Origin of the sequence: Litorivivens lipolytica, assembly GCF_014191715.1 — a bacterium.
GTDB lineage: Bacteria > Pseudomonadota > Gammaproteobacteria > Pseudomonadales > Spongiibacteraceae > Litorivivens > Litorivivens lipolytica.
On the sequence record NZ_JACHWY010000002.1, the window covers coordinates 631,847 to 747,189 of the forward strand.

The window sequence follows — 115,343 nt, forward strand, 5'->3', positions numbered from 1 at the left end:
GGCAATGGCCGCCAGACGGTGGCAGCGGGCGGCGATAGTGCGCAGACCTTCCGGACCGTGATAGATGGCGTAAAACACAGACATGATGGCCAGCAGAGCCTGCGAGGTACAAATATTGGAGGTCGCTTTCTCTCGGCGGATGTGCTGCTCGCGGGTTTGCATCGCCATGCGCAGCGCCTTGTTGCCGCGCTTGTCGACGGAGACACCGATAATGCGGCCGGGCACCGAGCGCTTGAAGCTGTCTTTGGTGGCAAAGAAAGCGGCGTGTGGGCCGCCGAAGCCCATGGGTACGCCAAAGCGCTGGGCGCAGCCGACGACCACATCGGCCCCCATCTCGCCGGGCGGGGTGAGCATTGTCAGACTCAGCAGATCAGCCGCAACCACCACCAGTGTGTCGGCGTTGTGGGCCTTTTCAATCAGAGAGGTGAGGTCGACCACTTCGCCGGTGGAGCCGGGGTATTGCAACAGAGCTGCAAAGGCGGGTTGGTCGGCCAGCGCCTCACGCGGGCCTACAGTAATTTCCAAGCCGAGCGGGCGAGCGCGGGTTTCCAGTACTGCGATGGTTTGCGGATGACAGTTTTCATCCACAAAGAATACGTTGCTTTTGTTTTTGCGCGCTGAGCGCTTGCACAGCGTCATGGCTTCGGCGGCGGCAGTGCCCTCGTCCAGTAGGGAGGCGTTGGCCAGCTCCATGCCGGTCAGGTCCATCACCATTTGCTGGAAGTTGAGCAGGGCTTCGAGGCGGCCCTGAGCGATTTCCGGCTGATAGGGGGTATAGGCGGTGTACCAGCCCGGATTTTCCAACACGTTGCGCAGAATCACGGGCGGGGTGATGGTGTCGTAGTAGCCCATGCCGATATGGGTGCGCGCTACCACATTTTTCTTAGCCAGGCTTCGGAGGTAATCCAGAACCCGCGTTTCCGACTGAGGTTCCGGCAGATCCATGGGCTGGCGGCGGATGCTGGCGGGCACGGTCTGGCCGATCAGGTCTTCCAGGGTGCTTACCCCCAGAGTCTCCAGCATGCTTGCAATCTGCGCGTCGTCGGGGCCAATATGGCGGCGCAGAAAATCGTCCTGTTGTTCAAGTGCGGACAGTGTTGCCATGGATGATAAATCTCCGAAATAGCGCAGTCTGAAAAGGCGCGTATTAAAGCATATTGGGGGCCGATTTTCCTTGGCTGACAAAGGTAGCAAAGTTATCGCCCGTGATACCGGCCATAAGCTGGCTAAATTATTGGCAGAGGTTCGGGCCTGCAATCTCTGCGAGGCGCAGCTGCCGCTCGGGCCTAACCCGGTTGTTCGCGCCAGCACCACAGCGCGGCTACTAATAGTGGGGCAGGCGCCCGGAACCCGGGTGCACAATACCGGCATTCCCTGGAATGATCCCTCCGGTGACAGGCTGCGCGACTGGCTGGGCTGGAGCCGCGAGCAGTTCTACGACGAGTCACTGGCCGCCATTGTCCCCATGGGGTTTTGCTACCCCGGCAAGGGGAAAAGTGGCGATCTGCCGCCGCGCCCGGAATGTGCACCTGCTTGGCACGATAAACTGCTGGCGCTGATGCCGCAGATTGAGTTAGTGCTATTGGTGGGTCAATACGCGCAGAAATACTATCTGGATGCACCGCGCCCGACCTTGACTGAAACTGTCAGGCAGTATGCGGATTATGGTCCTCGCTTCCTGCCGCTGCCTCACCCCTCGCCTCGCAATCAGCTCTGGTTAAAGCGCAATCCCTGGTTTGAGCGCGAGGTGGTGCCGGCGTTGCGCGAACGCGTGAAGCACTTCTCTTAACCCCCGTACGACCGATTCTGACTACACTGTATTTAAGTGCCGTCGCCTTGTGGAGGTGTGAGTGATTGTCGGTTTGCCTAAGGAAATCAAAGCTCAGGAGCATCGCGTTGCGCTGATGCCGGAACAGGTCGAGCGCTTGCGGAAGGTCGGGCATCAGGTGCTGGTGCAATGCGGGGCCGGAGTGGGCAGCGGCTTCAGTGACGAAGATTATCAAGCGGCTGGTGCAGAACTGCTGGCCACGGCTGGCGAGGTATTCACGCGCGCGGAGCTGATTGTCAAGGTCAAGGAGCCTCAGCCTGCTGAATGTGATTTGCTGCATGAGGGGCAGATTCTCTTCACCTACCTTCATCTGGCGCCGGATAACGGGTTGGTGAATCGCCTGCTACGCAGTGGCGTTACCGCGATAGCCTATGAAACCGTGCGCGACGGCGAGGGTCGATTACCGCTGTTGTTCCCCATGAGTGAAATTGCCGGCCGCGTCGCGGCTCAGGCGGCAGCCCGGTGTTTGGAGAAAACGCTTGGCGGACGGGGTGTGCTGCTGGCGGGAGCAACCGGCGTTGGTCCTGCCAGCGCGCTGGTCCTGGGCGGTGGCGTCGTGGGCGTAAACGCGGCGCGTATTCTGGCGGGAATGGGGGCAAAGGTTACGGTACTGGAGAGTGCAGAGCAGAAGCGAGATCAGCTGCGGCAAGACTGGGCAGGGGTGTTTGATGTTGAGCCCTCGACGGGGCGGGAGTTGGAAACGCATTTGCCGGAGGCGGATGTAATTATTGGAGCCGTGCTGGTGCCGGGTGATGCCAGCCCCAAGCTACTCACGCGCGCCGATCTGACTAAAATGAGAGCTGGCGCAGTGCTTGTGGATGTGGCGATTGATCAAGGAGGCTGCTTTGAGAGCAGTCGCCCCACCACCCACGATCAGCCCACCTATATAGAGCAAGGTATCGTGCATTATTGCGTTGCCAATATCCCGGGGGCTGTGCCGCGGACGGCAACGGCGGCCTTGTCCCGGGCTACTTTCCCCTTTATTGAAGCAATTGCCAGCCGGGGCTGGCGGGCAGCCCTAGCCGCCGATGCCGGGCTGGCTGCAGGTCTCAGTGTAAGTGAGGGCAAACTTTATTGCCCTGCGGTGGCGCGGGCGCAGGATAGGAACTGCACGCCTTTGCCCTTTTGAGCACTTTAGGTGGGGCTTATAGCGCCAAATCGTATGAGAATAGTGATCAATATACGCTGATTGTATAAAAATGCGTAAATATCATCCCTTGGGATTACGCATATTGCTTGCGAAAGCCTTTTCCCCTGACTACACTTAATGCCCAATTCTTCTGGCAGAGCACGTGAATCAGGCATGTCACAGAGCCCATCACTCCCGTTGAGTCTGCCCGCGCTAATAGCCTGGGCGGCCGACGAATACAACGATAAAACAGCGATCAAGGAAGGGGATCGCCGGGTCAGCTATGACGAGCTGGCCCAGCTGGGTTGCCGTGCGGCCGCAGCCTTTGTAGCGGCTGGCATCGAGAAGGGCGACCGGGTTGCCATCTGGGCGCCCAATATGACGGAGTGGATTGAGGCGGCTATTGGCCTTGAGTCCGTCGGCGCCGTGCTAGTGCCGCTGAACAATCGGCTGCAGGGCAATGAGGCGGCGGATATTTTGCGTCGCAGTGGTGCCCGCATTCTGCTCACGTATACCCGCCTGGAAAAAGGCGAGCCATTGGCTATGTTGGCCAGCGAAGATCTGCCAGCGCTGGAGCACCGTGTGCTGTTGCGTGGCAGTGCTGAACGCGCCGAGAGCTGGGATGCTTTTTTGGACCGCGCTGACGGTGTAGATATCGAGGTGTTGGAAGCGCGCTTGGCGAGCGTTGAGCCCGACGATGTCGCCGATATGCTGTTTACCTCCGGCACCACCGGCAAGCCCAAGGGCGTGCTCTGCACCCATCGCCAGAATATTCAGGTGTTCAAAACCTGGGGCGATACGGTTGGCCTGCGCAGCAGCGACAATTATCTGATTATCAATCCCTTCTTTCATACCTTCGGTTACAAGGCCGGCTGGCTGGCGGCGATTATTTTCGGCAGCACCATTTTGCCGGTGATGGCTTTTGACAAAGAGGCCGCGATGAAGCAGATCGAGGCCGACAAGGTCACCATGCTGCCCGGTGCGCCCTCGCTCTATGAAATGCTGCTGGCCGATCCCGCCCGTGACAACTACGACCTCTCCAGCTTACGCCTCGGCGTAACCGGCGCGGCCTCGGTGCCCGTCAAGCTGGTAAAAGACATGCGCGACGTGCTCGGTTTTGAAACGGTCGTCACTGCTTACGGACTGACCGAATCCACGGGTGTGGTGAGTATCTGTCGCCCCGACGACGATGCGGAAACCATCGCCACTACCTCTGGTCGTGCGATCGAAGGCGTTGAAGTGAAATGCGCCAACCCGGAAACCGGGGATGAAGTGCCTCGCGGCAGCGAAGGAGAAATCTGGGTGCGCGGCTATAACGTGATGCTCGGCTATTTTGATATGCCTGAGGCCACGCAGGAAACCATTACCGAAGAGGGCTGGCTGCGAACGGGCGATATTGGGGTGATGGACGAGCGCGGTTATTTGCGCATCACCGATCGCTTGAAAGACATGTACATCATGAACGGCGAAAACGTCTATCCGGCCGAAGTTGAGAAAACGCTCTATGGTTTGGAAGGTGTTGCCCAGGTTGCCGTAATTGGCGTCCCTAAGGCGCCTCAGGGCGAAGTGGGTATGGCCTTTGTGGTGCTGAAGCCGGGAGCTTCCTTGGATAAAGACGCGGTGGCGGCCTATGCCGCTGCCAATCTCGCACGCTACAAAGTGCCAATGCACGTGGCCTTTGTCGACTCACTACCGCTGAATGCCTCGGGCAAAGTGGTTAAGCCCGAACTGAAAAAGCTGGCCAGAGAACAGGGCCTTGGCTGAGGGCGTATTGAAAGACGCGGTGGCCGAACGCATCCCCATGCACTCGCTGCAGATGGATGAAGCCGACCACAAGCTGGTGTCACTGCTGCGGCAGGATGGGCGAATGCCTTTCAAGACACTGGCAGAAAAAACCGGGCTGACCGAAAACACGGTTCGCAGTCGGCTGCGCCGGCTTGAAGAGCAGGACCTGCTCAGAGTGGTTGCAGTCACCGATTTCGAGGCGGCCGGGTTTTCACTCATGCTGGCCGTGGGTGTGCAGGTAGAAGGGCGCAGTGCTGCCGAGGTAGCGGCAGATTTGGCTAACTTCCCGGAAGTGTTTTCCGTGTGTCAGGTGGTGGGTAGCCACGATATTGAGTGTCTGATGGTGGCGGAAGATCAGGAAGCGGTATCGCAATTGATCACTCAACGCCTTGCCGCGGTACCCGGTGTGCGAAGACTACTGCCGGCGATGGCGATCGATGTGCTGAAAAATCAGCCGAACTGGGTGTTGTTCGACAAGTCGCGAACTGCCGAGGGGAAGGACGCATGAGCAAGCGTCGCCTCGATGAACTGGATCAGAAGATTGTTGAGGTGCTGGCGGAAGATGCCCGCACCAGCAATCGCAAGATAGCTGCAGAGTTAGGTGTAACCGAAGGCACCGTGCGTGGCCGCATCAAGCGCATGGAAGATGAAGGTCAGATTCGCATTACCGCGGTGACCAATATCGATCACCTGCGCAATCCGACACTGGCTTACATCTGGATTGAGGTCGACAGTGCCGCCGAAGTCAAAGCGGTAGCGCAGGCCTTGGCCGACACGCCGCAGATTGGTTTTGTGGCGGTAACGCTGGGGCGTTTTGACATTCTGGCGATCACGCTGGTGCAGAACAATGGCCAGCTGGCGGATTTTTTGAATACGAAAGTTAGTGTGATTCCCGGTGTGCGAAGAACGGAGTGCTCGCTGGGAGTGACCTTTGTTAAACACGATTATCGGATGTCGAAGATACTCGGATAGACCGTCATTGCGAGCGCAGCGAAGCAATCTGTTCAAATGTGGCAGAGGCTAATCGAGATTGCTTCGCTGCGCTCGCAATGACAGATGGATATTAGAGAGGAAGGAGAATTTATGAACAAGCAAATGAGCCTGCAGGACGTGGTCGGCCAATTGCGCGATGGTATGACCATCGGCATTGGCGGCTGGGGCCCGCGTCGTAAACCGATGGCGTTGATCCGCGAAATCCTGAAGTCCGATCTGAAAGATCTGACCATTGTCGCGTACGGCGGTGCCGATGTGGGCATGCTGTGCGCGGCAGGCAAAGTGAAAAAGGTCGTGTTTGCTTTTGTGTCACTCGACTTTATTCCGCTGGAGCCTTACTTCCGTCAGGCGCGGCAGAACGGTGACATCGAAGTGATGGAAATTGATGAGGGCATGATGCTGCTCGGTCTGCGCGCTGCGGCCTGGGATTGCCCCTTTATCCCGACCAAAGTCGGTCTGGGCACCGACGTTATCAAGTACAACGCCGATATCAAAGTGATCGACAGCCCTTACGATGACAAAGAGTGGGTGGCGATGCCGGCGCTGAAACTCGACGCCGCGCTGATTCACGCTAACCGCGCCGATACCCGCGGTGTCTGTCAGATCACCAGCCCGGACCATCATATGGACGATTGGTTTGCCCGCGCTGCGGAGAAAACCTTCGTGACGACCGAAGAAATTGTCGACACAGAATTCTTCGCCGACGAAGCAGAAGCTCGCATGGTGTTCTGGGAGCGTAGCCAAACCACAGGCGTCGTTCACGTGCCCGGTGGTGCCCACCCGACGTCTTGTGCGCCGAACTACGGCTTTGATGTGCCGCACTTCCAGGAATACAACGCGTCAGCGAAAGACGGTGGCTTCGCGGCTTACGCCGATAAGTTCATCACTGGCAAGAGCGAAGACGAATACCAGCAAGCAGTTGGTGGACTCGACGCCATTCAGAAACTGCCGAAACCGGTTTACTAAGGAGACGACAATGGCTACGCCTGCAAAAGACTACACTCTGGCGGAACTGATTATCTGCGCCAATGCCGCCGCCTACGAAAACGACGGCGAAGTACTGATCACCGGCATCGGTGTGCTGCCGCGCATTGCCGCCAGCTTGGCAATGAAAACCTGCAACACCGATATCATGATGACCGACAGCGAATGCTGGTTGTTGTCCGAGCCGAATCCGCTGACTCGCGGCAAGGACTATAAACAGATGAATGAAACCTGGATGGGTTTCTCACGCATCTTTGACAACGTTTGGAGCGGTCGTCGTCACCTTACCGGTGGTCCAACTCAGATTGACCGCTTTGGTCAGACCAATATTTCTGCTCTGGGCGGCACCTACGAAAGGCCGAAAGTTCAGATGCTGGGCACCCGTGGTTTCCCGGGTAACTCCATTTCGCATGCGAACTCCTACTTTGTGCCTTCACACACCACCCGTGTATTTGTAGAAGGTGAAGTGGATGTGGTCTGCACCATCGGTTACAACCCCGAGCGCATGCCGAAGGGATATACCAACGACGATATTGATCTGCGCATGATATTTACCGATCTATGTGTGATGGATTTCGGCGGCCCCAACAACCAGATCCGTCTGGTCAGTTTGCACCCCGGCATTAGCGTTGAGCAGGTCGTTGAAAACACCGGTTTCGAAATCTGCATTCCGGATAACGTGCCGACGACGCCGGCACCGACGGAAGAGCAGCTCGCGATCATTCGCGAAATCGATCCGAAGGATCTGCGCAGCAAGCAATTGAAAGATAACCCTCCGGGCGACCGGAGCTGATGCGGCAAACCCTCACCCCAGCCCTCTCCCCAAGGGAGAGGGGGCGCACAGGGCTGACTAGTCGGTACCCTCTCCCGTTAGGAGAGGGACAGGGTGAGGGTGGTTTTCAGCAAAACAGAGCAAACTATGTCTAATCCATTAAAAACACGCATCACCGACCTGCTCGGCTGCAAATACCCAATCATTCAGACCGCGATGGGTTGGGTGGCTGATCCGCAGCTGGTGGCCGGTACCTGTAACGCAGGTGGTTTTGGTTTTCTCGCAGGCGCGACGATTCCGCCCGAGGAAATGGAGCGCGATATCCTGCGGGTGAAGGAACTCACTGATAAGCCTTTCGGTGTGAACTTTCATATGTATCAGCCCAACGCCGCCGAGATTGTCGAACTCGTGATCAAACACGGTGTGCGTGCGGTCAGCTATTCCCGCTCGCCCGGCCCTGAGTTTATTAAAAAGCTTAAGGACGCCGGTGTGGTCTGCATGCCGACCGTGGGCTTGCCCAAGCATGCCATCAAAGCGGTTGAGCTGGGTGCCGATGCGGTAACCGTTCAAGGCGGTGAAGGTGGAGGTCATACGGGCTCTGTTCCCACGACGCTGCTGTTGCCACAGGTTGTTGATGCCGTTGGCGACAAGGTTCCGGTGTTAGGTGCGGGTGGTTTCAAGGATGGTCGAGGTCTGCTCGCTGCGATGAGCTACGGTGCAGATGGTATTGCCATGGGCACGCGCTTTTTGCTGACCAAGGAGAGTCCGGTACCCGAGGCCACTAAAGCGCGCTATATCGACTGCAAAAATCCGGGCGATATTGTGGTCTCGACCGCAATGGATGGTCTGCCGCAGCGCATGATCATGAATAAGGTTTTGAAGGAGCTGGAGTCTGCCAGCGCCCTGAAGAAACTGATTATTGCCCTGCGCAACGGTTTGGCCTTTCGCAAGTTTACTGGCGCCAGTTTGTTTGGCCTGTTGAAGTCTGCCATGGCCATGACCAAGTCCGGCGATCTCACACTGGCCCAAGCCATTATGTCGGCGAATGCGCCGATGATTATTCAGAAAGCGATGGTTGACGGACAGCCGGAGGAGGGGGTTTTGCCCTCCGGTCAGGTGGCCGGTGTCATCGATCAGTTGTTGAGCTGTGAAGAATTGATCAGCCAGATTATCAGTGAGGCCGAAGCCGGCCTGCAGAAATTTCAGAAGGATTGAGGACAGGAACATGAGCAAGCCTTTTAGCCTGAATATTTCCGAAAGCGGTATCGCGGAAATGATTTTCAACAAACCGCCCGTCAATGCTTTTGATAGTGCAGGCTGGTTTGCCATTGCCAATGAAATTGAAGCGCTCGGCAAAAATGACAAGGTGCGCGTGATCATTATCGCCGCCGAAGGCAAAGGCTTCTGTGCCGGTGTGGATATCAAAGAGCTGCAGGCGGATGCCGGCAAGATCACAGCGGTTAACAAAGGCAACTACGACACCTTTAAAGCGATCCATCGCAATGAGAAACCCGTGATCGTTGCTGTTCACGGGTTCGTGTTGGGTGGTGGTATCGGTATCAGCGGTGCGGCTGACATTATTGTTGCCTCCGAGTGTGCGACCTTTGCAGTTCCGGAAGTGGATCGCGGTGCGATGGGCGGTGGCGCTCACCTGCAGCGCATGTTCCCGGTACAGAAAGTCCGTTACATGTACTTTACCGGCGAAGGCATTGATGCACAGGAAGCTTACCGACTGGGTGCAGTAGAAAAGGTGGTTCCGCGCGATCAGCTGCTCGCCACAGCGCGCGAGATGGCCGAGAAGATCGCCGAAAAATCGCCGCGCATGATTCAGCTCGCCAAAGAAGCGCTGACGGGTATTGAAGACGGCAATCTCGAAGATAAATACCGCTGGGAGCAGGGTTTTACCCAGGAGGCCTATGCTTCCAAAGATTCCCAGGAAGCGCGTGACGCCTTTGTTGAAAAGCGCGACGCCAGTTTCTGATTTGAGTGCATGCACGCATAAAACACAGGTAAAGAACTATGCAATTGGAATTTACTGCCGAACACCAAGCATTTCGCAAGGAAGTCCGCGAATGGCTGGCGGCTAACGTTCCCGCCGAGCCGCTGAAGACTTTTGATACCGAAGAAGGTTTTCAACAGCACCGCGAGTGGGAAAAGAAACTCTACGAAGGTCGCTGGGGCATGATTACCTGGCCAGAAGAAATGGGTGGCCGCGGTGCCGACCTGATTCAATGGCTGATCTTTGAAGAAGAATACTACGCCGCGCGCGCCCCACTGCGTGTTAACCAAAACGGTATTTTTCTGCTTGGCCCGACCCTGATGGAGTACGGCACTGAAGAGCAGAAGAAGAAATTTCTGACCGGTATGGCGACAGGTGAAGATATCTGGTGTCAGGGGTGGTCTGAGCCCAATGCCGGTTCGGATATGGCTGCTATTCGCTCCAAGGCGGAACTGAGCGACGACGGCAGCCACTACGTGATCAACGGCCAGAAAACCTGGTCGACTCGCGCCGTCTGGGCGGACTGGTGCTTTGGCATGTTCCGCACCGAGCCCGATTCACAGCGCCACCACGGGCTGACTTTTATTCTGGTGCCGCTCGATCTTGAAGGCATTACGGTGCGCCCCATCCCGCAGTTGGATGGTCTGCCCGGCTTTGCGGAAATCTTTTTCGATAACGTGAAAGTGCCTGCCGAATACCGTTTGGGCGGTGAAGGCGAGGGCTGGAAAGTGGCGATGGCCACGGCTGGTTTTGAGCGTGGATTGATGCTGCGCTCGCCGGCACGCTTTCAGGAAACCGCCAAACGTTTGGTTGAGCTGTATCAGGCGAACCGAGAATCGGCGGATCGTGACCCAGCGAATCGCGAAGCGGTATTGCGCGCTTATATGGATGCGGAAGCCTACACACTGACGACTTATCAAACCGCGTGTCGTTTGATTAAAGGCGGCAAGATTGGTGCAGAAGCCTCGACCAACAAGATTTTCTGGTCTGAGCTCGATCAGCAGATGCATGCCACCGCGCTCAGCATCTTGGGCGCTCGTGCCGAGTTGCAACCCCACGCGCCGGATGCCGCTGGTGTTGGTACCTGGCTCGATGGCTGGATGTTCGCCCAGTCGGGCCCGATTTATGCCGGTACCAACGAAATTCAGCGCAATATTATCGCGGAACGCATGTTGGGTATGCCCCGCAAGTAACCCCTCACCCCGACCCTCTCCCCAAGGAGAGGGGGCGCAACGAACGCGCAGCTCCGTAGCCTCTCCCGTTGGGAGAGGGACAGGGTGAGGGAAAGGTAGCGAGAGAAATGATATGGATTTTACTTTTTCAGAAGACCAACTCCTTTTTCAGGAATCCGTCCGTGATTTTCTGGTCAATGAAATCACGCCAGAAAAAATCCGCGAGCTGTGGGAAACCGACAGCGGTCGCAGTCCGGAATTATGGTCGCAACTGGCAGAGTTGGGCTTAACCGGTATTACCGTGCCGGAAGACTTCGGCGGTCTCGGCATGCACATGCTGGACTTTGTGCTGCTGGCTCAGGAATGCGGTTATGTTGCGCTGCCCGCGCCACTGGTTCATACCGCCATGGTTGCTGTGCCGCTGATCGTAAACAGCGCAAATGACAACTTGCAACAGACCTGGCTGCCGAAAATCGCTTCGGGCGAAGCGGTGGTAATGGTCGGTCTCGAGCAGAATATCTTTGTCGAAGATGCGCATATTGCTGACCTGTTGATTCTTGAGAAGGCTGGAGCCTTGTATGCGGTAGAGCCGGGCAACGCGACGCTTCGTGCGAATGAGTCTGTGGATCTGTCTCGCAAACTGTTTGTGGTTGAGTTTGATGAAGCCAAGGCCGACAAAATTGCCGAGGGTGATGCGGCGCAATCATTGATCGACGCGGCATTGAACGGTGGTGCTTTGGGTGTCGCAGCTGAAGCCCTGGGCCTCGCCCAGCGCATGGTCGATATTTCGGTTCAATACACCAGCGAGCGCAAACAGTTTGGTGTGGCGATTGGTACTTTCCAGGCGGTTAAACATCATATGGCTAACATCGCCTACCGTCTCGAATATGCCAAAGCCCCGGCTGCGCGTGCGGCCTATGCGATTGACCACGGGCAGGACAAAATTGCGATGGCGGTAAGTCATGTGAAATTGGCTGCCAGTGAAGTTGCGAATCTTGCGGCCAAAAATTGCATTCAGGTGCACGGCGCGATGGGTTACACCTGGGAAGTGGATCTGCATATTTACATGAAGCGCGCCTGGGCCTATGCCAGTACGTGGGGTGATGCAGCTTTTCACAAGCAGCGTGTTGCGGATTATGTGTTGGCGAATGATGCCAAGCTGGGGGCGGGGAATACGTTCTAAAAAATAACCCTCACCCCGTCTCTCTCCCAAAGGGAGAGGGTGCGCACTGAGCTTGCCGAGAGGTTCCCTCTCCCTCAGGGAGAGGGTTAGGGTGAGGGAAATTTTAAAGGGAAAACAATGTCACGGATGACAAAATGCGCCCGCTTACTGCGGCACAATCAGACCGATGCGGAACGGTTGCTTTGGTCGAAGTTAAGAAATCGACGGCTGCTTGGCTATAAGTTTCGACGCCAGCAACCGATTGGAAATTTCATCGCAGATTTTGTCTGTGAGGATATGAAGTTGATTGTCGAGCTGGATGGCGGTCAGCACAGTGAACAAGTCGGGAGCGATGAAAGCCGCACTCGAGTTTTGGAATCGCGGGGTTATGCCGTGGTGAGGTTTTGGAATAACGAACTACTGGATCAGACAGATTCGGTGCTTCAATCCCTCACCCTAACCCTCTCCCAGAGGGAGAGAGAACTGGACAGAACTCCGTAGTGAAACGTTACGCCCCCTCTCCCTCCGGGAGAGGGCCGGGGTGAGGGTAATCCCTCCCAATAAATCGGAGGCAACCATGCCAGAAGCTTACATAGTAGACGCAGTAAGAACGCCAACCGGTCGTCGTAAAGGCGGTTTGGCCCATGTACACGGTGCTGACCTTGGCGCCCACGTATTGAAAGCCATCGTTGAGCGCAACGGGATTCCCGACAACGAATATGACGACGTTATCTTCGGTTGTGTCGACACCATCGGACCGTTGGCCGGTGATATTGCCCGCACCTGTTGGCTTGCCGCTGGTTTGTCTGATGAAGTGCCGGGAACAACCATTGATCGTCAATGTGGTTCTTCTCAGCAGTCGGTTCACTTTGCCGCGCAGGCAGTCATGTCCGGCACCCAAGACGTCGTGGTTGCGGGTGGTGTTCAGACTATGACCCAGATTCCGATTTCTTCGGCCATGACCGCGGCGATCCCGATGGGCTTTAAAGATCCTTTCTCGGGTTCCACTGGCTGGGTTGAGCGCTATGGTGCCGAGCCGCCGACCCAGTTCAAATCCGCGCAGATGATTGCCGATAAGTGGGGCTTCTCTCGCCGTGATCTGGAAGTGTACTCGCTCGAGTCTCACACCCGCGCATTGAAGGCCATCGAAGAAGGACGCTTTGATCGCGAGATCATTCCGCTGGAAGGCGTAACCATGGACGAGACCCCACGTCAGTCCACGCTGGAAAAAATGGCCGAGCTGGATTTTCTGTTTGGTTGCGACAAGGTAACCGCCGCGGTGTCCAGTCAGACCTGTGATGGTGCGAGTGCCATGCTGGTCGTCAGCGAAGACGCGCTGAAGCGCTACAACCTGACCCCGCGTGCCCGCATTCACCATATCAGTGTGCGTGCTGAAGATCCGATCTGGATGCTGACGGCACCGATTCCGGCAACGCAATATGCCCTCAAGAAAGCGGGCATGACCCTGAACGACATTGATGTTGTTGAAATCAACGAAGCCTTTGCCTCGGTGGTGATGGCTTGGTTGAAGGAAACCGGGTATGACCACGCCAAAACCAACGTCAACGGTGGAGCGATTGCACTGGGCCATCCGCTGGGTGCGACTGGTACCAAACTAATGACGACCCTGCTGCACGAGCTTGAGCGCAGCGGTGGACGCTATGGTCTTCAGACCATGTGTGAAGGCGGTGGTCAGGCGAACGTAACGATTATTGAGAGGTTGTAAACCCTCACCCTGTCCCTCTCCCAAAGGGAGAGGGGACCTATATAGCGGGTTCCCCGCGCCCCCTCTCCCAGTGGGAGAGGGCTGGGGTGAGGGGTCGCGAACTTGATTCGGAGAAATAACATGGGAATTCTGGATAACAGAGTAGCAATCATCACCGGTGCCGGTGGTGGCCTCGGTGCGGCGCACGCCCGCGTTTTTGCCAGCGAAGGCTGCTCGGTGGTGGTGAACGACATCAATCAGGAAGCTGCACAGAAAGTGGTCGACGAGATAGCGGCCGCTGGCGGCAAGGCCATCGTCAACACCTCGGATATCACCAACTACGACGACAGCCTCAACGCGGTAAAACAGGCTATCGATACTTTTGGTGACCTGAATATCGTACTGAACAACGCCGGTGTTAACCGCGACCGCATGTTTGCCTCCATGACCGAGCAGGAATGGGACACCATTATGGCGGTTCACCTGAAAGGGCATTTCTGCATCAGCTCTCATGCCGTTCACTATTGGCGTGGTCAGAGCAAGGAAGGCAAACTCGTCTCTGGTCGCATTATCAACACGACTTCCGGTGCCGGCCTGCAGGGCTCAATTGGTCAGAGCAACTATGCCGCGGCAAAAGCCGGTATTGCGGCACTGACCCTGAATCAGGCCGCAGAACTGGGCCGCTACGGCATTACCGCTAACGCTGTTGCGCCTTCAGCGCGTACAGGCATGACCATGGGCGTACCGGAAATGGCCCAACGCATGGCAGCGCCCGAAGATGGCAGCTTTGACCACTTTGCCCCGGAAAATGTGTCGGTATTGCTGGCCTGGCTGGGCTCTGAGGAATCCTCCCACGTGACAGGGCGTGTATTTGAGTCAGAAGGCGGTAGAATCTGCATAGCCGATGGCTGGAGAACCACTGAGGGCGTTGATAAAGGCGCACAGTGGAAGCCCGCAGAAATCGGCTCTGCGATGGAGGAGCTGTTGAAAAAAGAAGTCCCCGCGCAGAAAGTCTGGGGAACCTGATCCCCGCCAATTTTTGATTTGCACAGGGGTAACACCATGAAGAAAGCGCTTTTCCTGCTGGCAGCAACGGCAACTCTGACGGCACCTGCGGCCTTGGCCAACGATGTCAGCTTCCGCTTCAGTGATGATGTGGCGGGTTTGTCTTTCAATGCCAATTCACCGGATGGAAAAGCGTCGGTGGAAATCGGGGCAAACCACAATGAAGACGACGACGTAGAAATCTACAACGCCGGATTCTATGCCAACGGCAAACGTGGTCGTCTGCAAGGTCGCGTCGGCGTGAAAGGCTTTTATGCTGATCTGGATGGGGTAGAAGGTCCCGGTTTGGCTTTCGGTATCGATTTGAAGGTTCCGACCAGCGATGTCTTCAGTTTGGTGGCTTCTTATTTCTATGGCCCGTCTTCTACGTCATTTGACGATATGGATGGCTACCGCGACTGGAAGATTGGTGCCCAGTTGATGTTGTTTGAAAACTCCGCGCTGGAGTTTGGTCTGTCGGATATTGAAGTTCAGATCGAAGACGTGCGCGGGGACTATGATTTTCAGGATGGCGCTTACGTAGAGCTGAAACTGCTCTTCTAAAACTGCTTTTTCCGGCAGGGCGCCTTTAATCGAGGCTGCGAATGGATTTTGTATTTACCGAAGAACAGCAGATGATCCGCGATACTGCGGAATCTTTTCTGGCTGAGGTGTCGACCAGTGAAGCCGTGCGCAAGGCAATGGCTTCCGACACCGGTTTTGACGAGGCGCTCTGGCAGCAGATTTGTGCCGAGATGTACTGGCAGGCCATCCATATCCCCGAGGAATTCGGAGGTATGGGGCTGGGCTATGTCGAGTTGGTTGCCATGATGGAACAGATGGGGCGCTACCTCTTGTGCGCACCTTTCTACTCCACGGTCTGCCTCGGCGTAAATACCTTGTTGCTCGCAGCGAGCGATGAACAGAAAGCGGAATACCTGGCGGCTATCTGTGAAGGCAGTCTGACCGCAACCCTGGCCTACTGTGGCGCTCGAGGCGGTCGCACGGCTGATGCTATAACCGCGACGTGGCGCGAAGACGGCGACGGTTTTGTCCTCAATGGCGACAGTAGTTTTGTCGTAGACGGTATGACCGCTGGCTTGATTTTAGTTGCCGCTCGCGGTGAGGGCAGCAGCGGTGAAGAAGGTATCAGTCTGTTTGCGGTACCGGTGGATTCCTCGGGCCTTGAACGCAAGGCGCAGCCGATGCTGGATCAAACCCGCAAAATGGCTTCGCTGTCTTTCAATAATTTCAAACTTTCTGCTGCTAGCCTTCTTGGAGAATCCGGCAAGGCCTGGCCGGTATTGGACAAGGTGCTGGATCTGGCCTCTATCGCGCTTGCAGCCGAACAGATGGGCGGCAGTCAGCAATTGCTGGATAGCACGGTTGAGTACACCAAGGAACGCGTTCAGTTCAATCGTCCCATTGCCAGCTTCCAATCTATTAAGCACAAGGCGGCCGATATGATGCTGCGCGTGGAAGCTGCACGTTCCGCTGTTTACTACGCCGCCTGTGTTGCCGATGAGGCCTTGCAGGGCGGTGGTCTGGCGGACGAGCTGTCGGAAGCTGCGAGCATTGCTAAAGCCTATTGCTCTGATGCCTACTTCAAAAATGCCGGAGAGAGCATTCAGATGCACGGCGGCGTCGGTTTTACCTGGGAATACGACGTGCACTTGTACTTCAAGCGTGCCAAGGGTTCTGAACACATGCTCGGCAATGCAGCTTTCCATCGCGAACGTCTTGCCGGCGTGATTTTGGATTAAGTACTGGACTGAGGAGATAGACGATGAAATTAAGTTTCAGTCCGGAAGACGAAAAATTCCGTGAGGAAATTGCCGGTTGGCTGAAAGCCAATCTCACCGGTGAATTTGAAAAGCTCAAGTTTCGTGGCGGCCCCGGTGACGAGCACACCTATCCCGACGAGCGGGTAAAGTGGGAGCAGAAACTGGCCGAGGGCAAGTGGACCTGCGTGGGGTGGCCGAAAGAATACGGCGGCCGTGGTCTGTCCATCGAGCAGCAAGTGATCTTCTTCGAAGAATACGCCCGTGCCGGTGCGCCGGGACGTATGGGCCATATTGGCGAGGGCCTTGCCGGCCCAACCATCATTGCCTTTGGCAGTGAGCACCAGAAGCAAAAGTACCTGCCGGGCATTGTTGCGGGTACCGAGCTGTGGTGTCAGGGCTATTCCGAACCGGGTGCTGGGTCGGATCTGGCTAACGTCAAAACCAAAGCGCGTTTTGATGAAGCGAAGGGCAAGTGGATACTCAATGGTCAGAAAGTCTGGACCTCTCTGGCCCACGAGTCTCACTACTGCTTTGTGATTGCCCGCACGGACCCCGAATCCAAGGCCCATAAAGGCCTCGGCTTCTTTCTGGTAAAAATGGATCAGCCCGGTATCACCGTGCGTCCGATTGAACAGATTACCGGTACCTCGGAATTCAACGAAGTCTTCTTCGATGACGCCGAGTGCGACGCCGAAGATATTGTCGGCGAACCCGGTGATGGCTGGAAGGTCGCAATGGGCCTGCTCGGCTACGAGCGCGGCGTCTCGACCCTTGGGCAGCAAATGGCTTTCCAGAATGAACTGGATGAAGTCGTTAAGGTCGCCAAGGAAAACGGTGCAGCCAAAGACCCGGTGATTCGTCAGCGCATAGCTGATCTTTACCTGCGTTTGAAGATCATGCGCTACAACAGCATGCGCATGCTCAGCGACGATGCCGGTGATGGCAGCCTGCAAAAAGAGGCACTGATCTACAAGCTGTACTGGGCGACCTGGCATCGAGAGCTGGGCGAGTTGGCTGTGGACGTACAAGGTGAAATGGGGCAGGTGATTGCCGCGGAGCCCTATGAGCTTACGCGCTTGCAGTCCCTGTATCTGTTTGTGCGTTCAGATACGATTTATGGCGGTACTAACCAGGTTCAGCGGAATATTATTGCTGAACGGGGATTAGGTATGCCCAAAGAGCCCAAATGGTAGTGGATTTTTAGTCTGTCATTGCGAGCACAGCGAAGCAATCTTCTTCCAAGTGCGACGCACAAGATTGCTTCGCTGCGCTTCGCAATGACGGAAAAAGTGAATTAAAGAGAACATTATGGATATCAAAAACCCAAGCTACGTCCCCGGCCACGGCCTGCTGAAAGACAAATCAGTGCTGATCACCGCCGCTGCAGGTGCCGGTATCGGTTTTGCAGCCGCCAAGAAGGCTGTTGAAGAAGGCTGCCGGGCCATCGTTATCAGCGATATTCACGAAGGTCGTCTCGATGCTTCGGTTGCAAAGCTGAAGGAAGAAACCGGCCTGCAAAACGTGTGGGGCAAGACCTGCAATGTGGCGGTCGAAGACGATGTGCAGGCGCTGATTAACTTCGCCGAGAAAAAACTCGGTGGTGTGGATATTCTGATTAACAACGCTGGCCTGGGAACGTCCAAACTGCTGATCGAGATGGAAGACGATGAGTGGAACAAGGTCATCGACGTGACCCTGAACGGCACCATGCGCATGACCCGTTACATGATGAAAGTCATGAAAACGCGCGGCACCGGTGTGATTGTAAATAACGCCTCCGTACTTGGCTGGCGCGCCCAGAAAGAGCAGGCACACTACGCTGCGGCCAAAGCCGGGGTGATGGCTCTGACTCGCTGCGCAGCCGTAGAAGCGGCGGATTTTGGCGTTCGTATTAATGCGGTATCGCCGTCGCTGGCGGTTCACCCCATGCTGAAAAAATCAGCACCGGAAGAATTGCTGGCTGAACTGGAAGGTCGCGAGGCCTATGGTCGCGGCGCAGAAGTGTGGGAAGTGGCCAATGTGATGATGTTCCTCGCGTCGGATTATTCGTCTTATCTGACGGGTGAAACCATTAGCTGCAGTTCACAGCGTTCGTAAAAACTCCCGTCATTGCGAGCGCAGCGAAGCAATCTACATCGAAGTGTGACGGAACGAGATTGCTTCGCTAGGCTCGCAATGACAGTTACATTCAAGACATTAAGGAAGGGAAAAGATCATGAAAGAAGCCGTAATCGTATCAACCGCCCGTACCGCTATGGGCAAAGCCTTTCGCGGCGCCTTTAACGACACCGATGCTCCAGTGCTGGGTGGCCACGTTATTCGTCACGCCGTTGAGCGCGCCGGTATTGAAGGCGGAGAAGTCGACGACGTATTGATGGGTGCCGCTGCGCAGCAGGGTAACCAGGGCTACAACATCGCGCGTCTGAGTGCGATGGCGGCAGGTTTGCCAGTGACTGTGTCTGGCGCGTCGCTGGATCGTATGTGCTCTTCCGGTCTGATGACGATCGGCTATGCCGCCAAAGCCATCATGACCAATGAGATTGATGTCGCTGTGGCTGGTGGTCTGGAGTCCATCTCGCTGACCCAGAACAAGCACAAAAACAGCTACCGCAATGTATCCAAAGCGGTTACCGATCACACGCCTTACATGCACATGGCGATGATCGAAACGGCTGAAATAGTGGCCGATCGCTACAACATCTCCCGCGATGCCCAGGATGAGTTTTCTTACCAGAGCCAAATGCGTACGGCGGCAGGTCAGGAAGCGGGTAAGTTTGATGATGAAATTGTGCCGCTGACCACCACCAAGGCGGTGTTCAACAAGGAAACCAAGGAAACCACTTACGAAGAAGTGACCCTGACCAAGGATGAAGGCAACCGTCCTTCGACGACGCTGGAAAGCCTGCAAGGTTTGGAGCCCGTATTCAAAGACGGCATGCTGATCAAGGAAGGTAAACACATCACGGCCGGTAACGCGTCGCAGCTGTCCGACGGTGCCTCTGCGGTGTGTCTGATGGAAGCCTCGCTGGCTGAGAAGAAAGGTCTGCAGCCGCTGGGTGCTTACCGCGGTATGGCTGTGGCCGGTCTGGCGCCTGAAGAAATGGGCATTGGTCCGGTCTTCGCAATTCCCAAACTGCTGGATCGTCACGGTTTGAAAATGGACGATATCGGTTTGTGGGAGCTGAACGAAGCCTTTGCCTGTCAGGCTTTGTACTGCCGCGACAAACTGGGCATTCCCAACGAGCTGATGAATGTGAATGGCGGCGCCATTTCTATTGGCCACCCCTTCGGTATGAGCGGTGCGCGCATGGTGGGTCACGCCCTGATCGAAGGCAAACGCCGCGGCGTGAAATACGTGGTCGTGTCCATGTGTGTGGGCGGCGGCATGGGCGCTGCGGGTCTGTTCGAAGTACTGTAAGCTTGGTATAAGCAGCACATTTAAAAGTGCTGTAAAATACCGCATCTTGTTTCAGACGGGGCCAATTGGCCCCGTTTTTCATTTCTCGGGAAAGCCACAGGCATGAAAAGCCTCGATCCTCAATCGCGCTGGACGCTCTGGCTAATGTCGGCTTTTGTCGCCTTTGGTCCGCTTTCCACCGACATGTACCTGCCGGCGCTACCCTCATTGGTGGCCTACTTCGATACCACGCTGCCCGCCGTGCAGTGGACTTTGAGTGCCTATCTGATTGGCTTTGCGGTGTTTCATTTGGTCTGCGGGCCGCTGGCTGACCGTTTCGGGCGCAAACCGATTTTGCTCGGCGGTATTGGCTTATTTACCGTCGCCTGTGTGGGTTGTGCCTTGGCGGAGTCGGTTGAGTCGCTGGTGATATGGCGCTTTATTCAGGGTGTGTCGGCCTGTGTTGGTCCAACCCTGGGACGGGCGATGGCGCGCGATATTTACGGTCCAACTCAGGCCGCGAAAGCGCTGGGTTATATGGCGGCCATTATGGCGATCGCGCCGGTTATTGCTCCGCTGCTGGGTGGCTGGATGATGACCTTTACTGGTTGGCAGGCAATTTTCTGGAGCCTGGCGGTTTATGGACTGCTGGCCTTTACCACCGTCTGGCTGGTGCTCCCGGAAACGCTGGTAAAACCGACTGAGCTGAAGCTGGCCGTGATCCTCGCCAACTATAGGGTGCTGTTGACCCATCGGCATTTTCTGGTGGCGGCATTGGGTATCGCCACAATGTATTCCGGCGCGTTCGCCTTTATATCCGGTAGCAGCTTTGTGCTGATCGACTTCATGGGCGTACCCCCGGAGCAGTTTGGCTGGTGGTTTATGCTGATCGTTGCCGGGTATATGGGAGGCAGCCTGTATACGGCGCGGATGGCCCATCAGCTGGATCCGATGCAGACCATGATGGGCGGCGCACTGCTGGCGGGTGTGTCGGCGGGAGTGATGGCCTTGCTGAGCGCACTGGGCTGGCATCATCCGCTGGCGGTTGTTTTACCGATGGTGTTCTATACTGCCGCGGTTGGCATTACCATGCCGCAGGCCATGTCGGTCGCGCTGGCGCCTTTTGCTGATATGGCCGCGACCGCCAGCGCCTTGCTGGGATTCCTGCAAATGGGGACGGCGGCTCTGGCTGGTGCCTTCGTGGGCATTCATCTGGATGGAACGGCCGCGCCGATGGCGCTGACCATGATGCTGGGCGGCCTGATAGCGGCGTTTGGGTTCTGGTTGTTGCGGCGTCGGATGGATTGAAGCTTTGCTATGATTAGGGCAGCTCACGACTTCCCTGTATTAAACGCAGATGATAAAAAGGTTTTAAAATGAAGTGGTTACGGCGATTGGCCTTTGTTTTTGTGCGGATTCTGCTGCGTCCAGTGCTGTGGGCCGTCAAACCGCAGGTCATTCCGGAAAACCTCGATGCCTTGCGTGAGCGCCTTCAGGGGCAGCCGGTCTGTTATGTTCTGCGCCAACACAGTTGGTCCGACCGCATTGTTCTGGAGCGGCTCTGTCGACAGCTGGATCTACCACTTATCACCACGCCTTCGGGAGATTTGCCCTCAATCGAGCGGGCAGCCTGCCTTTACTTGCCGGTGATTGCCGAGGTGGACGAGCAGAACTCACCGCAACAGTTGATTCAGTTAATTGCTGGAGCTGCGGAAGAGCACGATGTTGGCATTCAGTTTCTGCCGGTTTCCATTTTCTGGGGGCGTGACCCCGGCAGTGAAACCTCCATACTGAAACTGCTGGTGGGTGATGCCGAGTTTGCTGGCGGGCTGCGCAAGTTACTGATCATGTTGGTTCAGGGGCGCTCGGCGCTGGTGAATTTTGCCGACCCGGTCGACTTTGATTCCATTCTCGAGCGCCAGACCAATCACTTGCGCGCAGCAGAACTTCTGCATCGCGGCCTGTCGTTTCACTTTTTGCGGCAAAAAACCGCTACGCTGGGGCCGAGCCTGCTGTCGCGCCAGCACATGATTTATACGACGCTGCGACGACCACTGGTACAGCAAGCGCTGGACGAGGAGGTCCAAGAACAGAATATCAGTCGCGATCAAGCCTATAAGCGCGCCCGAAAAATGGCCAATGAGGTAGCGGCCAACTTTGACCCGCGCATGATCCGTTTTCTGGATATTGTACTGAGTTGGGTGTTCCGCAAAATTTTTAGTGGCGTGAAACCCTACAACGTAGATCGCCTGCGCTCGGTGGCAAACAAATACCATGTTATCTACATGCCGTCGCACCGCAGCCATCTGGATTATCTGCTGATTTCATGGACGCTCTACTATCAGGGCCTCGTGCCGCCGCACATAGCTGCCGGGGTAAACCTGAATTTCTGGCCCGTGGGCGGTTTGCTGCGTCGTGGCGGCGCTTTTTATATCCGTCGCAGTTTTGCCGGGCAGCAATTGTATTCGGCCATTTTCCGATCTTATCTGGATGTACTGTTGGGCCGCGGTTACCCGGTAGAGTTTTTTCCGGAAGGTGGTCGCAGCCGCACCGGTCGCTTGCTTCCGGCCAAGCGCGGCATGCTGAGCATGGTGGTGGAAAGCTTTCTGGCCCAGCCCAGTCGGGCCGCAGCGCTGGTGCCGGTTTATGTGGGCTATGACAAGCTGGTAGAAGGCGGCAGTTACGCCAAGGAGCTGCGCGGTGCGGGTAAAAAGAAAGAGTCCGCCGGTGAGCTGCTCAAGGCCCGTAAAATTTTCAAATCCTCTTACGGCAGCCCGCATGTTGCGTTTGGTGAACCCATTATCTTGTCAGAGGCTTTAAACCGGCTTGAGCCTCAGTGGCGAAGCCGGTGGCAGGAGGGTGATAAAACCTGGTTGCCAGTGGCAATTGAACGTCTAGCGCGCATGAATATGGAGCGGGTGAACCAGTCCGCGGTAGTGAATCCCATCGGGTTGGTGTCTGCTATTCTTCTGGCCAGCCCGCAACGAGCGATGGCAGAAAATGAACTGCTGGAACAGATCGAACGCTTTCTCGGTCTGATGCGAAAACTGCCCTATAGCCGTGACATCGTCTTGCCGGAACAGTCGGCTCCGGAAATCTTTGAAGCCGCCGCCCGCACCGCAGGTTTGTCGCGAATCGAACACGCGTGGGGACCGATTATCACCGTGACCGGTAACGAAGCGGTGATGCTGACCTACTACCGCAATTCCGTCATGCATGTGCTGGCCCTGCCGTCACTGATCGCACGCTTTTTACGGCATACCGAATCCATAGAGGAAGAGTTGCTGGTGCAGCGCTGCGTGGGGCTTTATCCCTTCCTTAAGCGTGAGTTGTTTCTGCATTGGCCCGTTCGCGAAGCCGAAGAACGCGTGCGTGAACTGATTGGCGGTATGGTTGAGCTTGGCCTGTTGAAGCGTGATGGCAGTAAATTGAAGCGTCCGGAAATAGGTACGTCCGAATACAGTGCCGTGATTGGTCTTGGGCGGTTGCTGCGCGAAACCCTTGAGCGCTACACCATGTGCAGTCTGCTCCTTGTATACCAACTGAGTGAGCGTCCCACCCAGCGCCCGGCGATTGAGCAGCACATTATTTATATGGTGCAGCGACTGGCAATTCTTACCGGCCGTGAAGCGCCGGAATACTTCGATAAAACTCTGTTCCGAATCTACATTGATGCATTGGTGGATCAAGGGCTGCTCGAAGAAGAACGCGTCAACGATACGATTCTGTTGCGGGTAAATCCGCGTTTGCAGGAACTTGCGGAACAGTGGGTCTGGCTGCTGGGGCCTGCGGTACAGCAGGGTATGCAGCAATTGGTGCGCGATCCGCGCCTGTCACTGCAGGAACTGGAAAACGGTGAGAGCAAAGACTGATAAAGTCTGTCTTCCCTAAACCACTAGCTGTCATAAAACTGTTGCACAACTGACTTTTGGCTGTCACCGCGGCTGGTTAGTCTGGCTCCGTGTTAGAGCATGGAGCCAAACCCTTGAGTCCTCCACTACTGCAATACAAGACAGTATGGTTGTCTGATATCCACCTCGGGTTCCGAGATTGCCGGGCCGATTATCTACTGGACTTTCTCAACAGCGTCGAATGCGAAACCCTTTATCTGGTTGGCGATGTTGTTGACCTCTGGGCGCTGAAAAAACGCTTCTTCTGGCCCGCCGCGCACTATGACGTACTGCGCGCCATTCTGAAAAAATCCCGTCATGGCACCCGCGTGGTTTACATTCCCGGTAACCACGACGAGCCCCTGCGTGACTACGTGGGTGAAACCGTCGGTGCCGTCGAGATTAAGCACGAGGTCATTCACCAAACCGCGGATGGTCGCAAGCTGCTCGTGTTTCACGGCGATGTGCTCGACCCCCATATCCGGCTCAACAAACTGGAACATCTGGTGGGTGACGTCGCCTACGATTTTCTGCTGTTCCTGAATCGCTGGGGTAACGTTATCCGCAGCCGCCTTGGGTTGGGTTACTGGTCTCTTGCCACCTACATCAAAAAGCGCGTCAAAAATGCGCGTCAGGTCATTGATATCTACGAACAGGCTGCGGCGGAAGAAGCGATGCGCCGGGGGCTGGATGGCGTCGTCTGCGGCCACATTCACCAGCCGGGCATGCGCATGATCGATGGCATTGTGTACTGCAACGATGGCGACTGGATTGAAAGCTGCAGTGCACTCACCGAAACCGACAGTGGCGAGCTTCAACTTCTGCACTGGAGTGATCGGCAGCGCGTGTTGCGCGAATTTGATTCACAGGTAGACCTTCATCAGGCGGAAGTTATTCCGCTGCGCAAGGCAGGGTAGGGTGTAGGATGATCTGCGTCGATTCCGTTGTTAAAGAGCGTTTTCCCGCGATTGCGGAAAAACACCCACATATTCGCAGCACGCTGGTGACCCTGTTTCGCTATCTGTTTCATGAAAGTGAATTCAAACAGTTCGAGCGCGATTACCCTCACCTTGTCGGCATCGATTTTGTCGACAAGGCTTTGGAGTATTTTGACTTTGACTACAGCATCAAAGCCTGGGAGCGAGAACGGATTCCGGTAAGCGGCAAGGTGGTGATTGTGGCCAACCATCCAATTGGTAGCTTGGATGGGCTGGCACTACTGAAAATGCTGAGCGAAATCCGCCCGGATGTAAAAGTCGTCGCCAACGAGTTGCTCTACAGTCTCAAGCCCCTGCGCCCACTTTTATTGCCGGTCGATAATATGAACGGCAATACCCCCAAGCAGAATCTGAAGAATATTGAGGGCCATCTCAACGAAGGCGGCGCGCTGATTATTTTCCCGGCAGGGGAAGTGTCTCGACTGGGACCGACCGGTGTTAAAGACAGCCGCTGGCGCACCGGATTTCTGCGCTTTGCCAGCAAGACCTCGGCGCCGATTCTGCCAGTGCATGTGAACGCAAGAAATTCCCTGTTTTTCTATGCGCTTTCCCTATTGGCCAAGCCGATCTCAACCCTCTGGCTGATTCGCGAGATGTTTAAGCAGCATCATCGCAGCGCGCGCCTGACGATCGGACCGATTGTGGAAACCGCCAGCTATGAATCCCTGCCGCTGACACCGCGCGCTAAGGCGCAGCTGTTTAGACGGCATGTGTACAAGTTGGGTGCTCGGCAACAGCGCGGCGAGAAACATTTCATGCCGCAGATGCAATCTGTGGCCCACCCGGAAGACCGCCGCTTGCTTCGACAAGCGCTACGATCCAGCGAAAGACTGGGAACAACCTGCGATGGTATGGAGATTTTTTGCTTTCGGGCCTCAGGCGATAGTGTGATTATGCGTGAGCTCGGTCGTTTGCGGGAAATCAGTTTCCGTGCGGTGGGGGAGGGCACCGGCAATCGCCGGGATACCGATATCTACGACACCTACTACGACCACATACTGCTGTGGGACGATAATCAACTTGAGCTGGTAGGTGCGTACCGTCTTGCGCGCTGTGCGGCACTGAACGCTGACCAAACCTTGTACACGTCTACGTTATTTAACTTTTCTGATCAGGCCGCGCCGTATCTGCAGCAGGGCGTGGAGCTGGGTAGAAGTTTTGTTCAGCCCCAATACTGGGGCAAAGCGGCGCTGGATTATCTTTGGCAAGGCGTCGGAGCTTACCTTTCCCGCTACCCGGATGTGCGCTATCTGTTCGGTCCGGTCAGTATCAGTAACGAACTGCCCTCTGGGGCGCGTGAACTGCTGGTTGAATTTTACCGCAAGCATTTTCCGCCGGCGTCCGACTGGGCGATTGCGAAATTGCCTTACGCGCCGGGCACAGGGAATACCTTCGAAGGCAGAGACTACTCGCAGGAATTTATCGAGTTAAAAGCGCGACTGGCTGAGATGGGGGCTAGCGTTCCGCCTTTGTATAAACAGTATTCAGAGCTGTGCGAAACCGGTGGCGTACAGTTTGCCGCCTACAATATTGACCCGGATTTTGCGGATTGCGTGGATGGTTTGGTGCTGGTGGATATCTCCAAAATGAAGCCCGCCCGCCGTAAGCGTTATCTGGGCGCCTCAACGATAACGACAACTGCATCGTAACAATGGGCAAGCCTGCCCCTGTAATACCAATAATAAAAATACGGATAATAAAAATAGACTTGTGACCGAGGTTGGCTGGCGGGATTGGGTAGGGAAGCCTGATCAGGCCAGCCGGGTTTTCTTCCAGAGGTCTTTGCTGAGCGACTCGGTATTGTGCCATTCACCGGATAGAACCCAATCTACCAGTGCTGCAGCAACGTCGGGGTAGGTCACGGGTGTGCGCACTGGGAGCGCATTTAACCAGTTCGCTATTGGTTTATGTTCCAGGCTGTGCAGGATATCGGCGTAGTTCAGTTGCGACAAAGCCATTGCGTTCGCGATCTGTTCGCCTTGCCCTGTCACCGGTTTGGCCAGCACGGCCTTGCCCAGATAGAGGCATTCGCTGATCAGTTCGAAACCGGCATTGCAGATGACGGCGCGGCTGGACTGCAGATCTTGTTTGAAACCAGCAAGGCTGGTTTTGCGGGTGTCGACATTGTCGTCCCGCCCATCGACAAGATCCGGTGAATACTGAATAAAACGGGTGTCGGGTATCTGTTTCAGCAAGCGGGTAACGCGGCTCTGATCCTCGAAGGGCAGATAGACAAGCACGCTGTTACCGACTCGACTGGAAACGGCGGGATTAATGATGGGCGGTACAATGGGCCCACCGAAGTCCGACCAGTGCAGACCGAGCCCGGTGGTCACAGGCGCAAAACAGCGCAGTATGAATCGGCTCAGAATGTCACCCTTGCTGCGCGGAACACCGGGATGGTGGAAGGCGTACTGATGACCAATACCAATTACCGGACGGTTTTGCAGTTTGCCCGCCCAGGCGGTGATCGGCTCAAAGTCGGTGAGGATAACGTCGTACCCGGACACATCCAGTTCACGAATTTCCTGCAGAAAGCGTATCGGGTGACTTTGCGCGACGGTGCGCAGGTAGCTGATAGAGCCCTGATGGCTGACGAAGCTGAGGCCGGTGCGAGTTTGGTAGTGGCCGAAGCACTCCATATCAAAGTAGCGCTCGGGCGCACGCCCCGAGAATAGAAAGTCGACCTGAACGCCGCGCCGAGTGAAGTGGCTGGCCATCATACGGGCACGGCTGACGTGGCCGTTGCCGGTGCCTTGCACGCCGTAGAGAATCTTCATATCACAACGATACTGAAGCTCGCATAGGCCAGCGTTGCACCGAGTGTGGCGCCCGCCAGAATATCGGTTGGGAAGTGAACCCCGAGAATCACGCGCGAGGCGCCGACCATCGCTGCCCAGATCATCAAGGGCAGGGCGACCAGTCCAAAGCTCAGGTAGACCAGTGTGGCCAACATCACCGCAGCTGCGGTGTGTCCGGAGGGAAAGCTGAACTTGTCCGACGCGGTGATAACACTGGAGAAACTGGGTATGGCTTCAGGTGGTCGGCGTCGCTGAAAACTGTTTTTCAGCACCCAATACAGTGGCAGCTCGATAGCAAAGGCCAGTAAAGTAGCCAGCAGAAGGTGCTGTCCTGCTTCCCCAGCGATCAGGGCGAGCCCGACAGGGATAAGAATTTGAAGATAACCGTCGCCGCTGCGGGAAACCTGCTTCGCGGTTTTGGCCAGCACGCTCTGGTGGCGACTGTTGACACACCAGAGGAACATGCGCGTATCGTATTGAGTAAGTGTCGTAAGTATCTGCATAGTGTTCTCCTGACTATGCAGTCTGTGCCTGATGCGTGTACTAACTGTGACAGTATTGTGATTTTTTTATGACAGCGTCCGATCCGAAGCCGGCTCCGAGCCGCAGTATTATTCAGTGCCCGCTGTGCGGATTTAAGGTGACTGAGCGCTTGCCTGCCGGCAAAGCTCCTTCGACAGCGGACTGTGTTGCCTGTGGCAAAGCGATGCAGGCGAGAGGCTGTTGTGTGTTTTGCGATTTTGGTTCAGTGCGCTGCCGGGCGGCTAGCTGTTCTCTATAACCAGCGCAGTGCCGGTAAAGCGACGCGGTTCTATCGTTTCTATCTGAAAGGCTTCGGCAAAGTGTTCCTCAACGCAGCGGTCAGCCAGCGCGTTAAAGGGTGGGCGTTGGGGGTCTGTCAGAATGATGCGACTGACGCCGGCCTCAACCGCGCGGTCAATCAGGTCGGAAACGTCGTTGGCCAAGGCGTCCCAGAAACAGATATCGGCGCCAATAATCACGTCAAAGCAGGCCAGATAGTCGGCTCTCAGTTCGTCAAAGCGTGCAACCTGTTCAGTGATCTCGACGCCATTGTGCTCTGCCAGCAACTGCAGGAAGGGAAAGACCGCCGGGTCTGCGTCCATGGCGGTTACCTCGGCGCCAAAGGTTTTAGCGCAATAAATACCGCCCAGCCCCCAGCCGCAACCGATATCCAGTATTCGACACCCTTTGGGCAGCGGAGCCTGTTCCAGATAGTCCATTAACAGATAGCAAGCGCCCCAGAGTTTGTTGCCGTGGATATTGGGGGTGGCCTGCTCGCGCTTCAGTCGGCGCAGATCGGGATGGCGGCTGGTGAGTGCAATAACGCCGTAGGCTTCTCTTATCTGTGGGTTCGGAATTGGCTTGGGCATTGTTTTAGCGTTCGGGCATCCTTTTAAGGCCCCGGGATTCTACACAGCGAACGACAGAAAGTCCCCGGATGAGGTAGAATCCATTTTGCTTGTTGTCAACGACGAGCAAGGGGGGGGATATGATGATCGAAGCCGTTTTGCTGTTTCGAAGTAGAATCTTGTCCCGGAGAAAGTACACTGTATGACTGAATCCCATTACGACCTTTTGGTGATTGGCAGCGGCCCTGCTGGCGAAAGTGCGGCGCTCAATGCCGTCAAACACGATCAGCGCGTAGCTATTGTCGAACAGCAGCGCTGGGTGGGTGGCGCCTGCACTCATCAGGGCACAGTGCCTTCCAAGGCCTTGCGTCACACTGTCCGCCAGGTCATGCGCTTCAATCGCAATCAGATCTTTCGTGATCTGGGTGACCCCAGAACCCTGACCTTTCCCAGACTACTGACCGCCGCTGACGATGTGATCAAACGGCAGGTCACCATGCGCAGCAAGTTCTATCAGCGCAATCGCATTGAGGTGATTATTGGCCGGGCGCATTTTGTTGACGCTCACACCTTAGCTGTTAGCCACGAAGGGCGCGAGCACCGCCTCACTGCTGACCAGATTGTTATCGCGACCGGTTCAAGACCCTATCGTCCAGAGAATATCGATTTTTATCATCCACGGGTGTACGACAGTGACACCATCCTCAAAATGTCACATACCCCGCGCAAGATCCTGATTTATGGTGCGGGTGTAATTGGCTGTGAGTATGCATCGATCTTTTCCGGATTGGGTATCAAGGTCGAGCTGATCAATACGCGAGATCGGCTGCTGGAGTTTCTGGACGACGAGATTTCCGATGCTCTTAGTTATCACCTGCGCAACCTCGGCGTGATGATTCGTGACCGGGAGGAATATAGAGAGGTGAAAGCCTCGGACCGTGGGGTGGAAGTGACCCTCGAATCCGGCAAGAGGCTGCGCGGCGATGCCTTGTTGTGGTGTAACGGTCGAACCGGCAATACCGATCAGCTCGATCTGGACGCTGTGGGCTTGCAGGCGGATCACCGGGGCCAGTTGGAAGTCGATGAGCACTATGAAACCAGCGTAGAGGGCATCTTTGCCGCCGGCGACGTTATCGGCTGGCCGAGTCTTGCCAGTGCCGCTTATGATCAGGGCCGCTCTGCCGCAGCTTCGGCCCGCGGAAAGGAAAATTGCCGCTTTGTCGATGACGTGCCCACCGGCATTTATACCCTGCCTGAGATCAGCTCAGTGGGGGCCACCGAACGCGAACTGACCCAGGCGCGAGTGCCCTACGAAGTCGGGAGGGCGCTGTTCAAGGATACCGCTAGAGCCCAGATCAGTGGCGAGACCGTGGGGATGCTCAAACTCCTCTTTCATGTTGAGACGCTGGAGATACTCGGTATTCATTGCTTTGGTGCCGAAGCCGCCGAGATCGTTCATATCGGCCAAGCCATTATGAAGCAGAGGGGCGAAGGCAATTCCCTGCGGTATTTTATTACCACGACCTTTAATTACCCGACTATGGCCGAGGCCTATCGAACCGCCGCATTAAATGGCATCAATCGGCTTTAGGTGAGTTTAGAGGTAGGGTGGAAAAGTACTCACCTGTTACATAGGGCCGCGTCACTAATTTTGAATAACTGAGAATTAAGGGTTGACGCTTGGATATATACAGATATACAGTCATCCCTCGTTCAGAAGGAATCTGTAACGTAAGCCAAAGGGATTTGGATGCCACTTCTTCGACATTCTTCCCCCTGCAGATTTCTTCAGAACGCGTCAACGGCGCCGGTTCGCTGTCGTCCGTAGACAATCTGCAATGGGGCTTTCAGGGATGAAAGATTTGGCGAGGGATCGCCTTTCCCCACCCATTCCAGCGCGGCGGTGGAGATTGCACCCCGCCGTCGCGCTGATCATCATTTGTTAATGTTTTTTTTGTTGACACCCCCCCCAATAAATCATAAATAGGCGCTGACGAGCCGGTTCCGGCAAGTCGTTATTTCAGGTTTATCTCTATCGCATTTAAGAGGAGTGATAGTTATGGCGAAAGACCTGTCTGACGCGGCGACTGACGATTTCGACGATGCCTTCGAAGACGATTCCCAGGATTCCGACGGTTATGACCGCGGCGTGTTTATGGGAGGTCGGGATAACTCCATCCGCAGAAAAATCGAAGAGCGCATGGAGCGCCGACGCCTGATGGAAGATCTCGGGATGGATGATATGGAGTTGGATTTCTGAGTTCAGGGCGCATGGGGTGACAAATTGTGTCACCCTTGGGGGCGAGGATTGTCAGCTTTGGTTTGAAGTTATCTTTCGAATTGCGACGGATTATTCTTAAGTTATTGAAAATAAATAACTAATAATAGCTTGTGGGTGTTGGCACGCCCTCTGCATTACTCCAAATGCACAAAAGCGGCTCTCTGTGAGAACCGCTGAAGCACATAAAATGATCTGGAGATTATCATGAAGAAAGTTCAACAAGGTTTTACTTTGATCGAACTGATGATCGTTGTGGCGATTATCGGTATTCTTGCCGCGGTGGCTCTGCCTGCTTATCAGGATTACACCACGCGCGCTAAAGTTTCAGAAATCGTACTTGCTGCCTCTGCCTGTAGAACAACTATTACTGAAGTTTATCAATCTGGTACAAATGCACCAGGAGCGGACGGTTGGGGTTGTGAAAGTAGCACTGCTTCCTCTCAATACGTAGAAAGCATAGCTACTACTGCAAATGGCCGTATCGTTATTACTGGACAGAATATCGCTCAGCTCACAGACGGTTCTGCCGATGTGCTGACCTTGAGCCCGACTACAGATGGTTCTACCGAAATGACTTGGGCTGCCAACCAAGGAGACGCGGTATTTGAATGGGTTTGTGGTGACTCTACTAAAGGAACTACTATTCCTTCTCAATATCTGCCAGGTTCTTGCCGCGGCTAAGTTTCGGGGCAGTAAAAATAGGGCGCTCAATTGAGCGCCTTTTTCATTTCGGAATGCTCAGTTGGTGAGATTTTTGAGTTACTTAGGGAAGCATTTTTTATACGCAATCCTTGCTTTTTCAGTGATCGCTGGCTTTTCTTACTTTGGGGCGTTAAACCCTCATCCCTCGGGTCTGCTGAGTAGTCTGCATATTCTGTTTGGTAGTTTGATTTTATTGCTTTTAGCTAGTTTTATAAGCTTTAAAGTGTACGCTACTGTGCTGATCTCTCTTTGTATCTTTTCGCTTTCGTTAACAGTTTCTAACTGGTGGTATTTCCAATATTTCCAAACTTATTTTAATTATGAAGTACTTGCGCTTGCATTTGAGTCTCTCGATAGTTTTCGCTCATTCTCTACATTTGAGTCAAAAACGTCGGCAGTCACTCTGGCACTAGCAAGTTTTTTGTTAGCGTTGTTGTCAGTTTTTAACTATAAAAAAATAGAATTTCCTAGTAAGTCTGCAAATATAGGCGTTGTTTTTTTGCTGTTCGCATTTGTGACTAGCGGAGCCATTCTTTCCAAATCGTTCAATCACTATCGGCAATTGTCGATGTTTACGCTCGCTCCTTCTTATGTCAGCCCCATACATGCTTTTTTTGTATCGAGTCAGTCGACTAGTCCACGCGGAACCGAAGGTCAGAGTAAGGCTGAATTGTTGTTTGAGAGTCTTAATCGCGTCTCTATTGATGATGGTGATTTCGAAGCCGACAAGCCAACAACAAGAAACAACTTTAATGTTGTTGTGATTGCGATCGAATCAATGCGCGCATCACTCTTAGGAATGTACGGTACATTACCTAGCGTCACTCCAGCATTAGATAAGTTCGGCGAGCAGAATATTTCTGTCCGAAACTTTTATGCGAATACGAATTTTACGGTCAAAGGAGAGACTGCAATTTGGTGCGGAATCTTTGATCAAAGTGTCAAGCCTCCTTACTCGAAATTTAGCTCTGAAATAAAAAATCTTAGGTGCTTGCCTGAAATTCTTGCCGAAAATGGATATGACACACTCTATTTTCATGGGAATAGCGGACGTTTTTACAGTCGGAATGAGTATCTTCCAATCGTCGGTTTTGACACATTGGAGTTTTTCGATTCGGATCGACGTGCTCTATTGAACATGCCTGAAATAGGATGGGGTGCTTCTGATGAATCTATATACAAGTATATGTTGGAGGAACTTAAGAAAAGGGATGGGGGTTCTCCATTCTTTGCTCACTTTACTACTATTACAAGTCACTACCCTTTTCATTGGGATTGGGGCGTAGATACCCCAAATTTTATTGATCAATTAGATGAAAGTACCCTGTATAAAAATTATCTTAAGTCCGCGAGCTATAACGATTATGCGTTTTCGCAATTTTTAAAAGCTTTTCAGGAATCGCCTTTGGTTGAAAATACTATTCTTGTTGTGACTGCAGATCATGGTATTTGGTATTTTCCCGAAAGCCTTCAGTCCTCCTCTATTGTCAAAAGAAATGAAACTTTCTTTCGTATGCCGTTGTTTATATATCACCCTGATATAGTGGGTGGTGTTGAAATCGATCAGGTGAGCAGTCAAATTGATATTCCTCCGACTTTATTGGGGCTGCTGGGAATGGATCAGTACAAAGATCAATTCATTGGTAAGGATATGATGCGGCCAGTAGCAAAGCCTTGGGCTGTAATGATGAAGAGCGGTGAATTAACAATTCGGGTTGGTGAGCAGCTCTGCTCGATGAGTGTTGAAGACTGTTCGGGGGCGCATCAAGAGTGTGCAGCGAAGAATTACGGAGAGATATTTTTAGAAGATGTTTCTGATCTTGAATACTGTGAGCGCGTAAAGGGGGATATCCTTCTGGGGGGTGTCGTTGAGCCGGTTGAGAGTCAAAAAGGATGGTTGGCAGCCGGACTTGATTTAGTGGCGTCGCATAACGCAAGAGTGTTTGGTGGCCCCGAAAGTGGTCGGGTCGACTTGGAGTAGCTTGTGGATTTCTTGTTAGGTCAAAATTCGGTGGAGGGTAAAATATCTGGTTATTTGGATAGGTTTGCATCACTTTTGATATTGTTGGCTATCTTGTTGCCGTTTCTCGCGACCATTTCTTATATTTCCGTAACAGTTAATCGTGTCGCATCGTTTATTCAGTTTCTGTTCGTGCTTGTTTATACCCTGCCGACGATTCACTTTTATAAGGAATTATATTCAGTAAGTATTACAGCGAGAGTAGTTGCAGTCTTACTAGTAATTACCAGTATTGGCTGGCTAGTCAATTACATTCCGGTATATGGGATCTATCAATCTTGGTTCTACGCAGTTCAGGTCTTATTTGTGGGTGCGGCTGTAGTCTGGTTTGAGCGGTGTGGAATTTCTTCTTTTAAGTGGCTTTTCTTTTCTAAAATTATCATCTTCGGAATAACGCTAGCACTATTTGTAATCTATTTTTTGTCTTTGGGAGAGGGGGGTAATCCTGCGGCCATAAAAGGCAATCCTCCGGTGTTTCGTCATTTACGTCACTTTAATTACGAGCTGGCCTTTCTCTCGATGTTGGCTGTCGGCATGTTCTTTGTGTGGAGAGTGAGGTCAGTACATTATAGTTTTTGGGGTGGGTTATTCCTGGTGCTTGGCTTCGTTTCAGTATGGTCCGGTGGCAGGGGGCAATTGCTGGCGTTGTGTTTTTTTCTTTTATGCTTGGCTGTGTTCTCTCGCAAAATATTATTTGATCGCTCGGTTTTAATTTCTGTGCTTTGTTTTGTTGTCGGTGGATTGTTGGTGTTCTGCACTGATTGGACGTATCTTGTCGACTCGCCTCTTAAAAGAACCGTAGAGTTCTCATCAGTAAATAGCGTGTCTAGCGGGCGAATAGCGATCTGGACGGAGGCTATTCAGCATTTGGAGCGATCTGTGTTTTTTGGTTTTGGCCCAGACGCATTTTTAAGGCTGCCTATGAAAAGCGGTCCGGTACAGCCGCATAGCTTTTTATTTCAATGGCTTCTTGAGTTCGGAATAGTTGGCTCTTTGGCCTTATTTATTGCTTTGTATAAGATCGTACGGCACTGTTTGCGGGTTTTGCGGGGAGATGATTCCTTGGCAGTTATCACAGCTGCATCTTTTCTATCAGGTTTAGTGTTTGCGCTTGTAGACGGGATTCTCTATCACGCTTTGCCCTCGATTATGATGGGGTTGCTGCTGGCATTTCTTTATTCCAGCCGCTGCAACCCACGCCGTGATAAGACAGTGAATGGTGGGTAGTTCTTAGATCCTCATCGACAAATCCACAGCCCGGCAGTCCTTGGTTAAAGTCCCCAGCGAAATATAATCCACGCCAGTCACCGCAATCTGCTTAAGGTTCGCCGAGGTAATCCCCCCAGACGCCTCTATCTTGGCCTTGCCAGAGTTCAGGGCTACAGCCCGCACCATATCCCCGGTGCTGAAGTTATCCAGCATGATAATATCGGCCCCGCCTTCAAGGGCTTCATCAAACTGCTTCAGGTTCTCTACTTCAACCTCAACCGGCTTGCCGGGGGCGATTTCGTGAGCGGCTTCAATGGCTTGGGAGATGCCTCCACAGGCGGCGATGTGGTTTTCCTTGATCAGGAAGGCGTCGTACAGGCCGATGCGGTGGTTGTAGCAGCCCCCCTGGGTCACGGCGTATTTCTGGGCGGTGCGCAGGCCGGGGATGGTTTTGCGGGTGTCGAGTAGTTTCACGCCGGTACCTTCAACCAGATCTGCGTATTGGCGGCAGGTGGTGGCGGTGCCTGAGAGCAGTTGCAGGAAGTTGAGTGCACTGCGCTCGCCGGTCAGGAGGCTGCGGGCGGGGCCTTGCAGGGTAAACAGTGGTTGGTTGGGCTCAACCTTGTCGCCGTCTTTTACCTTCCAGCTGACTTCAACGCGCTCGTCCAGCTGGGCGAAGACTTCATTTACCCAGGCCTGACCGCATACGATCGCATGTTCGCGGGTGATGATCGTGGCCTTGGCGCTGGCGCTTTCGGCCACTAGCATGGCGGTGATATCGCCGCTGCCAACGTCTTCTTCAAGGGCCTGCTTTACGCTGCGGGTGATATCGGCTTGGAGGGTTTCCTGATTTAACATTGAGGTCCTGTTGGGTTTGCAGTGCGCGTTGCGCCTTCAAAGGTGATCTGTGTCACAAGTCTGGTTTGAGTCGGGCTTTTATCCGTATATTCACTTATAGGCATAACAATGTAGGCACGACGTCACACTGTGCGATTTCTTACTGGAAAAACCAGCTGCTTTTCAGTAATTTAAAGGGAAATAGTCACGCTGTGGCGGGTCGCTATGTGACGCTATTCTCAATTTGCGAAATAGTTGACCCGCTGCAAAGGCTTGGATAACCTGCTCCGACAGGTTTACGGCAAGTGACCTTTAGTGGCGTATTGTCCTGCACCGATTGATTCGGAGCAAGGGCTGTTTTGCGTGTTTGCGGTTGCCACGATTAACAGAGATGTAGCCAACAATGAGTAACGATAACAAGGTAGTGCCTTTGCGAACCGGCCGTGTAGCGCCCGGCGCTTTACCGCAGGTTTTGGCCGATTTGCAGAATCGTGGCTGGCTGTATCTCTCTGATTGTGCTCAAAAATTACTCGACAACGCCGACGATGCCCTGTTTGAGCTGGCAGATCGAGCGCTCCATGCAAATGAACAGAATCTGTATTTTGAGGCGATGCGGGAAATCCGCGTTCACCGCCGCCGTATTGAAGAGGCCTTCCGCATTCAGTTGGGCAGTCCCTTTCAGGCCTTGATCCAAGCTGATCGCAATGCCCGAACTTCAGCACAGCCCCTTGAACTGCTCGACTACGAGGATATGGAAGAGCAGGTAGCGGTTGAGTCGATGGCCAGTAAGGCGAGCAAGCGCTATGCTCAGGCCCTGTCGGCGCTGACCGCGAGTTTTCAGGCTTGGGCTGATTCTCAGGGTGTTGGCCTGACCGCGAATGAAAACCTTCTTCCTTTTACCCCACTAAGCATTTGCGACGCCTTTGCGCAGTCGACCCGTGATATTGAACTGAATATCAAACCCAAGCTGGTCTTGTTCAAACTGTTCGACCGGCATGTTGTTTCCGAGCTGGGTGGTCTTTACCTCGAACTGTCCACCGTGCTGAAGTCAGCAGGCCTTTATCGCGAAGGCGATAGTGTGTTGCGGCCGCGGGCTGATGAGCTTGATCCTCCCGCAGAAGCACCAGCGGCGGTTGAAGCCGAGTCTGAGCCTGTTGATATCGAAGAGCTGGCCCAACAGACCGGCGGTACCGTATTTGATGTGCTCAAGGGCCTGCTGGCGGCGGGGGGTGACAGCGGCGGTAAGATCCAGTTGTCCCGTGGCTCGCTATTGAAAGTGTTGCAGGAACTGCAAGGCTCGCAGCTTGAGCGCATGAATGTGGTTTCGCTGTCATCGGCTTCGCCGGTGGCGCAGCTTCCCCCTGATCTGGCTGACCGGCTGCGCAATGTTCAGCGCGACGTCTTGGATGAGTCAGATGAGACCGTCGCCCAGCGTGACTTTGATGTGATCAATCTGGTTTCGCTGCTTTTTCAATATGTACTGGAAGACGATAGCCTTGCCAGCCCGATGCGGGCCCTGATCGCTCACCTGCAAATTCCCGTGTTAAAAGCGGCAATGCTCGACAAGCGTTTCTTCAGCAAGGAAGGTCATCCTGCGCGCCTTTTGCTTAATACAATCGCCGATGCCTGTATCGGATGGCAGCCCACGGGTGATTTGGACAATGACCCGCTGTATGCGGAAGTCGATAGTCTGGTGCGCGATGTGCTGGCAAGAGCCGATGGCCAGGCGCGGGTTTTCCAAGAAGCCCTGGATGATTTTAAAGCCTATCTGGAGCAAGAGCGCCGGCGGGCCGATTTGGTTACCCAGCGAGTACTGAATGCGGACGACAGTAAGCAGGTTGCCGCACAAGCGCGCGAGCTGGTCGATAGCCTGTTGCAGTCCAAACTTAAAGAAGTTGAGTGCCCGGAAGTATTGACCGCGCTGTTGACCAATGGCTGGAGCAAAGTGCTTTTCCTGCAGTATATCCAGCAGGGCGAAGGCAGTGATGCATGGAAAGACGCGGTATCTGTGGTGGACGACCTGCTGTGGAGCGTACAACCTGTCAGCAGCATTGCGCACCGTGATAAGTTACTGACTGATCTGCCCTCCATATTGGAGCGCCTGCGCGCAGGCCTTAATCAGATCGGTTACAACCCCTACGATCTCAAGGAACAGCTACAACAGCTGGAGACCGTACACATGGGCCTGCTTAAAAAGAGCAGGGACGTGAACAACAATAATAATCAAGCTGTGAAAGAGCCCCCGATGAGTCCGAAACCGGTGGAGAGTTTCCCGGAAAAGGATATCGATTTGGATGCTCTGGATGCCTCGCTGGCGGCATCACTGGGTGAGGGGCCGACGGCGACAGATTCTGAGTTGGCCGATGCCGAGCGTCGATTGTCACGATTGCAAGTGGGTAACTGGGTGGAGTTCCTGCAGGACGACGGCAGTCGTTTGCGCTGTCGTCTGGCCGCGGTGATTGCCAGTACCGGCCGTCATATCTTTGTGAACCGTTCCGGCATGAAGGTCGCTGAGCACGAGAAAGATCACCTGTTGCACAAGCTGGTCGATCAAAAGATGACGATGCTGGACGATGGCATGTTGTTCGACCGGGCGCTGGAATCCGTGATCAGTAATCTGCGTGATATGAAAGACAAGCCGGTCTGATCTGGCCGGCTACCTGCTGTGAAGTACCCTTCATTCAATCTTGCTTCAGATGGCTGGCTGTCTGATGTGGAGGTCTGTGCCTCACCCAACTTCAACCAGCGTCCGGCGGGAGCCGAAATCAGCTTGCTAGTGATTCACAATATCAGTTTGCCGCCTGGCCAGTTTGGTGGGCGTGAGGTGCATAAGTTTTTTACCAACTGTCTCGATTGCAGCGCGCACCCGGCGCTGGCTGATCTCCACGGTGTGAAAGTCTCCTCTCACCTTTTGATTGATCGCGAGGGCGCCGTGACCCAGTTCGTACCGTTGACTGAGCGTGCCTGGCATGCCGGGCAGTCCTGTTTTGAGGGGCGCGACAACTGCAACGATTTCAGTATCGGCATTGAGCTGGAAGGAACCGATATTGAACCCTACACTGAAGCTCAGTATGGCGTGTTGGCTGAGGTGACAAAAACCCTGCTGGCACACTATCCTTTACTATCCCCGGCGCGGATCGTCGGGCACAGCGATATCGCGCCAGGGCGCAAAACTGATCCAGGCCCGGCATTCGATTGGCATAACTACAAAAAACGGCTGAGTTAATGGAATTTCTGGCAATCATCACGGTACTGATCGCGCTGCAGATCTGGGGCTATGGCGCCATTCCCCAACAGGACGATTGGCTGGCGACCATGCATCAGCGGGTTTCCTCCATTGGTAATTTGCGGCTGCGGCTCGCACTGCTGATCCTGTTGCCAGTGTCTGTGGTGCTCATCTTGCAGGTTGTTCTGGAGGGTGTGCTTTGGGGATTGCCGCTGCTGCTCTTTTATGTGGCGGTGCTGCTCTATAGTTTGGGGCGCGGAGATTTTCGTTCTCACATTGCCCTGTATACCGATGCCTGGCACCGGGGTGATTTGCAGGCAGCTACTGAGCAGGCCCGCGAACTGGAAGGCTTCGATCATTCAGCGACGCCCACGAATGCGTCGGAGCTGCACGCGCAGGTGCGCAAGGCGGTTTTCTATCAGGGTTTCGAGCGCTGGTTCGCGGTGGTGTTCTGGTTTGTCTTGTTGGGCCCGGCCGCTGCGTTGGCCTACCGCTTGTTCCGTTTGCTGGGCAGTCGCCCGGAAACCACAACCGAAGAACAGGTCCTGCTCGATCAGGGCGTGCAGTTTCTGGAATGGCTTCCCGCTCGCTTGCTCGCCTTTACCTTTGCCGTCGTGGGCGACTTTGATCGAGGTATCAGTGCAGTAAGCCCCCACCTAACAGAATCCACACCCGCGGCAGATCTGCTGGGCGACAGCGGTCATGCGGCCTTGGCCGAAACGATCAGTGCCGATTGTACGGCAGATAAATTTGCCGGGCAGGCCGAAGCGGAACTGAGCTGTGCGCAGAAACTGATCTCGCGCAGTGTGGTGTGCTGGGTTGCCGTGCTTGCCGGTCTTCAGTTGTTCTAGCCCACCTGCCGATGCGCATTGGTGTTGATCTTGGCGGGACCAAAATCGAAGCCGTGGTGATGGATGACCACGGCAGCATTCTGACTGCCCGTCGCATTTCTACCCCCGTCAACCAATATCCTCAAACGCTGCAAGCGATTGCTGATTTGGTTCAATCGCTGGAATCTGATTGTGGTTCGCCTTGTCTGGTGGGTATCGGTACGCCGGGCTCGCCGCAGCGCAATGGGCTGATGAAAAACTGCAACAGCACCGTATTGAATGGCAAGCCGCTTAAAGCTGACCTTGAGAAGCGTCTGCAGCGAGAAATCCGAATGGCGAATGATGCTGATTGCTTTGCGCTGTCGGAAGCAATGGATGGCGCCGGCGCGGGCTTTGAAACCGTATTTGGCGTGATTTTGGGCACAGGGGTTGGGGGTGGGTTGGTGATTCATCAGCGCTTACTGTCTGGTCCCAATGGTCTTGCCGGTGAGTGGGGTCATAATCCCTTGCCGACATCTAATGAGCAGCGCCCCTGTTATTGCGTTAAGCGCGACTGTATCGAAACCCACCTGAACGGCGCAGGGCTGATGAGCTTGGTGCCGACCGATCAACAAAAGCAATGCCAAAGCGCCGCTGACTTGAGTGAACTCGCGCTACAGGGTGATGCGCAGGCTGAAACTATCTTGCGTCTTTATGCGAGCAAGCTCGCGCAAGCGCTGGCGACCGTGATCAATGTTGTCGATCCCGACGTGATTGTACTCGGTGGTGGCTTATCGAAAATCAAGCCGCTATACGAATGGCTGCCAGCGCTGTTGCCGGAGGCAGTATTTGGCGGTGAGTGCACAACGCCGGTGGTGCCGGCGCGTTATGGGGATTCTAGCGGGGTTCGAGGCGCAGCGTGGCTGTGGCCTGCAGGGGTTTAAGACTTTGCTGGCTGCCAGAGCACTTCTTCGCCGCCATCGCGGCGCGCGATCAGTCGGGCCATTACAAACAATAGGTCCGACAAGCGATTCAGGTATTTACGAACCGGCGGGTTCACCTCATCGGTTTTGCTTAGCGTAATCACGCAGCGCTCGGCGCGTCGACAGACCACCCGCGCCAGATGGCATTGGGCGGCGGCCATGCTGCCGCCGGGCAGAATAAAGTTTTTCAGAGGTGGTAAGGATTCGTTTAATCGATCCAGCTCTTCTTCCAAGGCGGTAATGCGTTCCTCGCTGATTAGGGTATAACCGGGAACTGCCAGTTCACCGCCCAAATCGAATAGATCGTGCTGAACCTGCGACAGCAGCGCTTCGTATTCATCGCCTTTGGGCAGGGCCGCAATCAGTACGCCCACATGGCTGTTGACCTCATCTACGGTGCCGATGGCCTCCATGCGCGGCGCATCCTTGTCGATGCGGCTGCCATCGCCCAATCCGGTGGTGCCGTCGTCGCCGGTGCGGGTGTAAATTTTCGAAAGGCGGTGCCCCATAGTGTCCTCTTTGCCCTGATTTGCGCTAGGTGCTGCGGTAGAATAGCCATTTTGCCAGAATCAGCGGCGCGAGTTGAGCCTGAATTCCGCGCTGGTAAGGAATCAAGCCAATGATAGAATTCTTTCTCGGTGGTGCCCGTTCGGGTAAAAGCCGGCTGGCAGAGGCGGCTGTTGAACGCAGCGGGCTGGAGAAGGTCTATTTGGCGACCGCGCAGGCCCGCGATGGCGAGATGTCGGAGCGAATAGCGCGCCATCAGAATGATCGGGGTAATCAGTGGCGGACGATTGAGGAACCCTTGGCGCTGACAGAAGCCTTGCGCAAACAGGCCTCAGCGGAGCGCTGCATTCTGGTCGATTGTCTGACACTTTGGCTAAGCAATTGGCTGGAAGCCGACGAGGCGGGTTGGACAAAGGTTAAGCAGGAATTTATCCGCACATTGCCCGAGTTGCCGGGCCACATTGTGCTTGTGAGTAACGAAGTGGGGCAGGGGGTTGTTCCCATAAACACGTTGGCGCGCCGTTTCGTTGATGAAAGCGGCTGGTTGCATCAGGAGTTGATGCCGGTCTGTCAGCGCGCGGCCTTTGTCGTGGCCGGTATACCAATAACACTTAAGGAGAAATGAGGTGGAAGAAGCGTGGTACCTGGAAGAGGCTCCAGCACCTGACGAAGAAATTTTGGCGCAGGCTCGCGCACGGCAGGATAACCTGACCAAGCCTAAAGGTGCGCTGGGGCGACTTGAGGAAGTCGCTATTCAGCTGGCCGGTAATCAGGCCACATTGACTCCATCGATTAGCAAACCCGCGATTGTGGTATTTGCTGGTGACCACGGTGTCGCTGCCGAAGGCGTTTCGGCCTATCCACAATCCGTTACCGGTGAAATGGTGCGTAATTTTTCTGCTGGCGGCGCGGCGATAACCGTATTGGCACGCAACTTTGATATTCCCTTCCGGGTGTTCAATATGGGAACGGTGGACTCACTGGAAGAATTGCCCAACGTAGAGGACCGTCGCGTTGCGCCCGGCACGCAAAACATCTGCAATGCGCCGGCCATGGATGCGCGTCAGTTGGAAGACTGCATGACCGCTGGTAAAGAGGCGGTAGAGTCGGCCGGCGATATTGATTTGTTTATCGGCGGCGAAATGGGGATCGGCAACAGCACCATCGCCGCAGCTATTGCGGTGGCGCACACCAAACTCGCAGCACAGGCAATGGTCGGGCGGGGCACCGGTATCACGGATCAAGGCTTGGCGAAAAAGTCAGCGGTGGTAACGCGAGCTCTGTCCAAGCATCTTCCGCATATGCGCAACGGTATCGATTACCTGCAGCGCATTGGCGGCTTTGAAGTCAATGCCTTGGCTGCGGCCTATATCCGCGCGGCGCAAAAAGGGATTGCGGTGCTGGTCGATGGTTATATTTGCACGGCGGCGGCGATGGCGGCAGTGAAAGTTAACCCCAGCATTCGGCCCTGGTTGTTTTTCTCGCACTGCTCCGCAGAACCCGGGCATGAAAAACTGTTGAACAAGCTCGATGCCAAACCACTTCTTTCACTCGAAATGCGATTGGGCGAAGGTAGTGGTGCGGCCTTGGCGCTGCCGATTTTGCAGTCAGCCTGTGTATTGCACCGGGATATGGCCAGCTTCGATGAAGCGGGAGTCAGTCGCAGTGACTGATTTCAAAGTCACCACCATTGATCTGCTGCGCCACGGTGCCTGTGAGGGCGGTGAAATTTTTCGCGGCAGCACTAATGTCGCGCTGAGCGACAAAGGCTGGGAGCAGATGCGCGCCGCTGTGGCGGATGAAGGTGGCTGGTCGCAGATTGTCAGTTCAGACCTGAAGCGCTGCCGGGAATTTTCTGATTGGTTAGCGCAGGATCGCGGTATTTCGGTTGAAACGGATGCCCGCCTGCGCGAGATTCACTTCGGCGACTGGGAAGGCAAACTGATTTCCGAGGTGCGCGAACAGTACCCGCAGGAATGGAAAACTTTCTTTGGCAAACCGTCGCAGGCCGTTGCCCCTAACGGCGAAACCATGGCTGATTTTCATCGGCGGGTAACGCCGGCCATCGGTGAATGGGCGGAGCAGCTGCGCGGCCAGCATTTTTTGGTGGTGGCCCACGGGGCGGTCATTCGCTCTATTATGGTGAATTGGCTGCAAATGCCGCTGGATGCGATCACCAGCCTTTCAGTGCCCTATGCGGGCATGTCGCGGTTCAAGATTTTTGAAATGAAGGGCAGTGAGCCTTGGGCGCAGTTGGTGTTTCATCGAGGGTAGACCGCCCTCACCCTGTCCCTCTCCCGGAGGGAGAGGGTACCCTCCATATCGTATTGCCGGTGCTGCTCCCTCTTCCTCAGGGAGAGGATTGGGGTGAGGGGGGTGCGAGCAGCGACATAATTTCATCAATATCCAAATGCTCTTCCAAACAATCTGCCAACCTGTCCAGATTGGTTTCCAGCAGGGATTCAAAATCAAAGTCGCATTCCTGCGTTAACCCTGCCCACTGCAAAATAGCATCGCGCGCAGATTTCTTATCAAATACGCCGTGCAGGTAAGTTCCCAGTACCTGCCCGTTCGGTGACAGGTGGCCGTCCTTACCGTAATCCACATCAGCCGCCGCATGTTGCTCCAGCGCTTTGCCGGTGCTGATACCGCAGTGAATCTCGTAGCCCTTTGCCGCTGCGCCTAATAGCGTGCCTTGGGTGTGCCGCAGGATTTTGGTGTCGGTCATGGTGGTCTCGAATTCTGCGAGACCCAGAGCTGCTGTTGAGCCGGCTGTGCTTTCAATGCCCTTTGGGTCGTGAATCGCCGAGCCCAGCATCTGAAAACCCCCGCAAATGCCCATCAGCTTTTTGCCACGAGACAAATGCTTTTGAATCGAGGCTTCCCAGCCTTGTGCGCGCAGAAAATCCAGATCGGTGCGCGTATTCTTGGTGCCGGGGAGAATAATCAAATCGCATTCTGGAATAGCCTGACCCGGGCGAACGTATTGAAAATCCACCAGCGGATGCAGCCGCAGCGGATCGAAGTCTGTGTGATTGCCAATGCGTGAAAAGACCGGTACGCAGACTTTCAACAGGCTTTCATCCAGCACCTGGCTGCGATCTACTGCATCCTCGGCTTCCAGATAAAAATCCTGTAGGTAAGGAATGACGCCAAGTACCGGCTTGCCGGTGTAGTCTTCCAGCCAATCAAGTCCGCTTTGTAAGAGGGCGATATCACCGCGAAAGCGGTTGATGATAAAACCTTTAACCCGCGCTTGTTCGGATTCGCTGAGCAGCGCAAGGGTGCCGACCAGATGAGCAAACACGCCGCCGCGATCAATATCGGCGACCAAAACAACCGGGCAGTCTGCTGCTTCGGCAAAGCCCATATTGGCGATATCACCGGCACGCAAATTGATTTCTGCCGGGCTACCTGCACCTTCGACAACGACGTAGTCGTATTGCGCCGATAGCCGCTGGTGGGATTCCAATACCGCTTGCATCGCCCGGGGTTTGTAGTCGTGATAGACGGCCGCATCCATATTGCTGAGGGCCTTGCCGTGGATAATCACTTGCGCGCCGATATCAGTATTGGGTTTAAGCAATACCGGGTTCATGTCTGTGTGTGCTTCCAGTCCAGAGGCCCGCGCCTGAACGGCTTGGGCCCGGCCGATCTCGCCGCCATCCACGGTGACCGCACTGTTTAACGCCATATTCTGGGGTTTGAAAGGCGCGACCGAAAAACCACGGCGTTTCAGCAGACGGCAGAGGCCTGACACCATGACACTTTTGCCCGCGTCCGAGGTGGTGCCCTGCACCATCAACGTTTTCGCTGTCACCTGGTCTGCCATTGGTTTTCCATCACAAAGTCTTCCAGCGGGGCGCGTTCTGCCCAGTGTTCCTGTTCCAGCATCGGTTTGTCGTAAAAGGCATTTACCGGGCCAAGGCAGAGGATCGCCAGCGGTTCGCTGTCTTCGGGGAGTTTTAGCAAGTCTTTTAATGCATCGGGTTCAAACAAAGACACCCAGCCCATGCCCAAGCCTTCGGCGCGGGCGGCGAGCCACAGATTCTGAATGGCGCAGGCGGTGGAGGCGATATCCATATGGGGCATGGTTCTGCGGCCAAAAATATGGGGCTCGCGTTTGTCCATGAGGGTAACCACCAGCAATTCCGCGCAGTCGCGGATACCCTCGACCTTGAGAGCCAGAAATTCTGATTCCCGTTCACCCAGAGCGTTGGCCGTTGCCTGCCTTTCACTTTGAACCAATGAATATAGTTCTTCTCGCAATGACTCGTCGGATATGCGAATAAAGCGCCAGGGTTGCATCAAGCCCACGCTGGGGGCGGCGTGGGCTGCACCGAGAAGGCGTGCTAGAACGGTCTTATCAACACTGCCACCACAAAAGTGACGCATATCCCGACGCTCGTAAATTGCCCGGTAAACGGCCTGCTTGTCCGCGTCGTTATAAGCCTCAGTCATCGATACGATCCGTTGCGGGCACAAAGTAGCGACGGCCATCCACTTGGGTTTCGGTTAGCTGCTGACGATAGAGCTTTTCCAGCGCGGAGCGTTCCAGCATTTTATCGGCAGCACCCCAACAAGCTCTGCCATCGGGGTACAGCAACAAAATATGAGTACACCAGCGCGCCGCCAAATTCAGATCATGGAGGCAGAGCAGCACGGCACGCCCTACGTCGGCTTCATTGGCAAAGAGCTTCATAGCCTCAACCTGATGGCGAAGATCCAAATGGTTGCCCGGCTCGTCTGCCAGCCAGATCGCCGGTTGCTGACACAGTGCTGTGGCCAATGCCAATCGCTGACGCTCACCGCCGGACAGCGTTGAAACCAGTCGATCTTCCAGCGCTGACAGTTGTGTGCGCTCTAGCGCTGCGCGGGCGAGTTCAAGGTCTTCGGCGGTTTCTACATCCCAAGGGGCCATATAAGGGTGGCGACCGATCAGCACGGTTTCCAGAACCGTGGCCGGAAAGCCATCCTGTCGCTCCTGAAACACCACGGCAATTTCGCGAGCGATCTGTTTCCGTCGCAACTGGTTTAGCGACTGATCATTCAGCGCGACTTCGCCTTTGCGTGGGGCTTTTAATCCCGCCAACGTATGCAGCAGCGTGGTCTTACCGGCGCCATTGGGGCCGAGGATGGCCCAGATTTCGCCGGGCTGAATGGTAAAGTCTAAAGGCGTGCCGTCTTCCCGCTCGGGAATATCGATCACCAGTTGTCGGGCTGCGAGCGTCGACATCAGCGGCTCCGATACAACAAATAGAGAAAGGTCGGCACCCCGAGCAGGGCGGTAATCACCCCGGCAGGTAATTGTTCTGGCGCAATAATGGTTCTAGCCAGTGTATCGGCCAGCACCAGCAAGGCACCGCCCGTTAGCGCGGCGGCGGGCAGTATCAGACGCTGATCGTTACCTAATACAAGGCGCAACATATGCGGTACCACGAGCCCAATAAAGCCGATACTGCCAGCGGTGGTTACCGCGCTAGCGGTTAGCAGGCTGGCGCTGCCATAAATACTCCATTCCAGTGGTCGCACAGCAACACCGAGTGCAGCGGCTTGCATAGGGCCGCGCGCCAGCACATTCAAACTGCGCCCTAAGGGCAATAGGATTATGCTGGTGAGGGCAAGAATGATCAGTGCGGGCCAGGGGCTGCGTGCGTAGGCGAGATCGCCCATCAGCCAGTAGAGCATGCCGGGCAGTTGTTCGGTGGGACCGACAGCGAGCATAAAGGTAATGACGGCGCCCCAACCCGATGACACCACCACGCCCGTTAACAAAAGGCGGGTTGTTGTCCAGCTGCCGCGACCATGGGACAGGCCGAAGACGAGAACCGCTGAACCCAGGGCTCCGCCAAAGGCGGCAATCGAAACGATAAAGGGAGGTAGTCCGCTGAGCATGCTTAATAATGCCGCGACTGCTGCGCCACCGGATAGACCGAGCACGTAAGGGTCGGCCAAAGGGTTACGCAATAGTACCTGCATCAATGCTCCGGCTACCGCGAGCAATCCACCGGTCGCAAAGGCCGCCAGTGAACGCGGCAGACGCAGTTCCATAATCAACGTTTGGTGAAGTGGCTCGCCGCCACCGCTAAGTACAGCCCAGAGATCGCTGGCTGAAATAGCCACACTGCCGACGGTGACGCTTAATGCAATACAAAAAAGGGACGCAGCCGACAGGAATAGCAGCGGCACGCTACGACGGCGCAGTGCCTCAACGGCGGCCACGGGCCGTCTCCAGATGCTGGCACAAGAGATCTATACCATCGAGCAGACGCGGGCTTGGACGCTGCAGCGTAGAAGGTGGTACAAAAAACAGATTATCTTTTTGCACCGCCACAATATTGGAGTAGGGGCGCCAGGCATTGAGCCAGCTAGGATCATCCTCGCCCATACCACCCGCAATAATCACTTCGGGGTTTTCCGCTAGTACCGCTTCGACACCAATTCTGGGCGTCAGCCGATCGAGATCCGCAAAGATATTGTCGCCGCCACAAAGCGTAATCGCGTGACCAATAAAATGATTGCGATTGGCGGTCATTAATGGGTTGACCCACACCTGATAAAAAGTGCGTACCGGTGCCTTGGTTTGAAACTGATCGCGATAATGGGCAATACCGTCAAGGAAGCGCGTGGCTTCTGTATTTGCAGATAGTTCTGTGCCCGCAAGGATACCCAAGCGCTGGATAGTGGAAGCGATATCCAGAAAATCGCGTTGATCGCCGTGATAAACCGGAAAGCCCAACTCGCGCAGTTGCTCCACCTGCTCACGCGGGTTTCCTTCCTTCCACGCAATAATCAAGTCGGGCTGGGCGGCAACGATGGCTTCCATATCAAAGCGGTTGTAACTGCCAATGCGGGGCAGGGCTTTGGCTTCTTCCGGAAAATCAGAAAAGGTGACGGCTGCGATCACTTTGTGTCCGGCACCTGCGGCAAACAGGAGTTCAGTTGCGCCGGGCGAGAGAGCGATTATGCGCTCGGCGGGTTTGGGCAGGCAGACAGTGTGTTCTATATCGTCGACGACGCAGCGCTGATCGCTTGCTTGCGCTGAAGAAAGAAGCAGAGACGCAAAAACCGCAGCTGCCAAACGCCATCCACCGTCATTGCGAGCGTAGCGAAGCAATCTCCGGCTGTTGGCGCCACTTTTTACGAGATTGCTTCGCTGCGCTCGCAATGACGGGGGGAGTGAGAGTCGCAGCATCACCACTCAATGCCTTTACGCGCCTTGATGCCCGCCTGAAAGGCGTGCTTTTCAACATCGACAACTGACACCGTGTCCGCCAGCTCACACAAGGCTTTAGAGGCTGCTCGACCGGTAACAATCACTGACTGTTCGCGGGGGCGATTCTTAAGAGCTTCAAAAATACGTTCCTGAGTGACCCAGCCGTACTTTAATACGTAGGTCAGCTCGTCCAGTAGAACGAGGTGGAGGGACTCATCCTTTAGCAAGGCCTCGGCTTTTTCCCAAGCCTGACTTGCCGCTTCCATATCCCGTTCTCGGTCCTGAGTTTCCCAAGTAAAGCCGGTGCCCATAATATGAAAGGGCACCTCGGGGCAGCGCTCGAGAATAAAATCCCGTTCGCCGCAATCCCAAGTGCCTTTAATAAACTGCACAATGCCAGCTTTGTAACCGTGGCCCAGACAACGGATCACGGTACCAAAACCGGAGCTGGATTTTCCCTTGCCGTTGCCAGTGAGCACAATCAGCACGCCGCGCTCTTCCTGAGCCTGGGCCACTTTTTCATCCACCAGCGCCTTGCGGCGTTGCATGGCTTTTTTATGGCGTTCGTTACGATCTGTGCTCATGGCAAATTCCCTTAGTAGCGAGACGTCAAAGGATACGTTCCTTAGCGTGGCTCGTAAACGAGGGTCAGCATAGAGGTCAGACCTTCGTTGTTAAAACCACGCGCGGTTTCGTAGTTGCGATCAAACAGGTTTTTCACGCTGAGCTGGGCTGAAAGACTGGCATTGATCTGATAGCGGGTGCGCAGATCGATCAGGCCAAATCCGGAAAGCTCGGTATTGTTAGCGGCGTCTTCATAGCTGCGACCCTGAATGCGAACCTGGATGCCATAGCTGAGGCGATCCAGCTGCCGATCCGCGCTAAAGGTTGCCGAGCGGCGCGCACGACGGCGAATATCGAGTTCCGAGGCTTTATCGATCGGTCGCAGTACGGTGTAGTTGCCGTTCAACATCCAGTCGTTGACGCGCACAAAGACGGTCAATTCCGCACCGCGGATTTCAGCTTCGCTGATTTGATCGGTGGTGAAGGTCGAGGGGTTATATTGAATCAGGTTTTCCACATCGTTCTCAAAACCAGAGAGGGACCAGCCAAAAGTATTCTCGCTGTAGCGTACTTCGACTTCGGTATTTTCGGATTCCTCCGGAACGAAGTTGGGATTGCCAAAGCCGGGGAAGTAGAGCTGGTTAAAGGTAGGCGCTTTAAAACCGGTACCTTTTGACACGATCAGGCGAGTGCCTTCAAACAAATCCACGCCGTAACTTGCGGTCCAGGTTTTGAATGAGCCGAATTGCTCGTTGTCTTCGTGGCGCCCGCCAAGGGACAGGTCGTGGGCGCCGAAGTCGCTCTGTACTTGGGCAAAGCCCGCCTTGTTATAGCGCTCGTCTACGTCGTAGTTGGTGGTACTGTCGACAAACTCGTCATAGTACTCGGCACCAATCGACACGATGTGGTTGCTGATGTGCAGGTCATTCTGCCACAGAGCGCTGTCGCGACGTGTGGTGAAACGCGTGCGAGTCGCCGGATTGAGGTCATTCAGATTCAGGCTGTCGTCTTTGGACTTGCCCACACGAAGGGTGCTGACCCAGTTATCAAGGGCCTGAATGCTGGCTTCAGCGCTGGCGCTTTCAATGACGGAATCGCTGTACAGGAGAGCATTCGGTGAAAACGCGCTGTCGTATTCATTTTCGGAGTCGGTGCGCTGGTAGCTCAGGGCAAGATCTGCGATACCAACCTTGGCGCCACTGCGCAGACTCATACCGGTAGTGCGATAGGCATCGTCATCACCGTTAACGCCGGCATCGCTTTCAAGATTGTCTATGCCCTGGGTATCAAAGTGGGTCACCATCAGGTTGGTGTAGGCCGCGTCGTCACCTATCGAAAGGCCCGCAACCGCTTTGCTGGTGTTCTTGTTGCCGTAACCCGCTTTCAGCAGTGGCGATACACCACCATTCAGGCTTCCTTTGCGGGTAAAGATCTGAATCACCCCGCCAATGGCATCGCTGCCGTAAAGGCTCGAGCGCGGGCCGCGCACGATTTCAATCCGCTCGATCTGCTCTGGTTCGAGCATGGACAGATTCGTGCTGCCCAAGGTGGCGCTGCCAACACGCTGGCCGTCGATCAGTACCAGTGTGTGAGTAGAGGCATTGCCGCGGATAAAGACGCTGCTTGAAGCACCCACACCACCGTTGCGGGTAATGGTTATACCTGTGGTTGTACTCAACAGTTCCAGCACATCGCGAGCCTGAGCGCGTTCGATATCTTCACGCTCGATGACGGTGACCGGCGCCAGCGTGGCGTCGATCGTCTGCTGGGTGCGAGAGGCAGTCACCAGTGTGGTTTCCATTGTAGTAGGGCTGGCAAAAGCAGCGGCACTGCTGATGGCGAGTGCAGTTACAGTTAGTTTTTTCATGGATTTCCCCAAAGCATTGTTGTGAACGCAATGAGGGAGGGGTGGGGTGATATGCAAGATATGACCCGATGAAGCCCTCCGCGTCATCGTTATATCTGCAAGGGCCGGTTCCGGGCTTTCAAACGTCTTTGTAAAAGACAATGATTACCGTTGCGGGGGCAGCGCTGGACTGGATGCTTCTGCACCGTCACCAGACTTCCCGTTTAACCCGTGCCAGCACTGACGTCCAGTCAGGCCCACGGGCACCCAAGGCAGGTGCCGCGCACTCTACTGACTACGCGCCATGCTGTCAATGTGGTGAGTGGGTGCTAACAACCTCTTGGAAGAGGGATTCATTGACGGGGGTGGGAATAGCGAGGCGTTTGGCTTCACGACACAGGTAGCCGGTAATGGCTTCTATCTCGGTGCGCTGACCGGCTTCGACATCCTGCAGCATGGATGAACGATTGTTACCGGTTTGTTCGGCGACCTGTGTGACGGTTGCCAACAGATTTGGCACCCAGTCTGCTCGCCCCAGCGCCTCGCTGACCTCGGTAAATTCGCTGCAGATGGCGGCCATGTCCTCTCGTGCAGCCTCAATATCGAGTAGCTCGCCGTTGTGACAGCGATAGCGCACCGTCAGCGGGTTGATTGCGCAGTTGATGGCGAGCTTACGCCAGAGCAGAGCTTGAATGGTGTCGCTTGCGGCAACCGGAAATGCTTCGCAGGACAAACTGTCGGCTATCGTTTTTAACTCTCTGACCGATCCGTCAAAAGCACCGATCAGGGTTTCACCCTCACCCGCCGGGCGGATGGTAAAACGATCAAGGCGATTGGCGCCGGCGGTGGTGGTGCCGCAATAGAGCTTGATACGGGGGTATAGGGCTTTGATTTCCTCGGCAATGCCGAGGCCATTCTGTACCAATACCAGCGAAGTCTCGTTGTGAAAGTAAGGTGCCAGTGGCGACAGGGCATCAAGTGTTTGATAACTCTTGCAGCATACCAGCAGGCGATCAATTGGCCGGTTCAGCTGTGAAGGTGTGGCAGCGGCTACCGGCACTATACCTTCGCCATCAATCGTCAGGCCACGATAGTCGGCAAAGGCGTCTTCCTTTAGCAGCAGTGTCGGCGCACGCAGCGCCTGATGTAAGCGCGCGGCCCACAAGCCTCCAATACTGCCAGCACCGAGAATCAGCCACTGCTCAGCCATGACAAGCTTCTCGCGCCGGTGCTACCATTTCGCCCACATGTTGTTTGCCGAGAGTATGTGCCATGCCTTCCTTTGATATCGTTTCTGAAGTGGATTTGCACCAGTTTACCAATGCGGTGGATCAGGCGCAGCGGATCATTGATAACCGCTTTGATTTCAAGGGCGTCGATGCGGCCTTCAAACGGGAAGAGCTGGGCGTGACGATGTTCGCCGAGGCGGATTTTCAGCTTAGCCAAATGGAAGACATGCTGCGCGCGGCCCTGATCAAGTGTGATATCGACCCGCAGGCGATGGAAGTGGGTGAGCAGGCCACAGCGGGCAAGCAGGTTAAAGTCACTATCACCATGAAAAACGGCCTAGAAACGACACTGGCGAAAAAGATTGTCAAATTGATCAAAGAATCCAAGTTGAAAGTGCAGTCCCAGATCCAGGGCGATCAGGTGCGAGTGACCGGCAAAAAGCGCGACGACCTGCAGCAGGTGATGGCGCTGTTGCGAGCCGAAGATCTGGAGCAGCCCCTGCAATTTAACAACTTTCGCGACTGATTTTATGGGGTAAAAACACTTGCCTCAGCCAAGTGAGCTGTAGATCATTGGTGGCCAGATAAATAACGTAAACTGACAGGAGAATTCCATGAGCGATGCTGTTCTGACTGAAGTCGCCGATGGTGTAATGACCATCACGATTAACCGCCCGAATGCCAAAAATGCCGTTAACCTCGACGTGGCGAAGGGCATTGCTGCCGCCATGGACGAGCTCGACAGCAACGACGGTATTCAGGTTGCGATTTTGACCGGAGCCGAAGGCACCTTCTGTTCCGGTATGGATCTGAAAGCCTTTGTCAGTGGCGAGATGCCTTTTATCGAGGGCAAGGGTTTTGCTGGTCTGGTAGAAGCCCTGCCGAAAAAGCCGCTGATCGCGGCGGTGGAAGGCTTTGCCTTGGCCGGTGGTTTTGAGCTGATGCTGTCGTGTGACCTGGTGGTGTCTGCCAACAGTGCCAAATTCGGGATTCCCGAAGCCAAGCGTGGACTGGTTGCCGCTGCCGGTGGCCTGATGCGTCTGCCCCGTCAAATCGCGCCGCGTATTGCCATGGAGCTGGCCCTGACCGGTGACTTTATCGACGCCAATCGCGCCTACGAACTGGGACTGATCAATCGCGTTGTGGAGCCGGGTACGGCGCTCGAAGGCGCCAAGGCGCTGGCGAAATCCATCGCCACCAACGGCCCGCTAGCGGTGATCAAATCCAAACAAGTGATTCTGGAGTCTCAGGACTGGGCACTGGATGAGATGTTCCCCAACCAGCAGAAGCAGGTCGATGTGATCTTCAGGAGTGAAGATGCCATTGAGGGTGCAACCGCCTTTGCCGAGAAGCGTGCGCCGAACTGGAAGGGCCGTTGAGATTCTGCGGATAAAGCTTCACACGTAAGCTTTGATTGTGTTTGATCCTGACACTCATTGTCAGGATCAAACAGTGAGCACGCCTTTTCTTGCTCCCAAATCAGCGCTTTTCAATTCCTTCAAACAGGTCGCCTTCGAAGTCCATCGCTTCCTGCGGTGGCGTAGCCATGTTTTTTACATGGTGAACGCCATTGGCCTTCTCTTGGTATGTGCCTGCGTTTTCAGCTTTGTCGTAGAACTGTTTATACCAGCGGCGACCGGTGGCAAATGGGCCATCGGTTTGAATCTGCAGAATGCGGGTGGCTGAACCCTTGTTTTTCCAGACGCTGAAGTCCGCTGCGAAGGCCGCCAGTGCGCCAGCCTGGATTTGCTTGGCCGCTTCGATATCTTCCGCGCTCGGCGTGTCGCTGGAGCCTTGGGCCAGTGCCGCGTGCCAGACTTTGGAAACGCCGTCATCGACTGGTGTGTTGGCGATCAGTTCATAGGTAATCACATCGCCGAAGCTCTGCTTGGAAAGCAGTACGCCGGGGCCGGTATACCAGGTGGAGCTGCGGAGCATGCTGTTGTAGCCCGCGTGCACGCCGCCCTGACGTTGAATGTAAATGTGGTCGCGGAATTCGTTCTCGAAGTACTCACAGGGGGCGCCGTGGGTCGGTCCCAGATGGTGTACATCGGCCATGTTGTCGAGGATTTCCTGGGGATGCATTTCCAGCTCGCCCAGGTGATCCAGCTCCCAGCGAACCCAGCTCGGATCGTCCCACTCCTTTAGTTTGGGTGGGGCGTACTGGGGCTCGCCACCTTCAGGGTCGTGCCACATCATAATGCAGCCCATGACTTCCTCGACCGGATAGCTGGCAATTACGGCGCTGCGCGGAAAAGTACCTTCAAAGTAGGGGATATCGTCGCACTTACCGTCGGGGCCAAAGCGCCAGCCGTGATAGGGGCAGCGGATGGAATCGCCCTCTATCTGCTTGCACTCTTGAACGATAGCTGTGCTGTCGCTGGCGGCTAGGTGGGTTTGCATATGCGGGCAGTAGGCGTCCAGCATGATCGGGCGACCACTTTCACCACGGTAGAGGGCGAAATCCTTGCCGAAGAAGCGCAGCGGGATGGCGCGCCCCTGTGGCAGTTCACTGGCTTCGGCAACGATAAACCAGCCGCGAGGGAAGGTATGCGGGCCTAAGCCGTAATCTTCTGCTTTTGCCATGAGTCTGTCCTGTCGTTCCTGAGAATATGGGCACTATAGTACTGCCGGGGCAGGTAAGCAGTGTATACACCATTTGAACGATCAGTTTAGTCCTAGTATTTAAACCGCTATCGAGCTGGCTCAACCTCTGACGTGGGCGGTTCGGGCTTCTTTGTGCTTGAGCGTGCCCAAACGCTGATATGGATGAGAATATCTCGTGATACCCATTCTCCTGCAGGGTCAGATTCCATACCCATATCAACATCCGCCCGGTCCAGTGTGAGCTCGCCACGTATGTGGATCATGTTGTCGACGATCTCAAGGGAGAGTGGAGCCATGCTAAGCGGGTGCTGCTTTATGGTTAGTGTCCCTTGAATTGAGTGGCCCAGCTCCGACTTTTCGAACGAATCAGCAAGATAAGTAGCAAAAGGGTAGGCGGCCACATTAAACCATTCTGCCTGGGGTAGGGTTCGGTCGTGCATGGGTACGCCGTCGGTTGCTGCCCCCGTATCAATAACGACTGCGACCGTTCCGACACCTGTTGATTCATCGAAGCGCAAGTCCGCCTGCCAGCGGGTGAAGCGACCTTTGAAGGGCTGACCGGCATGGGTGCCGGAGAATTGGATATGGCTCTCCTCGGGAATGATGTTCCACTTTGGAAGGTCGGTGTCTAGTGGCTGGCTCAATGCCGCCAATCGTTCCGCTAAGGCCGAGCCCTCATCGTCAGGCAATGGTTTAACCGGCGACGCATCGTGGCCTGTCAGGCCGACGACTAGCAGAACGCTGGCGGCGACCACAACTAACAGAGCTTTTGTGGGGTGTCCTTTCCCGGCAAAAACCTTGGTATCACCTTTGGTCAGTGCCGGAAACATGCGCAGCAGTACATCATCTTTTAGCAGTGCGTGATGACGCAAAGCGGCGCCGATATGAAGAGCCAGCAATACCGTAAAAGCCCAGCTCAACGTTTCGTGAGTGGGCATCAACCAGCCCGCCAGAGTTTGCCGGGTTTCTGCAGGCAGCGTGTTCAAGCCGAACAGGTGAGGCACCTCGAACAGGCCAAACCAGATCGTCGGCACATTCAAGGCATTGCCGCCACGCCATTGCGCCGACACATACAGCCAGCCGCTCAGCGGAATGGCGATCATCAGCAGGTAAAACAAGCCGTGGGTCAACGCAGCAACGCGATGCTCCCAAGAGGGACTGGATTCAGGTAGCGGCGGTGCGGGATGCAGCAGTCGCCAGCAGAGTCGCAGCAGGCTGAGAAACAGGATCAACAGGCCAAGGGATTTGTGCCATTGAAAGGCATCAGTGGCCAGACTCTGGGTGGCTTCATTCTGCAGGGCATCGCCCATCCACCAGCCAAGTCCGAGATTGCTTATCAGGCAGAGGGCGATCACCCAATGTAGGGTGATCGCGATCGCGTTGTAACGGTAGGTCATGAAAGAGGCTTATTACTTGTTGACGACCTGATGCAGCTCCCCGTCAAAGTCGATGGTCACGGTATCGCTGACCAGCGGCGGGTTGGTGAGGTGAGTCATACCAAACTTGGAACGCTCAAAGGTACCGGTAACCGAAAAGCCCAGCGCGCCGAAGCCGAAGAAGGGGTGTTGTGCGGTTTGCCCCGTCAGCTCGGCATGCAGTGTCACCGGGTGGGTCTGGCCGAGCAGGGTCAGGTTGCCGTCAATTTTCAGTTTGCCGTCCTGCTTGCTAATGGAAGTTGACTCATAGGTAATGGTCGGGTGCTCGTTGGCATTCAGAAATTTCGGGCTCAGCGTCAGATCTTCTTCCCAGGTTTTGAAAGAAGACTGTTTGTGCGTGGCCTGATAGTCACCTTGGTAGTCTGTATCAATGCCGGTGGCATCAATTGTCACCTTGATAGAAGACTGGTCGAGGTTGTCTGGGTCGAGATCAGCTGCGATATCGTAGTCGGTAAAGCGCATTACATAATTCGCCAGCCCAAGGTGGGTAACACTAAAGGCAAAAGTGGAATGCGTTGGATCGTGCTTGTACTGGCCGGCAGGCACCTCAAGTTGCAACGGTGCGGCCTTGGTTTCTTGTGTCGGTGTATGAGTGCCGTTATCGCAGGCGGCGAGAACTAGTGCAGTTGTGCAAATGGTCAGCAGGCCTTTTAAACGAGTTTTCATTGTATGCCTTCTCCTTTCAGGGTTTTGATCGGTTGAAACCAAGGTATGTGCAGCTTGAAGTGTCATGTATATAGCGCGTTGAACTCAAGTAAGGTTACTTAAATTAAATGCAAGCCTGTTAGGCTTTTTCGCAATCACTCGGTTGACTGTAGTGTTGACGGCGCCCAAACTTATTATTAGTAATCACCATTGATGATAACAGGGGTTTGGGATGGGGCGTAGGAGAGACAAGGCGGCGACAAGAGAAATCATTCTTGCGGCTGCGCGCACGGTGTTGGCAGCTGACGGGCCGGATGCTCTCAGTCTTAGCAAGGTTGCCAATCTGGCCGGGGTCAATCGAGGTACAGCCTATCAGCACTTTGAAACCCGTGCGGATTTGATCGACGCGACTGTGGAATGGGTGAGTGATCACTTGGCAAGTACAATTTTCGGCGAGATTGAGGCGGCAGCTACAAATTTCGGGGAAAAAGAAATGGGCGAGAATCCGCTGTTTTCAGCGGTGGATGGTCTGGTGAATTTTGCAGTCGACAATCCTGCTCTCTGTCGCATCTGGTTGTTTGAAGTGCTGGCGTCCAGGAATCCCGGGGAAGACAAATTCTTCCGTCAGTTTAAACAGTCGATTCAGCAGGTGGCCGAAAGTGAGTTAGCGCAACCATCGATTGATGTTGAGGCGTTGTCTGTCATTTTGTTGGCTGGCTATTTTCTTTGGCCAGTTTGGGTGGGCTCACAGGCGAAGTCAAAGAAAGAGCGAGAGCATATGAAATCCCGGATGCGTCGTGAGGTATTGCGGCTCTGTCTACACGGGGTCGTGGATGTAGAAGACAATGGACACATTCTCAAATTCATCCGAGAAAGAGAAAAGCAGCGTTCTGGCGTGGCAGTTGACTGGTAACGTGCCTTTGGCACTGCGAGTGTGAGTAGTCTAACAATAAGAGTAAAACTATGGGTTCCCAGACAAAAAACCAATATTCCGCCGGGTATTCCAACTACGTGCTGGGCGTTCTCTTTGTTGTCTATGTCGTAAATTTTATTGACCGTCAGGTTTTATCCGTCTTTATCGGACCGATTAAAGAAGAATTCGGCGCATCGGATACGGAGATGGGGTTGCTGGTCGGTTTCGCCTTTGCTCTGCTCTATACCATAGCCGGTATCCCGATCGCGCGTTGGGCGGACAAAGGTAATCGGCGCAATATTATAGCCATTGGCTTGGCCGTCTGGAGTGCTTTTACCGTCCTTTCCGGTGTGGCTAAAAGTTTTTGGCATCTCGCGTTGGCCAGAGTGGGGGTCGGCATCGGCGAAGCTGCCGGTTCACCGCCGGCGCACTCACTTATCTCGGATTATTTTCCCGTCGAAAAGCGTGGAAAAGCGCTGGCAATTTATGCGGCGGGTGCGTTTGTTGGTGGAGCCATCGCCTTCCTTGGTGGCGGCTATCTGCGCGAATACTTTGACTGGCGCACGGCTTTTATTGTGGTGGGCGCTCCGGGGCTATTAATCGCTTTGCTGGTGCGTTTTACGGTTTCGGAGCCACCGCGGGGTTACTCGGAAAATAGAGTAGGTGAAGCCCAGACCTCCACGCTAAAGGAAACACTCGCGTTTCTCGGTGGCAGCCGCGCCTGGATAATCATGATGACGGGCTATTCACTGCTGTCGCTTACCGGTTACGCCATTCTCATGTGGGGCTTTGAGTTTCTTGTGCGCGTCCACACAATGAGCTCGATCAGTACTGGGCAGATCATGGGGCTGGTTATTGGTATGGGTGGTAGTTGTGGTTCGCTACTGGGTGGATATCTGGTCGATCGCGCTGGTCGGTCGAAGGTGTCTTATGCCGTGAGCGTTCCTGCATTGATGACCCTTGCAGGTATCCCGGTGGGTATTCTGTTTCTTTTATCCCAGTCCCCGGTTTTTGCTGCCTGGTCGTTTTTCGCTTTTTTTCTGATGCTTAATGTTTATTTGCCGGCCATGTTCAGTGCGAATCAGAATCTGGCGAGGTTGGATATGCGAGCGACTGCATCGGCGATCATGTTGTTTATCGTGAATATTGTCGGCGCGGGTATTGGTCCTCTGCTTGTAGGCGCACTGAGTGACCTCTTTGCTACCGACTACGGTTTGCAGTCTATTCGCTACGCACTTCTGGTTGCCGTTGGTTTGGGCGGGCTTGGTGCGGGCTTGTTAATTTACAGCGCCCGCTTTTTGGAAGACGACCTCGAGCGTGCGCGCGGAACCGTCTTGCAACAATGAGTATTCGCCCCATTTGGAAGGTGGAAAATAATGCAAATTTCTCTGACTAAAGGACTCTGAAGTGAAAGCGATTGTTATAGAAAAAACCGAGAGTCGGCAACATAGCGGAATCAAGAACCTCGATGCCAGTGAATTGCCGGACGGTGATGTAAGTATTCGAGTCGAGTATTCAACCATTAACTATAAAGACGCGCTTGCCATTACGGGAGCGTCTCCAGTTGTTAGAAAATGGCCGATGATTCCTGGGATTGATTTGGCAGGCACGGTTGAGCAAAGCAGTCATCCACGATGGAAGCAGGGTGACCGAGTGATACTCAACGGTTGGGGAGTTGGTGAGGTTCACGAGGGTGGACTGGCGCAACGTGCAAATGTAAAGGGCGACTGGCTTATTGCGTTGCCGTCAGTTTTTACTACTCGACAAGCGATGATTATCGGTACCGCCGGCTACACCGCGGCGCTCTGTGTTGATGCGCTTGTGCATCATGGCATTCGGCCCGATGATGGCGAGATCCTCGTTACGGCTGCCAGTGGTGGCGTCGGCTCTATTGCAATTGCTCTGCTGGCTGAGGCGGGATACACCGTGGTGGCATCGACCGGCAAAACCTCAGAGGAGCCCTATTTGAAGGGATTGGGAGCCACGCGAACGATCGATCGGGCTGCGTTGTCGGAGTCCGGGAAGCCTCTTCAAAAAGAATTATATGCGGGGGCAATCGATGCGGTTGGCGGGAACACTCTGGCAAATGTATGTGCACAACTACGCTATCGAGGCGCTGTCGCTGCCTGTGGCCTTGCGGAAAGCCCCAAGTTTCCAACGACGGTCATGCCTTTTATCTTACGTGGCGTGACCCTGTACGGAGTCGATAGCGTTATGGCCCCGATAGCTATACGTGAGCAGGCATGGGAACGACTGGCGCGCGATTTGAAAGTCGATATTCTGGAGTCCGTGGCCACGGATATTACTCTGAGCGGAGCTCTGGAATTGGCCAACGATGTCTTGGCAGGGAAAATCAGGGGGCGATTGGTCGTAGACGTTACTGAGTAAGCTTATTGTCAAGCGAACATTCCTGACTAACCCAGCGGTGCGACGCTTTTCAGAATGAGACTGACGAGCTGGGTCTGCTGATTGACCCCGGTTTTGGAAAAAATCGACCGCAGGTGGGCGCGTGCGGTATTGCGGCTGATATGCAGGCTGGCACTGGCGTCATCCAGACTGAGCCCGTTCGCCAGCGCAGTGGCCAGGCGACTTTCCGCCGGAGTCAGACCGAACAGTTGGGTCAGGGACGTCTGTGGCGCCTCTACGCGAGCGTTAGCGTCGCTGACAAAAATCGCGATAACCGCCTCGTTGTCTGTTTCCCGGTGACGCTTTATCGCAAGTGGGCGCACGGTAAGCCCTAGCTGGCAATCACCGCTGTGATCGTAAACGGGCATGGCCTGAGCGAAAACCGTGTCACCGCGCAATCGTGCCTTCAAGGCAGCGTCGATAGCGGTTTTAAGTTTTTGGGTATCGACTGAACGCTCCAGCACCAGTTTGCCGGCGCTGATAGACAGCCCCCGATCTGCTTCCAGCAGGCGTTCGCCCATAGGGTTGGCTTCGATAAGATGCCCTTTGTCATTAAGAAAGTAGGTCGCCACCGCCAATTGCGACACCGCCTGGGCGTAGAGTTCTTTTTCGCTGCTGACGCTTTCCAGCCGGCTGTGTATGCGCAGCGCGCGCTTCAGGTGAGGAATCAAGCGATTGAGCAGCTCGCGCTCCTCCTGGTTGAAGCCGGGTTCTCCCTTGTGCCGGGTAAGCCGTAGACTGGCGTCAATATCGCCGCCGCTGGTGAGCTCAATGCCGGCAATATGATAAATACCGAAAGGCTCCAGGCTCAGTTGGTAAAACTCGCTGGTCACCAGGTCGTCCATATCCAGATGTTCATCCAGCGTTACGGTGATGTTGTCCGGGATGTTGACGAAAGGGTCCATGCTGTAGAACTGCTTGCTGTACGGGTTGTCGCCAATTTCGCCCTCAAGGCCGGGAATGCCGTCGGCCAGAATGACGCCCCGCTCCTGTTCCGAGGGCAGGCGCAACAGCAGCACGGCACCCTGAGCATTCAAGCTCAGACGCAGGGTTTTCAGGCAGTGGGACCAGACCGGTTCGGTCAAGGGGGCTTCGTAGATGGCTTCAATCAGTTCTTGTTCGCGCTGGTCCATGTGAGTATCCGCGAGCTGTTTCGAAAACATGCTACAGGAAAGGGTCGAAGGGCTGATAGTCCGGGTAGACGATGCGGGCCCGGTTTTGATTTGGGATAAAAGGCTTTGGGATAAAACGTTCTGGGATAACAGAGAAAGTTAATATCAGCGAGGCACAGCGGATGAAGGATTTTACCGGCAAGGTGGCAGTGGTGACCGGCGCCGCCAGTGGTATTGGCGAGGGTTTGGCTCGGCATTGCGCGGGCGAGGGGATGAAGGTCGTATTGGCGGATATCAACGCCGATCGCCTGTCTGCTTTGGCCGCGGAGCTGAACGCAGTGTGGCGAAAAACGGATGTTTCCAGAGCCGAGGAGTTGGAAGCGCTGGCCGACTTTGCGTTTGAGTCTTTCGGGCAAGTCGATCTGCTGTTCAATAACGCCGGTGTCCTGATCGGTGGCACGACCTGGGATGTGCCCTTGAAGGACTGGCGCTGGATTCTGGATATCAACCTGATGGGCGTGCTGCACGGTGTGCAGGCTTTTGTGCCACGCATGTTGGCGCAGGGCACACCGGCTCACATTGTTAATACCTCATCGCTGGCGGGGCTGTTGGCGGCACCCCTGATGGGCCCTTATACCGTGGGTAAGCAGGCGGTACTGGCCCTGACCGAGACGCTACATTATGAGCTGCAGGATAGCCCGATCGGGGTGTCGGCGCTGTGCCCGGGGCCCATTGCTACCGGGATTACGGCTTCCGGCGAGGGGCGCGAAGCCCAGGCCGCTCAGACGGAAGGGCAAAAACAGTTAATGCAATTCCTGAACGATGGCATCAGTCAGGGCATGGCGCCGGCTGAGTGTGCCGAGTTGGTATTCGCTGCGATTCGGGAAAACCAGTTCTGGATTTTCACCCATGAGGATTTCAAGCCGGAGTATCAGCGCCGGATCGATGAGCTGCTGGCCAACCAAAACCCCAGCTACGCACAGTACACCGTCGATGAGTAATCAGTAATGATTGACGATTGAGGGTGGGTGCTAGACTCCAAAAACGTTCTACCAACAATAAATGCAGGGTCACTATGGGAACTTATGCGATGACAGGCGGCGCCACTGGGATTGGTGCGGCCATTAAAAACCAGTTGCGCGGTGAGGGTCATACCGTGATCGTGGTTGATATTAAAGATGCCGATATTATCGCCGACTTGTCGACAGAAGCCGGCCGTCAGGCGGCTATCGAAGGGATTCGCGCTGCCGCACCCGATGGCCTCGATGGCTTTGTGCCCTGCGCCGGGCTGGGGCCCGCAGCTCGGCCTTACTCGCTGATCACGCGCGTGAACTACTTCGGCGCCATTGCCACCACCGAAGGGGTTCAGGATCTGCTGGCAAAGCGAAAAGGCAGTATTTGTATGATTTCCTCGAACTCCGCCCCCATGTTGCCGGACGACGAGTACACGGAAATGTTGCTGGCTGGCGATGAAACCGGTGCCTGCGAGTTTATCGACGGCAAGGACGCCAACCATGCCTATGCCGGCAGCAAGCGCGCGGTCAGCCAATGGTTGCGCCAGAAAGCGCCGGAATACGCAGGGCAGGGCATACGCTTGAATGCAGTCGCCCCGGGGATTACCCAGACGCCCTTGGTGGATGCCTCCCACGCAGACCCCGAAGTGGGCGAGGCGATGAAGGCGTTTGCGGCCAGCGTCCCGCTGGGTCGGGTGGGTGATCCAAAAGATATTGCCGAGGCGGTCTGTTTTCTGTTGAGTGACAAGGCCAGCTTTATCAGCGGTTCCATTCTGTTTGTGGATGGCGGTCACGATGCCTTGTTGCGCGCCCGGCAGTTCTAAAGACTTCATTCTGTAATCATTTTGGCGTAGCCTCGCGGCTTTCTGCTTTTGCTCAGAGCCGCGAATGTTCGCCACTATCACGCCCGTTATTGTCCCCATCGTTGTCTGCATCGCGCTGGGCATCTGGTGGGGGCGCAGTCAGCCCAATTTCCCCAGTACCTTTGTCGGTGATCTGGTAATGAAGATCGGCGCGCCGGCGCTGATTATCGGGACCCTCGGCACGACCGAGCTCCAACTGAACGCGCTGCTGGAAGTCGCCGGTGCCGCCTTGGTACTGCTGGGGATCACCGCAGTCTTTGCGATCATTGCCTGTCTGATTTGTCGTTGGCCTCTGCGCGATATCGGGGTGCCCTTGGTGGCCGGCAATTCCGGCAATATGGGCTTGCCGCTGTGTCTGTTCGCCTTTGGTCCGGAAGGCTTGGCCCTGTCGCTGGGTGTGTTTGTTCTGTTTAGCTTGACGCACTTTACCCTCGGAAGTGCGGTGCTCACCGAAAAAGTGCCCGGCCCGACACTGCTCAAATCTCCCGTCGTGTGGTCGGGCTTGCTGGCCATCGGATTGGTGGCGGTGGACTATGAGTTTCCGGTGACCCTGAGCAATACCCTTAACCTGCTCGGGGGTATGGCGATACCGCTGATGCTGTTGACGCTGGGTGTCTCGCTGGTCGAGCTCAAGTTGAAAGATGTGGGTACGGCGCTGTGGATGGGCGCGATGCGTATCGTGGTATCGGTGTCTGCCGGGGTGCTTACGGTGACCTTGCTGGATCTGGACGGCGTGCTGCGCGGGGTGATTCTACTGCAGGCCGCCACACCGGCTGCCGTATTCAACTATCTGCTGGCGCACCAATACCGGCGCAGCCCGGAGGCGGTGGCCGGGCTGGTGATGGCCTCGACCCTCATCAGTTTTGCCACCATTCCGTTGGTGCTGGCGTTTATTGTCTAGCTACTGCCAGCCGCGCTTGTCCTGAATTTCGTCGATAAGCTTGACGGCATTTTCGTAAACCTCGCGGACTTTGACGTCAACGCCGGCTTCTACGCGCCGTGAGATCATGGTGACCGGAAAGACGAACTCCCGTTTACCGGGAATCTCTAGGGCGCGGCTGCGGCCCAGCTTGTCCGTGTAAATGGTCCAGTAAAGCCCTTTTTCCTTGCGCAGCAGCTCGCCGATAACAATTCCCATGCCCTGCAGTCTGGCCGTTTCGTGCTTTTTGACCAAGCCTTGATCCAGAAGCCGCTGCAACACTTCAAGGTCGTTCCACTTGGTCCCGTTAATGCGGCGTCCAAACTCCAGGCTGGCGATCTCGTTCAGCTCCTCTATTTGGGTTTCCATAAAGCGTCGATCCATCTCCGACGGCGCCTCGGTGCGAAATGTCTCGGCTGCCAGCAGGGTGGGCAGCAGCGCCAGAAATACGCCAATCATCATTCGCATGGCTGACCTCCTCAGGGTTATAGGCTGGTGTTCTACAGGGTTTGACCAGATTTTAGGGGCAGAGTTTAGTCACTACCAGTCTGCAGGGGTAGCGGATTCTGCCCCAGACCAGCAAAGTCGCGGCCTGCGCCGCAAAAGTCGCTTGAGCTTGGGCAGACCCGCCATTACCATTAGCGCCTTGCGTAATTTGGGAGACGTTTAATGATTACCGGCAGTATGGTCGCGCTGGTGACACCCATGCTCGAAGACGGCAGTCTCGACTGGCAGGGCTTGGGTAACCTGATTGACTGGCACATCGAAAGTGGTACCGATGCGATTGTGGCAGTGGGCACCACCGGCGAATCCGCGACACTGGATATGGACGAGCACTGCGAGGTTATCCGCAGTGTGGTGGCCCGTGTGGCCGGCCGCATTCCGGTGATTGCCGGTACCGGAGGCAACTCAACCACTGAGGCCATTGAGCTGACGGTTTCTGCGAGCAAGGCCGGCGCCGATGCCTGCCTGCTGGTGACTCCCTACTACAACAAGCCGACCCAGGAAGGCCTGTACCGCCACTACAAGACCATCGCCGAGGCGGTCAACATTCCCCAGATTCTGTACAACGTGCCGGGCCGTACCGCCTGTGATCTGAGCAATGACACGGTTTTCCGGCTGGCGGATATCGACAATATCGTCGGTATCAAGGACGCCACCGGTGATATGGTGCGGGGCAAGGCCCTGATAGAAGGTGTTGCTGGTCGTCTCGCGGTTTATTCCGGCGATGACGCAACCGCCATGGAACTGATGTTGCTGGGTGGGGTCGGAAATATCTCCGTAACCGCCAATGTGGCGCCGGTGCAGGTGGGGGAAATGTCGCGGGCTGCCATTGCCGGTGATCGTGAAACCGCCGAACGTATAAATAAGATGATAGAAATTCTTCATCATAAGCTGTTTCTCGAGTCCAACCCGATTCCGGTTAAGTGGGCCCTCTATGAAATGGGGCGTATGGAGTCTGGTATCCGCCTGCCGCTGACACCGCTGGGCGAATGGGCGCGCGATGAACTGCGCGAAGCACTGAAAGCGGCTTCTGTTCTGTGAGTATACGCATGTTGATTAGCCGTACCGCGGTCGTACTGTTGAGTGTTGTTTTGGTTAGCGCCTGTACCTGGCGCGACCGCGCCAACGATTACCGTCAGGCGCAATTGTCAAAACCGCTGGTACTGCCGCCGGGCATTGAAAGCACCGCGCTGCACGACAGTTACCGTGTTCCCGGTATCGAATCCCACGTGGTATTGCCGGGCGAGTTTTCTGTGCCCCAGCCCGATCCTCTGATCAAGGATGTAGAGCAGGGTGTGGTGCGCATTCAGAAAATGGGTGATGACCGCTGGGTACTGCTCGACGGTTCGCCCGGTCAGATCTGGCCGCGTCTGCGAGGTTTTCTAAATCTGGCGGGTTTTCCAGTGGCGCGCACTGATGCGGTTAACGGCATTATCGAGACAGGTTGGGTTCAGCCGCGCGGTGAGGAGCTGCCCCGCGAGCGATTCCGTTTTCGCATAGAGCAGGGTGTACAGCGTGGCACCAGCGAAATCTACGTGCTGCAGTCGGTGGTTGAAAATGATCAGGGTCGCTGGCCGCGGGGTTCCTTCAGTGAACAGCGCGAGCAGGAAATGACCATGGCGCTGGCTCAGTATCTGGCGGATTCCGAGGCGGCTAGTAGTGTGTCGATGCTGGCGGAGCGCAATGCCGAGACCGGTGGCAAGATTTTTCTGGAAGCTGGTGATCCTCCATACATTCGCCTTTTGCTGCCCTTCGATCGGGCCTGGGCCTCACTTGAGAATGCGCTGGGCAAGGCGGGCTTTACCGTCGATGACCGGGATCGCAGTCAGGGGCGCTACTGGGTAAGCATCGACGAAGATAATGACGATGCACTCTGGTTCCGCCGTCTGATGAAAGACAAGGATCTCGACGGCAATGCGTTTATTGTGCAGATGATCAAAATCACTGATCAGGAAATGCAGATTCGGGTCGCTCCGCAGGAAGGCGAAGAGAGCGATGCGGATGTGATTGATCGCGTGCTGAAGCAGATCAAAGGATTTATTTCCTAGCTTTTAATTTATAACAACGCCAACAGAGCAATCATGCGTTTTGCCTCTCTGGGAAGCGGCAGTCGCGGCAATGGCACACTGGTAGAAAGCAACAATACCTGCCTGCTGATCGACTGCGGCTTCACCATCAAGGACACTGAACGACGGCTGGCGCGGCTCGGTCGTCGCGTCGACGAGTTGAATGGCATTCTGGTCACTCACGAGCACTCCGACCATATCAAGGGCGTTGGCCCTCTGGCCCGCAAATACAATCTCCCGGTTTTTGCCAGTCACGGCACGGCACTCTATGAGGGCTTGGGCAATGTGGCGGTTTTAAATGAAGTGAATACTCACGGCACCTTTACCGTGGGGGATATCGAAGTGTCAGCCGTGGCCGTACCGCACGATGCCCGTGAGCCTTGCCAGTACGTGTTTGCCCATCGGGATCGCCGTCTGGGTTTGCTAACTGATCTTGGCAGCATTACGCCCTTTGTCGTCGAACAATACCGCCAGTGCGACGCGCTGGTGCTGGAGTTTAATCACGACATCGACATGCTGGCCATGGGCCCGTATCCCCCCAGCCTCAAGCGCCGGGTTGGCGGTGATTGGGGGCATTTGAATAATCGCCAGGCGGCGCAACTGCTGTCGATGGTGGAGCAGGCGCGACTGCAGCACGTGGTGATGGCCCATATTAGCGAGAAGAACAACACGGTCGCGCTGGCTGAGGCTGCGCTGCAGACGGTTTTGGAGCGCAGCGAAGCCGCGATATCAGCGGATCAGGATGGGGGTTTTGACTGGTTGGCGATTGCCTGAAAATCAGGCAATCAGGTCGAACTGGTCGCGCAGAATATCGATAATCTCGGCCTTGGGGTTATCTGACAGCACAAGCTTTTCACCGGTAATTTTTTCCGCAATGTCGACATAGGTTTTCGACACTTCCAGCATGACTGATTCCGGCAGGGCATTGTTCCGGGCCAGCGCATAGCGCTCTTCCATGCGGTCTTTATTCAGCAGAATGTCTGGGTCGGGGAAGTGGTTCAGCAGCAGCTGACGGAAGCCTTCCTTGGAGTTCTCGATAATCTTGCCGTTGCGGTAGGCTGCACCGTCCCAAATGCGTGAGGAATCCGGTGTGCCCACTTCATCCATGTAGATCAGCTTGTCGTTGCCGGCCGCGTCAGTGACGTAGCCAAACTCAAACTTGGTATCCACAAAAATCTGGTCGAGCTTGGCTAGCTCGCGGCTGATGACCGCAAAGCCCTCGCTCAACAGTTTTTCGTATACGTTGATATCGTCTTGGCTGGCGAAGTTGAAAGCGCCGAAATGCTCTTCGATATTGCGCCGGGTGATATTGACGTCATCCTGTTCGGGTACGCCGGGCAGTCCTTTCAGAATGCCCTTGGTGGACGGTGTGATCAGCAGCTCTGGGAGCTTCTGGTCTTTCTGCAAGCCATCCGGCACTGCAATGCCACAAAACTCTCTTTCCCCTTTGGCGTAGGCACGCCACATGGAGCCGGTGATGTACTGGCGGGCGATGGCTTCGATCATCACTGGCCGCGCTTTTTGCACGATCCAGACAAAGGGGTGGGGGATGTCCAGAATATGGCTGTCCGCCAGACCTTCCTCGCGAAACAGGCCGAACCAGTGATTGGCAATGGCGTTCAGCGCGGCGCCTTTGCCGGGTATGCCCTGCAGGCCGCCCTCACCGTGCCATATGCATTCAAAGGCTGATATCCGGTCGCTGATCACCATTATGGCCAGCGGGGCGTCGGGCGCGACGTTGTAGCCCTTTTCCTGAATCAGCCGGCGGCTGTCCGCTTCAGTCAGCCAGTAAACAGAGCGGACCTTGCCGCTATGCACTGGCGCATCGGTGCGGATGGGCAGATCGTTGTTGACCGCCAAAACGGTGTCGGCAAGGCTCATGGTGGTGTCCCGTGTCGTGCTGACTGCAGCAAAACATCCCGCTCACCCGTGAATTGGCAGGGCGGCAGCATGGAGGTTAAAAGAAGGCGCCGATTCTAGCAGATCTGCCTGAACTGGCCATAGCGCGGGGAGCGGCTCAGGCTTGCTGCGATATCTCTTCTTCCCAGGGCTTGGGTTTTTTCCACTTTTTGTTGCTGAGCCACCAAGTTTCGGGCTGTTCGCGAGCAGAGCGTTCGCAAGCGTCGATAAAACGCTCGAGAATGTCTGTGCCGCCGTTTTCATGGGGCGGCTCTGCGAGGATTTCCCAGCGAATACTGTAGTGGCCGCGGCTGATTCGGCGAGGGTGGACAAATACCACTACTGACTGACCTGCTTCAGCAATGGTTTGGGGGCCGTAGTAGAAGGGGGCCGGCACACCGAAAAATGGGTGCCAGAAGCGCTTTTCCCGGCTGATGGGTGATTGATCGGCCGCCAGCAGCATGGCGCGAAAGGATTTGCGCTGGCGCAGTACTTCCCGGGCAACTTGCTTCATGGGCACTGGTTTGCCAAAGCGGGCGCGGCCGGCTTTGACTAAACGATCCATCTTTTCGTTGTGCAGAGGTTTGTAGACGCCTGCTACTGGGCAGGGTAGAGCCAGACAGATGCGGCCTACCAGCCACTCAATATTGGTTTGATGCAGGGTGAGAATCAGCATGGACTGCTGTTTCTCTATATAGGGCGCGAGTAGTTCCGGGTTTTCGACCGTGACCCGCTGGCGCAATTCCTCTTCGCTCATACTGAAACCCTTCAGGGTTTCGATGGCGGCTTCGCTGAAATACCGTTGAAAATCCCGGCGAATACGCTTGCGCTCGGATTCCGGGGCATCCGGGAACATTATGCGGAGATTCTTATCTATGACTTTGCGTCGATAGCCGATGATATTGAAGGCCAGCACCCTGAGGCAGGCGGCCAGGCCATACAAAAGTGGCATAGGGACGCGGGACAAGACTGTGATCAGGGCGTTCATAGGGCTGTACTGCGGTGCTGGAGCGCGTATAGTAACGGAAAATTCACAATCGCACTTTATAATAATCGGCCGATGTTGTGATGCTTGCCAGCAATCGGCCGCCAAAGGGGCCCGGTTTTTCCTGCCTAATGAGCCGGTGCCGGTAAGAGATACAGGTTTTATGCAAACAGTTCAACGCTATATTCCGCTTGCGAGCACGCTGCTATTTGCGCTCGCCGGTTGGTTGGCGGCGCTGGTGATTTGGGAGCTGGTACTGTTGTTCACGCCAGCGAAAGTCGATCAGAGCGCTGCCGCTCCGGTTGCCGTCTCGGCGCCGGAGCCTGCAGCCTATGATCTCAATGCGCTGCTTGCAGTTCCACTTTTCGGTGAGGCGACTCAAACTGCTGTGGCCGCGCCGCTAACTGAAGATGTTAAGCGCAGTAACCTCCGTATTACTTTGATGGGCGTGGTGGCTGGCGGCGAGACCGGTGTTGCCATTCTTAAGCACGATGGTCGCGAACACGCCTACAAAGTGGGCGACCAGCTGGATGTGCGTGAGACTATCACGCTGGCTGCGGTTGCGCCGGAGTACGTGATCATTTCCCGTGCCAGCGGCAATGAAAAAATCGAGCTGGAAAAGCTCCGCCAGCGCAGCGGTCGCGATGATATCCGCGTGGTGCAGCGCAGTAGTACTAACAGCAAGACGGTTAATCTCAATGATCCCTCCATTCGCCGTCTGGTCGGTGATCCAAGGCAGACCCTTAACAGCAACCCCCTGAGATTGACCCGTTATATTTCAGCCCAGCCCTATGTCGAAAACGGCAAGACTGTGGGCTTCCGCGTACAGGCCGGTCGAGACAAACGCCTATTTGGTCAGCTCGGCCTTGAGGCGGGTGATGTGGTGACCGCCATCAACGGCCTGCGGGTGGGTGAAGCGCCGGTGAGCGATCTGTTAAACTCCGTCAACAACAGCCAATCCGTCGAGGTGGAAATCCGCCGCAACGGGCAGCAGCAGACTATAAGACTGAATCTATGATGAAAATTTTCCGGCGGGCAGGCAGCGTTCTGGTTCTGTCCCTGAGTGTTGCTTTGCTTCCAATGCCCGCAGTGGCCGAGGAGACCTTTGAACTCGATATGCGCGGTGTGGATATCCGCGAGTTCATTAGTACGGTTGCCAAGCTGACCGACAAAACCATCATTATGGATGATCGCGTCAAGGGTGATGTAAACATCAAGAGCCCTCGCGAACTGAGTGCATCAGAGCTATACGAAGTGTTTCTGTTGCAGCTCGGCGTCAGCGGTTTTGCCGTGGTGGATATGGGCGGCGGCATTCTCAAGGTTATTCCTAATCAGGCGGCCAAGATCGAGGGCATCCCTGTTCAGGTTGAAGGTGATGAGTCCCAGCAGAGCGAATCCATCATCACCCGGATTGTTCAGGTACAGAATGTCGATGTCGATAAACTGATTCCGTCCCTGCGACCACTGATCGATAACCGTACGGGTGTGATCACGCCCTACAGTGCCTCCAACGTTATTTTGATTACTGACCGCGAATCCAACGTGCGCCGTCTGTTGCAGATTATTCAGCAGGTAGACAAGGCGGATTCCCAGTCCATGGAAACGGTGCCGCTGCAGAATGCGTCTGCCAAAGAGCTTGAGCGTATTCTCACCAAGCTCATCAACGATCAGGCGAAAGAGCAGGGCACACCCAAGCCCATTATTACCTCTGATCTGCGCACGAACACGCTGGTTATTTTTGGTGACCAGAATTCACGGGCCTATCTCAAACGACTGATCCGCGACCTCGACAGTGAAGTCAAAACCTCCTCCAACGTGCGTGTGCACTACCTGCGCTACGCCAAGGCAGAAGAAATGGTGCCGGTGCTGAAAAGTGTCAGCGAGGCCATGCTTAAGCAGGAAGGCGAGAAGGAATCCGCCAGTAAGAGCAATATCAATATCGAGGCCCATGAGCAGACTAACGCTATCGTGCTGTCGGGCAGCCCTCACATTATTCGCAATCTGGCGGAAGTGATCAGCAGCCTCGATATTCGCCGCGCTCAGGTATTGGTAGAAGCTATCATTATCGAGCTCACCGACCGCCGGGCGAAAGAACTCGGCGTGCAGTGGCTGTTCCGCGGCGATCCGAACGGTACCGCACCCATCGGCGGAATTAACTTTGGTTCCACTGCGCCAGCCGGCATCTACAATGTGGCAACGGCTGCGAGTGCCGGTGGTGAAGTCCTCGCCGGTGCCCTCGGTAGCCTGCAAGGGGTATCACTGGGCGTAGGCAAGATCCGTGATAACAGTTTCAGCTTTGCCGCGCTGATGACCGCATTGGCAAGCGATACCGAGTCCAATATTCTGTCGACCCCAAGCCTCTTGACCCTCGACAATCAGGAAGCCTCGATTTTGGTGGGTAGTGAAGTGCCGGTCATCACCGGATCCACTGCCAGCAATAACAACAGTAATCCCTTTCAGACCATTACCCGTCAGGAAATCGGTATCAAGCTGACCGTGACGCCGCAGATTAATGAAGGTGACGCGGTGCAGTTGAGTCTGGAGCAGGAAGTGTCGTCGCTGAGCGGCCTGTCGGCCTCTGACATCATTACCGACAAGCGAACCATCAGCACCTCGGTGCTGGTCAACGACAGCCAGACGATTGTACTGGGCGGCCTGATTGATGATGACATTCAGGAATCTACCGAGAAGGTGCCGATACTGGGTGACATGCCCATTATCGGGCGTCTGTTCCGCGCGGATCGTACCCAGAAAGTTAAGCGCAATTTGATGGTCTTTATTCGTCCGACTATCGTGCGCGATTCCGAGACCCTGCGCGGTCTGTCGTCGGAAAAGTACAACTACATTCGCGCCCAGCAAATCATGATGCATGAGGGTGGTATCAATCTATTCCCGGCGGCGAAAGCGCCCGTTTTGCCGGCTTGGACTGGGCTGGATCCTTCACCGGCCGGTGTGATGCCAGAGCTGGAAGCCGACATAGATCCCTCAGCGCAGCCAGAGGAATAGGGCAGCGCCATGCTGAGCTATACCTACGCCAAAAAACATCAGGTCTTGCTGGAAGATGACGGTGAGACCTGCACCCTGCTGATCTGCGAGCAGACACCGCCGGAAGCCCTGACCGAAGTGCGTCGCGCGCTGGGCAGACCATTGACGGCCAAGCGTTGTGACGCGGCGATTCTCGCGGAAAAAATCAACGCGGAATATCAGCAGCAGTCCGGTGCCGCGGGTATGGAAGCGATTGGCGATATCAGCAACGAAGTCGATCTCGACAAGCTGATTGAGGACATACCCGAGTCGCAGGATCTGCTCGAATCCCAGGACGACGCGCCGGTTATCCGCTTGATCAATGCCCTGTTCGCAGAGGCTCTGAAGCTCGGCGCGTCGGATATTCATATCGAAACCTACGAAAAAACCATGTCCGTGCGCCTGCGGGTAGATGGCATCCTGCAGGAAGTGCTCAGTCCCAACCGCCGCTTGGCACCGCTACTGGTGTCGCGGATCAAGGTAATGGCAAAGCTGGATATCGCGGAAAAACGCGTACCACAAGATGGGCGCGTATCGTTGAAGATTGCCGGGCGCTCGGTGGATGTGCGGATCTCGACGATTCCTTCCAGTTACGGTGAGCGCGTTGTGATGCGTCTGTTAGACAAACAGGCGGCGCGAATTGACTTGGCTCATCTGGGGATGCCGAAGGGTACCCTTGAAAAATTCACCCAGCTTCTGAAAAACCCGAACGGCATTATTCTGGTCACCGGCCCGACGGGTTCCGGTAAAACCACCACGCTGTACGCAGGGCTGCAGCTGCTAAATGATCGCATCCGGAATATTCTGACCGTCGAAGACCCGATCGAATACGCGGTCGATGGCATCGGTCAGACGCAGGTAAACAGCAAAGTTGGGATGACCTTTGCGCGCGGTTTGCGGGCGATTCTGCGTCAGGATCCAGACGTAGTGATGGTCGGTGAGATTCGCGATGGCGAAACCGCCGAGATTGCTGTGCAGGCGAGTTTGACCGGTCACCTGGTCTTGTCGACCCTGCACACCAACAACGCCGTTGGTGCGATTACCCGTCTGGTCGATATCGGTATTGAGCCCTATCTGATTTCTTCCAGTCTGAAAGGTATTCTGGCCCAGCGACTGGTGCGTCGCCTGTGCAGTGAGTGCCGCGAACCTCACCCGATGGATGAGGCGGAAGCCGCCCTGTTGGGGGACCGTAACCTTACTGGCAGTACCGCCTATCTGGCGCGTGGTTGCGAATCCTGTCATCACACCGGTTATCGCGGTCGCAGCGGTATTTACGAACTGCTCACCGTAGACCGGAAAGTCAGCGAGCTGATCCACAATGGCGCCGGAGAGCAGGCGATTGTTGATGCGGCGCGGGGGCAAATGACGCGCCTCTTGAGTGAGGGTCGCCGCTTGGTGCTCGAAGGCGTCACTAGCATTGACGAAGTGCTGCGCAGCGTGCGCGAGGATTCCGACGATGCCGGCCTATGATTATGTGGCGCTGGATGCCAGCGGCAAGCGCCAGCGCGGCATTCTCGAGGCAGACTCCGACCGCTTAGCCCGGGCTCAGCTGCGCGAAAAGCAACTGATCCCGGTCGAGGTTAGCGAATCTCGAAAAAAACAGTCCGGTTCAGATGCAGGTTTTTCCCTGTTTCAGAGTGTCAGCGTTAACGACCTGTCGCTATTTACTCGCCATCTGGCAACCCTTGTGCAATCCGGTATTCCGCTGGAAGAAGCCCTGCACGCCACCGCGCGCCAGACGCGTCATCGCCGGCTACAATCGGTGGTAATGAGCCTGCGCTCGCGCGTGTTGGAAGGCCACAGCCTGGCCGATGGACTGCGCGACTTTCCGCGGGTGTTTTCGCCGGTATTTCGTTCGCTGGTGGCTTCCGGTGAGCAGTCCGGTGATCTCGGACAGGTGCTGGATCAACTGGCGGATTACACCGAAAATGCGCAGAAATTGCGCTCCACCGTCACTCAGGCCATGGTCTATCCCATTGCCCTGACCGTGGTTGCGATTCTTGTTATTGGCGTGTTGATGGTCTACGTAGTGCCCAAGGTGGTGGCCCAGTTTGATCACTACGGTCAGACCTTGCCACTGCTGACGCGGATACTGATTACTATCAGTGAAGCCATGGCCAATTACTGGATGCATGCGCTGGTGCTGCTGGGTCTTTTAATGCTGGCCGGGCGCTGGTGGATGAAAGACGAAGGTCGTCGCAAGCGGGTGCATAAACGCTTGCTGCGTTTGCCGGTGGTAGGCGACGTTCTGCTGTCGGTAGATTCTGCGCGTATGTTGCATACGCTGGGCATTTTGTTGGCGAGCGGAGTTTCCCTGATCGAAGCCATCAAGGTAGGTTTGGGCACGCTCAACAATTTGCACCTGCAGGAAGGCATGGCTCAGGTTGCCAATGATGTCCGCGAGGGCAAGAGCTTCAGCTTTGCCCTCCAGCAGATGAACGAGTTGCCGCCGATGGCGGTCTATATGATTACCAGCGGTGAGCAGAGCGGTGAGCTCGATACCATGGTGCGGCGCTCGGCCGATAACCTGGCCCGCGAGGTTGAAGCGCGGGTCAGTATTATGACCAGCCTGCTGGAGCCGCTGCTGATCGTCGGTATGGGGCTGGTCGTGGTCACCATCGTGTTGGCCATCCTGCTGCCTATTTTGCAGCTGAATAATCTTTCCGGTTTTTAACGCATTGAGAATCAAGAGGTGAGTGTGAATACAGTCAGACAACATCGCGCCGCGGGTTTTACCCTGCTGGAAATCATGGTCGTCATCGTTATTCTCGGTCTGCTGGTGTCTATCGTGGCGCCCAATGTGTTGCAGAACCAGGATCGGGCCATGGTTGAAAAAGCCCGTGCCGACATTGCCATGCTGGAGCAGGCGCTGGACATGTACAAGCTCGATAACCACACCTATCCGACGACCGATCAGGGATTGGATGCGCTGGTGAATAAACCGACTTCGTCACCGGAGCCTCGCAATTACCGCAGTGACGGCTATATCAAACGCCTGCCGCAGGACCCTTGGGGTAATCAGTACCAGTACTTGCAACCGGGCGAGCACGGGCCCTTCGATCTCTACTCTACAGGCGCCGATGGCGATGAGGGTGGAGAGGATCTGGCCAGTGACATCGGCAACTGGTAATTCCCGCCAGATCTTATTGAGCCGCCAGCGGGGACTCACCCTGCTGGAAATTTTGCTGGTGGTGCTGATCATCGGCCTGCTGAGTACCGTCGCGGTTCTGACCCTGCCCTCGGACAATGGTCAGCGCGATGTACGTACCATGGCGGAGCGTATGGTCTCGCTGTTTCGCTATGCGAGACAGGAAGCCGTCTTTAGTGGTGTAACTCACGGCATTGTCTGGCGCCAAGGCCGCCCCGAATTACTGCGACGCGGTGCAGAGGGCTGGGATAGCGTGCCGGACAGACGCCTTGCCTCCCTGCAGGAAAAAGCCACTCAATTCCCCATGTTTCTGGAAACCGGGTCGCAGCGACTGGATCTGTCCCAAGACTACGAGGCGCCGCAGATTCTGTTTACCAACGATGGACAGGTCTCCCCCTTTCAATTACTGATTACCCACCGTGAGCGCGAGGCGGAATTTACCGTCACCGATACGCTGACGCTGGAGCCGCAGGCTTGAGATGCCCAGTCTGACTCGCCCACAGCGAGGTTTTACCCTGCTGGAAATTATGGTGGCTCTGCTGCTGTTCGCGGTGGGTGCCGTGTCGCTGGCAAAAGTGATTGGCAGCAGCGCGTCCCATGTGGACGAGCTGGCCCGTCGCCAGTTTGCCATGCTCTTGGCTCACAACCAGATGGCCTTGGCTCAGCTGGAAGGTCGCATCGCCAACGACAACGGCAAAGCGGTTCAGGGGCCCTACCAATACCTTTGGGAATTGCAGGTTTCCAAGACCGATACCGACGCGATTCTGCGCCTTGATCTCGATGTCAGAGACGATGCGGATGAGCCACCGCTGGCTAGTCTTAGCGCCTTTGTCGGGAAGCCCGGGCCATGAAAGTTTCCCGCCGTAAAAGTCGTGGTCTGACGCTGATCGAGTTGCTGATCGCCATTGCCATTCTGGCGGTGCTGGCGGTACTGGCTAGCACGCTGTTGGGTTCGTCGCTGGAAAACCAGAAGCACCTGCGCAGTAGCAGCGCCAACCTCGAAGAGCTGGGTCTGTCGCTGACCTTGGTGCGAAGAGACCTAGAGCAGACCCTGAATCGAAAGGGGCGGGATCTTTACGGTGAACGGCAGACGGTCGCGATTCAAAGCTTTGCCGAAGGTGAGCAGTTTCTGCTGGAATTTACCCGTGATGGTCGCCGTCAGTTGCCGGGGGAAACGCTGGTCAGCAGCCTTGAGCGGGTTCGCTATGCCCTTGAAGACGGTGAGCTGATTCGGTACAGCGCGGCGGTGCCAGACCCTGTGGATACGACCCGCTGGCGCAAACAGCGCTTGGCCAGCGATGTGGTGGACGCCAGCTTTGGGTTTTTCTCAGGTGAAAAATGGGAGCGCCAGTGGCCGCCTGAACAGAGTGTCGGTCTCGGTGATGTCGCATCGCTACCGCAGGCCGTATCGCTGCGGCTGGAAACCAAGCGCTGGGGTGTGGTGGAACTGATTATCTTGCTGACCGGAGGTGTCGATGAGGCGGGCTGAGCAGGGAGCGGCAATGATCTTCGTTCTGCTGGTGGTCGCGACGCTGTCGATTGTCGCGGTGCAGATTACCGAGCAGCTACGTTTCAATGTCAAACGCCTCGACAATCAGCGCCAGAACACCCAGGCCTATTGGTACAGTCTGGGCGGGGAGCAACTGGCGCGGGTGCTGCTTGAACAACTGGAAACGGGTAAACCGGTACACCGCGGTCAGCCCTGGGCAACCGAGGATGCAGTGTTTCCTATCGACGGGGGCATGCTGCAGGGCAATATCCGTGACGCGCAGGCCTGCTTTAACGTCAACAATCTGCTGGTATCTCGCACACCAGGTGAGGCGGAGCCTGCGCCAACGGCGAGCCAGCAGCAGTTTGTTCTGTTGCTGGAACAGGTGGGTTTTGAACGCCCGCGCGCTGAACTCTTGCGCGAGCGCATACAGGATTGGCTCGACAGTGATTTTCAGCCCCACGGTTTGAATGGCGCAGAGGACTTGGTGTACAGCGATCGCGATCAGCCACTGCAGACCGCTAACCGTTTGATGGTCAGCTTGAGTGAGTTGAATCTGATGGTGGAGTTGAGTGCTCAAGAACAGGCGCTGCTCGACGACATGCTGTGCGTTCTCCCGGTCAGTGATTCCGCCGTGAACGTGAATACCCTGCGGCTTGAGCAAGCGCCGCTATTGGTGGCTTTGCTCAACGGCACCATTACACCGGAAGACGCGCGGCAAATGCTGCAGCAGCGGCCGGAAAATGGTTGGGAGAGTGTAGCCCAATTGCTGGATGATCCGCTGCTGGTCGATAAAGAGATTCCCGAAGACTACCGCACAACGCTGGCTGTTCAGTCCGCCTTCTTTCATGCCACAATTAACGTTTTATACTTCGACACGCGGTTCAACCTGCAGTCCCTGATGAAACTCGATAACAACAAAGCCAGCCTCGTTGCGCGGCGATATGGAGAATTGTTTTGAGCGCCGACCTGATACTGGCCCTGCGCGGTGACAACGAGGGTGACTGGTTGCTACGCGAAGACGGCCGTACCACCGAACACGGCCGCCTGCCCGCTGACCTCGAGCACCTGCGCAACCTCAGTCGGCAGACACCGGTAACCGTTTTGGTGCCGGGTGAAGACGTTGTGCAGTTCAGCGTCTCCTTGCCCGTAGCGGGAGCCGCCGCCACGGCGGCCCTGCCTTACCAGATTGAAGACCGTCTTAGCTGTGACCTCGACGCAGTGCATTTCACCCATGAGCGTATCCGCGCCAACGAGCCTTGTCGTGTCTGGGTAGTCGAGCGCGAGCGCATGGCGGATTGGCACCGCTTTCTGCAGGACTCCGGCCTGCGGGTTCGCGCTGTGATGCCGGACTATGCCTTGCTGAAACCCGGTGTCCTGCTGTCGATGCCAGAGCATATGATTGCCAACTTGCCCAGCGCGGCTGCGACACTGGAAACCGCGCTGGCCGAAGACTGGCTGGCTTTGCAGTCGCAGGATGACACAGAACTGACGCGGCTGACTTGTGATGACAGTGCGCGCAGCAAGCTTGAGAAGCTGGCGAGTCATCGCCGCAGTGAGGGTATAAACCTCTGTCAGGGCGCCTTCGCACTGCACGACCCGTTCAAGGATGCGCTTGCACTCATGCGTTGGCCGGCGATTGCCGCTTTGCTGGTGTTGGGTTTGCACTGGCTCTGGCTGGCACTCGGTGCCATGCAGTTCGGCGCGCAGGCGGACCAGTATGATCAGGCCGCTGAGGACTTGTATCGCAAAACGTTTCCGGAGGCGCGTCGCGTTGTAAATGCCCGCAGCCAGATGAAAAGCCAGCTCAATGCCTTTGAGGGCCAGCAAACAGATGGCGGTTTGCTAACCTTGCTGGCGCCGGTGGCACAAGCTTTCAGCGGACAGTCCGACATTCAAATTAGCCAGCTGCTTTATCAGGCGGATGGCGGCAGTTTGCGCTTGACCGTTGATGCAGCCAACTACGGCGCCATAGATAGTTTCAGCAATGCGCTGCAGGGCCAGGGCATTGCGGTCAGTCGAGGGACCTTTCGCCAGAATGGTGAGCGCGTTGCCGGACAGCTCAGCTTGAACCGGGAGGGTGGCTCGTGAACCTGAACGAGAGACTGAATCAAATCGATTGGCGCATGAGCGGGCGAACGCCGCGCGAGCGTCAGATTGTGCTTGGCGCGGTAATTATCGGAATTCCGCTGATAGTCTGGGCACTGATCTGGCAGCCCCTGCTGGATTGGCGAAGCAGCGAACAGCAGCGACTTGAATCGCGTCAGCGCACGCTGGAATGGATGCAGGGCGCTGCAGCAAAAATTGAAGGCTATCGGCGCAGTGGCCGGCAGTCGACGGGCCGCAGTGGCGGCTCGCCGGAACAGTCGATTACCCGCACCGCAGCAGCGTTGGGTCTGTCCCTGTCGCGTATGGAGCCAGGTGGTGATCAGCGTTTTAACGTGTTTTTCTCCGATGCGGAATATAAAAACCTCCTGCGTTTTCTGCATCAGTTACAGGAGCAGGGGCTGGTCATTGAGTCGTTGACCATGGGCCAGCTGCCGCAAGCAGGACATGTTTCAGTTCGAATGACCCTTGGAGCCGCCCTGTGACGGTCAAGCGTGCATTACTCGCCTTTGTCGTTGCCTTGCTTGTCGCCTTGCCGATGACCTTTCCCGCGCAATTGATTACGCGTCTGGTACCGTTGCCGGCTGGGGTCAGTCATGCGCCATTGAGCGGGTCATTGTTGAGCGTGCAATCTGACTGGCTGCAAATAAACGGTGTGCGCGTGAGTGAGGTAAGCGCGAGCCCTTCGCTGTTGGGCTTGTTTCAGGGCACGCCACTGGCCGTAGCGGTAAAGGCGCCAGTGGCAGCCAGTGCTCATGTGGGGGGCAACGACACACGTCTGCAACTGTCAGCGCTGGAAGCCCAGTCCCGGTTTGAAAAGCTGCGTCCCTTAACGGGCTTGCCGGGGCTGGGAATCGATGCCGCGCTGGCGCTCTCGCTGGAACAGGGCGTGATTGAAAACGGTCGCTGCGCCGAACTGGACGGTGCGCTGACACTGTCGGACTTTCAGGGGGCAGAGTTGCCCGCCATGAGTGATATCACCGGCCGCTTGTCCTGCGACAAGGGCAGCGTGTTGATATCCATAGAGCCTGATAACAGTTTGCGTCTGAATGGTACGGTCAGGCTCACCTTGCAGGGGCGAGCGGTGGTAGATCTTAGCGCCGAGCCACCACCCGGTCCGCTGTTTGAATTATTTGTCGACTTCCTGGGCCAGCCACGCGATGGCAAACGCTTCCAGATCCGCTTCCGCTCCTGAATTTCTTATCTGCTCCGAGACAGTGCCGCCATCCTGTGCGGCATTGGCAGAACGCCTTGGCTTAACAATACTGCCTGAAGACCAATCTCTAGAGGCAGGGAGTCTCTGCCTTTACTGGAAAGAAGACGTTTTAAGTCTGGGCCGGGCTGGCAGTCGCGAATACCCGGTTGCCGTGGATTTTGTCCGGGCCTTGCAGCAAAGAAGGCAGGGGCCGGAGCTTCTAATTAAAGCGGTTACCGGCAATCTTTCGGTCAAACTTGCGGTGATTGATGCTACAGCCGGGCTTGGTCGCGACAGCGCCATTCTGTTAGGTCGCGGTTTGGCTGTGACAATGGTGGAGCAAAACCCGGTTGTTGCTGCTCTGCTGGAAAATGCCATCGATAGACTGAAACTGCAGGATGCGGAAGCCGCCGGACGGCTGTCGCTGAATTCCGCCGATGCCGCTGACTATCTGGCGCAGCACCGGGCCGATGTGGTCTATCTTGATCCGATGTTTGCCGCCTCAGGTAAATCGGCTCTCGCCAAGAAAGATATGCAGTTATTCCAGCATCTGCTGGGACACGGTGATGAGGACAGTCGCTTGCTGGATGCCGCGCTGGCAAGTGCTGAGTATCGAGTGGTTGTAAAGCGCGCCCTGAAAGCACCACCGCTGGCCGGACGCGAGCCGGGCGTTGCCATCAAGGGCAAGGCGGTGCGTTTTGATGTCTACCCTTTAAAAAGTCTTAAACAACTGAATGCCTGAGTTCAGCCGCAGAGTTCTTTCAGAATTTCCGCATAGATGTCCGAAAGCTGCTCGATGTCCGAGGCTTTGGCGCACTCATCCACTTTGTGGATAGTGGCGTTAACCGGGCCCAGTTCCACGACCTGACTGCCGGTGGGGGCAATAAAGCGGCCGTCGGATGTGCCACCGGCGGTCGACAGGCTGCCTGTGCGACCGGTCACGGCGTTGATCGCCTTCAGGGTAGCGCTCACCAGTTCCCCTTCCGCGGTCAGAAAGGGCTGGCCGCTTAGATTCCAGTCCAGTTCAACCTCCAGACCGTGCTTCGCCAGAATCGCTTCCGTGCGCTCGCGCAATTTTGCGTCGGTGGTTTCCGTGGAAAAACGGAAGTTGAAAATCACTTCCATCGTACCCGGAATCACATTGGTTGCTCCGGTACCCGCCTTGATATTGGAAATCTGAAAACTGGTGGCGGGGAAATGATCGTTGCCCTGATCCCATTCAGTCGCGGCCAGCTCTGCCAGCGCAGGCGCTGCGAGGTGAACTGGGTTTTTGGCGAGGTGAGGGTAGGCCACATGACCCTGAACACCGTGAACCAGCATTCGGCAACCGAGCGAGCCGCGGCGTCCGTTTTTGATGATGTCGCCAACCAGCTCGGTGGAGGAGGGTTCACCCACTAGGCAGTAATCGATATGTTCGCCCTGCTGTTGTAGCCACTCCACAACCTTTACGGTGCCGTTAACAGCGGGGCCTTCTTCGTCGCTGGTAATGAGAAACGCGATGCGGCCGGAATGATTCGGGTTGTCGGCTACAAACTTTTCACAGGCTGTAACCATGGCGGCGAGGCTGCCTTTCATATCAGCGGCGCCGCGACCGTGCACATAGCCATCAATAATCTTGGGTTCGAAGGGTGGATTGCTCCACTCTTCGGCAGGGCCAGTGGGCACCACGTCCGTATGCCCGGCAAAGCAGAACAGGGGGCCGGATTCTCCGCGTACCGCCCAGAAATTCTTGACCTCGCCAAAGTTCACCTCAGAGCAGCGGAAGCCGATGGCGCTCAGGCGATCCATCATTAGCTGTTGGCAATCGGCATCTTCGGGCGTGACAGACTGGCGGCGAATCAATTCCAGGGTGAGATCGAGGGTGGGAGATGTGGACATGGGCTTACCTTCAAAACAATTGGCGGCAGTTTATCAGGTTCGCAGGCGAGAGTGACATTAGCGCTCACTGCTGCTGAGTAATTTGACAAGAATCGTCATGGTCGGCTTTCAGCCCCTTGGCTACCATGATTCCCCTGCCTACTTACTGCTTCTATTCAAAACGAGGACATCATGAGCACCGATTTCGACGTGGCTGTGGCGGCAGCGCAAACCGAATTTGCCGATCAGGACATTCCCCAGCTGCTGCGCCACTGGGCGACTCACAAACCGGATCACCCGTTTTTTATCTGGGAGCCGGTCTCGGGAGAAGACAAAACCTGGACCTACAGTGCCTTCGATCAGGAAACCTCGGCACTGGCGGCGGGCCTTTATCAGAAAGGCATCCGTCTCGGTGACAAGGTGCTAATCCATACCGAAAACTGCCCGGAAATGGTGCTGGCCTGGTATGCCTGCGCCAAGATCGGCGCTGTGGCAGTGACCACCAACACGCGCAGCGTGGGGGGCGAGATTGAGTATTTCGCCAATCACACCGGCGCTGTGGCGGCGATTACCCAGCCCAAGTTTGTTGATCAGATTCGCGACAACGCCAAAAACGTCGATTGGATTGCGGTGACGGAAGATAACGCTGGCGAGGCTGCCGAGCCGGCGTCATTGAATCACGGCCTGACGCCCTTTGCCGATCTGTTCGGCAAAGCGGAAGAGCTCCCTTCTCGTCCTGCCGAACCCATGCTGCCCGCGGGCATTATGTTTACCTCCGGTACCACCTCATTGCCGAAAGCCGTAGTGCATACCCACGCTAATGCCTTGTGGGCCGGCCGCATGGGGCCACTCAACCTGAATATGACGGGTGACGATACTTATCTGGCCTTTCTGCCGTTTTTCCACGTGAATGCGCAAAGCTGGGCATTTTGGTCAACGCTGGGGTGTGGCGGTACCGTGGTGCTGCAACCAAAGTTTTCTTCCAGCCGATTCTGGGAGGTAGTTAACAAGCACAAGGTGACCCATGTGTCGCTGATTCCCTTTGTGTTCAAGGCCATCGGTGCTCAGCCGGTGCCCGAACATACCCTGAAAGTGGGTGCCCTCGGCATTATCTGGAGCGAAATCAAAGGCTGGCTGAATATGGATATCCTGGCCTGCTGGGGTATGACCGAAACCGTGATTCATGCCACCCGGTCGGATTTCTCCCAGGTTTGGCCTCAGGGTTCCATCGGTAAGCCGACGCCCGGCTACCGCTTTGCGGTAGTGAACCCGGATACCGGGCAGCTTTGTGAAAAAGATGAAATCGGAGAGCTTTGGATTCACGGCACCCGCGGTGTGCAGCTCTTCCTTGAGTATTACAACAACCCCAAGGCCAATGCCAAAGCCTTTACCGAAAATGGCTGGTTCAAAACCGGCGATATGGTCAAGATAGGTGACGAAGGGCATTTCTATTTCTGTGACCGGGACAAGGATGCGCTGAAAGTTGGCGGTGAAAATGTGTCTGCGCGACAGGTTGAGGAAACCTGCATGCAAGTGGGTGGCATCGGCGAAATTGCGGTGGTCGCCAAGTCGCACGATATGCTCGACATGGTGCCGGTTGCCTTTGTGATCAAGGGTTTTGGCGCTCCCGAGGATAACGACACATTCGCCAAGCAGATTATCGAGCACTGCAAAGCCAATCTGGCGGATTTCAAAGTGCCGCGAGCCGTGTATTTTGTGGATGAGTTTCCGCGGGCGACGCTGGATAAAGTCGCAAAGAACAAGCTGCGCGAAATGGCGGATGCCATGCCCGCAGTCTGAATTTCGGTAAACATTCACTCTCAGAAACGGCGACATATTTGTGTAACAGGCATGTCGCCGTTTTGTCATTTCAAGTTCTTACGCTGGCAGCCTCAAATCAACACGCGAGGATGCATGTCATGTCAGCACTTACTGTCTCACCCAGCCGTCAGCAAACCTCTCACGAACAATTGCGCAGGGAAATTCAACAGCAGGTCGAGCAGTTTCTTGCGCGCGGGGGCGAGATCCGGTCGCTGGCATCGCCGGTATTTCAACCGCAGCGAGTTGTTTCGGTACGCGGCGCTTTGGCGATGGATTAGTCCGATGCGAATATTGAGGCGTTTTCGGCCCGACCGATGAAAATTACCGCGAAGTTTCAGTCAGTCGTGCTAGGCTGTACCCTGAGTAGATTGAAACAGGACTTGGCTGGAGCGGTAAATGCAGGCGGACTGGCAGGCGATTATCAAGCGGGCGACAGAACTTCGGCATCGTTTGCATCGGCGCCCTGAAATTGCGTGGTCTGAATTTGAGACCGCAAAAACCATTCGCGATTTGCTCGATGAATTGACTATTCCTTGGCGCGCCTGCGCCGACACCGGCACGGTCGCCTGTCTTGCTCCCAACGCACCTGGACGTCATATCGCATTGCGTGCGGACATCGATGCGCTGCCAATTTCTGAGTGCAGCGGTGTGCCCTGGCAGTCTGAAAATGAAGGTTTTATGCATGCCTGTGGCCATGACGGTCATACCGCTACGTTGTTTGCTGCGCTATGGTGGTTGCGTGCCCATGAGGATCAGCTGCCCGGCCCAGTGACTCTACTATTTCAACCCGCCGAAGAAGGCGGCCACGGCGCTCGCCGGATGGTCGACGAAGGCGCGCTTGAGGGTGTCGAAGCTGTGTTTGGCTGGCACAACTGGCCGGCGATTCCCGCCGGTAAAGCGGTGTGTCCTGATGGTGCAGTGATGGCTGCCAACGGCACGTTTCAGGTGGAATTACGCGGGCGAGGTGGTCATGCCAGTCAGCCTGAACTGTGTCGTGATCCCGTGCTGGCGGCTGCTGCGGTTGCCCAGGCCTTACAACAGATTGTTTCCCGGCGGCTTGCCGCACAGAGTGCTGCGGTGGTCAGCGTTACCTCCATTGATGCGCGCAGCGCCGAGACCGTCATTCCGGATACAGCTCGCCTCGCAGGCAGTATTCGTCTGCAATCCTCAGACATGCGTGAACAGGTTGAAAATCTGATTCGCGAAATTGCGGTTGCGCAAGCCAGCGCCTATGGCGTGACTGCCGAGGTAAAGGTGATTCCTCGATACGGCGCTACCACCAACCATACTAATGAAGCGGCTGAAATGCGCACGGCGCTTAGTAATGTACTCGGCAATGACTGGCAGTGCGAAAAAACTGCCGTGCCGATTATGGCGTCCGAAGATTTTAGCTACTATCTTAATGCTGTGCCCGGTGCCTTTGCATTGATCGGCGCCGGCGATGGTATTTCCGGGGATTATCCCTGTCACAATCCGCATTACGATTTTCGTGATGCGCTGATACCCGATGTCGCGCGGGTTTTTCTGCATCTGGCCGGCGCGCCCATGCCCACTGTCAACCGCTGAGAGCGTTAACTCCCGGTAAAATTAACAGTTGGCAAAATTTCACGCTCTAACGGTCGAGCTTTGCGCTCGTCCGGCAAACATGTTGGGATAGAGAAAGACACTACCTGAGGAATCTTCAACGGGTCGCGAGCCCATTCCTGAAGCCACGCGTTTTTTTTACAGTCGAGGAGAACGGAAAATGAAAACCTTTGAACAATGGGAATCGAATATTCGCGGTTATTGCCGCAGCTTCCCCACCGTTTTTGCATCTGCCAGCAACGCGCGTCAGGTTGATGAGCAGGGCAAGTCCTACATTGATTTTTTTGCCGGCGCCGGGGTGCTTAACTTCGGACACAACAATGAGCGAATGAAAAAAGCGCTTATTGAATTTATCGAGTCCGATGGCGTGGCCCACAGCCTCGATATGTACACCACGGCAAAGCGCGATTTCATCGAAAAGTTTGCCGATACCATTCTTAAACCGCGCAAGCTCAACTACAAAATGCAGTTTATGGGGCCGACCGGAACCAATGCGGTTGAAGCCGCGCTAAAGCTTGCCCGTCGGGTAACCAAGCGGCAGCACGTCGTGGCTTTCAGTCACGGTTTTCACGGCATGACTCTCGGTTCGCTGGCGTGCACAGCCAATGATTATTTCCGTCAGGCGGCGGGGGTGCCGCTGGATCATGTGGTTCGTCTGCCTTTTGAAAACGCGCCCGGCGGCGGGATGGAAAATCTGGCCGAGCATGAGCGCGCATTGGCCGATCCATCGAGCGGGGTAACCCCGCCAGCCGCTTATATTGTCGAGGTGATTCAGGCCGAGGGTGGGGTCAATGTCGCGAGCGAAGCTTGGTTGAAGGAAGTTCAGCGCATTGCCCACGAAAACTGTGCACTGCTGATCGTCGACGAAATTCAGGTCGGCTGTGGCCGTACGGGGACCTATTTCAGTTTTGATGAGATGGATCTGTCGCCGGATATCATCTGTCTGGCAAAAGGTATCGGCGGTTTCGGTACCCCGCTGGCGATGAACCTTATCAAACCCGAATACGACCAGCACTGGTCGCCGGGTGAGCATACCGGGACCTTCCGTGGACAGGGTTTTTCCTTTGTCTCTGGTCGCGAAGCGCTTGCCTATTTTGACGACGACGCCCTGATGACAGAGGTTAAGGAGAAGGGCGCGCTCATGGCGGACCATTTGCAAAAGCTGGCGAAGCAATATGCCGGGCAGGGCTTTACGGTTCGCGGTAAGGGCATGATGCAGGCGCTGGATGTGGTTGACGGTGGCAAGGCCAAAGAGATGGCCGCGGCCTGCTTTGAGCACGGTTTGCTGCTCGGTCCCTGCGGCAGTGGTGGTCGTGTGCTGAAACTGATTCCGCCGCTCACCATTCCCGACGCTGACCTGAAAGAAGGTTTGAAAATTCTTGAGGATGCGGTCAGCAGTGTCATGGAGGCTGCCGCATGAGACAGCGCGATGACATGACGTTTCCGTTTGAGGAATACGAGCGCCGCTTGACCGAGCTGCGCCAGCGTATGTCTCAGCGACTGCTGGATGCGGTGGTTATCACCGACCCGGAAAACCTGATGTATCTGACTGATTATCAGACGACCGGCTATTCCTTCTTTCAGTGTCTGGTGGTGCCGCTCGAAGGCGAGCCCTTCATGATTACCCGGCAATTGGAAGAGTCCAACGTACACGCCCGAACCTGGGTGGAGTTGACCCGGCCCTACCCGGATACCGGTGATGCTATTCAGATGTTGGTGCAGAGTTTGCGCGAGTTTGGTCTGGCCAATAAGTATATTGGCTATGAGCGGAACAGCTATTTTTTCCCGGCTTATCATCAGGATTACATTCACACCACCTATACCGACGGCAAGCTGCTGGACTGTTTCGGCATCGTCGAGCAGGGGCGGGTTAAAAAATCTGTGCATGAAATTGAAATCATGCAGAAGGCTGCGCGAGCAACCGAAGCCGGTATGCGTGCGGGCTACGAGGCTTGCCAGCCCGGCGTGACCGAAAATGAAATTGGTGCCGCCATATCCGCAGCGATGTTTCGTGCCGGTGGCGAGCCGCCGGCGGTGATGCCCTATGTAACATCGGGGCCGCGAACACTCATTGGTCACGCGACCTGGGAAGGGCGAGAAGTGAAGGCCGGCGAGCATGTGTTTCTGGAGGTGGGCGGCTGCTTTCGCCGCTATCACACCGCGATGATGCGTACGGTGGTGCTGGACGAGCTTTCGCCCTCGATGGAAAAGGCGCAAGACCGCATGAAGTTGGCCTTGAAAGAAGTCAAAGCGGCTATGCGACCGGGCCTGACGGTGTCGGACGCCGACAATCTGGTGCGCAATATCATTACCGACAACGATGTGGGCGCGAGGTTGGTCACCCGTTCTGGCTATTCCATCGGTATAGCCTTCCCTCCCAGCTGGGATGAGGGCTACATCATCAGTCTCAAGCAAGGCGAGTCGACCGTGCTCGAGGAGGGGATGACCTTCCATTTGATTCCGTGGATGTGGGCTGTCGACGGTGACAAAACCTGCGGCATTTCCGACACCATCCGCATTACCGCAACGGGTTGTGAGTCTTTCTTTAATTTTGAAGAAGAATTTCTGAGCAAGCCTGTGGCCGAAGCGGCCGACAAGGCGCCGCGAAAATTGAAGCTAGCCGGCGATGCGAAGGGGCAGGAGGACGTTAAAGGAAGGGAGGACAAGGAATGCTGAAGGTGATCAACCCGGCAACGGGTCAGCAGATCCGGGAATACCCGGCGGCGACGGCAGAGGAATGTGATGCCACGATGGAGCGTTCCGAGGCTGCCTACCGGCAGTGGCGTCATACCAGCTTTGCTGAGCGGGCTGAGCTGCTGCGCAAAGTGGCCACCCACATGCGTGATAACGTGGAAAGCCTAGCTCCGCTGATGACGGAAGAAATGGGTAAGCCCATCAAAGAGGCGCGGGCCGAGGTGATCAAGGGGGCGTGGTGCGCCGAGCACTACGCCGAGCACGCGGAAGCTTATCTGGCCAATGATGAGCTGGCGTCCGATGCGAGCCATAGCTATGTGCGCTATCTGCCGCTGGGCCCGGTATTGGGCATTCTGCCCTGGAATGCGCCGTTCTGGCTGGCTTTCCGATTTTGTGCGCCGGCCCTGATGGCGGGCAATACCTGCGTGATGAAGCATGACCCCCATGTACCGGCCTGCGCAGAGGCCATCGCCGGCGTATTTGAGGCAGTGGGGGCGCCGCCTGATGTCTTTCAGAATCTGCCGCTGGCCACCCCGGATGTGGAGGCGGCGATCCGCGACAAGCGTATTCGGGCTGTGTCGTTCACCGGGTCTGATCGCGCCGGTGCCAAGGTTGCGGCGGCGGCTGCGTCTGAAATCAAACCGGCAGTGCTGGAGTTGGGTGGTTCCGATCCGGCGATTGTGCTCAGCGATGCTGACCTCGATGCAGCCGCCGATGCCATTACGACCTCGCGTATCATCAATGCGGGGCAGAGTTGTATAGCGGCCAAGCGGATCATTGTTGAGGCTCCTGTCTATTATGAATTTGTGGGCAAATTGAGCGAGCGCCTGCAAAGACTGAAAGTGGGCGATCCGTCGCGTGAGGACACCGATGTGGGCCCGATCGCGCGCGAGGATCTTCGTGACATCCTGCATCGGCAGGTCTCCGAAACCGTCAAGCAGGGCGCTACGCTGGAAATGGGTGGCGAGTTGCCCGAGGGTGATGGCTACTTTTATCCGGTGACCCTGTTGACCGACGTCAAGGCGGGAATGACAGCCTCATGCGAGGAAACCTTCGGTCCTGTGGCCGTAGTGATGAAGGTCGATTCCGCTGAGGCTGCTGTAGACCTGGCCAACGACACGGATTACGGCCTAGCTGCGAGTATCTGGACTGAGCAGGGGCGCGGTGAAATGCTGTCGCTGAAGCTGGAGGCGGGACAGGTTGTTGTGAATGGGTTGGTGAAAACCGATCCGCGGCTGCCGAGTGGGGGCATCAAACGCTCCGGCTACGGTCGTGAGTTGGGGCCGCACGGGATTCATGCCTTTGTAAACGCCCAGCAAGTGTGGGTCGGGCCCAAGCAGGAATAGTGCGGCCTCAAGGTCCCGCCACCGCCGGTATTCCTTGACCCTACGCGGGCACAGGCCTATAATCCCGCGTCTTGATTGAAGTGGCATCGGCAGCTTTGAGCTTGCCCGAGTCCACGCAGTTGCGGTAACGGAGTCAGGTTGCCGGAAGGACGTCGAAAGCCCCTCTTTAGGGGCTTTTTAGTAACCGCTTTTGCTGACGGCAAAAACAGTTACAAGACAGTAGTTTGATTAGTGGGCCTTGTGCCCATTTTTTGTTGGTGGGTCATAAATTTGTCGGCAAAGTCGCGACAGTTACAGGACATGCTCGAGCCCTCGGTAACCGCCCTCGGTTATGAATTCTGGGGTCTGGAGTATCTGGCGCAGGGGCGTTCCGCTCTGCTGCGGGTCTATATTGATGCCGAGCAGGGTATCAATGTGGACGACTGTGCCCGCGTTAGCCGCCAAATCAGCGCAGTGCTCGATGTCGAAGACCCGATTTCCGGCGAGTATCGGCTGGAAGTGTCTTCTCCCGGTATGGATCGCCCCCTGTTTTCGCTGGCGCAATTCGCTGCAGCAGCTGGCGAGACCATAAAGGTCAAGCTGCGTATGAACTACGAAGGTCGTCGCAATTTCAAAGGACGTCTGGTTGGGGTGGAAGAGGACGATGTGGTGATTCTAGTGGATGACCACGAATACCTGTTTCCGCTGGTGGATATAGAAAAAGCGAATGTTGTTCCGCGGTTTGACTGAAACGCGCGGGCTCTGGTCAATCGCCGGTTTGCGCCGGCCAGTCGACGAGGCATAGAGGAAGGATGAGCAAGGAAATCTTACTGGTAGCTGAAGCGGTCTCGAATGAGAAAGGCGTTTCGCGGGACATTATTTTCGAAGCTATCGAGCAGGCTCTGGCGACCGCTGCCAAAAAGCGCTACGACGAAGAGTCCGATATTTATGTCGTGATTGACCGTGCGACTGGCGACTACCGCACCTTCCGCCGCTGGGAAGTGGTGTCAGATGATGAGTTGGCGCTGCTGGGTACCCAGTTCACGTTGGAAGAAGCCCACGAGAAAGATACCGCTCTGAAAGCCGGTGACGTGTACGAAGAAGAGATCGAGAATGTTGGTTTCGGTCGTATCGCCGCGCAGACTGCCAAGCAGGTTATTGTTCAGAAAGTTCGTGAAGCCGAGCGAGCGCAAGTGGTCGAGCAGTACGAAGGCCGCGTTGGTGAGCTGATCAACGGCACTGTAAAGAAAGTGACTCGCGACAATATTATCGTAGATCTCGGCAACAACGCCGAAGGCCTGCTGCCCCGTGAAGAACTGGTTGGTCGCGAAGTTTTCCGCATCAACGACCGGGTTCGCGCGGTACTGAAAGAAGTGCGCGCCGATGCTCGTGGCCCGCAGCTGCTGCTGAGCCGCGCCTGCCCGGAAATGCTGATTGAATTGTTCAAGATTGAAGTGCCGGAGATTTCCGAGCAGGTCATCGAAATTCGCGCCGCCGCCCGCGATCCGGGTTCACGCGCCAAGATTGCAGTAAAAACAAACGACGGTCGTATTGATCCGGTCGGCGCCTGTGTGGGTATGCGTGGTGCGCGTGTGCAAGCTGTTTCCGGCGAGCTGAGCAACGAGCGCGTTGATATTGTGCTGTGGGATGATAATCCCGCCCAGTTGGTTATCAACGCCATGTCACCGGCAGAGGTTGAGTCAATCGTTGTTGATGAAGATGCCAAGACCATGGATATCGGTGTGGCTGAAGACAACCTGGCTCAAGCCATTGGTCGCGCCGGTCAAAACGTGCGTCTGGCCAGTGAACTGACGGGCTGGGAAATCAACGTCATGAGCGTTGAAGACATGGCCGAGAAGCACGAGCAAGAATCCGGCCAGGTCATGGAAATGTTCATGGAAGCACTGGACGTCGATGACGACGTTGCCGGTGTGCTGGTAGAAGAAGGCTTCACCACACTGGAAGAAGTGGCTTATGTGCCGCTGGAAGAAATGCTGGGTATTGAAGGCTTCGATGAAGATATCGCCGAAGAACTGCGCGCCCGGGCCAAGGATGCCCTGCTGACTCAAGCCATTGCGAGCGAAGAAAAGCTCGACGCGGTAGAGCCGGCAGACGATCTGCTCAACATGGACGGTATGGATCGCCACCTGGCCTTCCTGCTGGCAAGCCAGGGCATTGCCACCATGGAAGATCTGGCGGAGCAGGCAGTAGAAGATTTGTTGGATATCGAGGGGATGGACAGCGAGAAGGCTGCCCAACTGATTATGACAGCGCGGGCACCGTGGTTTGCGGATGAAGAATCATCCGATGATGCCCAGTAAGTAAAGAGCCTGTAGAGAGATTAGGTCGCTGTCGGACGGAGTAAGGGAGAATTACGAATGGCTGAAGTAACGGTAAGCCAGCTTGCAGAGGTGGTGGGTACGCCCGTCGACCGTCTGCTCAAGCAGATGAAAGAAGCCGGTTTGAATCATCAAGCTGCAGACGAAATTGTGTCTGACGATGACAAGCAGGTGCTGCTGGCTTTTCTCAAGAACAGTCACGGTGAATCGACCGCGGCGCCCAAGAAAATCACCCTGAAACGCAAGACGCTCAGCACCCTGAAAACCGGTTCTGGCGCGGCCAAGAAAACCGTTAGCGTGGAAGTGCGGAAAAAACGCACCTACGTGAAGCGCGATCCGGCTGAGCTGGCCAAAGAGGCGGCGGAAGCGGAAGCTGCGGCCAAGGCCGATGCAGAACAGGCGGCTGCAGAGGCAGCGAAGGCGGAAGCCGCAGCCAAGGCAGAAGCCGAGAAACAGGCTGCAGAAGAGGCTTCGCGTGTAGCGGCTGAGAAGGCGGCTGCAGAAGAGGCTGCCAAAGCCGCAGCTGCGGAGCAGACCGCTGAACCTGAAGCCAAGGCGGAAGAAGCCGAAGCCCCGGCGGCTGAAGAAAAACCGGCGCCGAAAGCCATGCCGAAGCCCAAGGAAAAGGTCGAAATCGACCCCGAAGTCCTGCGTCAGCGCGCCGCGCATCGCCGTATGGAAGAAGAGGCTAAAGAAAACGAACGCCGTGAGGCAGCGTTAAAGGCCAAGCGCGAGGAAGAAGAGCGCGCGGCGATTGCTGCTCAGCAGGCTGTAGAGGCGAAGAAAGAGTCCGCCCAGCCACACAAAGACAAAGACGCCGACAACAAGGTCAAGGCGAAAAAAGCCCTGCGCACCACCGGGCGTGAAAAAGATGATGACAAGCCGCGTGGCAAGCGTGGCAAAGCGGCGGCGAAAGGTCGCGGTCGCGTCGCGGTAACCGCTGACTTCGAGGAAGATGATGGCAGCTACCGTCGCGGCAAGAAGAAAACCCTGAAACTGCCCGACGATCACAAGCGCCACGCCTTCCAGGCGCCTACGGAGAAAGCTATCAAAGAAGTTGCCATTCCCGAGACGATTACCGTCGGGGAGCTTGCTCAGCGTATGAGCATCAAGGCCGGTGAAGTTATCAAAGAGCTGATGAAGCTCGGCGTGATGGCTACCATCAACCAGGCCATCGATCAGGAAACCGCCCAGCTGGTGGTTGAGGAAATGGGCCACACCTCCAAGCTGGTGTCTGACGACGCGTTGGAAGAAGCGCTGGAAGAGACCCTGCTGTCACACGGCGAGGGTACTCTCGAACCCCGCGCGCCGGTTGTGACGGTGATGGGTCACGTCGACCACGGTAAAACCTCACTGCTGGATTACATCCGAAAAACCAAGGTAGCCAGCGGCGAAGCCGGTGGTATTACCCAGCATATCGGTGCCTACCACGTAGAAACCGAGCGCGGCATGGTGACCTTCCTGGATACCCCTGGACACGCGGCCTTTACCGCTATGCGTGCTCGCGGTGCCAAGAGTACCGACATCGTTATTCTGGTCGTGGCAGCCGATGATGGCGTGATGCCCCAGACCGAAGAAGCGGTTCTGCACGCCCGCGCTGCCGGCGTACCGTTGGTGGTTGCGGTCAACAAAATGGACAAGGAAGGCGCCGATCCGGATCGCGTCAAGAACGAGCTGTCTGCCAAAGACGTTATCCCCGAGGATTGGGGTGGTGACACCCAGTTTGTGCCAGTTTCTGCGCACACCGGTCTTGGCATCGAAGATCTGCTGGAAGCGGTACTGCTGCAAGCCGAGCTGCTGGAACTGAAAGCTCCCGCCGATATTCCCGGTCAGGGTCTGGTTATCGAATCGCGTCTGGATAAAGGTCGCGGTACGGTTGCCTCGGTTCTGGTGCAGAGCGGCACCCTGCGCAAGGGTGACATTGTGCTGGCTGGCCAGTTCTATGGCCGTGTGCGCGCCATGATCGACGAGACCGGCAAGCAAATTGATACCGCTGGCCCGTCTATTCCGGTAGAGATCTTGGGTCTCGACGGCACGCCGGATGCGGGTGACAGCTTTGTTGTCGTCGAAAACGAGAAGCGTGCTCGCGAAGTCGCTGACTACCGTGCGCATAAAGACCGCGATCAGAAGCTCAAGCGTCAGCAGGCGGCGAAACTCGACTCCATGTTCGATCGCATGGGCGAAGGCGCCGACCGTCAGTCTCTCAATATCGTATTGAAAGCCGACGTGCGCGGTTCACTGGAAGCCTTGCAGGCCTCTCTGGTGGATCTGGGCAACGACGAAGTTCAGGTGAATGTTGTTTCTGGCGGCGTGGGCGGTATTACCGAATCCGACGTCAACCTGGCGATTACCGCCGGCGCGGTTATGTTCGGTTTCAACGTGCGTGCTGATGTATCCGCACGCAAACTGGCTGAAAATGAAGGTGTAGACCTGCGCTACTACAGCGTTATCTATGACTTGATCGACGATGTGAAATCTGCGCTGTCGGGCCTGCTGTCACCGGAAATGCGCGAAGAAATCGTTGGTATCGCCGAAGTGCGCGACGTGTTCCGCTCGCCGAAACTGGGCGCTATTGCTGGCTGTATGGTTATCGAAGGTACCATCTACCGCAACAACCCGATCCGGGTGCTGCGCGACAACGTGGTTATCTACGAAGGCGAGCTGGAATCTCTGCGCCGCTTCAAGGATGACGTCGGCGAAGTTCGTCAGGGCTTCGAGTGTGGTATCGGCGTGAAGAACTACAACGACGTTAAAGCAGGCGACCAGATCGAGGTCTATCAGGTGAAAGAAGTTGCCCGTACTCTGTAAAAGGGAGAACGTGTGAGCGATTTCAGCCGTACCCAAAGGGTTGCCGACTTTCTGAAAAAGGAGCTCGGCAGCCTGATTCAATTCCAGATACGCGATCCGCGTGTGGGCATGGTGTCGATTACTGATGTTGAAGTCAGTCGCGACCTGTCCCACGCTCGCGTATTTGTCACCGTCATGGGCAAAGACACCGAAGAGGAAGCAAAAGAGTCTCTCAAGGTGCTCAATCGTGCCGCCGGTTTCCTGCGCAGCAAGGTTGCCAAGAGTCACAATGCCCGCACCACACCCGCGCTCAAGTTTGTCTACGACAGCAGTGTGCGCCGGGGTGAATACATGTCCCGTCTGATCGACAACGCGGTCGCCAAAGACCGTCAGCGCAGTAAAGACGACTCGGAGTAAGTTGCGTGGGTCGTAAGCGTCGCGGCCGTCCAGTGGATGGCATTCTGATATTGGATAAACCTGCCGGTCGCAGTTCCAACGGTGCCCTGCAGGTTGCCCGCGCCATATTCAATGCCGCCAAGGCTGGACATACCGGCAGCCTCGATCCGCTCGCCACCGGCGTTTTACCCGTTTGCTTTGGCGAAGCCACCAAGTTTTCCCAGTATCTGCTCGATGCCGACAAGGCCTACGACGCCACCGTTGTGCTCGGGGTAACTACCGAGACCGGTGATGCGGAAGGTGAGATCACCGCTGAGATCGATGCCTCCGAGGTGACCGAGGATCAGGTTCGCACCGCGGCGCAGGCCTTTATCGGCGAAATCGACCAGGTGCCCTCCATGTATTCGGCCCTGAAAAAAGATGGCAAGCCACTCTATGAACTGGCTCGTCAGGGCATTGAGGTGGAGCGCAAGGCGCGCCGGATTACGGTTTACGCCCTTGAAATCAAAGCTTTCCGCCCCGGTAAGCAGGCCGAAGTGGATATCAGTGTGCGTTGCAGCAAGGGCACCTATATCCGTTCGCTGGCCGAAGACCTGGGCAAGGTGCTCGGGGTTGGTGGCCATGTGGCCATGCTGAGACGCACCGGCGCCGGACCCTTTTCCCTGGATCAGGCGGTGACGCTGGATTCTCTGCAGGTGCTGCGCGATGCCAATGATTTCCCCGGTCTGGATGCGCTGCTGCTGCCGATTGATCTGGCGCTGCATCAGCTGCCCATGATCGAGCTTGGCGATACTACCGGCTACTACCTGCTGCAGGGCCAGCCGGTGCAGGTGCCCAATGCGCCCACTGAGGGACTGGTGGGGCTGAAACTCCAATCTGGCCAGTTTGTTGGCGTCGGCGAAATCCTCAGCGACGGGCGCATCGCCCCTCGCCGTTTGGTTTCGAATGTGCGACAATAGGCGGCTAGTCTGAGGCTCCGTCTAGGCACGGTGCCGAGGGCAAAACGAACCTGTCTGTAAATATGCACGGGCAGGCTCGATCCGAGAGTGGTCTGCAACCTATAAAAAGCAGTGTCGCTCACGCATATTCATAGTGAATGAGGAAAGTACAATGGCATTGTCTGCCCAAGAGAAAGCTCAAGTCGTAAAAGAGTACCAACAGTCTGAGACTGACACCGGCTCCCCCGAAGTACAGGTTGCCCTGCTGACAGTCAACATCAACAAACTCCAAGGCCACTTCGAAGCAAACGGTAAAGACCACCACTCACGTCGTGGACTTATCCGGATGGTTAACCAGCGTCGTAAACTGCTGGACTACCTGAAGAAGAAAGATGCAGGGCGTTACACCACCCTGATCGGACGTCTCGGCTTGCGTCGTTAATACAAAGCATAGTGTGATTGGGGCCGGTTTCGGCCCCAATACATTTATAAGACCTCAATGGAGGAAAACTGAGTGATAAATCCCGTTCGTAAAACATTCCAGTGGGGTGGCCATCAGGTCACTCTCGAAACAGGCCGTATCGCCCGTCAGGCGACCGGTGCTGTACTGGTGTCGATGGACGATGTATCGGTTTTGTGTACCGTCGTTGGTGCCAAAACAGCCAAAGAGGGACAGGACTTTTTCCCCCTGTCTGTGCACTATCAGGAACGTACTTATTCAGCCGGTAAAATCCCCGGTGGCTTCTTCAAGCGTGAAGGCCGTCCTTCTGAAAAAGAAACCCTGACCTCGCGTCTGATCGACCGTCCCATCCGCCCGCTGTTCCCCAACGGTTTCAAAAACGAAGTACAGGTTGTCTGTACCGTTATGTCGTCTGAAAAAGACGTTGATCCCGATATTGCAGCGATGATCGGTACCTCTGCCGCTCTGGCGATCTCCGGCATTCCTTTCGCCGGTCCGATCGGCGGTGCGCGTGTTGGCTACAACGCCGACAAGGGCTACTTCCTGAACCCGACCTATTCCGAGCTGGAAAGCAGCGAGCTGAACATGGTTGTTGCCGGTACCGAGCAAGCGGTACTGATGGTTGAATCCGAAGCCTCCGAGCTGACCGAAGACCAGATGCTGGGTGCGGTACTGTACGCCCACCAGGAAATGCAGGCGGTTATCAAGGTGATCAACGAGCTGGCTGCTGAAGCTGGCAAGCCCAAGTGGGAGTGGTCTGCGCCGGAAGAAAACACTGCGCTGATGGCTGCGGTTGCCGAGGGTTACAAAGCGGCCCTGGGCGATGCCTACCGCATCACCGATAAGATGGAGCGTTACGGCAAGGTCAGCGAACTGCGCGATCAAGCCGTTGCGACACTGGCCGGTGAAGGCAGTGAATTCAGCGCCGATGAGGTTGCCGGTGTATTTGGTAAGCTGGAAAAGAACATTGTTCGCCAGCGCATCCTGAACGGCGAAGCCCGTATCGACGGTCGTGACAATCGCACTGTTCGCCCGATTTCTGTTGAGGTTGGCGTACTGCCCAAGGCACACGGTTCGTCACTGTTCACCCGCGGTGAAACCCAGGCGATTGGTGTGACCACGCTGGGCACCACCCGTGATGCACAGCTGATCGATGCTCTGGAAGGCGAGCGCAAAGACAACTTCATGCTGCACTACAACTTCCCTCCCTACTCGGTAGGTGAGTGTGGTCGTATGGGTGGTACTGGCCGTCGTGAGATCGGTCACGGTCGTCTGGCCCGTCGCGGTCTGGCTGCGGTTCTGCCGACTGCTGAAGAATTTCCCTACACCATCCGTGTGGTTTCCGAGATCACCGAATCCAACGGTTCCAGCTCTATGGCCTCTGTCTGCGTAGGCAGTCTGTCCATGATGGACGCTGGTGTACCGCTGAAGGCACCGGTAGCCGGTATCGCTATGGGTCTGGTCAAGGAAGGTGAGCGCTTCGCGGTTCTGACCGACATCCTGGGTGACGAAGATCACCTGGGCGACATGGACTTCAAAGTAGCCGGTACGGCCAACGGTATCACTGCCCTGCAGATGGATATCAAGATCGAAGGCATCACCGAGAAGATCATGGAAATCGCGCTGGAGCAGGCCGAGCAGGCCCGTTTGCACATTCTGGGTCAGATGAACCAGGTGCTGGAAGCCTCGCGCGAAACCGTTTCCAACAACGCCCCGAGCATGACCACGCTGAAAGTCGACACCGACAAGATCCGTGACATTATCGGTAAAGGTGGTGCGACCATTCGCAGCATCTGTGAAGAAACCGAAGCTCAGGTGGATATCGAAGACGACGGTACCGTGCGCATTTACGGCGCCAATGCCGAGTCTCGCGATGCCGCGGTTGATCGCGTTCTGGCGATCACGGCGGAAGCCGAAGTGGGTGCGGTTTATACCGGTAAGGTGTCTCGCATCGTTGATTTCGGTGCTTTCGTTACCATCCTGCCTGGCAAAGATGGTCTGGTACACATCTCTCAAATCGCTCACGAGCGTGTCGAGAATGTGTCTGACTACCTGAAAGAAGGTGACGACATTCAGGTTAAAGTTCTGGATGTTGATCAGCGCGGCCGCATCAAACTCTCTATCAAGGAATTGATCGAGAAAGAAGAAGTGGCTGAATCCGAGGGTAACTCGGACGACTGATTATTCAGTTGGCTTGATAAGAAAGGAGCTTCGGCTCCTTTTTTTGTGCCTGTTATTTGTGGCAAAAGGTCGAAATTGATCCGGCGTCGAGGCACCTGCGTATCAGGCCCATACATCGAGCGAGGCATCTACCGTGAAGGTTACTCTCAAGGAAACTATCGTTGTTCGTCGCAGCCTGACCGACTGTTACCGCTACCTCAAGGATTTCTCCACCATTGAGCAGTGGGATCCCGGCGTCTACCGCGCTGAAAAATCCACGCCGGGTCCGGTGGCGGTGGGCAGTGAATTTGAACTGGTACTCAATCTTTCCGGCAAGCGGGTCCCTATGACTTACCGTTTGCTCGAGGCGGAAAACGAGCAGTCGCTGGTGCTTGAGGGGGTGAATAAAACCCTCCATGCGCTCGATACGCTGACATTCAACGCGATCGAAGCAGAACTGACGGAAATTACCTACGAAGCCCGCCTGACCCTCAAACATGTCCCCCAGCTAGCGCGGCCGGCGATGATGCCGGTGCTCAATCGAGTTGGCAAAAAAGCGGTGAACGGTCTCAAGGCTGCGCTGGAACGTCCGGCGAGACCACCTCGCTGGCGGGCAGGGAGCTATCTAAAAGACCGTTTGGTCCTGCCGGCGGCCTTGGATTTTACCGAGCGGGGATACCTGAATCAGGCCAATAGAGGTTTGAGTCAGTTTATGGACGGAAAAACCGTGGTGATTACCGGTCCGACTTCAGGACTGGGATTGGCGGCGGCAAGTGAATTCTCGCGCCTCGGAGCGAAGCTCGTTTTGGTGGGGCGCAACAGTGAGCGCTTGGAGCAGGCCTCGCGAGAGATTCAGGATTTTAGCGGCAGAGCGGATGACCACGTCGAGATTGTTGAGGCCGAGCTATCGTTGCTGTCCGAGGTATCAAGAGTCGCAGATCAGATTCTGACCTCACACGACCGTATTGATGTATTGGTTAATAACGCCGGCGTGCTGCCCTTGGAGCGGCAGGTTACCGAGGAGGGTCATGAGCTCACGCTAGCCGTGAACCTACTTGCGCCGGTGTTGTTGATGAGAAAGTTGGCACCGGTACTGGCCGATGGCGGTCGCGTGGTTAATGTCGCCTCCGGCGGCATGTATCTTAGCGGCGTCAATCTGGGTGATATGCAGTCAGAGCGCAGTTTCGATGGTTCTCGCGCCTACGCTCAGGCCAAGCGTGCCCTGGTGACCTTGACCGAGCTCTATGCACTGGAATGGAAGTGTGAGGGCATCGACTGTAACAGTATGCATCCGGGTTGGGCGGCGACACCGGGGGTTGCCAAGTCTCTGCCGGCGTTTAATAAAGCCCTGTCTTCACGTCTGCGCGATGCCAAAATGGGCGCGGATACGATTGTCTGGCTGGCCGCATCGGCGGAGCTCTCAGGTTCTACCGGGGGCTTCTGGTTTGATCGACAGCGTCACCCAATCAGCGTGTTGCCGGGCACGGAACTCTCTCCGCGTCGGGCGAGAGCACTACAGGTTTGGGTAGAAGGGGTCTTGGCCCCCTTTATCGAGGCGTCGTCACGTAACGGTGATGGAGAACTTGTTTACGGCTGAGCCGATCAGGTAGATGCTTTGATAATCCGCCACAACAGGCCGGGCGAGAAGCGACGCAACCAGGTCAGAATCTTGGCTTCCGCGCCGGGGTAGAGAAATTCCTTGCCCTTGGCGATCGCCTTTTCCACTTCATCCACAATAAAGTCCGGGCTCGCCAGTCGGCCTTTCTCCCGCGATTCGCGAATATTTTTGGTCTGCACAGCCTGGTCTATCAGGGGGGTGTTCACCATGGGTGGATTCACCGCCAGAATGTGGACGCCGCTGCCCCGATTTTCGTGAATCAGTACTTCGGCATAGGCATTCGTTGCCGCCTTGGTGGCATTGTAAGCGCCGAGCTCTGGTGCCATGACATAGCCGGCGATTGAGCCGTAAATCACAATCAAGCCGCGTTTGCGCGCCTGCATCAGCGGCAGCACAACTTTGGTCAGGTGAACCGTGCCGTTGTAGTTAATCGCCATCATTTTGGTGATCAGATCGGCGGGCATATCGATCAGGGGTGCGCTCGGCATAATGGCGGCGCAGTGAGTCAGTTGATCGATAGGGCCGAGGCTCGTTTCAATTTTTTCGATCACCCCTCGAACCTGTTTCAGATCCGAAACATCGCAACGAAAGGGCGTGAGATTGTCGGATTCTGAACTGGTGCTGGCCAGCGCTTCTTCATTCATATCCAGAATGGCAACCTTGACGCCGCGCTGTGCCAGCCGCAGTGCGGTCCGTCGGCCCATACCGCTGGCCCCACCGGTAACAACGGCGATTTTCACATCCGTACTCATGTTCGCTTCGACTCACTCTGTTTCATATGCAGTGCAGTCTGCCACAGGCTAAAGGTGGCGCTAAATGAAGATTTATCCACCTCTTTATGACGTTTCCCATTCCGCTTGTGACTGGTCATAATGTAGCAAAGGAGAATACATCGCATGCGCATAGATCCCGAAGTTAGTGAATTGCTTGCCAGTATTTACGAGGGGCCGCTAGAGGCGGAGCCCTGGCAGTCGTTTCTGGGCAAGCTGCGCAGCCTGATGGGCGCTAATTCTGCAACGCTGGTGCTGAAGCCACCTTCCAGTGGTGATCGCGGCGTGCTCCGTATTGATGGTGGCAGTCTGGAGGGCATTTCCCGCTATCAGGAAAGTTTCTTCGCCATGGACCCCTTCCTGCATATTCCCCCCGGCGAAGTGAAATCCCTGCTCGAGTTGATCCCGGAAAAAGAGTGGGTAAAGAGCGAGCTCTACAAGGTCTGCATGGAGCCTGCGGGCCTCTATGACAGCTTAGGTGTCGACATGGCTATTCCCGGTGAAATGGAAGGCGGTCTGCGGGTGACCCGCGACAAGGCCTCGCCGCGTTTCACCGATGACGACAAAGCGCTGATGTCAGAAATTGTCGAGCATCTGGTGCGGGCGATTCGCATACACGTTCGGCTTAACAAGATTGAATCTGAGCGCGCGCTCTATGCCGGTGCGGTGGATCAGTTGTCGCTGGCGACCATCCTGCTGGATGAAAAGGGTGCGGTCTTGTCCTGCAACCGCATGGCCGAGCAATTGCTGGCGCGGGAGCCAGAGCTGAATGTGGTAAACGGCTACCTTCAAGTGGGTGATGAGGCCACAACCTCAGAGCTGCAACGGCTGATTGAGCTGGTATTGAAACAGCAGCAGCACGGTGGCCCGGCAGTGATTGAGGCCATGCGCATCCAGCGCGACGGTGACTACGCTGACCTTGGCGTGGCAGTGCGACCGGTGCCGATGAATGAGTGGTCGGAAGGGCGCTCGGTACCCACGGTGGCTATCTTTATCAGCGATCCGGATTTCGGGGCGGAAGCGCCGGTGCAGGTAATTACCCGCCTGTTTGGGTTTACCCCCACCGAGGCCCAGCTGTCACTGCTGCTGGCCGAAGGCCTGAGCCTTGACGAGGCCTCGCAGGCGCTGGGTATCAGCCGCAATACCGCCCGAACCCATCTGCGCTCAGTCTTTAATAAAACCGGGGTCAGCCGCCAGACTTTGCTGGTAAGATTGATTCTGAAGAGTGTTGCCCAGCTCGCCTGGGAGGGCAGTTGACGGCAATGTGAGTGGGGAGTACATTCCTCGGTTGGGGCTTGTGGTATGGTGCCAACAGCCTGTTAGTATGGAAGTAACAATGCGTAAAATAATAATAACGATGGGCCTGATGGCTCTGTGTCTGGCGCTTTCCGCGTGTAACGACAGCAGCACAACCAATACCGGCACAACAAGAACCACAGATGTCGTTGTTGAATCCTTTGCAAACGATTCAAGGGCCGTACTGTCGGACTACACCTTGGCGGCAGCACTCGAACCCCACTGTGAGCCGAGTGAGGTCTTTGACGCTGAGATCCCGGAAGCCTATCTGGTTTATCGCCGCAGCGAGCCCAGTCCGACCCGTCTGGTGGTTTTTGCGCATGGCATCGGACATGACGCCGGCGAGTCCTGGGTGCCGCACATGCGTAGGCAGATCTTTGCCGCGGCAGGATTGCAGAATCAGCCGGGCAGCGTCGTCTTTCTCAGTACCAATTATCGCGATAACGGTGGCTTTCCAACCTTGCATGGTGCTCACGACACCATCGCGGCAACGCTGACGGTACTGCAGCGCTTTCCGACCATCGAAACCGTGTATTTGATGGGGGTTTCGATGGGCGGCGCGGTCTCCGGAACCGCCATTGCTGAGTCTATCGACCTGACCAGTGGGGGGCGCTTCAAAGATGTGAAGGAGCCGCTGTTCGATTACTGGCTGACCGTCGAAGGGGTCAGCAACATTGTGGAAACCTATGCTGAGGCACAGGCCGCCTTTCAAGCCGTAAACAACGGTACAGCGAAACAAGCAATTGACGGTATGGAGCGCGACAATGGCGGTTCACCGGCAGAGTGTCCTTTTGCCTATCAGCGCCGTTCGCCCATGTTTCACGCAGCAACGATGAAAGCGGGCGGATTGCGTGCCGCCACGGTTATCCATCCGGTTAACGACGGCTTGGTGCCGCACAACCAGGGGCGGCAAATGGCTTCGGCCTTAACGACCGCGCTTATCCCTACGCAGTTTTACACCGTGACTCGTGTGCATCCGTGGCAGGATTCGGGTTCAACCGGAACCGGTACCTTGCAAGTTGGTGCGGTAGACCCTTACTTGAACCTCGCGGGACATGCCTCGGAAAAAGATCCCATTCATCCGGTCATGGTTACCGCCTTCCAGCAACTGATGAAAATGCTGGACGGTAGCTACAATGAAACCGTACCCTATTTCGAATGTATCATTGACCCCGAAATTCCCTCTGATAGCTGTCAGGTTGATCAATTTCAACTGCCTGAATAGCGTCTGATTTAACATGCTGTTGGGGTCATAGTGAAAGGTTTTAATCTATGTCCCCACATCGGGTGCACTGGCATACCGACGCCGACCGAGTTGTCGACAGTCTGATCGAAAAACTGGGAAAGAATCTTGTGGTGGCCTTGCCGCTCGGGCTTGGCAAGCCTGTGCCCATGGTGAACGCCCTCTATGCCCGTGCCAAACAGGATCGAAGTCTTAAACTCACCTTGCTGACAGCGCTCAGTTTGGCCCGCCCGCCGGTATCAGACGATTTGCGTGGCCGCTTTCTAAAGCCCGTACTCGACCGTGTCTACGATGGCGTGCCCGACCTTGATTATGTTGCGGATCTGGATAGCGGTTCTCTGTCTTCGAATATCACGATCAAAGAATTCTTTTTCCAGCCGGGTAGTCGCTTGGGTAATTTCAACGCCCAGTACCACTACATCAGCTCCAATTACACCCATGCGGCCCGGGACGTTTTCGACAACGGCTGCAATGTGGTTTTGCAAATGGTTGCCAGCCGGGACGATCGCGGATCGACGAGGCTCAGCATGAGCTGTAACCCTGATACTTCGCTTGAGCTGCGTCAGCGATTGCGTGATTCCGGCCGACCGTTTGTCAGCGTCGGGGTGGTCAATGAAGAACTGCCGTATATGTGCGGTGATGCGGAAGTCAGCACCGCTTTCTACGATCTGTTGCTGCGCGGCGAGCCCCATAACCACCGCCTGTTCAGTGTTCCCAAATTGCAGCCGGTAGGTGGCGTAGATGCTCTGATCGGCCTGCATGCCAGTGCGCTGGTTCCCGATGGCGGTACCTTGCAGATTGGTATTGGGAGCATGGGTGACGCGGTCGCTCACGGCCTCTGCCTGCGACAGAAAGATAACGCACGTTACAAAGATGCCCTGATTCGCAGCGGTGTTCTCACGCCGGACAAGCGCGACATGCTCAAGACAATCGGTGGTACGGCCCCCTTTAAGACCGGTTTGTACGGTGCGACCGAAATGCTGGTGGAGGGGTTTCTGCATCTGTGGGATGCGGGTGTCCTGAAAAGAGAAGTGTATGATTTCTGGGCCTTGCAGCAATTGATCAACGAAGGCCGTTGTAACCCGCAAAAACTTGATGAAGACGTACTGCTGGGAATGGCTGAGTTAGGGGTGAGAGAGATCCGCGGTAAGGATTTCGCGATCCTGCAGTATCACGGGCTGTTCAATAATCACTGTAGCTATCGCGATGGCTATATCACAGCCCCCGACAGCACCAGTGTAGCCGCCAATGTTGCGAACCCCCACTCGCGACGAGTGCTGGCCAGCCAGTGTTTGGGAGAGCGGCTGATAAACGGGCGCCTGCTGCATGGTGGATTCTTTCTCGGCAGCGCAGGTTTTTACGAGCGCTTGCGACAGCTCCCGGATGATTTGCGTAAAAAAATCGACATGACCAGCGTCGAAAAAATCAATCAGTTGGACTTCAATCCACGTCTATACCGAGCCCAGCGTATCAATGCCCGCTTTATCAATACCGGCCTGAAAGTGACGCTGAACGGTGCGGTGGTTTCGGATACCTTGCAGAACGGGCAGGTGCTTTCCGGTGTCGGTGGGCAGTTTAATTTTGTCAGTATGGCCCACCAGCTGCTGACCGGTCGCTCGGTGATCATGATTCGCTCGGTGCGTGAAGGCAATGGGCATGCGGAGTCGAATATTGTTTGGGAGTACGGTTCCTGCACCGTGCCGCGTCATCTGCGTGATCTGGTGGTGACTGAATACGGTATTGCCGATCTGCGCGGAAAATCGGACGGGGAAGTGATCAAGGCGCTGTTGAATATCGCGGACTCCCGCTTCCAGCCCAATCTGCTGGCGAGGGCGGTAGCCGACGGTAAGGTCGAGCCCGAATATGCGATTCCACCCCAGTACCGCGATAACACGCCAGCGCGAATTGCCCAGGTGATCGGTGAACTGCGTAAAACCGACAGTCTTCCCGCATACCCCTTCGGAACGGATTTCAGCGACGAAGAGTTACTGGTCGCAAAAACTCTGAAGGAGCTACAGGCCAGCGGATCTGGCGCCCTTCTTGACATACTAAAACCCTTGGGCAAACTGCCGCCGCAGGTTCACCACTGGCTTGAGGTGCTCGGGCTTTCCGGAACCGGTTCAATCAAGGATCGATTGCTGGAGCGGGTGCTGGCTCAGGCACTCAAACGCGCTTTCAAACAAGCCGCCTGATTCGCCGTAAACATTTCTTGTCCGGTCGTGAGCCGGTTCACGCTTTTGTCGCCTGACTTTGTGACCTTGGTCAGAACAGGCAAGCCAGCCCTCCCTAGAATCGGTCTGGTGCGCTCAGGCGCCTGACTACGCAAATTCTGAATAACAATGGCCTAACGCGAATTGCGCTTCGTTCGGAGTCCCTTTATGAAAAAAATAGTGTTTCCACTGGTCTGTGTCTCGCTGCTTGCGGGCTGTCAGTCCGAGTCGGATGACGCCGCAGCCGAGGCGGTGAATACAGCCCCTGAGTCGGTGCTGGAAACGGCAACATCACAGGTTGCACGGGTGGGTGAGGCGGTTGACGGCCGCTACATTGTGGTATTGAACAAATTGGATGTACTTGGGCTGAGCGATCTCACCGAGCAGATCAATACCCTGGCGACGAGCTATGGCTTCAGTGTGGATACGATCTACGAGCATGCCCTGACCGGTTTTGTAGCGGAAATGACAACCGATATCGCCGCGCTGTTGGCACAGAATCCGCTGGTGAATTACATCGAACAGGATCGCATTGTTGGCGCGACCACTGTGCAGGCGAATGCAACCTGGGGGCTGGATCGCGTTGACCAGCCTTCACTGCCGCTGGATGGTAATTACAGTTATGCCGCGAATGGTAACGGTGTGCATGCCTACATCATTGATACGGGTATTCGCGGTACGCATAGCGAGTTTAGTGGCCGTATGGGCGCGGGCTTTAACACCGTTGGTGGCGGCGGTTTTCTCGGTATCGGTGGTAGTGGTGCCGATCCGGATGACACCGGTGATTGCAATGGTCACGGCACTCACGTGGCAGGCACCGTTGGTGGCACGGTCTACGGTGTTGCCAAAAATGTCACCCTCTATCCGGTGCGAGTGCTGGACTGCAATGGCAGCGGCCTGAACTCCGGCGTTATTTCCGGTGTGGAATGGGTTATGTCTAACCATCAGAAGCCGGCGGTTGCCAATATGAGTCTCGGTGGCGGTAATAGCACCGCTCTGGATAATGCGGTTCGTTCGGCGATCAATGCGGGCGTGACCTTTGTGGTCGCTGCCGGCAATGACAATGCCGATGCCTGTAACGGCTCGCCTAACCGTGTCGCTGAGGCGCTGACGGTCGGGTCGACAACCTCCAGTGATGGTCGTTCTTCCTTCTCGAATAAAGGCACCTGTGTAGACGTGTTCGCACCGGGCTCCAGTATCCGTTCGGCAGGTATCAACAATGACAGCAGCACCGCAACCATGAGCGGTACCTCGATGGCGGCTCCTCATGTCGCGGGTATTGCGGCGCTTTATCTGAATGCCAACCCGCAGGCCCAGCCGGGTGAAGTCTTCACTGCGGTGCTGAATGCGAGTGCTGCGGGTCAATTGAGTGGGCTCGGTGCAGGCTCGCCAAACCTGTTGGCACAGAATACGGTTGCGGGCGAAGGTGTTGATTTGCCACCGGTGGCGCGGATGAGCGTGGACTGCACAGAGCTGGTCTGTCAGTTTGATGCGACTGCAAGTGCCGACGACAACGGGGTTTCTTCTTACGTCTGGGATTTTGGTGACGGCGCGAGCAGTGTTGCGGCTCAGGTCAGCCATACCTACGCGGCTGCAGGCAGCTACACCGTCAGCCTGCAGGTATTGGATGCCGCTGGTCAGAGCGACACCCAAACCCAGACCATTGCGGTAACCGAAGCGAGTGCCGGCCCTTGCACGGACTGCACCTATCAGGGCGGCACCCTGAATAACGGTCAAGTGGTCTATATCCCTGCTCAAGGCTTCAGCAGCAACGGTGGTCGCTTCCAGGCCTGGCTTGAAGGGCCGGCCAATGCCGACTTCGACATTCGTCTGGAGCGCTACAGCTGCAGTCTGTTTTGTGGCTGGAGTAGTGTGGCCCGTTCTGAAAGTAACAGCAGCAGCGAGCAGATTGATTACAACGGCGGCTCGGGCAACTACCGCTGGCGTGTCAGCAGCTACAGCGGCTCCGGAGATTACGATTTCTGGTACAGCAACCCCTGAGCTTGATCTCCCTCGGCGGCGGGTGGGGCGATTGTCCCGCCCACTGCCAATCCTACCTACTCTTGCACTCGCCCGATCACTGCCTCACCCGTTCGTGTCATTGCAAGTTCTCGCCTCCCTCTTTACTGTCCAGACTGTTCTCATAAAAAGAAGAGGGTGGTTCTATGGGCAACGCCTACAAAGCGCAGGAAGCGAGTTTTCAGTCTGGTAAATATGTTATTGCGGGTGATCGCGAAGGCTGGTTGAGTCTGTTTGCCGACGATGCGGTTGTGCAGGATCCGGTTGGTGAATCCCCCCTCGATCCCACCGGCAAGGGCCATCGCGGCAAAGACGCCATTGCGGCGTTTTACGACATGGTGATTGGCCCCGGTGATATGCAGAAGTTTGAGATTACCGGCTCTCACCCGGCGGGCGATGAGTGCGCCAACGTAGTTGAAATCCGGAATGTGCTGGGTGATACGGTGGTGGAGATGCAAATGGTGGTGGTGTATACCGCTAATGACGAGGGCAAATTGACCTCGCTCAAGGCCTACTGGGACTTCAATAAAACCATGGGTTGATTGCGGTTTTGGTAAGTCGCGAGGCCCTTCGGGGCCCCGCTGATCACTCCCGACCGATGCGCCGCTGACCGGCGTAGCGGTAAAATCCCGCTGCTTCTTCCTGTCGAATCAGCGCAGCATCATTACCAAATACGCTCTGTTGCAGGGCGTACAGTTCTTCTTGCTGGCGGCTGCCATCGTAGCGGCTGAGAATATCTTCGCGGCGGGCCATATAATCCTGCCCGGTACTCCAGGCCTGATCACGCTGGTTATCCAGCGCCTCCCAGCGATCCAGCGCCTCCTCATCCATGCCCAGCGATTGTCGCAGGCTGCGCAATTCGGCACGCCGCTCGGTCGCGGGTAACTCGCGCAGGCTGGACTGAACAGACGGCAACTGAATGAACTTGTTCATCAGCTCTGTCTGGCGACTCTGTATGAATGCCTCGCTGTGTTCTCCGTAGTTCTGCTCGATCACGTTGACTAAAGAGCCAAGCTTTTCCTGCAGGTTGGAGCTGCTGGATTGATCCAGTTCAATTAGTGCATCGGAAATGTTCTGGTTGCGGATTTCTGCCGCCCAGATCACCTCGGCGTCCTCGCCGAAGGCCGCGTAGCGTTTATCCCACAACGCCTGTCGTCGATCTTCTGGCGACATTTGCTGCAGTTGTTTGCGATCAGCCAGCAGCCATTCGTTGTAGCGCTCCAGTGAGTCGAATTTGTTTAGCAATTCGTCGGCAAGTTCGGGGAAACTGGCGCCCAATAGGGCGGCAACACGGCTGCGCCAGTCGTCAGGGTAGTGTTCGCGCAGATAGGAAATCACCTGTTCGATCAGGCGAATCTGAGCGTGCTGGATATGAATATGCGGTGCAAAGCGCCCCTGCATGTCAGCGATAAAAAACGCGTCGCGTTCTTGGTCGCTGTTCCATTGTCGGGTGCTATTGGTGTCTTTGGATGGCGCGCTGGCGTGCGCGTCAGGTTTGGCATTGATGCTTGCCACAGGTTCAACAGTTGGCTCTTGCGAAGGCGAATCACGCTCTGGCCAAAAGGTGAAAACCAGTGCAGCAAGCGCTGCACTGGTTCCCAGAGTGATGGAAAGTTTCTTCGTCACAACAACCTCCGCTTAAAAGCCGTTGTCGGCAATAAAGTCGGTGATCGCGGCGTAGAATTCCATTTCGTCAAAGGTGTCCGGCGGTACCCCGATGATGTCCAGATGGTCCTGATTAATCTTCCAGGCATGGGACGTCATTTGAGTGGCATCCGGTGCATTGAGGTCAGCGACATAGCCGGTATTGGTCTGGGTCCAGACATAGTCCAGGCAGCCGTAGCATTCCCAGTACTCTAGCCGGTAGCCCATCTGCTGGGAATTGATACCCACTAGGCCGTCGTCGTCGTGGTCGCTGGCATTGCCGTCACCGGTACCCAGTGCGCCGTCGCCGTTGGCATCGTAGGTGGCGTAGCCGTCACCATCGATCTCGGTCCAAAGCTCTTTGAGCAGGTAGAGGGCCGGGTTCATGTTGCCATTGTCCTGACCGGTCAGCAGGCTGCGGCTGCGCTCAATGTTGGCTGTGCCCGCCGGGTAGGCCTGGTTAAAGGCGTAGGTACCGGTGGTGACACCATCATTGGGGTCGTAGTCGTGATTGACCAGCTGCTTCAACGCTGCAATGGCATCGTTGCCGCCGCCGTAAATCACGTTGCCGAAGTATTCAGCCAGAGTCTCCAGAATGGAGGTCACGCCGGGCTGCATATTCAGCACATATTGGGCAATGGGCGAACCACGGTGGGGGGATGAAATACTGATGCCGTATTTCACAACCCGGTAGCCGCGATTGTCGTTCAACAGTTTGGCCGCCTTGCGCAAGTCGAGACCGCCCTGAGAATGGCCAATGATGTTGACGTGGCTGTGACCGGATGAGGCCAGATAGTTCTGGATATCCTGGTACAGCTCGTAGCCGCGCTGCTCGGAGCTGGCGAACGGTGTTACCGATGCGACAAATGATTCCTGTCCGGAATTGATGTCGTGGTTACAGTAGTACTCGCCCCAAGAGCAGGTATCGAGGACGTAAACACCGTAGTCGTCGCCCCAGTAGTCATAGCCGAGAATATCGTCAAAGCCACCCATACCGTGGGCGAAGACAATGGGGTAAGTGGTTCGATTGGCATCCCTTGCCATTGCGGGTCCGGTGAGCAGACTGCAGGTCACCAGCAGGGCTGTTGCCAGCCTTGTTCGCATGTTCATACGTTTCTCCTTCTTCGTTATCGCTTGTTATCTTGGCCCTGAGGCCGGAGCGTGTATGACAAACTGCGTCAATGATTGCTTACTGCCTGTTTTCCTCCCTTTCGATAATTTTGAATGTGAATAAAAAACGCCGGCACAAGGCCGGCGTTGTCCGTTCTTACTTCACCAGTTCGCGACCGATGATCAGTTTCATGATTTCGTTGGTGCCGCCGTAAATGCGCTGTACGCGCGCATCTGCCCAGGCGCGCGCTACTGGGTATTCCCACATAAAGCCGTAGCCACCGTGGAGTTGCAGACACTCGTCCATTACCTTGCCCTGCAGATCGGTGCTGAGTAGTTTGGCTTTGGCTGCGGTTACTGCATCCAGTTTTTCTTCGATGTGGAGTTCCAGGCAGCGGTCGATAAAGACCGTGGCCGAGGTGAGTTCGGTCTCCAGCTCTGCCAGTTTGAACTGGGTGTTCTGGAAGGTGGCAATCGATTTGCCAAAAGCCTTGCGCTCGGTGACGTAGGTGATGGTCTGTTCCAGAATGCTCTGGGCACTGTGGATCGCAAGGATGGCGATGTTCAGGCGCTCCTGCGGCAGATCCTGCATCAGATACACAAAGCCCATGCCTTCTTCGCCCAGCAGGGCATCCTTCGGTACGCGTACGTCTTGGAAGAACAGCTCAGATGTATCCTGAGCCTTCAGGCCGATCTTGTTCAGGTTTTTGCCTTTCTCGAAACCGGGGGTGCCGGCTTCTACCAGAAACAAACTGGTGCCCTTGGCGCCTGCAGAGGGGTCGGTTTTAGCCACCACGACCACCAGATCAGCGTGCTGGCCGTTGGTGATGAAGGTCTTGGAACCGTTGATGACGTAGTCGTCGCCATCTTTGATCGCGGTGGTTTTGATGCCTTGCAGATCCGATCCGGCAGCGGGTTCAGTCATGGCAATCGCGGTAACGATTTCACCGGTCACACACTTGGGCAGGTACTTCTGCTTTTGTTCCTCGGTGCCGTAGCGGACGATGTAGGGAACCGCGATATCGGAGTGCAGACCCCAGCCGATGCCGGTCAGGCCGGAACGGGCACATTCTTCATCCACAATGGCGTTGTAACGGAAATCAACACCGACGCCGCCGTATTCTTCCGGAACCGTGGGAGCCAGAAAGCCCTGCTCGCCAGCCTTGTTCCACAGAGCACGGTCGACTTCGCCGTCTTTTTCCCACTGCTCGTGGTAGGGAGCGGCTTCCGTCTCCAGAAATTTCCGTACAGACTCGCGGAACATTTCGTGCTCGGATTCATAAACGGTACGTGGGATCATGCTGTCTCATCCTCTAATGTTGATACTGCTTACTTGAGTTGTAGCTTACTACGGGAGCAAGCGCCAGTGGATCACGTAGCTTAATAGTGGACATTCACACGGAAAAGCCGACATGAAATGTCCGGTCTACGGGCATTCTGCCGTTCACAGCCCCCGGCACTGCGACTATCATAGAGCGCTTTGTGGTAAAGGAGTGTTGCCGTGGCCATCAGCTACCGCGTCAATCAGAGCATTCCGGTGGTGAAGTTTATTGATCTGCTGGAACGATCCGGGCTCGCTGAGCGCCGCCCCGTTGAAGACCGGGAATGCATGCAGGGCATGCTGAATGGCGCCAATCTGCTAATCACGGCCTGGGATGGCGTGCAGCTGGTGGGGGTATCCCGCTCGCTGACCGACTTTCACTATGCCTGTTATCTATCGGATATCGCCGTCGACCGGGAGTATCAGCATCAGGGTATTGGCCGCGAACTTATACGCATGACCCAGAAGCAACTTGGCAGTAAAGCCCGCCTGATCCTGCTGGCAGCGCCGCTGGCGCAGGATTACTACCCCAAATTGGGCTTCCGTCTTCACGACAGGTGCTGGGTTCTGGAAGCCGGAGACGAAGTGCAGTGACACCGGAACGCAAAGCTCGTATTCAGCGGGTGCTGAATAGCCGTCAGCCTGATTTGTGTGTAGTCACCGACTATGTTCACAAGGGGCGCAATCTGTCCGCCATTGTGCGCACAGCCGATGCCGTCGGGGCCATGGACCTGCACTGCGTGATCGGTGACAAGGAGTACAAGGCTTTTCGTGGTACCGCCAAGGGCAGTCATGGCTGGGTCAAGGTGCACCGCTATACCGCACTGGCTGACGCGGTGCAGCCACTGAAGGCGCAGGGTGTGCAGATTGTTGCGGCGAATCTCTCGGCTCACTCGGTGGATTTCCGCGAGATCGACTATACTCGTCCCACCGCGCTTTTATTGGGTGCTGAAAAGGAAGGTGTGAGCGTTGAGGGGCAGGCCCTGTCCGATGCGGAAATCACTATTCCCATGGTCGGTATGGTGCAATCGTTTAACGTCTCGGTCGCGGCGGGTATTATTCTGAGTGAGGCCCAGCGTCAGCGACAGCTCGCCGGGCTGTATGATGCGGTGCGGATAGACGAAAAGACTTACCAGCGTCTGTTTTTCGAGTGGGGCTACCCCAAGCTCAGGCATTTCTGCGAACACTATGCGCTGGCTTACCCGCCGTTGACGGCGGACGGGGATCTCGAGGATCCGTCGGGCTGGTACGCGTCGATTCGTGAGCAGTTCGGTAACCGCGAACTGGATTTTAGCGAGGTGAACAGTTGAATCGAGGGAGCTTGATGGTGAGGACAGCGCAGCCATGGAATTAAATTCGATCACCATTTTCTGGTTTACCGTGGCGATTATCACCGCTTTGCACACGCTCTGGACGGTTGTGGCCGCGGTGGTAAAAGACCGGTTGCCGCCTTTCCTCGCCCGCGACCCCAAACAAGCCGCGCCCTTCGTCTGGGGCGGTGTGTTGCTGGGCGCGCTCTGCCACGCAATCTATCTGTTGGTAATGCTCTGATTGTAAGCTTCGCTTAAGCGTTCACCTGTCTGGGTGATGACCCGCGCAGTCGGATCAGTGAGAATTTTCTCATTGAATCGATAATAGCGAGAGTCAGCCCATGTCCGATCAGGATCTAATTCGTTCGGTGGAAGACGGTTCCGCCTGGGACACCTTCTGCGACACCCTCAAGGCCAGCGGCAAGCAAATTATGCGCCCCGAAGCGCCCGGCGATGCGTTTACCCGAGCCGAAGGTTGGCGCTATCTGACTCGCCTGACCCGTATCGCCCTCGACATGTTTATGGAGTGCAACGATCGGGATTTTCCGACCTTTTACCGGCCCTCTCATGAAACCGCAAAAATTGGCGCCGATAACCCCGACAACCTCTACGAGCGCGCCGAGATCAACGGCCAACACGACTACCGGATTACCGGCACCCGCGGCACTGTGGCCTATCTAGGGCTGATTGCGATTGCCGGTGGCTACGAAGACGAAGATGCCAATATGCGCTCGGTGGGTTCAATCGACACCCACGGTGGGCTGCAGGTCAACGACGACGGCACCATCGAGTTTATTCTAAGCCGCGAGCCGAAACCCGGTAACTGGCTGAAAATCACCGAAGACACGGTTGCAGTGCTGGTGCGCCAGACCTTCCTGGATCGCAAGGGAGAACAACCCGCTGATCTTAAAATTGAGCGCATTCGCGAAGAGGGCGAAGTTCCAGCCCCCCTGGCGCCTGAACAGCTGGCGGAAAACCTGCTGAAAACCGCCGGTTTTGTGCAAGGCACGGCCACACTGTTTGCCGACTGGGCCCAGTCCTTCCTGGATAAACCCAACGAACTGCCGCCGGCGGATCAGGCCTACTGTCAGAAGCTGGGTGGTGACCCTAATATTTTCTATTACCACAGCTATTACGATCTGGCAGAAGACGAGTCGCTAGTGATTGAGCTCCCCAAGGTGCCCGCCTGTGACAACTGGAACCTGCAGGTGGATAACTACTGGATGGAGTCACTGGACTACCGCTACCTGAAAATCCACGTCAACAAGCATACGGCACACTACAACGACGACGGCAGCGTTCAGATCGTTATCGGCGAGCATAACCCGGGCCATCCGAACTGGTTGACCACAGCAGGGCACCGGCAGGGCACGCTGGCCTTTCGCTGGATTGGTGCCGACGAAATTATTCATCCGACGACCCGTGTCGTAAAAACCGACAGTTTGAAGTAAGCCAGACCGCAAAGATTAAGGAAGTAGAGACAATGTCAGAACAGGAAATTCCGCAGGTCGAACTGAGTGTAGAGGGCCTGTTGCAAGCGGCGCAAGACGCGACCGGACTGAGCGATTTTGGTGACGAGTCCTTTCGTGAGCCCTTTGAAGTGCTGGTTAAGGCACTGAATGAAGAGGCGAACCTGAATGCCGTTGGTCGCTTTACGCAATACCAGCGGATTCTCAATATTCTTTGCAATCGGCTGCGCACCGAGGCCTGGATTGCCCGTCACCCGGAGATACTCGATGAGGAAATCAACGCGCCAGTGGTGATCATCGGTCTGCAGCGTACGGGTTCGACCATGTTCCATCGGGTGCTGGCCAGTGACTCCCGTTTTTACGCGCCACTCTGGTACGAAGTCCGTAATCCCGCGCCTTA

The 115,343-nt window shown here is 55.8% G+C and carries 110 protein-coding genes and 1 riboswitch (2 of these 111 running past the window's edge); of the genes, 84 read left to right on the plus strand and 26 right to left on the minus strand.

The features are described 5' to 3' along the window. Positions 1–1,104, minus strand: the 5' portion of a protein-coding gene (gene gcvP, locus FHR99_RS11235) for an aminomethyl-transferring glycine dehydrogenase (protein ID WP_183410745.1). Its footprint begins 1,767 nt before the window's first position; only the first 1,104 of its 2,871 coding nucleotides appear in the window; its start codon is at positions 1,102–1,104; the stop codon falls past the left edge of the window. Between the two features lie 94 nt (positions 1,105–1,198). Between gcvP and FHR99_RS11240 the strand changes: the two genes are divergently transcribed. From FHR99_RS11240 to olsF, 23 genes are all read left to right on the plus strand, one after another. Continuing rightward, positions 1,199–1,789, plus strand: a complete 591-nt coding sequence (locus tag FHR99_RS11240) for a uracil-DNA glycosylase family protein (RefSeq protein ID WP_183410965.1) — start codon at positions 1,199–1,201, stop codon at positions 1,787–1,789. Between the two features lie 61 nt (positions 1,790–1,850). Next, positions 1,851–2,957, plus strand: coding sequence for an alanine dehydrogenase (ald, locus tag FHR99_RS11245; RefSeq protein WP_183410746.1), 1,107 nt, complete (start codon positions 1,851–1,853; stop codon positions 2,955–2,957). 174 nt (positions 2,958–3,131) lie between these two features. Then, positions 3,132–4,721 carry a FadD3 family acyl-CoA ligase gene (locus tag FHR99_RS11250; RefSeq protein WP_183410747.1) on the plus strand — a complete coding sequence of 530 codons (1,590 nt, stop codon included), beginning with the start codon at positions 3,132–3,134 and terminating at the stop codon, positions 4,719–4,721. Next, positions 4,714–5,250: an Lrp/AsnC family transcriptional regulator gene (locus tag FHR99_RS11255; RefSeq protein WP_246386757.1), complete on the plus strand. Its 537-nt coding sequence runs from the start codon at positions 4,714–4,716 to the stop codon at positions 5,248–5,250. The genes FHR99_RS11250 and FHR99_RS11255 overlap by 8 nt, the downstream gene beginning before the upstream one ends. Next, positions 5,247–5,714 (plus strand): Lrp/AsnC family transcriptional regulator, encoded by a 468-nt coding sequence (locus FHR99_RS11260; RefSeq protein ID WP_183410748.1) that lies wholly within the window; start codon positions 5,247–5,249, stop codon positions 5,712–5,714. Before FHR99_RS11255 ends, FHR99_RS11260 begins: the two co-directional genes overlap by 4 nt. 111 nt (positions 5,715–5,825) lie before the next feature. Further along, complete coding sequence (locus tag FHR99_RS11265; protein WP_183410749.1) at positions 5,826–6,701, plus strand: CoA transferase subunit A; 876 nt, start codon at positions 5,826–5,828, stop codon at positions 6,699–6,701. Between the two features lie 10 nt (positions 6,702–6,711). Next, complete coding sequence (locus tag FHR99_RS11270) at positions 6,712–7,512, plus strand: CoA-transferase subunit beta (RefSeq protein WP_183410750.1); 801 nt, start codon at positions 6,712–6,714, stop codon at positions 7,510–7,512. A gap of 126 nt (positions 7,513–7,638) precedes the next feature. After that, positions 7,639–8,706, plus strand: a complete 1,068-nt coding sequence (locus FHR99_RS11275; RefSeq protein WP_183410751.1) for an NAD(P)H-dependent flavin oxidoreductase — start codon at positions 7,639–7,641, stop codon at positions 8,704–8,706. A 10-nt stretch (positions 8,707–8,716) separates the two neighbouring features. After that, positions 8,717–9,472 (plus strand): enoyl-CoA hydratase family protein, encoded by a 756-nt coding sequence (locus tag FHR99_RS11280; RefSeq protein ID WP_183410752.1) that lies wholly within the window; start codon positions 8,717–8,719, stop codon positions 9,470–9,472. A gap of 38 nt (positions 9,473–9,510) precedes the next feature. Continuing rightward, entirely contained in the window at positions 9,511–10,683 is a 1,173-nt protein-coding gene (locus tag FHR99_RS11285) for an acyl-CoA dehydrogenase (protein ID WP_183410753.1), read from the plus strand. A gap of 112 nt (positions 10,684–10,795) precedes the next feature. After that, complete coding sequence (locus FHR99_RS11290; RefSeq protein ID WP_183410754.1) at positions 10,796–11,845, plus strand: acyl-CoA dehydrogenase family protein; 1,050 nt, start codon at positions 10,796–10,798, stop codon at positions 11,843–11,845. A gap of 126 nt (positions 11,846–11,971) precedes the next feature. Continuing rightward, the gene (locus tag FHR99_RS11295) at positions 11,972–12,325 is read left to right on the plus strand and encodes an endonuclease domain-containing protein (protein ID WP_183410755.1); all 354 of its coding nucleotides are present in this window, start codon (positions 11,972–11,974) and stop codon (positions 12,323–12,325) included. A gap of 76 nt (positions 12,326–12,401) precedes the next feature. Beyond that, the gene (locus FHR99_RS11300; RefSeq protein ID WP_183410756.1) at positions 12,402–13,550 is read left to right on the plus strand and encodes an acetyl-CoA C-acetyltransferase; all 1,149 of its coding nucleotides are present in this window, start codon (positions 12,402–12,404) and stop codon (positions 13,548–13,550) included. A 120-nt stretch (positions 13,551–13,670) separates the two neighbouring features. After that, positions 13,671–14,555 (plus strand): SDR family oxidoreductase, encoded by an 885-nt coding sequence (locus tag FHR99_RS11305; protein ID WP_183410757.1) that lies wholly within the window; start codon positions 13,671–13,673, stop codon positions 14,553–14,555. 36 nt (positions 14,556–14,591) lie between these two features. Next, on the plus strand, positions 14,592–15,137 hold the full coding sequence (locus FHR99_RS11310; protein WP_183410759.1) for a YfaZ family outer membrane protein: 546 nt from the start codon (positions 14,592–14,594) through the stop codon (positions 15,135–15,137). A 41-nt stretch (positions 15,138–15,178) separates the two neighbouring features. Beyond that, positions 15,179–16,336, plus strand: coding sequence for an acyl-CoA dehydrogenase family protein (locus FHR99_RS11315; protein WP_183410761.1), 1,158 nt, complete (start codon positions 15,179–15,181; stop codon positions 16,334–16,336). A gap of 23 nt (positions 16,337–16,359) precedes the next feature. Next, the gene (locus tag FHR99_RS11320; RefSeq protein WP_183410763.1) at positions 16,360–17,550 is read left to right on the plus strand and encodes an acyl-CoA dehydrogenase family protein; all 1,191 of its coding nucleotides are present in this window, start codon (positions 16,360–16,362) and stop codon (positions 17,548–17,550) included. 115 nt (positions 17,551–17,665) lie between these two features. Beyond that, the gene (locus tag FHR99_RS11325) at positions 17,666–18,454 is read left to right on the plus strand and encodes an SDR family oxidoreductase (RefSeq protein ID WP_183410765.1); all 789 of its coding nucleotides are present in this window, start codon (positions 17,666–17,668) and stop codon (positions 18,452–18,454) included. Positions 18,455–18,572: 118 nt separating this feature from the next. After that, a complete protein-coding gene (locus FHR99_RS11330) occupies positions 18,573–19,775 on the plus strand; it encodes an acetyl-CoA C-acyltransferase (RefSeq protein ID WP_183410767.1) in 1,203 nt (400 codons plus the stop codon). A 102-nt stretch (positions 19,776–19,877) separates the two neighbouring features. Continuing rightward, a complete protein-coding gene (locus FHR99_RS11335) occupies positions 19,878–21,062 on the plus strand; it encodes a multidrug effflux MFS transporter (protein WP_183410769.1) in 1,185 nt (394 codons plus the stop codon). Positions 21,063–21,130: 68 nt separating this feature from the next. Continuing rightward, positions 21,131–23,626, plus strand: coding sequence for a glycerol-3-phosphate 1-O-acyltransferase PlsB (gene plsB, locus FHR99_RS11340; RefSeq protein ID WP_183410773.1), 2,496 nt, complete (start codon positions 21,131–21,133; stop codon positions 23,624–23,626). Positions 23,627–23,739: 113 nt separating this feature from the next. Then, positions 23,740–24,561, plus strand: a complete 822-nt coding sequence (locus FHR99_RS11345) for a UDP-2,3-diacylglucosamine diphosphatase (protein WP_246386760.1) — start codon at positions 23,740–23,742, stop codon at positions 24,559–24,561. 8 nt (positions 24,562–24,569) lie between these two features. After that, a complete protein-coding gene (gene olsF / locus FHR99_RS11350; RefSeq protein WP_183410774.1) occupies positions 24,570–26,291 on the plus strand; it encodes a bifunctional ornithine lipid synthase OlsF in 1,722 nt (573 codons plus the stop codon). 102 nt (positions 26,292–26,393) lie between these two features. Here the strand turns inward: olsF and FHR99_RS11355 are convergent, their stop codons facing one another. Then, positions 26,394–27,422 carry an MJ1255/VC2487 family glycosyltransferase gene (locus tag FHR99_RS11355; RefSeq protein WP_183410776.1) on the minus strand — a complete coding sequence of 343 codons (1,029 nt, stop codon included), beginning with the start codon at positions 27,420–27,422 and terminating at the stop codon, positions 26,394–26,396. Then, positions 27,419–27,946 carry a phosphatase PAP2 family protein gene (locus FHR99_RS11360; protein WP_183410778.1) on the minus strand — a complete coding sequence of 176 codons (528 nt, stop codon included), beginning with the start codon at positions 27,944–27,946 and terminating at the stop codon, positions 27,419–27,421. Before FHR99_RS11360 ends, FHR99_RS11355 begins: the two co-directional genes overlap by 4 nt. A 68-nt stretch (positions 27,947–28,014) precedes the next feature. Here FHR99_RS11360 and FHR99_RS16640 point away from each other — a divergent pair, with 68 nt between their 5' ends. Further along, a complete protein-coding gene (locus FHR99_RS16640) occupies positions 28,015–28,224 on the plus strand; it encodes a GDCCVxC domain-containing (seleno)protein (RefSeq protein WP_425488622.1) in 210 nt (69 codons plus the stop codon). Here FHR99_RS16640 and FHR99_RS11365 read toward each other — a convergent pair. Then, positions 28,208–28,834, minus strand: a complete 627-nt coding sequence (locus tag FHR99_RS11365; protein ID WP_183410780.1) for a class I SAM-dependent methyltransferase — start codon at positions 28,832–28,834, stop codon at positions 28,208–28,210. The two genes, FHR99_RS16640 and FHR99_RS11365, sit on opposite strands and share 17 nt — an antisense overlap. Before the next feature lie 181 nt (positions 28,835–29,015). Here FHR99_RS11365 and sthA point away from each other — a divergent pair, with 181 nt between their 5' ends. The 5 genes from sthA to FHR99_RS11390 all read left to right on the plus strand — a co-directional run bounded on the left by sthA (position 29,016) and on the right by FHR99_RS11390 (position 35,043). Next, positions 29,016–30,404, plus strand: coding sequence for a Si-specific NAD(P)(+) transhydrogenase (gene sthA / locus FHR99_RS11370; RefSeq protein ID WP_183410782.1), 1,389 nt, complete (start codon positions 29,016–29,018; stop codon positions 30,402–30,404). Between the two features lie 468 nt (positions 30,405–30,872). Continuing rightward, positions 30,873–31,073: a hypothetical protein gene (locus tag FHR99_RS11375; protein WP_183410784.1), complete on the plus strand. Its 201-nt coding sequence runs from the start codon at positions 30,873–30,875 to the stop codon at positions 31,071–31,073. A 225-nt stretch (positions 31,074–31,298) separates the two neighbouring features. Beyond that, entirely contained in the window at positions 31,299–31,775 is a 477-nt protein-coding gene (locus FHR99_RS11380) for a pilin (protein ID WP_183410785.1), read from the plus strand. A gap of 64 nt (positions 31,776–31,839) precedes the next feature. After that, the gene (locus FHR99_RS11385) at positions 31,840–33,777 is read left to right on the plus strand and encodes a sulfatase-like hydrolase/transferase (protein ID WP_183410787.1); all 1,938 of its coding nucleotides are present in this window, start codon (positions 31,840–31,842) and stop codon (positions 33,775–33,777) included. A 3-nt stretch (positions 33,778–33,780) separates the two neighbouring features. Continuing rightward, positions 33,781–35,043, plus strand: a complete 1,263-nt coding sequence (locus FHR99_RS11390; protein WP_183410788.1) for an O-antigen ligase family protein — start codon at positions 33,781–33,783, stop codon at positions 35,041–35,043. A 3-nt stretch (positions 35,044–35,046) separates the two neighbouring features. On the opposite strand, the gene nadC is transcribed toward FHR99_RS11390, so the two are convergent. Beyond that, on the minus strand, positions 35,047–35,883 hold the full coding sequence (gene nadC, locus FHR99_RS11395) for a carboxylating nicotinate-nucleotide diphosphorylase (protein ID WP_183410789.1): 837 nt from the start codon (positions 35,881–35,883) through the stop codon (positions 35,047–35,049). 382 nt (positions 35,884–36,265) lie between these two features. Here nadC and FHR99_RS11400 point away from each other — a divergent pair, with 382 nt between their 5' ends. The 4 genes from FHR99_RS11400 to FHR99_RS11415 are packed head-to-tail and all read left to right on the plus strand — an operon-like array spanning position 36,266 to position 40,841. Continuing rightward, complete coding sequence (locus FHR99_RS11400; protein ID WP_183410790.1) at positions 36,266–38,509, plus strand: DUF1631 domain-containing protein; 2,244 nt, start codon at positions 36,266–36,268, stop codon at positions 38,507–38,509. Between the two features lie 18 nt (positions 38,510–38,527). Further along, on the plus strand, positions 38,528–39,088 hold the full coding sequence (gene ampD, locus FHR99_RS11405; protein ID WP_183410792.1) for a 1,6-anhydro-N-acetylmuramyl-L-alanine amidase AmpD: 561 nt from the start codon (positions 38,528–38,530) through the stop codon (positions 39,086–39,088). Next, positions 39,088–39,939: a regulatory signaling modulator protein AmpE gene (ampE, locus tag FHR99_RS11410; RefSeq protein ID WP_183410794.1), complete on the plus strand. Its 852-nt coding sequence runs from the start codon at positions 39,088–39,090 to the stop codon at positions 39,937–39,939. Before ampD ends, ampE begins: the two co-directional genes overlap by 1 nt. 11 nt (positions 39,940–39,950) lie before the next feature. Then, positions 39,951–40,841, plus strand: coding sequence for an ROK family protein (locus tag FHR99_RS11415; protein ID WP_183410796.1), 891 nt, complete (start codon positions 39,951–39,953; stop codon positions 40,839–40,841). Here FHR99_RS11415 and FHR99_RS11420 read toward each other — a convergent pair. Further along, entirely contained in the window at positions 40,838–41,389 is a 552-nt protein-coding gene (locus FHR99_RS11420) for a cob(I)yrinic acid a,c-diamide adenosyltransferase (RefSeq protein ID WP_183410798.1), read from the minus strand. The two genes, FHR99_RS11415 and FHR99_RS11420, sit on opposite strands and share 4 nt — an antisense overlap. Positions 41,390–41,499: 110 nt before the next feature. Between FHR99_RS11420 and cobU the strand changes: the two genes are divergently transcribed. The 3 genes from cobU to FHR99_RS11435 are packed head-to-tail and all read left to right on the plus strand — an operon-like array spanning position 41,500 to position 43,661. After that, positions 41,500–42,012 (plus strand): bifunctional adenosylcobinamide kinase/adenosylcobinamide-phosphate guanylyltransferase, encoded by a 513-nt coding sequence (gene cobU / locus FHR99_RS11425; RefSeq protein WP_183410800.1) that lies wholly within the window; start codon positions 41,500–41,502, stop codon positions 42,010–42,012. Between the two features lies 1 nt (position 42,013). Next, positions 42,014–43,060, plus strand: a complete 1,047-nt coding sequence (cobT, locus tag FHR99_RS11430) for a nicotinate-nucleotide--dimethylbenzimidazole phosphoribosyltransferase (RefSeq protein WP_183410802.1) — start codon at positions 42,014–42,016, stop codon at positions 43,058–43,060. Continuing rightward, positions 43,053–43,661: a histidine phosphatase family protein gene (locus tag FHR99_RS11435; RefSeq protein WP_183410803.1), complete on the plus strand. Its 609-nt coding sequence runs from the start codon at positions 43,053–43,055 to the stop codon at positions 43,659–43,661. The genes cobT and FHR99_RS11435 overlap by 8 nt, the downstream gene beginning before the upstream one ends. Before the next feature lie 76 nt (positions 43,662–43,737). On the opposite strand, the gene FHR99_RS11440 is transcribed toward FHR99_RS11435, so the two are convergent. The 8 genes from FHR99_RS11440 to FHR99_RS11475 form a co-directional block, all read right to left on the minus strand. Next, the gene (locus FHR99_RS11440; RefSeq protein ID WP_183410805.1) at positions 43,738–45,219 is read right to left on the minus strand and encodes a cobyric acid synthase; all 1,482 of its coding nucleotides are present in this window, start codon (positions 45,217–45,219) and stop codon (positions 43,738–43,740) included. Next, positions 45,204–45,848, minus strand: a complete 645-nt coding sequence (bluB, locus tag FHR99_RS11445; protein ID WP_183410807.1) for a 5,6-dimethylbenzimidazole synthase — start codon at positions 45,846–45,848, stop codon at positions 45,204–45,206. Before bluB ends, FHR99_RS11440 begins: the two co-directional genes overlap by 16 nt. Next, entirely contained in the window at positions 45,841–46,623 is a 783-nt protein-coding gene (locus FHR99_RS11450) for an ABC transporter ATP-binding protein (RefSeq protein WP_183410809.1), read from the minus strand. The genes bluB and FHR99_RS11450 overlap by 8 nt, the downstream gene beginning before the upstream one ends. Further along, on the minus strand, positions 46,623–47,609 hold the full coding sequence (locus FHR99_RS11455; RefSeq protein ID WP_343067542.1) for a FecCD family ABC transporter permease: 987 nt from the start codon (positions 47,607–47,609) through the stop codon (positions 46,623–46,625). The genes FHR99_RS11450 and FHR99_RS11455 overlap by 1 nt, the downstream gene beginning before the upstream one ends. After that, on the minus strand, positions 47,596–48,504 hold the full coding sequence (locus tag FHR99_RS11460) for a cobalamin-binding protein (protein WP_246386766.1): 909 nt from the start codon (positions 48,502–48,504) through the stop codon (positions 47,596–47,598). The genes FHR99_RS11455 and FHR99_RS11460 overlap by 14 nt, the downstream gene beginning before the upstream one ends. A 77-nt stretch (positions 48,505–48,581) precedes the next feature. Further along, a complete protein-coding gene (gene cobO, locus FHR99_RS11465) occupies positions 48,582–49,187 on the minus strand; it encodes a cob(I)yrinic acid a,c-diamide adenosyltransferase (RefSeq protein WP_183410812.1) in 606 nt (201 codons plus the stop codon). 41 nt (positions 49,188–49,228) lie between these two features. Next, on the minus strand, positions 49,229–51,034 hold the full coding sequence (locus tag FHR99_RS11470) for a TonB-dependent receptor domain-containing protein (RefSeq protein WP_183410813.1): 1,806 nt from the start codon (positions 51,032–51,034) through the stop codon (positions 49,229–49,231). Between the two features lie 85 nt (positions 51,035–51,119). Further along, positions 51,120–51,299: riboswitch (cobalamin riboswitch) on the minus strand. Between the two features lie 24 nt (positions 51,300–51,323). Continuing rightward, positions 51,324–52,223 (minus strand): ketopantoate reductase family protein, encoded by a 900-nt coding sequence (locus tag FHR99_RS11475; RefSeq protein WP_183410814.1) that lies wholly within the window; start codon positions 52,221–52,223, stop codon positions 51,324–51,326. A 62-nt stretch (positions 52,224–52,285) separates the two neighbouring features. Between FHR99_RS11475 and FHR99_RS11480 the strand changes: the two genes are divergently transcribed. Beyond that, on the plus strand, positions 52,286–52,768 hold the full coding sequence (locus FHR99_RS11480; RefSeq protein WP_183410815.1) for a YajQ family cyclic di-GMP-binding protein: 483 nt from the start codon (positions 52,286–52,288) through the stop codon (positions 52,766–52,768). 88 nt (positions 52,769–52,856) lie between these two features. Beyond that, entirely contained in the window at positions 52,857–53,621 is a 765-nt protein-coding gene (locus FHR99_RS11485) for a crotonase/enoyl-CoA hydratase family protein (protein ID WP_183410816.1), read from the plus strand. Between the two features lie 100 nt (positions 53,622–53,721). Here the strand turns inward: FHR99_RS11485 and FHR99_RS11490 are convergent, their stop codons facing one another. From FHR99_RS11490 to FHR99_RS11500, 3 genes are all read right to left on the minus strand, one after another. Then, positions 53,722–54,828, minus strand: coding sequence for an aromatic ring-hydroxylating dioxygenase subunit alpha (locus FHR99_RS11490; protein WP_183410817.1), 1,107 nt, complete (start codon positions 54,826–54,828; stop codon positions 53,722–53,724). 107 nt (positions 54,829–54,935) lie between these two features. After that, positions 54,936–56,246 (minus strand): cytochrome b/b6 domain-containing protein, encoded by a 1,311-nt coding sequence (locus FHR99_RS11495; RefSeq protein ID WP_183410818.1) that lies wholly within the window; start codon positions 56,244–56,246, stop codon positions 54,936–54,938. A 12-nt stretch (positions 56,247–56,258) separates the two neighbouring features. Then, a complete protein-coding gene (locus FHR99_RS11500) occupies positions 56,259–56,951 on the minus strand; it encodes a YceI family protein (protein WP_183410819.1) in 693 nt (230 codons plus the stop codon). 211 nt (positions 56,952–57,162) lie between these two features. Between FHR99_RS11500 and FHR99_RS11505 the strand changes: the two genes are divergently transcribed. From FHR99_RS11505 to acuI, 3 genes are all read left to right on the plus strand, one after another. Then, complete coding sequence (locus FHR99_RS11505) at positions 57,163–57,843, plus strand: TetR/AcrR family transcriptional regulator (protein WP_281388650.1); 681 nt, start codon at positions 57,163–57,165, stop codon at positions 57,841–57,843. Positions 57,844–57,893: 50 nt separating this feature from the next. Next, positions 57,894–59,189, plus strand: a complete 1,296-nt coding sequence (locus FHR99_RS11510) for a spinster family MFS transporter (RefSeq protein WP_183410821.1) — start codon at positions 57,894–57,896, stop codon at positions 59,187–59,189. A 61-nt stretch (positions 59,190–59,250) separates the two neighbouring features. Beyond that, positions 59,251–60,231 carry an acrylyl-CoA reductase (NADPH) gene (gene acuI, locus FHR99_RS11515; RefSeq protein ID WP_183410822.1) on the plus strand — a complete coding sequence of 327 codons (981 nt, stop codon included), beginning with the start codon at positions 59,251–59,253 and terminating at the stop codon, positions 60,229–60,231. A 26-nt stretch (positions 60,232–60,257) separates the two neighbouring features. Here acuI and FHR99_RS11520 read toward each other — a convergent pair whose 3' ends face one another. Then, on the minus strand, positions 60,258–61,382 hold the full coding sequence (locus FHR99_RS11520) for a helix-turn-helix transcriptional regulator (protein WP_183410823.1): 1,125 nt from the start codon (positions 61,380–61,382) through the stop codon (positions 60,258–60,260). Positions 61,383–61,543: 161 nt separating this feature from the next. On the opposite strand from FHR99_RS11520, the gene FHR99_RS11525 reads away from it, so the two are divergent. The 3 genes from FHR99_RS11525 (at position 61,544) to FHR99_RS11535 (ending at position 64,138) form a co-directional block, all read left to right on the plus strand. After that, on the plus strand, positions 61,544–62,362 hold the full coding sequence (locus tag FHR99_RS11525) for an SDR family NAD(P)-dependent oxidoreductase (RefSeq protein ID WP_183410824.1): 819 nt from the start codon (positions 61,544–61,546) through the stop codon (positions 62,360–62,362). A gap of 89 nt (positions 62,363–62,451) precedes the next feature. Then, positions 62,452–63,198 carry an SDR family oxidoreductase gene (locus tag FHR99_RS11530; RefSeq protein ID WP_246386769.1) on the plus strand — a complete coding sequence of 249 codons (747 nt, stop codon included), beginning with the start codon at positions 62,452–62,454 and terminating at the stop codon, positions 63,196–63,198. 64 nt (positions 63,199–63,262) lie between these two features. After that, positions 63,263–64,138: an AEC family transporter gene (locus FHR99_RS11535; RefSeq protein ID WP_183410826.1), complete on the plus strand. Its 876-nt coding sequence runs from the start codon at positions 63,263–63,265 to the stop codon at positions 64,136–64,138. Here FHR99_RS11535 and FHR99_RS11540 read toward each other — a convergent pair whose 3' ends face one another. After that, entirely contained in the window at positions 64,139–64,624 is a 486-nt protein-coding gene (locus FHR99_RS11540; RefSeq protein WP_183410827.1) for a DUF3806 domain-containing protein, read from the minus strand. A gap of 201 nt (positions 64,625–64,825) precedes the next feature. Here FHR99_RS11540 and dapA point away from each other — a divergent pair, with 201 nt between their 5' ends. Genes dapA through FHR99_RS11555 form a run of 3 tightly spaced genes read left to right on the plus strand, consistent with a single transcriptional unit; the run spans position 64,826 to position 67,500 of the window. Continuing rightward, positions 64,826–65,701, plus strand: a complete 876-nt coding sequence (dapA, locus tag FHR99_RS11545; protein ID WP_183410828.1) for a 4-hydroxy-tetrahydrodipicolinate synthase — start codon at positions 64,826–64,828, stop codon at positions 65,699–65,701. Between the two features lie 8 nt (positions 65,702–65,709). Further along, entirely contained in the window at positions 65,710–66,708 is a 999-nt protein-coding gene (bamC, locus tag FHR99_RS11550; protein WP_183410829.1) for an outer membrane protein assembly factor BamC, read from the plus strand. A 33-nt stretch (positions 66,709–66,741) separates the two neighbouring features. After that, on the plus strand, positions 66,742–67,500 hold the full coding sequence (locus tag FHR99_RS11555) for an MBL fold metallo-hydrolase (protein ID WP_183410830.1): 759 nt from the start codon (positions 66,742–66,744) through the stop codon (positions 67,498–67,500). Between the two features lie 3 nt (positions 67,501–67,503). On the opposite strand, the gene FHR99_RS11560 is transcribed toward FHR99_RS11555, so the two are convergent. Both FHR99_RS11560 and FHR99_RS11565 read right to left on the minus strand, forming a co-directional pair. Further along, on the minus strand, positions 67,504–68,607 hold the full coding sequence (locus FHR99_RS11560) for a phosphoribosylaminoimidazolesuccinocarboxamide synthase (RefSeq protein WP_183410831.1): 1,104 nt from the start codon (positions 68,605–68,607) through the stop codon (positions 67,504–67,506). A 136-nt stretch (positions 68,608–68,743) separates the two neighbouring features. Next, complete coding sequence (locus tag FHR99_RS11565; RefSeq protein WP_183410832.1) at positions 68,744–69,613, minus strand: lysophospholipid acyltransferase family protein; 870 nt, start codon at positions 69,611–69,613, stop codon at positions 68,744–68,746. Positions 69,614–69,773: 160 nt separating this feature from the next. Between FHR99_RS11565 and gspC the strand changes: the two genes are divergently transcribed. The 13 genes from gspC to FHR99_RS11630 are packed head-to-tail and all read left to right on the plus strand — an operon-like array spanning position 69,774 to position 81,314. Continuing rightward, positions 69,774–70,628 carry a type II secretion system protein GspC gene (gene gspC, locus FHR99_RS11570; RefSeq protein ID WP_183410833.1) on the plus strand — a complete coding sequence of 285 codons (855 nt, stop codon included), beginning with the start codon at positions 69,774–69,776 and terminating at the stop codon, positions 70,626–70,628. After that, a complete protein-coding gene (gene gspD, locus FHR99_RS11575; RefSeq protein WP_246386772.1) occupies positions 70,625–72,616 on the plus strand; it encodes a type II secretion system secretin GspD in 1,992 nt (663 codons plus the stop codon). The genes gspC and gspD overlap by 4 nt, the downstream gene beginning before the upstream one ends. Positions 72,617–72,625: 9 nt before the next feature. Beyond that, complete coding sequence (gspE, locus tag FHR99_RS11580) at positions 72,626–74,104, plus strand: type II secretion system ATPase GspE (protein WP_183410834.1); 1,479 nt, start codon at positions 72,626–72,628, stop codon at positions 74,102–74,104. Then, the gene (gene gspF / locus FHR99_RS11585; RefSeq protein ID WP_183410835.1) at positions 74,091–75,308 is read left to right on the plus strand and encodes a type II secretion system inner membrane protein GspF; all 1,218 of its coding nucleotides are present in this window, start codon (positions 74,091–74,093) and stop codon (positions 75,306–75,308) included. Before gspE ends, gspF begins: the two co-directional genes overlap by 14 nt. A 24-nt stretch (positions 75,309–75,332) precedes the next feature. Further along, complete coding sequence (gene gspG, locus FHR99_RS11590) at positions 75,333–75,764, plus strand: type II secretion system major pseudopilin GspG (RefSeq protein WP_343067544.1); 432 nt, start codon at positions 75,333–75,335, stop codon at positions 75,762–75,764. Further along, positions 75,745–76,260 (plus strand): type II secretion system minor pseudopilin GspH, encoded by a 516-nt coding sequence (gspH, locus tag FHR99_RS11595; protein WP_183410836.1) that lies wholly within the window; start codon positions 75,745–75,747, stop codon positions 76,258–76,260. The genes gspG and gspH overlap by 20 nt, the downstream gene beginning before the upstream one ends. Position 76,261: 1 nt before the next feature. Further along, positions 76,262–76,633 carry a type II secretion system minor pseudopilin GspI gene (gene gspI, locus FHR99_RS11600; RefSeq protein ID WP_183410837.1) on the plus strand — a complete coding sequence of 124 codons (372 nt, stop codon included), beginning with the start codon at positions 76,262–76,264 and terminating at the stop codon, positions 76,631–76,633. After that, a complete protein-coding gene (gene gspJ, locus FHR99_RS11605) occupies positions 76,630–77,271 on the plus strand; it encodes a type II secretion system minor pseudopilin GspJ (RefSeq protein ID WP_183410838.1) in 642 nt (213 codons plus the stop codon). Before gspI ends, gspJ begins: the two co-directional genes overlap by 4 nt. After that, positions 77,258–78,232, plus strand: coding sequence for a type II secretion system minor pseudopilin GspK (gspK, locus tag FHR99_RS11610; RefSeq protein WP_281388651.1), 975 nt, complete (start codon positions 77,258–77,260; stop codon positions 78,230–78,232). Before gspJ ends, gspK begins: the two co-directional genes overlap by 14 nt. Then, a complete protein-coding gene (gene gspL / locus FHR99_RS11615; protein ID WP_183410840.1) occupies positions 78,229–79,362 on the plus strand; it encodes a type II secretion system protein GspL in 1,134 nt (377 codons plus the stop codon). Before gspK ends, gspL begins: the two co-directional genes overlap by 4 nt. Beyond that, complete coding sequence (gene gspM / locus FHR99_RS11620; RefSeq protein WP_183410841.1) at positions 79,359–79,862, plus strand: type II secretion system protein GspM; 504 nt, start codon at positions 79,359–79,361, stop codon at positions 79,860–79,862. The genes gspL and gspM overlap by 4 nt, the downstream gene beginning before the upstream one ends. Then, a complete protein-coding gene (gene gspN, locus FHR99_RS11625; protein WP_183410842.1) occupies positions 79,859–80,572 on the plus strand; it encodes a type II secretion system protein N in 714 nt (237 codons plus the stop codon). Before gspM ends, gspN begins: the two co-directional genes overlap by 4 nt. Before the next feature lie 43 nt (positions 80,573–80,615). Next, entirely contained in the window at positions 80,616–81,314 is a 699-nt protein-coding gene (locus FHR99_RS11630) for a class I SAM-dependent methyltransferase (protein ID WP_183410843.1), read from the plus strand. 2 nt (positions 81,315–81,316) lie between these two features. Here FHR99_RS11630 and dapE read toward each other — a convergent pair whose 3' ends face one another. Further along, complete coding sequence (gene dapE / locus FHR99_RS11635; protein WP_183410844.1) at positions 81,317–82,450, minus strand: succinyl-diaminopimelate desuccinylase; 1,134 nt, start codon at positions 82,448–82,450, stop codon at positions 81,317–81,319. A gap of 171 nt (positions 82,451–82,621) precedes the next feature. Here dapE and FHR99_RS11640 point away from each other — a divergent pair, with 171 nt between their 5' ends. The 14 genes from FHR99_RS11640 to FHR99_RS16605 all read left to right on the plus strand — a co-directional run bounded on the left by FHR99_RS11640 (position 82,622) and on the right by FHR99_RS16605 (position 100,530). Further along, entirely contained in the window at positions 82,622–84,229 is a 1,608-nt protein-coding gene (locus FHR99_RS11640; protein WP_183410845.1) for a class I adenylate-forming enzyme family protein, read from the plus strand. A gap of 119 nt (positions 84,230–84,348) precedes the next feature. Next, positions 84,349–84,528, plus strand: coding sequence for a hypothetical protein (locus FHR99_RS11645; protein ID WP_183410846.1), 180 nt, complete (start codon positions 84,349–84,351; stop codon positions 84,526–84,528). A gap of 118 nt (positions 84,529–84,646) precedes the next feature. After that, entirely contained in the window at positions 84,647–85,816 is a 1,170-nt protein-coding gene (gene doeB2, locus FHR99_RS11650) for a N(2)-acetyl-L-2,4-diaminobutanoate deacetylase DoeB2 (protein WP_183410847.1), read from the plus strand. A gap of 178 nt (positions 85,817–85,994) precedes the next feature. Next, entirely contained in the window at positions 85,995–87,254 is a 1,260-nt protein-coding gene (gene ectB / locus FHR99_RS11655) for a diaminobutyrate--2-oxoglutarate transaminase (RefSeq protein ID WP_183410848.1), read from the plus strand. Beyond that, positions 87,251–88,510, plus strand: a complete 1,260-nt coding sequence (gene doeA / locus FHR99_RS11660; protein ID WP_183410849.1) for an ectoine hydrolase — start codon at positions 87,251–87,253, stop codon at positions 88,508–88,510. The genes ectB and doeA overlap by 4 nt, the downstream gene beginning before the upstream one ends. Then, on the plus strand, positions 88,504–89,874 hold the full coding sequence (locus FHR99_RS11665; RefSeq protein WP_183410850.1) for an NAD-dependent succinate-semialdehyde dehydrogenase: 1,371 nt from the start codon (positions 88,504–88,506) through the stop codon (positions 89,872–89,874). Before doeA ends, FHR99_RS11665 begins: the two co-directional genes overlap by 7 nt. A gap of 270 nt (positions 89,875–90,144) precedes the next feature. Next, complete coding sequence (rimP, locus tag FHR99_RS11670; RefSeq protein WP_183410851.1) at positions 90,145–90,603, plus strand: ribosome maturation factor RimP; 459 nt, start codon at positions 90,145–90,147, stop codon at positions 90,601–90,603. A 62-nt stretch (positions 90,604–90,665) separates the two neighbouring features. Continuing rightward, positions 90,666–92,174 carry a transcription termination factor NusA gene (nusA, locus tag FHR99_RS11675; RefSeq protein ID WP_183410852.1) on the plus strand — a complete coding sequence of 503 codons (1,509 nt, stop codon included), beginning with the start codon at positions 90,666–90,668 and terminating at the stop codon, positions 92,172–92,174. A gap of 57 nt (positions 92,175–92,231) precedes the next feature. Next, positions 92,232–95,000 carry a translation initiation factor IF-2 gene (gene infB / locus FHR99_RS11680; RefSeq protein ID WP_183410853.1) on the plus strand — a complete coding sequence of 923 codons (2,769 nt, stop codon included), beginning with the start codon at positions 92,232–92,234 and terminating at the stop codon, positions 94,998–95,000. Between the two features lie 12 nt (positions 95,001–95,012). Then, a complete protein-coding gene (gene rbfA / locus FHR99_RS11685) occupies positions 95,013–95,396 on the plus strand; it encodes a 30S ribosome-binding factor RbfA (RefSeq protein ID WP_183410854.1) in 384 nt (127 codons plus the stop codon). Positions 95,397–95,401: 5 nt separating this feature from the next. After that, the gene (gene truB, locus FHR99_RS11690; protein WP_183410855.1) at positions 95,402–96,334 is read left to right on the plus strand and encodes a tRNA pseudouridine(55) synthase TruB; all 933 of its coding nucleotides are present in this window, start codon (positions 95,402–95,404) and stop codon (positions 96,332–96,334) included. A 151-nt stretch (positions 96,335–96,485) separates the two neighbouring features. Further along, the gene (gene rpsO, locus FHR99_RS11695) at positions 96,486–96,755 is read left to right on the plus strand and encodes a 30S ribosomal protein S15 (RefSeq protein ID WP_183410856.1); all 270 of its coding nucleotides are present in this window, start codon (positions 96,486–96,488) and stop codon (positions 96,753–96,755) included. A gap of 75 nt (positions 96,756–96,830) precedes the next feature. Then, positions 96,831–98,954, plus strand: a complete 2,124-nt coding sequence (gene pnp / locus FHR99_RS11700) for a polyribonucleotide nucleotidyltransferase (protein WP_183410971.1) — start codon at positions 96,831–96,833, stop codon at positions 98,952–98,954. A gap of 133 nt (positions 98,955–99,087) precedes the next feature. Then, positions 99,088–100,530: an SDR family NAD(P)-dependent oxidoreductase gene (locus tag FHR99_RS16605; protein ID WP_183410857.1), complete on the plus strand. Its 1,443-nt coding sequence runs from the start codon at positions 99,088–99,090 to the stop codon at positions 100,528–100,530. A 5-nt stretch (positions 100,531–100,535) separates the two neighbouring features. On the opposite strand, the gene FHR99_RS11710 is transcribed toward FHR99_RS16605, so the two are convergent. Continuing rightward, the gene (locus FHR99_RS11710) at positions 100,536–101,303 is read right to left on the minus strand and encodes an SDR family NAD(P)-dependent oxidoreductase (protein ID WP_183410858.1); all 768 of its coding nucleotides are present in this window, start codon (positions 101,301–101,303) and stop codon (positions 100,536–100,538) included. Between the two features lie 144 nt (positions 101,304–101,447). Here FHR99_RS11710 and FHR99_RS11715 point away from each other — a divergent pair, with 144 nt between their 5' ends. From FHR99_RS11715 to FHR99_RS11735, 5 genes are all read left to right on the plus strand, one after another. Next, positions 101,448–102,578 (plus strand): helix-turn-helix transcriptional regulator, encoded by a 1,131-nt coding sequence (locus FHR99_RS11715; RefSeq protein WP_183410859.1) that lies wholly within the window; start codon positions 101,448–101,450, stop codon positions 102,576–102,578. 79 nt (positions 102,579–102,657) lie between these two features. Further along, positions 102,658–103,842, plus strand: a complete 1,185-nt coding sequence (locus FHR99_RS11720) for an alpha/beta hydrolase family protein (RefSeq protein WP_183410860.1) — start codon at positions 102,658–102,660, stop codon at positions 103,840–103,842. 47 nt (positions 103,843–103,889) lie between these two features. Further along, positions 103,890–106,052 carry an acetyl-CoA hydrolase/transferase C-terminal domain-containing protein gene (locus FHR99_RS11725; protein ID WP_183410861.1) on the plus strand — a complete coding sequence of 721 codons (2,163 nt, stop codon included), beginning with the start codon at positions 103,890–103,892 and terminating at the stop codon, positions 106,050–106,052. Positions 106,053–106,238: 186 nt separating this feature from the next. Continuing rightward, positions 106,239–108,071, plus strand: coding sequence for a S8 family serine peptidase (locus FHR99_RS11730; RefSeq protein WP_183410862.1), 1,833 nt, complete (start codon positions 106,239–106,241; stop codon positions 108,069–108,071). A gap of 164 nt (positions 108,072–108,235) precedes the next feature. Next, on the plus strand, positions 108,236–108,631 hold the full coding sequence (locus FHR99_RS11735; RefSeq protein WP_183410863.1) for a nuclear transport factor 2 family protein: 396 nt from the start codon (positions 108,236–108,238) through the stop codon (positions 108,629–108,631). 43 nt (positions 108,632–108,674) lie between these two features. Here the strand turns inward: FHR99_RS11735 and FHR99_RS11740 are convergent, their stop codons facing one another. The 3 genes from FHR99_RS11740 to FHR99_RS11750 all read right to left on the minus strand — a co-directional run bounded on the left by FHR99_RS11740 (position 108,675) and on the right by FHR99_RS11750 (position 112,143). Then, positions 108,675–109,715: a hypothetical protein gene (locus FHR99_RS11740; protein WP_183410864.1), complete on the minus strand. Its 1,041-nt coding sequence runs from the start codon at positions 109,713–109,715 to the stop codon at positions 108,675–108,677. A 12-nt stretch (positions 109,716–109,727) separates the two neighbouring features. After that, positions 109,728–110,843, minus strand: coding sequence for an esterase/lipase family protein (locus tag FHR99_RS11745; protein WP_425488623.1), 1,116 nt, complete (start codon positions 110,841–110,843; stop codon positions 109,728–109,730). A gap of 157 nt (positions 110,844–111,000) precedes the next feature. Then, entirely contained in the window at positions 111,001–112,143 is a 1,143-nt protein-coding gene (locus tag FHR99_RS11750; protein ID WP_183410865.1) for an acyl-CoA dehydrogenase family protein, read from the minus strand. Between the two features lie 201 nt (positions 112,144–112,344). On the opposite strand from FHR99_RS11750, the gene FHR99_RS11755 reads away from it, so the two are divergent. The 5 genes from FHR99_RS11755 to FHR99_RS11775 all read left to right on the plus strand — a co-directional run. Then, positions 112,345–112,758, plus strand: coding sequence for a GNAT family N-acetyltransferase (locus tag FHR99_RS11755; RefSeq protein ID WP_183410866.1), 414 nt, complete (start codon positions 112,345–112,347; stop codon positions 112,756–112,758). Continuing rightward, on the plus strand, positions 112,755–113,474 hold the full coding sequence (gene trmH / locus FHR99_RS11760) for a tRNA (guanosine(18)-2'-O)-methyltransferase TrmH (protein WP_183410867.1): 720 nt from the start codon (positions 112,755–112,757) through the stop codon (positions 113,472–113,474). Before FHR99_RS11755 ends, trmH begins: the two co-directional genes overlap by 4 nt. Before the next feature lie 34 nt (positions 113,475–113,508). Beyond that, complete coding sequence (locus FHR99_RS11765; protein WP_183410868.1) at positions 113,509–113,715, plus strand: hypothetical protein; 207 nt, start codon at positions 113,509–113,511, stop codon at positions 113,713–113,715. Positions 113,716–113,815: 100 nt separating this feature from the next. Next, entirely contained in the window at positions 113,816–114,925 is a 1,110-nt protein-coding gene (locus FHR99_RS11770; RefSeq protein ID WP_183410869.1) for a DUF1214 domain-containing protein, read from the plus strand. 32 nt (positions 114,926–114,957) lie between these two features. Then, positions 114,958–115,343 carry the start of a sulfotransferase family protein gene (locus FHR99_RS11775; protein WP_183410870.1) on the plus strand. Its footprint extends 790 nt past the window's final position, so only the first 386 of its 1,176 coding nucleotides appear in the window; its start codon is at positions 114,958–114,960; the stop codon falls past the right edge of the window.

What these genes read in the sequence shown, in the direction of transcription:
- FHR99_RS11290 (WP_183410754.1), top strand. Translation starts at nt 10,796, where the DNA reads ATGGATTTTACTTTTTCAGAAGACCAACTCCTTTTTCAGGAATCCGTC.
- FHR99_RS11520 (WP_183410823.1), bottom strand. Translation starts at nt 61,382, where the DNA reads ATGGACCAGCGCGAACAAGAACTGATTGAAGCCATCTACGAAGCCCCC.
- rpsO (WP_183410856.1), top strand. Translation starts at nt 96,486, where the DNA reads ATGGCATTGTCTGCCCAAGAGAAAGCTCAAGTCGTAAAAGAGTACCAA.
- FHR99_RS11475 (WP_183410814.1), bottom strand. Translation starts at nt 52,223, where the DNA reads ATGGCTGAGCAGTGGCTGATTCTCGGTGCTGGCAGTATTGGAGGCTTG.
- FHR99_RS16640 (WP_425488622.1), top strand. Translation starts at nt 28,015, where the DNA reads ATGACAGCGTCCGATCCGAAGCCGGCTCCGAGCCGCAGTATTATTCAG.
- FHR99_RS11440 (WP_183410805.1), bottom strand. Translation starts at nt 45,219, where the DNA reads ATGGCAGACCAGGTGACAGCGAAAACGTTGATGGTGCAGGGCACCACC.
- olsF (WP_183410774.1), top strand. Translation starts at nt 24,570, where the DNA reads ATGATCTGCGTCGATTCCGTTGTTAAAGAGCGTTTTCCCGCGATTGCG.
- FHR99_RS11495 (WP_183410818.1), bottom strand. Translation starts at nt 56,246, where the DNA reads ATGACCTACCGTTACAACGCGATCGCGATCACCCTACATTGGGTGATC.
- FHR99_RS11765 (WP_183410868.1), top strand. Translation starts at nt 113,509, where the DNA reads ATGGAATTAAATTCGATCACCATTTTCTGGTTTACCGTGGCGATTATC.
- FHR99_RS11375 (WP_183410784.1), top strand. Translation starts at nt 30,873, where the DNA reads ATGGCGAAAGACCTGTCTGACGCGGCGACTGACGATTTCGACGATGCC.
- FHR99_RS11400 (WP_183410790.1), top strand. Translation starts at nt 36,266, where the DNA reads ATGAGTAACGATAACAAGGTAGTGCCTTTGCGAACCGGCCGTGTAGCG.
- cobO (WP_183410812.1), bottom strand. Translation starts at nt 49,187, where the DNA reads ATGAGCACAGATCGTAACGAACGCCATAAAAAAGCCATGCAACGCCGC.
- FHR99_RS11665 (WP_183410850.1), top strand. Translation starts at nt 88,504, where the DNA reads ATGCTGAAGGTGATCAACCCGGCAACGGGTCAGCAGATCCGGGAATAC.
- FHR99_RS11645 (WP_183410846.1), top strand. Translation starts at nt 84,349, where the DNA reads ATGTCAGCACTTACTGTCTCACCCAGCCGTCAGCAAACCTCTCACGAA.
- FHR99_RS11280 (WP_183410752.1), top strand. Translation starts at nt 8,717, where the DNA reads ATGAGCAAGCCTTTTAGCCTGAATATTTCCGAAAGCGGTATCGCGGAA.
- nusA (WP_183410852.1), top strand. Translation starts at nt 90,666, where the DNA reads ATGAGCAAGGAAATCTTACTGGTAGCTGAAGCGGTCTCGAATGAGAAA.
- FHR99_RS11380 (WP_183410785.1), top strand. Translation starts at nt 31,299, where the DNA reads ATGAAGAAAGTTCAACAAGGTTTTACTTTGATCGAACTGATGATCGTT.
- bluB (WP_183410807.1), bottom strand. Translation starts at nt 45,848, where the DNA reads ATGACTGAGGCTTATAACGACGCGGACAAGCAGGCCGTTTACCGGGCA.
- FHR99_RS11330 (WP_183410767.1), top strand. Translation starts at nt 18,573, where the DNA reads ATGAAAGAAGCCGTAATCGTATCAACCGCCCGTACCGCTATGGGCAAA.
- doeB2 (WP_183410847.1), top strand. Translation starts at nt 84,647, where the DNA reads ATGCAGGCGGACTGGCAGGCGATTATCAAGCGGGCGACAGAACTTCGG.
- FHR99_RS11270 (WP_183410750.1), top strand. Translation starts at nt 6,712, where the DNA reads ATGGCTACGCCTGCAAAAGACTACACTCTGGCGGAACTGATTATCTGC.
- gspC (WP_183410833.1), top strand. Translation starts at nt 69,774, where the DNA reads ATGCAAACAGTTCAACGCTATATTCCGCTTGCGAGCACGCTGCTATTT.
- FHR99_RS11335 (WP_183410769.1), top strand. Translation starts at nt 19,878, where the DNA reads ATGAAAAGCCTCGATCCTCAATCGCGCTGGACGCTCTGGCTAATGTCG.
- sthA (WP_183410782.1), top strand. Translation starts at nt 29,016, where the DNA reads ATGACTGAATCCCATTACGACCTTTTGGTGATTGGCAGCGGCCCTGCT.
- gspI (WP_183410837.1), top strand. Translation starts at nt 76,262, where the DNA reads ATGCCCAGTCTGACTCGCCCACAGCGAGGTTTTACCCTGCTGGAAATT.
- FHR99_RS11710 (WP_183410858.1), bottom strand. Translation starts at nt 101,303, where the DNA reads ATGAGTACGGATGTGAAAATCGCCGTTGTTACCGGTGGGGCCAGCGGT.
- FHR99_RS11275 (WP_183410751.1), top strand. Translation starts at nt 7,639, where the DNA reads ATGTCTAATCCATTAAAAACACGCATCACCGACCTGCTCGGCTGCAAA.
- FHR99_RS11450 (WP_183410809.1), bottom strand. Translation starts at nt 46,623, where the DNA reads ATGTCGACGCTCGCAGCCCGACAACTGGTGATCGATATTCCCGAGCGG.
- gspJ (WP_183410838.1), top strand. Translation starts at nt 76,630, where the DNA reads ATGAAAGTTTCCCGCCGTAAAAGTCGTGGTCTGACGCTGATCGAGTTG.
- FHR99_RS11470 (WP_183410813.1), bottom strand. Translation starts at nt 51,034, where the DNA reads ATGAAAAAACTAACTGTAACTGCACTCGCCATCAGCAGTGCCGCTGCT.
- FHR99_RS11355 (WP_183410776.1), bottom strand. Translation starts at nt 27,422, where the DNA reads ATGAAGATTCTCTACGGCGTGCAAGGCACCGGCAACGGCCACGTCAGC.
- FHR99_RS11480 (WP_183410815.1), top strand. Translation starts at nt 52,286, where the DNA reads ATGCCTTCCTTTGATATCGTTTCTGAAGTGGATTTGCACCAGTTTACC.
- FHR99_RS11745 (WP_425488623.1), bottom strand. Translation starts at nt 110,843, where the DNA reads ATGAACATGCGAACAAGGCTGGCAACAGCCCTGCTGGTGACCTGCAGT.
- FHR99_RS11535 (WP_183410826.1), top strand. Translation starts at nt 63,263, where the DNA reads ATGTTCGCCACTATCACGCCCGTTATTGTCCCCATCGTTGTCTGCATC.
- FHR99_RS11725 (WP_183410861.1), top strand. Translation starts at nt 103,890, where the DNA reads ATGTCCCCACATCGGGTGCACTGGCATACCGACGCCGACCGAGTTGTC.
- FHR99_RS11485 (WP_183410816.1), top strand. Translation starts at nt 52,857, where the DNA reads ATGAGCGATGCTGTTCTGACTGAAGTCGCCGATGGTGTAATGACCATC.
- FHR99_RS11260 (WP_183410748.1), top strand. Translation starts at nt 5,247, where the DNA reads ATGAGCAAGCGTCGCCTCGATGAACTGGATCAGAAGATTGTTGAGGTG.
- FHR99_RS11365 (WP_183410780.1), bottom strand. Translation starts at nt 28,834, where the DNA reads ATGCCCAAGCCAATTCCGAACCCACAGATAAGAGAAGCCTACGGCGTT.
- gspE (WP_183410834.1), top strand. Translation starts at nt 72,626, where the DNA reads ATGCTGAGCTATACCTACGCCAAAAAACATCAGGTCTTGCTGGAAGAT.
- ampE (WP_183410794.1), top strand. Translation starts at nt 39,088, where the DNA reads ATGGAATTTCTGGCAATCATCACGGTACTGATCGCGCTGCAGATCTGG.
- gspK (WP_281388651.1), top strand. Translation starts at nt 77,258, where the DNA reads ATGAGGCGGGCTGAGCAGGGAGCGGCAATGATCTTCGTTCTGCTGGTG.
- FHR99_RS11415 (WP_183410796.1), top strand. Translation starts at nt 39,951, where the DNA reads ATGCGCATTGGTGTTGATCTTGGCGGGACCAAAATCGAAGCCGTGGTG.
- FHR99_RS11510 (WP_183410821.1), top strand. Translation starts at nt 57,894, where the DNA reads ATGGGTTCCCAGACAAAAAACCAATATTCCGCCGGGTATTCCAACTAC.
- FHR99_RS11525 (WP_183410824.1), top strand. Translation starts at nt 61,544, where the DNA reads ATGAAGGATTTTACCGGCAAGGTGGCAGTGGTGACCGGCGCCGCCAGT.
- FHR99_RS11360 (WP_183410778.1), bottom strand. Translation starts at nt 27,946, where the DNA reads ATGCAGATACTTACGACACTTACTCAATACGATACGCGCATGTTCCTC.
- infB (WP_183410853.1), top strand. Translation starts at nt 92,232, where the DNA reads ATGGCTGAAGTAACGGTAAGCCAGCTTGCAGAGGTGGTGGGTACGCCC.
- plsB (WP_183410773.1), top strand. Translation starts at nt 21,131, where the DNA reads ATGAAGTGGTTACGGCGATTGGCCTTTGTTTTTGTGCGGATTCTGCTG.
- doeA (WP_183410849.1), top strand. Translation starts at nt 87,251, where the DNA reads ATGAGACAGCGCGATGACATGACGTTTCCGTTTGAGGAATACGAGCGC.
- FHR99_RS11300 (WP_183410756.1), top strand. Translation starts at nt 12,402, where the DNA reads ATGCCAGAAGCTTACATAGTAGACGCAGTAAGAACGCCAACCGGTCGT.
- dapE (WP_183410844.1), bottom strand. Translation starts at nt 82,450, where the DNA reads ATGTCCACATCTCCCACCCTCGATCTCACCCTGGAATTGATTCGCCGC.
- FHR99_RS11735 (WP_183410863.1), top strand. Translation starts at nt 108,236, where the DNA reads ATGGGCAACGCCTACAAAGCGCAGGAAGCGAGTTTTCAGTCTGGTAAA.
- FHR99_RS11715 (WP_183410859.1), top strand. Translation starts at nt 101,448, where the DNA reads ATGCGCATAGATCCCGAAGTTAGTGAATTGCTTGCCAGTATTTACGAG.
- FHR99_RS11315 (WP_183410761.1), top strand. Translation starts at nt 15,179, where the DNA reads ATGGATTTTGTATTTACCGAAGAACAGCAGATGATCCGCGATACTGCG.
- FHR99_RS11285 (WP_183410753.1), top strand. Translation starts at nt 9,511, where the DNA reads ATGCAATTGGAATTTACTGCCGAACACCAAGCATTTCGCAAGGAAGTC.
- FHR99_RS11750 (WP_183410865.1), bottom strand. Translation starts at nt 112,143, where the DNA reads ATGATCCCACGTACCGTTTATGAATCCGAGCACGAAATGTTCCGCGAG.
- nadC (WP_183410789.1), bottom strand. Translation starts at nt 35,883, where the DNA reads ATGTTAAATCAGGAAACCCTCCAAGCCGATATCACCCGCAGCGTAAAG.
- FHR99_RS11325 (WP_183410765.1), top strand. Translation starts at nt 17,666, where the DNA reads ATGGATATCAAAAACCCAAGCTACGTCCCCGGCCACGGCCTGCTGAAA.
- ectB (WP_183410848.1), top strand. Translation starts at nt 85,995, where the DNA reads ATGAAAACCTTTGAACAATGGGAATCGAATATTCGCGGTTATTGCCGC.
- FHR99_RS11500 (WP_183410819.1), bottom strand. Translation starts at nt 56,951, where the DNA reads ATGAAAACTCGTTTAAAAGGCCTGCTGACCATTTGCACAACTGCACTA.
- FHR99_RS11565 (WP_183410832.1), bottom strand. Translation starts at nt 69,613, where the DNA reads ATGAACGCCCTGATCACAGTCTTGTCCCGCGTCCCTATGCCACTTTTG.
- FHR99_RS11310 (WP_183410759.1), top strand. Translation starts at nt 14,592, where the DNA reads ATGAAGAAAGCGCTTTTCCTGCTGGCAGCAACGGCAACTCTGACGGCA.
- FHR99_RS11305 (WP_183410757.1), top strand. Translation starts at nt 13,671, where the DNA reads ATGGGAATTCTGGATAACAGAGTAGCAATCATCACCGGTGCCGGTGGT.
- FHR99_RS11560 (WP_183410831.1), bottom strand. Translation starts at nt 68,607, where the DNA reads ATGAGCCTTGCCGACACCGTTTTGGCGGTCAACAACGATCTGCCCATC.
- FHR99_RS11320 (WP_183410763.1), top strand. Translation starts at nt 16,360, where the DNA reads ATGAAATTAAGTTTCAGTCCGGAAGACGAAAAATTCCGTGAGGAAATT.
- FHR99_RS11730 (WP_183410862.1), top strand. Translation starts at nt 106,239, where the DNA reads ATGAAAAAAATAGTGTTTCCACTGGTCTGTGTCTCGCTGCTTGCGGGC.
- FHR99_RS11640 (WP_183410845.1), top strand. Translation starts at nt 82,622, where the DNA reads ATGAGCACCGATTTCGACGTGGCTGTGGCGGCAGCGCAAACCGAATTT.
- FHR99_RS11530 (WP_246386769.1), top strand. Translation starts at nt 62,452, where the DNA reads ATGACAGGCGGCGCCACTGGGATTGGTGCGGCCATTAAAAACCAGTTG.
- cobU (WP_183410800.1), top strand. Translation starts at nt 41,500, where the DNA reads ATGATAGAATTCTTTCTCGGTGGTGCCCGTTCGGGTAAAAGCCGGCTG.
- FHR99_RS11420 (WP_183410798.1), bottom strand. Translation starts at nt 41,389, where the DNA reads ATGGGGCACCGCCTTTCGAAAATTTACACCCGCACCGGCGACGACGGC.
- FHR99_RS11295 (WP_183410755.1), top strand. Translation starts at nt 11,972, where the DNA reads ATGACAAAATGCGCCCGCTTACTGCGGCACAATCAGACCGATGCGGAA.
- FHR99_RS11540 (WP_183410827.1), bottom strand. Translation starts at nt 64,624, where the DNA reads ATGCGAATGATGATTGGCGTATTTCTGGCGCTGCTGCCCACCCTGCTG.
- gspD (WP_246386772.1), top strand. Translation starts at nt 70,625, where the DNA reads ATGATGAAAATTTTCCGGCGGGCAGGCAGCGTTCTGGTTCTGTCCCTG.
- gspF (WP_183410835.1), top strand. Translation starts at nt 74,091, where the DNA reads ATGCCGGCCTATGATTATGTGGCGCTGGATGCCAGCGGCAAGCGCCAG.
- FHR99_RS11720 (WP_183410860.1), top strand. Translation starts at nt 102,658, where the DNA reads ATGCGTAAAATAATAATAACGATGGGCCTGATGGCTCTGTGTCTGGCG.
- dapA (WP_183410828.1), top strand. Translation starts at nt 64,826, where the DNA reads ATGATTACCGGCAGTATGGTCGCGCTGGTGACACCCATGCTCGAAGAC.
- FHR99_RS11505 (WP_281388650.1), top strand. Translation starts at nt 57,163, where the DNA reads ATGGGGCGTAGGAGAGACAAGGCGGCGACAAGAGAAATCATTCTTGCG.
- FHR99_RS11265 (WP_183410749.1), top strand. Translation starts at nt 5,826, where the DNA reads ATGAACAAGCAAATGAGCCTGCAGGACGTGGTCGGCCAATTGCGCGAT.
- FHR99_RS11250 (WP_183410747.1), top strand. Translation starts at nt 3,132, where the DNA reads ATGTCACAGAGCCCATCACTCCCGTTGAGTCTGCCCGCGCTAATAGCC.
- FHR99_RS11555 (WP_183410830.1), top strand. Translation starts at nt 66,742, where the DNA reads ATGCGTTTTGCCTCTCTGGGAAGCGGCAGTCGCGGCAATGGCACACTG.
- FHR99_RS11770 (WP_183410869.1), top strand. Translation starts at nt 113,816, where the DNA reads ATGTCCGATCAGGATCTAATTCGTTCGGTGGAAGACGGTTCCGCCTGG.
- FHR99_RS11490 (WP_183410817.1), bottom strand. Translation starts at nt 54,828, where the DNA reads ATGGCAAAAGCAGAAGATTACGGCTTAGGCCCGCATACCTTCCCTCGC.
- bamC (WP_183410829.1), top strand. Translation starts at nt 65,710, where the DNA reads ATGTTGATTAGCCGTACCGCGGTCGTACTGTTGAGTGTTGTTTTGGTT.